102 protein-coding genes, 4 tRNA genes and 17 pseudogenes (2 of these 123 running past the window's edge) are annotated in these 114,492 nt (G+C 64.0%); 53 read left to right on the forward strand and 70 right to left on the reverse strand.

The genetic code is table 11. The features are described 5' to 3' along the window. Positions 1–707, reverse strand: partial view of a mannan chain length control protein LmeA gene (gene lmeA / locus MYXE_RS03570; RefSeq protein ID WP_415624457.1) — the 5' portion only. Its footprint begins 100 nt before the window's first position; only the first 707 of its 807 coding nucleotides appear in the window; the start codon lies at positions 705–707; its stop codon lies beyond the left edge, outside the window. A 410-nt stretch (positions 708–1,117) separates the two neighbouring features. On the opposite strand from lmeA, the gene MYXE_RS03575 reads away from it, so the two are divergent. The 6 genes from MYXE_RS03575 (at position 1,118) to pstB (ending at position 6,841) form a co-directional block, all read left to right on the forward strand. Beyond that, positions 1,118–1,885 carry a winged helix-turn-helix transcriptional regulator gene (locus MYXE_RS03575; protein ID WP_085197747.1) on the forward strand — a complete coding sequence of 256 codons (768 nt, stop codon included), beginning with the start codon at positions 1,118–1,120 and terminating at the stop codon, positions 1,883–1,885. Then, on the forward strand, positions 1,882–2,784 hold the full coding sequence (mshD, locus tag MYXE_RS03580) for a mycothiol synthase (RefSeq protein ID WP_085197745.1): 903 nt from the start codon (positions 1,882–1,884) through the stop codon (positions 2,782–2,784). Before MYXE_RS03575 ends, mshD begins: the two co-directional genes overlap by 4 nt. Positions 2,785–2,920: 136 nt before the next feature. After that, positions 2,921–4,036: a phosphate ABC transporter substrate-binding protein PstS gene (pstS, locus tag MYXE_RS03585; protein ID WP_003922998.1), complete on the forward strand. Its 1,116-nt coding sequence runs from the start codon at positions 2,921–2,923 to the stop codon at positions 4,034–4,036. 41 nt (positions 4,037–4,077) lie between these two features. Beyond that, a complete protein-coding gene (gene pstC / locus MYXE_RS03590; RefSeq protein ID WP_085197743.1) occupies positions 4,078–5,145 on the forward strand; it encodes a phosphate ABC transporter permease subunit PstC in 1,068 nt (355 codons plus the stop codon). Next, positions 5,142–6,056 carry a phosphate ABC transporter permease PstA gene (pstA, locus tag MYXE_RS03595; protein ID WP_003923000.1) on the forward strand — a complete coding sequence of 305 codons (915 nt, stop codon included), beginning with the start codon at positions 5,142–5,144 and terminating at the stop codon, positions 6,054–6,056. Before pstC ends, pstA begins: the two co-directional genes overlap by 4 nt. Before the next feature lie 8 nt (positions 6,057–6,064). Beyond that, positions 6,065–6,841, forward strand: a complete 777-nt coding sequence (gene pstB / locus MYXE_RS03600; protein ID WP_003923001.1) for a phosphate ABC transporter ATP-binding protein PstB — start codon at positions 6,065–6,067, stop codon at positions 6,839–6,841. Between the two features lie 9 nt (positions 6,842–6,850). Here pstB and phoU read toward each other — a convergent pair whose 3' ends face one another. The 5 genes from phoU to MYXE_RS03625 all read right to left on the reverse strand — a co-directional run bounded on the left by phoU (position 6,851) and on the right by MYXE_RS03625 (position 12,829). Beyond that, complete coding sequence (gene phoU / locus MYXE_RS03605; RefSeq protein ID WP_003923002.1) at positions 6,851–7,534, reverse strand: phosphate signaling complex protein PhoU; 684 nt, start codon at positions 7,532–7,534, stop codon at positions 6,851–6,853. 104 nt (positions 7,535–7,638) lie between these two features. Next, the gene (locus MYXE_RS03610) at positions 7,639–9,738 is read right to left on the reverse strand and encodes an LCP family glycopolymer transferase (protein WP_085197741.1); all 2,100 of its coding nucleotides are present in this window, start codon (positions 9,736–9,738) and stop codon (positions 7,639–7,641) included. 228 nt (positions 9,739–9,966) lie between these two features. Then, positions 9,967–11,052 carry a tRNA dihydrouridine synthase DusB gene (gene dusB / locus MYXE_RS03615; RefSeq protein WP_415624473.1) on the reverse strand — a complete coding sequence of 362 codons (1,086 nt, stop codon included), beginning with the start codon at positions 11,050–11,052 and terminating at the stop codon, positions 9,967–9,969. Positions 11,053–11,106: 54 nt separating this feature from the next. Then, on the reverse strand, positions 11,107–12,123 hold the full coding sequence (locus MYXE_RS03620) for an acyl-ACP desaturase (protein WP_003923007.1): 1,017 nt from the start codon (positions 12,121–12,123) through the stop codon (positions 11,107–11,109). A gap of 118 nt (positions 12,124–12,241) precedes the next feature. Further along, positions 12,242–12,829, reverse strand: coding sequence for a TetR/AcrR family transcriptional regulator (locus MYXE_RS03625; protein WP_003923009.1), 588 nt, complete (start codon positions 12,827–12,829; stop codon positions 12,242–12,244). Between the two features lie 68 nt (positions 12,830–12,897). Between MYXE_RS03625 and MYXE_RS03630 the strand changes: the two genes are divergently transcribed. Next, complete coding sequence (locus MYXE_RS03630) at positions 12,898–13,902, forward strand: oxygenase MpaB family protein (protein WP_003923010.1); 1,005 nt, start codon at positions 12,898–12,900, stop codon at positions 13,900–13,902. Between the two features lie 4 nt (positions 13,903–13,906). Here MYXE_RS03630 and MYXE_RS03635 read toward each other — a convergent pair whose 3' ends face one another. Together MYXE_RS03635 and MYXE_RS03640 are read right to left on the reverse strand one after the other, a co-directional pair. Further along, complete coding sequence (locus MYXE_RS03635) at positions 13,907–14,122, reverse strand: hypothetical protein (protein ID WP_003923012.1); 216 nt, start codon at positions 14,120–14,122, stop codon at positions 13,907–13,909. After that, positions 14,119–14,508, reverse strand: a complete 390-nt coding sequence (locus MYXE_RS03640) for an ArsR/SmtB family transcription factor (protein ID WP_003923014.1) — start codon at positions 14,506–14,508, stop codon at positions 14,119–14,121. The genes MYXE_RS03635 and MYXE_RS03640 overlap by 4 nt, the downstream gene beginning before the upstream one ends. Positions 14,509–14,624: 116 nt before the next feature. Here MYXE_RS03640 and MYXE_RS03645 point away from each other — a divergent pair, with 116 nt between their 5' ends. After that, positions 14,625–15,524, forward strand: a complete 900-nt coding sequence (locus MYXE_RS03645; RefSeq protein WP_003923016.1) for a class I SAM-dependent methyltransferase — start codon at positions 14,625–14,627, stop codon at positions 15,522–15,524. A gap of 4 nt (positions 15,525–15,528) precedes the next feature. Here the strand turns inward: MYXE_RS03645 and MYXE_RS03650 are convergent, their stop codons facing one another. Together MYXE_RS03650 and MYXE_RS03655 are read right to left on the reverse strand one after the other, a co-directional pair. Beyond that, positions 15,529–16,638, reverse strand: a complete 1,110-nt coding sequence (locus MYXE_RS03650; protein WP_085197736.1) for a F420-dependent hydroxymycolic acid dehydrogenase — start codon at positions 16,636–16,638, stop codon at positions 15,529–15,531. A gap of 82 nt (positions 16,639–16,720) precedes the next feature. Next, positions 16,721–16,793, reverse strand: a tRNA-Lys gene (locus tag MYXE_RS03655). A 123-nt stretch (positions 16,794–16,916) separates the two neighbouring features. Here MYXE_RS03655 and MYXE_RS03660 point away from each other — a divergent pair. The 5 genes and pseudogenes from MYXE_RS03660 to ltrA all read left to right on the forward strand — a co-directional run bounded on the left by MYXE_RS03660 (position 16,917) and on the right by ltrA (position 19,710). Further along, positions 16,917–16,990, forward strand: a tRNA-Glu gene (locus tag MYXE_RS03660). Positions 16,991–17,031: 41 nt separating this feature from the next. Further along, positions 17,032–17,108: transfer RNA gene (locus tag MYXE_RS03665), tRNA-Asp, on the forward strand. Between the two features lie 28 nt (positions 17,109–17,136). Further along, a tRNA-Phe gene (locus tag MYXE_RS03670) sits at positions 17,137–17,213 on the forward strand. Positions 17,214–17,327: 114 nt separating this feature from the next. Next, positions 17,328–17,597 (forward strand): annotated as a pseudogene (locus MYXE_RS24190) (NUDIX hydrolase); the annotation flags it as partial. Positions 17,598–18,336: 739 nt separating this feature from the next. Continuing rightward, a complete protein-coding gene (gene ltrA / locus MYXE_RS03680; RefSeq protein WP_085196455.1) occupies positions 18,337–19,710 on the forward strand; it encodes a group II intron reverse transcriptase/maturase in 1,374 nt (457 codons plus the stop codon). 201 nt (positions 19,711–19,911) lie between these two features. On the opposite strand, the gene MYXE_RS03685 is transcribed toward ltrA, so the two are convergent. Continuing rightward, the gene (locus MYXE_RS03685; protein ID WP_161552040.1) at positions 19,912–20,070 is read right to left on the reverse strand and encodes a hypothetical protein; all 159 of its coding nucleotides are present in this window, start codon (positions 20,068–20,070) and stop codon (positions 19,912–19,914) included. Between the two features lie 54 nt (positions 20,071–20,124). On the opposite strand from MYXE_RS03685, the gene MYXE_RS03690 reads away from it, so the two are divergent. After that, positions 20,125–20,694 carry a hypothetical protein gene (locus MYXE_RS03690; protein WP_139821107.1) on the forward strand — a complete coding sequence of 190 codons (570 nt, stop codon included), beginning with the start codon at positions 20,125–20,127 and terminating at the stop codon, positions 20,692–20,694. 310 nt (positions 20,695–21,004) lie between these two features. Here MYXE_RS03690 and MYXE_RS03695 read toward each other — a convergent pair whose 3' ends face one another. From MYXE_RS03695 to MYXE_RS03725, 7 genes and pseudogenes are all read right to left on the reverse strand, one after another. Next, positions 21,005–22,252, reverse strand: coding sequence for an IS256 family transposase (locus MYXE_RS03695; protein WP_112649957.1), 1,248 nt, complete (start codon positions 22,250–22,252; stop codon positions 21,005–21,007). 134 nt (positions 22,253–22,386) lie between these two features. Next, a pseudogene (locus MYXE_RS03700) lies at positions 22,387–23,706 on the reverse strand (IS110 family RNA-guided transposase); the annotation flags it as partial. A gap of 327 nt (positions 23,707–24,033) precedes the next feature. After that, positions 24,034–24,672, reverse strand: a pseudogene (locus tag MYXE_RS03705) (IS256 family transposase); the annotation flags it as partial. 9 nt (positions 24,673–24,681) lie between these two features. Further along, entirely contained in the window at positions 24,682–25,839 is a 1,158-nt protein-coding gene (locus MYXE_RS03710) for a site-specific integrase (RefSeq protein ID WP_232061718.1), read from the reverse strand. A 459-nt stretch (positions 25,840–26,298) separates the two neighbouring features. Then, a complete protein-coding gene (locus tag MYXE_RS03715) occupies positions 26,299–26,622 on the reverse strand; it encodes a helix-turn-helix domain-containing protein (protein ID WP_085193376.1) in 324 nt (107 codons plus the stop codon). Between the two features lie 25 nt (positions 26,623–26,647). Next, on the reverse strand, positions 26,648–27,676 hold the full coding sequence (locus MYXE_RS03720; RefSeq protein ID WP_085193374.1) for a tyrosine-type recombinase/integrase: 1,029 nt from the start codon (positions 27,674–27,676) through the stop codon (positions 26,648–26,650). Between the two features lie 133 nt (positions 27,677–27,809). Continuing rightward, positions 27,810–28,490 (reverse strand): annotated as a pseudogene (locus MYXE_RS03725) (IS256 family transposase); the annotation flags it as partial. 254 nt (positions 28,491–28,744) lie between these two features. On the opposite strand from MYXE_RS03725, the gene MYXE_RS03730 reads away from it, so the two are divergent. Beyond that, positions 28,745–29,188: a hypothetical protein gene (locus MYXE_RS03730; RefSeq protein ID WP_085193372.1), complete on the forward strand. Its 444-nt coding sequence runs from the start codon at positions 28,745–28,747 to the stop codon at positions 29,186–29,188. 298 nt (positions 29,189–29,486) lie between these two features. Here the strand turns inward: MYXE_RS03730 and MYXE_RS03735 are convergent, their stop codons facing one another. The 3 genes from MYXE_RS03735 to MYXE_RS03745 are packed head-to-tail and all read right to left on the reverse strand — an operon-like array spanning position 29,487 to position 31,331. After that, the gene (locus MYXE_RS03735) at positions 29,487–29,684 is read right to left on the reverse strand and encodes a ferredoxin (protein ID WP_085193369.1); all 198 of its coding nucleotides are present in this window, start codon (positions 29,682–29,684) and stop codon (positions 29,487–29,489) included. 41 nt (positions 29,685–29,725) lie between these two features. Next, the gene (locus MYXE_RS03740) at positions 29,726–30,139 is read right to left on the reverse strand and encodes a Zn-ribbon domain-containing OB-fold protein (protein ID WP_085193367.1); all 414 of its coding nucleotides are present in this window, start codon (positions 30,137–30,139) and stop codon (positions 29,726–29,728) included. A gap of 1 nt (position 30,140) precedes the next feature. Continuing rightward, the gene (locus MYXE_RS03745) at positions 30,141–31,331 is read right to left on the reverse strand and encodes a thiolase family protein (protein WP_085193364.1); all 1,191 of its coding nucleotides are present in this window, start codon (positions 31,329–31,331) and stop codon (positions 30,141–30,143) included. 230 nt (positions 31,332–31,561) lie between these two features. Here MYXE_RS03745 and MYXE_RS03750 point away from each other — a divergent pair, with 230 nt between their 5' ends. The 3 genes from MYXE_RS03750 (at position 31,562) to MYXE_RS03760 (ending at position 34,415) form a co-directional block, all read left to right on the forward strand. Then, positions 31,562–31,972, forward strand: a complete 411-nt coding sequence (locus tag MYXE_RS03750) for an amidohydrolase family protein (RefSeq protein ID WP_332102219.1) — start codon at positions 31,562–31,564, stop codon at positions 31,970–31,972. Between the two features lie 318 nt (positions 31,973–32,290). Then, on the forward strand, positions 32,291–32,737 hold the full coding sequence (locus MYXE_RS03755) for a DUF732 domain-containing protein (RefSeq protein WP_085193362.1): 447 nt from the start codon (positions 32,291–32,293) through the stop codon (positions 32,735–32,737). Positions 32,738–33,230: 493 nt separating this feature from the next. Next, the gene (locus MYXE_RS03760; RefSeq protein ID WP_085193360.1) at positions 33,231–34,415 is read left to right on the forward strand and encodes a cytochrome P450; all 1,185 of its coding nucleotides are present in this window, start codon (positions 33,231–33,233) and stop codon (positions 34,413–34,415) included. Between the two features lie 115 nt (positions 34,416–34,530). Here MYXE_RS03760 and MYXE_RS03765 read toward each other — a convergent pair whose 3' ends face one another. Further along, positions 34,531–35,214 carry a CAP domain-containing protein gene (locus MYXE_RS03765; RefSeq protein ID WP_085193381.1) on the reverse strand — a complete coding sequence of 228 codons (684 nt, stop codon included), beginning with the start codon at positions 35,212–35,214 and terminating at the stop codon, positions 34,531–34,533. Between the two features lie 764 nt (positions 35,215–35,978). Further along, positions 35,979–36,449, reverse strand: a complete 471-nt coding sequence (locus MYXE_RS03770) for a lipoprotein LpqH (RefSeq protein ID WP_112650053.1) — start codon at positions 36,447–36,449, stop codon at positions 35,979–35,981. 403 nt (positions 36,450–36,852) lie between these two features. On the opposite strand from MYXE_RS03770, the pseudogene MYXE_RS03775 reads away from it, so the two are divergent. Beyond that, positions 36,853–38,098, forward strand: a pseudogene (locus tag MYXE_RS03775) (IS256 family transposase). A gap of 74 nt (positions 38,099–38,172) precedes the next feature. Here the strand turns inward: MYXE_RS03775 and MYXE_RS03780 are convergent. Further along, a complete protein-coding gene (locus tag MYXE_RS03780) occupies positions 38,173–38,802 on the reverse strand; it encodes a TetR/AcrR family transcriptional regulator (RefSeq protein WP_232061719.1) in 630 nt (209 codons plus the stop codon). 1,515 nt (positions 38,803–40,317) lie between these two features. On the opposite strand from MYXE_RS03780, the gene MYXE_RS03785 reads away from it, so the two are divergent. The 6 genes and pseudogenes from MYXE_RS03785 to MYXE_RS24195 form a co-directional block, all read left to right on the forward strand. Beyond that, positions 40,318–41,004 (forward strand): MlaE family ABC transporter permease, encoded by a 687-nt coding sequence (locus tag MYXE_RS03785; RefSeq protein WP_232061720.1) that lies wholly within the window; start codon positions 40,318–40,320, stop codon positions 41,002–41,004. 38 nt (positions 41,005–41,042) lie between these two features. Beyond that, positions 41,043–41,915 carry an ABC transporter permease gene (locus MYXE_RS03790; protein WP_085196591.1) on the forward strand — a complete coding sequence of 291 codons (873 nt, stop codon included), beginning with the start codon at positions 41,043–41,045 and terminating at the stop codon, positions 41,913–41,915. Between the two features lie 6 nt (positions 41,916–41,921). Continuing rightward, positions 41,922–43,403: an MCE family protein gene (locus MYXE_RS03795; protein WP_085196589.1), complete on the forward strand. Its 1,482-nt coding sequence runs from the start codon at positions 41,922–41,924 to the stop codon at positions 43,401–43,403. Between the two features lie 51 nt (positions 43,404–43,454). Continuing rightward, positions 43,455–44,484, forward strand: a pseudogene (locus MYXE_RS03800) (MCE family protein). After that, positions 44,481–45,892, forward strand: a pseudogene (locus MYXE_RS03805) (MCE family protein). The pseudogenes MYXE_RS03800 and MYXE_RS03805 overlap by 4 nt, the downstream one beginning before the upstream one ends. Positions 45,893–46,047: 155 nt before the next feature. Next, a pseudogene (locus MYXE_RS24195) lies at positions 46,048–46,155 on the forward strand (MlaD family protein); the annotation flags it as partial. 90 nt (positions 46,156–46,245) lie between these two features. Here the strand turns inward: MYXE_RS24195 and MYXE_RS03815 are convergent. After that, a pseudogene (locus MYXE_RS03815) lies at positions 46,246–47,554 on the reverse strand (IS256 family transposase). Between the two features lie 135 nt (positions 47,555–47,689). Here MYXE_RS03815 and MYXE_RS03820 point away from each other — a divergent pair. The 5 genes and pseudogenes from MYXE_RS03820 to MYXE_RS03840 form a co-directional block, all read left to right on the forward strand. Beyond that, positions 47,690–48,727: pseudogene (locus MYXE_RS03820) on the forward strand (MCE family protein); the annotation flags it as partial. After that, a complete protein-coding gene (locus MYXE_RS03825) occupies positions 48,724–49,884 on the forward strand; it encodes an MCE family protein (protein WP_085195082.1) in 1,161 nt (386 codons plus the stop codon). The pseudogene MYXE_RS03820 and the gene MYXE_RS03825, both read left to right, overlap by 4 nt. A gap of 1 nt (position 49,885) precedes the next feature. Next, positions 49,886–51,364 carry an MCE family protein gene (locus tag MYXE_RS03830; protein ID WP_169714196.1) on the forward strand — a complete coding sequence of 493 codons (1,479 nt, stop codon included), beginning with the start codon at positions 49,886–49,888 and terminating at the stop codon, positions 51,362–51,364. After that, positions 51,328–52,071, forward strand: a complete 744-nt coding sequence (locus MYXE_RS03835) for a YfgM family protein (RefSeq protein WP_085195137.1) — start codon at positions 51,328–51,330, stop codon at positions 52,069–52,071. The genes MYXE_RS03830 and MYXE_RS03835 overlap by 37 nt, the downstream gene beginning before the upstream one ends. 61 nt (positions 52,072–52,132) lie before the next feature. Then, positions 52,133–52,834 carry a hypothetical protein gene (locus tag MYXE_RS03840; RefSeq protein WP_085195084.1) on the forward strand — a complete coding sequence of 234 codons (702 nt, stop codon included), beginning with the start codon at positions 52,133–52,135 and terminating at the stop codon, positions 52,832–52,834. A gap of 40 nt (positions 52,835–52,874) precedes the next feature. Here the strand turns inward: MYXE_RS03840 and MYXE_RS03845 are convergent, their stop codons facing one another. Next, positions 52,875–53,135: a hypothetical protein gene (locus tag MYXE_RS03845; protein ID WP_085195086.1), complete on the reverse strand. Its 261-nt coding sequence runs from the start codon at positions 53,133–53,135 to the stop codon at positions 52,875–52,877. A gap of 556 nt (positions 53,136–53,691) precedes the next feature. Between MYXE_RS03845 and MYXE_RS03850 the strand changes: the two genes are divergently transcribed. Further along, positions 53,692–53,880 (forward strand): hypothetical protein, encoded by a 189-nt coding sequence (locus tag MYXE_RS03850; RefSeq protein WP_085195088.1) that lies wholly within the window; start codon positions 53,692–53,694, stop codon positions 53,878–53,880. A gap of 207 nt (positions 53,881–54,087) precedes the next feature. Here MYXE_RS03850 and MYXE_RS03855 read toward each other — a convergent pair whose 3' ends face one another. Beyond that, a complete protein-coding gene (locus MYXE_RS03855; protein WP_085195090.1) occupies positions 54,088–54,873 on the reverse strand; it encodes a FadR/GntR family transcriptional regulator in 786 nt (261 codons plus the stop codon). A gap of 85 nt (positions 54,874–54,958) precedes the next feature. Continuing rightward, positions 54,959–55,954, reverse strand: a complete 996-nt coding sequence (locus MYXE_RS03860) for an LLM class flavin-dependent oxidoreductase (protein WP_085195092.1) — start codon at positions 55,952–55,954, stop codon at positions 54,959–54,961. Positions 55,955–56,248: 294 nt separating this feature from the next. Between MYXE_RS03860 and MYXE_RS03865 the strand changes: the two are divergent. From MYXE_RS03865 to MYXE_RS03875, 3 genes and pseudogenes are all read left to right on the forward strand, one after another. After that, positions 56,249–57,254, forward strand: a pseudogene (locus MYXE_RS03865) (Rieske 2Fe-2S domain-containing protein). Further along, positions 57,217–57,882, forward strand: a complete 666-nt coding sequence (locus MYXE_RS03870) for a TetR/AcrR family transcriptional regulator (RefSeq protein WP_415624458.1) — start codon at positions 57,217–57,219, stop codon at positions 57,880–57,882. Before MYXE_RS03865 ends, MYXE_RS03870 begins: the two are co-directional and overlap by 38 nt. Next, complete coding sequence (locus tag MYXE_RS03875) at positions 57,879–58,496, forward strand: isochorismatase family protein (protein ID WP_085195096.1); 618 nt, start codon at positions 57,879–57,881, stop codon at positions 58,494–58,496. The genes MYXE_RS03870 and MYXE_RS03875 overlap by 4 nt, the downstream gene beginning before the upstream one ends. 132 nt (positions 58,497–58,628) lie before the next feature. Here the strand turns inward: MYXE_RS03875 and MYXE_RS24925 are convergent, their stop codons facing one another. The 7 genes from MYXE_RS24925 to MYXE_RS03905 form a co-directional block, all read right to left on the reverse strand. Beyond that, on the reverse strand, positions 58,629–58,874 hold the full coding sequence (locus MYXE_RS24925; protein ID WP_269474420.1) for a DUF2889 domain-containing protein: 246 nt from the start codon (positions 58,872–58,874) through the stop codon (positions 58,629–58,631). A gap of 324 nt (positions 58,875–59,198) precedes the next feature. Then, positions 59,199–59,426 carry a hypothetical protein gene (locus MYXE_RS24205; protein ID WP_232061721.1) on the reverse strand — a complete coding sequence of 76 codons (228 nt, stop codon included), beginning with the start codon at positions 59,424–59,426 and terminating at the stop codon, positions 59,199–59,201. A gap of 202 nt (positions 59,427–59,628) precedes the next feature. Then, positions 59,629–60,444 carry a mycofactocin-coupled SDR family oxidoreductase gene (locus MYXE_RS03885; protein ID WP_085195098.1) on the reverse strand — a complete coding sequence of 272 codons (816 nt, stop codon included), beginning with the start codon at positions 60,442–60,444 and terminating at the stop codon, positions 59,629–59,631. Between the two features lie 24 nt (positions 60,445–60,468). Continuing rightward, complete coding sequence (locus tag MYXE_RS03890; RefSeq protein ID WP_085195100.1) at positions 60,469–60,681, reverse strand: hypothetical protein; 213 nt, start codon at positions 60,679–60,681, stop codon at positions 60,469–60,471. Between the two features lie 5 nt (positions 60,682–60,686). After that, the gene (locus MYXE_RS03895) at positions 60,687–61,145 is read right to left on the reverse strand and encodes a Zn-ribbon domain-containing OB-fold protein (RefSeq protein WP_085195102.1); all 459 of its coding nucleotides are present in this window, start codon (positions 61,143–61,145) and stop codon (positions 60,687–60,689) included. Further along, positions 61,142–62,341 carry a thiolase C-terminal domain-containing protein gene (locus MYXE_RS03900; RefSeq protein WP_085195104.1) on the reverse strand — a complete coding sequence of 400 codons (1,200 nt, stop codon included), beginning with the start codon at positions 62,339–62,341 and terminating at the stop codon, positions 61,142–61,144. Before MYXE_RS03900 ends, MYXE_RS03895 begins: the two co-directional genes overlap by 4 nt. 3 nt (positions 62,342–62,344) lie before the next feature. Then, the gene (locus tag MYXE_RS03905; RefSeq protein ID WP_085195106.1) at positions 62,345–63,481 is read right to left on the reverse strand and encodes an amidohydrolase family protein; all 1,137 of its coding nucleotides are present in this window, start codon (positions 63,479–63,481) and stop codon (positions 62,345–62,347) included. A gap of 145 nt (positions 63,482–63,626) precedes the next feature. Here MYXE_RS03905 and MYXE_RS03910 point away from each other — a divergent pair, with 145 nt between their 5' ends. Beyond that, the gene (locus MYXE_RS03910) at positions 63,627–64,307 is read left to right on the forward strand and encodes a TetR/AcrR family transcriptional regulator (protein ID WP_085195108.1); all 681 of its coding nucleotides are present in this window, start codon (positions 63,627–63,629) and stop codon (positions 64,305–64,307) included. Positions 64,308–64,310: 3 nt separating this feature from the next. On the opposite strand, the gene MYXE_RS03915 is transcribed toward MYXE_RS03910, so the two are convergent. Then, positions 64,311–66,770 (reverse strand): CaiB/BaiF CoA transferase family protein, encoded by a 2,460-nt coding sequence (locus tag MYXE_RS03915; protein ID WP_085195110.1) that lies wholly within the window; start codon positions 66,768–66,770, stop codon positions 64,311–64,313. A 247-nt stretch (positions 66,771–67,017) separates the two neighbouring features. Between MYXE_RS03915 and MYXE_RS03920 the strand changes: the two genes are divergently transcribed. From MYXE_RS03920 to MYXE_RS03930, 3 genes are all read left to right on the forward strand, one after another. Beyond that, the gene (locus tag MYXE_RS03920) at positions 67,018–67,779 is read left to right on the forward strand and encodes an SDR family NAD(P)-dependent oxidoreductase (RefSeq protein ID WP_172468550.1); all 762 of its coding nucleotides are present in this window, start codon (positions 67,018–67,020) and stop codon (positions 67,777–67,779) included. Between the two features lie 16 nt (positions 67,780–67,795). Next, entirely contained in the window at positions 67,796–68,677 is an 882-nt protein-coding gene (locus tag MYXE_RS03925) for an LLM class F420-dependent oxidoreductase (RefSeq protein WP_085195112.1), read from the forward strand. Between the two features lie 143 nt (positions 68,678–68,820). Further along, complete coding sequence (locus tag MYXE_RS03930; protein ID WP_085195114.1) at positions 68,821–69,174, forward strand: hypothetical protein; 354 nt, start codon at positions 68,821–68,823, stop codon at positions 69,172–69,174. A gap of 18 nt (positions 69,175–69,192) precedes the next feature. On the opposite strand, the gene MYXE_RS03935 is transcribed toward MYXE_RS03930, so the two are convergent. Both MYXE_RS03935 and MYXE_RS03940 read right to left on the reverse strand, forming a co-directional pair. Beyond that, a complete protein-coding gene (locus MYXE_RS03935; protein ID WP_085195116.1) occupies positions 69,193–70,134 on the reverse strand; it encodes a TIGR03619 family F420-dependent LLM class oxidoreductase in 942 nt (313 codons plus the stop codon). Continuing rightward, the gene (locus tag MYXE_RS03940; RefSeq protein ID WP_085195118.1) at positions 70,131–70,958 is read right to left on the reverse strand and encodes a mycofactocin-coupled SDR family oxidoreductase; all 828 of its coding nucleotides are present in this window, start codon (positions 70,956–70,958) and stop codon (positions 70,131–70,133) included. Before MYXE_RS03940 ends, MYXE_RS03935 begins: the two co-directional genes overlap by 4 nt. A gap of 133 nt (positions 70,959–71,091) precedes the next feature. Between MYXE_RS03940 and MYXE_RS03945 the strand changes: the two genes are divergently transcribed. Then, positions 71,092–71,922 carry an enoyl-CoA hydratase/isomerase family protein gene (locus MYXE_RS03945; RefSeq protein ID WP_085195120.1) on the forward strand — a complete coding sequence of 277 codons (831 nt, stop codon included), beginning with the start codon at positions 71,092–71,094 and terminating at the stop codon, positions 71,920–71,922. 38 nt (positions 71,923–71,960) lie between these two features. Here MYXE_RS03945 and MYXE_RS03950 read toward each other — a convergent pair whose 3' ends face one another. The 4 genes from MYXE_RS03950 to MYXE_RS03965 are packed head-to-tail and all read right to left on the reverse strand — an operon-like array spanning position 71,961 to position 75,856. Further along, the gene (locus MYXE_RS03950) at positions 71,961–72,740 is read right to left on the reverse strand and encodes an SDR family oxidoreductase (RefSeq protein ID WP_085195122.1); all 780 of its coding nucleotides are present in this window, start codon (positions 72,738–72,740) and stop codon (positions 71,961–71,963) included. A gap of 15 nt (positions 72,741–72,755) precedes the next feature. Then, positions 72,756–73,847 (reverse strand): acyl-CoA dehydrogenase family protein, encoded by a 1,092-nt coding sequence (locus MYXE_RS03955; RefSeq protein WP_161552041.1) that lies wholly within the window; start codon positions 73,845–73,847, stop codon positions 72,756–72,758. Beyond that, positions 73,844–74,992 carry an acyl-CoA dehydrogenase family protein gene (locus tag MYXE_RS03960; RefSeq protein WP_161552042.1) on the reverse strand — a complete coding sequence of 383 codons (1,149 nt, stop codon included), beginning with the start codon at positions 74,990–74,992 and terminating at the stop codon, positions 73,844–73,846. The genes MYXE_RS03955 and MYXE_RS03960 overlap by 4 nt, the downstream gene beginning before the upstream one ends. Before the next feature lie 9 nt (positions 74,993–75,001). After that, positions 75,002–75,856, reverse strand: a complete 855-nt coding sequence (locus MYXE_RS03965; RefSeq protein WP_085195130.1) for an SDR family oxidoreductase — start codon at positions 75,854–75,856, stop codon at positions 75,002–75,004. 97 nt (positions 75,857–75,953) lie between these two features. Between MYXE_RS03965 and MYXE_RS03970 the strand changes: the two genes are divergently transcribed. Next, entirely contained in the window at positions 75,954–77,177 is a 1,224-nt protein-coding gene (locus MYXE_RS03970) for an OB-fold domain-containing protein (protein WP_085195133.1), read from the forward strand. Then, positions 77,174–77,494, forward strand: a pseudogene (locus tag MYXE_RS03975) (thiolase family protein); the annotation flags it as partial. The gene MYXE_RS03970 and the pseudogene MYXE_RS03975, both read left to right, overlap by 4 nt. On the opposite strand, the gene MYXE_RS03980 reads toward MYXE_RS03975, so the two are convergent. After that, the gene (locus MYXE_RS03980; RefSeq protein ID WP_161552043.1) at positions 77,489–78,580 is read right to left on the reverse strand and encodes an IS630 family transposase; all 1,092 of its coding nucleotides are present in this window, start codon (positions 78,578–78,580) and stop codon (positions 77,489–77,491) included. The pseudogene MYXE_RS03975 and the gene MYXE_RS03980 sit on opposite strands and share 6 nt — an antisense overlap. Here MYXE_RS03980 and MYXE_RS03985 point away from each other — a divergent pair, their 5' ends adjacent. Next, positions 78,581–79,519, forward strand: coding sequence for a thiolase C-terminal domain-containing protein (locus MYXE_RS03985; protein ID WP_232061722.1), 939 nt, complete (start codon positions 78,581–78,583; stop codon positions 79,517–79,519). A gap of 10 nt (positions 79,520–79,529) precedes the next feature. Beyond that, on the forward strand, positions 79,530–80,339 hold the full coding sequence (locus MYXE_RS03990) for an enoyl-CoA hydratase/isomerase family protein (protein ID WP_085194083.1): 810 nt from the start codon (positions 79,530–79,532) through the stop codon (positions 80,337–80,339). A 3-nt stretch (positions 80,340–80,342) separates the two neighbouring features. Here MYXE_RS03990 and MYXE_RS03995 read toward each other — a convergent pair whose 3' ends face one another. The 5 genes and pseudogenes from MYXE_RS03995 to MYXE_RS04015 form a co-directional block, all read right to left on the reverse strand. After that, positions 80,343–81,188 carry a PaaI family thioesterase gene (locus MYXE_RS03995; protein WP_085194081.1) on the reverse strand — a complete coding sequence of 282 codons (846 nt, stop codon included), beginning with the start codon at positions 81,186–81,188 and terminating at the stop codon, positions 80,343–80,345. 17 nt (positions 81,189–81,205) lie between these two features. After that, entirely contained in the window at positions 81,206–81,946 is a 741-nt protein-coding gene (locus MYXE_RS04000) for a FadR/GntR family transcriptional regulator (protein ID WP_085194089.1), read from the reverse strand. Positions 81,947–82,055: 109 nt separating this feature from the next. Continuing rightward, a pseudogene (locus tag MYXE_RS04005) lies at positions 82,056–83,197 on the reverse strand (acyl-CoA dehydrogenase family protein). 24 nt (positions 83,198–83,221) lie between these two features. Continuing rightward, positions 83,222–84,172, reverse strand: coding sequence for an acyl-CoA dehydrogenase family protein (locus tag MYXE_RS04010; protein ID WP_085194087.1), 951 nt, complete (start codon positions 84,170–84,172; stop codon positions 83,222–83,224). Positions 84,173–84,192: 20 nt separating this feature from the next. Beyond that, a complete protein-coding gene (locus tag MYXE_RS04015) occupies positions 84,193–85,398 on the reverse strand; it encodes an acyl-CoA dehydrogenase family protein (RefSeq protein WP_415624459.1) in 1,206 nt (401 codons plus the stop codon). Positions 85,399–85,484: 86 nt separating this feature from the next. Here MYXE_RS04015 and MYXE_RS04020 point away from each other — a divergent pair, with 86 nt between their 5' ends. The 6 genes from MYXE_RS04020 (at position 85,485) to MYXE_RS04045 (ending at position 91,791) form a co-directional block, all read left to right on the forward strand. Further along, positions 85,485–86,981 (forward strand): aldehyde dehydrogenase family protein, encoded by a 1,497-nt coding sequence (locus tag MYXE_RS04020; protein ID WP_085194074.1) that lies wholly within the window; start codon positions 85,485–85,487, stop codon positions 86,979–86,981. Positions 86,982–86,995: 14 nt separating this feature from the next. Continuing rightward, positions 86,996–88,207, forward strand: a complete 1,212-nt coding sequence (locus tag MYXE_RS04025) for a CaiB/BaiF CoA transferase family protein (RefSeq protein ID WP_085194072.1) — start codon at positions 86,996–86,998, stop codon at positions 88,205–88,207. A 2-nt stretch (positions 88,208–88,209) separates the two neighbouring features. Next, positions 88,210–89,160 (forward strand): VOC family protein, encoded by a 951-nt coding sequence (locus tag MYXE_RS04030; protein WP_085194070.1) that lies wholly within the window; start codon positions 88,210–88,212, stop codon positions 89,158–89,160. Between the two features lie 22 nt (positions 89,161–89,182). After that, positions 89,183–89,980: an SDR family oxidoreductase gene (locus MYXE_RS04035; RefSeq protein WP_085194068.1), complete on the forward strand. Its 798-nt coding sequence runs from the start codon at positions 89,183–89,185 to the stop codon at positions 89,978–89,980. Between the two features lie 85 nt (positions 89,981–90,065). Next, positions 90,066–90,878, forward strand: coding sequence for an SDR family NAD(P)-dependent oxidoreductase (locus MYXE_RS04040; protein WP_085194066.1), 813 nt, complete (start codon positions 90,066–90,068; stop codon positions 90,876–90,878). Between the two features lie 55 nt (positions 90,879–90,933). After that, positions 90,934–91,791: a hotdog family protein gene (locus tag MYXE_RS04045; RefSeq protein WP_085194064.1), complete on the forward strand. Its 858-nt coding sequence runs from the start codon at positions 90,934–90,936 to the stop codon at positions 91,789–91,791. A gap of 58 nt (positions 91,792–91,849) precedes the next feature. Here MYXE_RS04045 and MYXE_RS04050 read toward each other — a convergent pair whose 3' ends face one another. The 12 genes and pseudogenes from MYXE_RS04050 to MYXE_RS04105 all read right to left on the reverse strand — a co-directional run bounded on the left by MYXE_RS04050 (position 91,850) and on the right by MYXE_RS04105 (position 103,894). Continuing rightward, positions 91,850–92,770 carry an SDR family NAD(P)-dependent oxidoreductase gene (locus MYXE_RS04050; RefSeq protein ID WP_172468549.1) on the reverse strand — a complete coding sequence of 307 codons (921 nt, stop codon included), beginning with the start codon at positions 92,768–92,770 and terminating at the stop codon, positions 91,850–91,852. Next, positions 92,763–93,968 (reverse strand): acetyl-CoA hydrolase/transferase C-terminal domain-containing protein, encoded by a 1,206-nt coding sequence (locus MYXE_RS04055; protein ID WP_085194062.1) that lies wholly within the window; start codon positions 93,966–93,968, stop codon positions 92,763–92,765. The genes MYXE_RS04050 and MYXE_RS04055 overlap by 8 nt, the downstream gene beginning before the upstream one ends. After that, complete coding sequence (locus MYXE_RS04060) at positions 93,965–95,119, reverse strand: acyl-CoA dehydrogenase family protein (RefSeq protein WP_085194060.1); 1,155 nt, start codon at positions 95,117–95,119, stop codon at positions 93,965–93,967. Before MYXE_RS04060 ends, MYXE_RS04055 begins: the two co-directional genes overlap by 4 nt. Next, positions 95,103–95,360, reverse strand: a complete 258-nt coding sequence (locus MYXE_RS04065; protein ID WP_232061723.1) for a hypothetical protein — start codon at positions 95,358–95,360, stop codon at positions 95,103–95,105. Before MYXE_RS04065 ends, MYXE_RS04060 begins: the two co-directional genes overlap by 17 nt. A 1-nt stretch (position 95,361) precedes the next feature. Beyond that, positions 95,362–96,513 (reverse strand): amidohydrolase family protein, encoded by a 1,152-nt coding sequence (locus tag MYXE_RS04070; RefSeq protein ID WP_112649985.1) that lies wholly within the window; start codon positions 96,511–96,513, stop codon positions 95,362–95,364. A 94-nt stretch (positions 96,514–96,607) separates the two neighbouring features. Further along, positions 96,608–97,726, reverse strand: a complete 1,119-nt coding sequence (locus MYXE_RS04075; protein ID WP_085194053.1) for an acyl-CoA dehydrogenase family protein — start codon at positions 97,724–97,726, stop codon at positions 96,608–96,610. Next, a complete protein-coding gene (locus tag MYXE_RS04080; RefSeq protein ID WP_085194051.1) occupies positions 97,723–99,213 on the reverse strand; it encodes a class I adenylate-forming enzyme family protein in 1,491 nt (496 codons plus the stop codon). The genes MYXE_RS04075 and MYXE_RS04080 overlap by 4 nt, the downstream gene beginning before the upstream one ends. Next, on the reverse strand, positions 99,210–100,052 hold the full coding sequence (locus tag MYXE_RS04085; protein ID WP_085194049.1) for an alpha/beta fold hydrolase: 843 nt from the start codon (positions 100,050–100,052) through the stop codon (positions 99,210–99,212). The genes MYXE_RS04080 and MYXE_RS04085 overlap by 4 nt, the downstream gene beginning before the upstream one ends. Before the next feature lie 8 nt (positions 100,053–100,060). Continuing rightward, positions 100,061–100,945, reverse strand: a pseudogene (locus tag MYXE_RS04090) (cytochrome P450); the annotation flags it as partial. A gap of 63 nt (positions 100,946–101,008) precedes the next feature. Then, positions 101,009–102,255, reverse strand: a pseudogene (locus tag MYXE_RS04095) (IS256 family transposase). A gap of 124 nt (positions 102,256–102,379) precedes the next feature. After that, a pseudogene (locus MYXE_RS04100) lies at positions 102,380–102,715 on the reverse strand (cytochrome P450); the annotation flags it as partial. A gap of 24 nt (positions 102,716–102,739) precedes the next feature. Next, positions 102,740–103,894, reverse strand: a complete 1,155-nt coding sequence (locus MYXE_RS04105; RefSeq protein WP_085194130.1) for a thiolase family protein — start codon at positions 103,892–103,894, stop codon at positions 102,740–102,742. Positions 103,895–104,090: 196 nt separating this feature from the next. Between MYXE_RS04105 and MYXE_RS04110 the strand changes: the two are divergent. Next, positions 104,091–104,372, forward strand: a pseudogene (locus MYXE_RS04110) (AMP-binding enzyme); the annotation flags it as partial. A gap of 10 nt (positions 104,373–104,382) precedes the next feature. Then, positions 104,383–104,685: a hypothetical protein gene (locus tag MYXE_RS04115; RefSeq protein WP_085194132.1), complete on the forward strand. Its 303-nt coding sequence runs from the start codon at positions 104,383–104,385 to the stop codon at positions 104,683–104,685. An 87-nt stretch (positions 104,686–104,772) separates the two neighbouring features. On the opposite strand, the gene MYXE_RS04120 is transcribed toward MYXE_RS04115, so the two are convergent. The 3 genes from MYXE_RS04120 to MYXE_RS04130 form a co-directional block, all read right to left on the reverse strand. After that, positions 104,773–105,039: a cytochrome C oxidase subunit IV family protein gene (locus MYXE_RS04120; protein ID WP_085194134.1), complete on the reverse strand. Its 267-nt coding sequence runs from the start codon at positions 105,037–105,039 to the stop codon at positions 104,773–104,775. Positions 105,040–105,041: 2 nt separating this feature from the next. Continuing rightward, entirely contained in the window at positions 105,042–105,188 is a 147-nt protein-coding gene (locus tag MYXE_RS25215; RefSeq protein WP_415624460.1) for a cytochrome c oxidase subunit 3 family protein, read from the reverse strand. A gap of 471 nt (positions 105,189–105,659) precedes the next feature. After that, complete coding sequence (locus MYXE_RS04130) at positions 105,660–106,391, reverse strand: hypothetical protein (protein WP_085194136.1); 732 nt, start codon at positions 106,389–106,391, stop codon at positions 105,660–105,662. Positions 106,392–106,506: 115 nt separating this feature from the next. On the opposite strand from MYXE_RS04130, the gene MYXE_RS04135 reads away from it, so the two are divergent. Then, positions 106,507–107,136 (forward strand): TetR/AcrR family transcriptional regulator, encoded by a 630-nt coding sequence (locus MYXE_RS04135; RefSeq protein ID WP_085194138.1) that lies wholly within the window; start codon positions 106,507–106,509, stop codon positions 107,134–107,136. On the opposite strand, the gene fadD4 is transcribed toward MYXE_RS04135, so the two are convergent. Then, the gene (gene fadD4 / locus MYXE_RS04140; RefSeq protein ID WP_085194140.1) at positions 107,133–108,668 is read right to left on the reverse strand and encodes a fatty-acid--CoA ligase FadD4; all 1,536 of its coding nucleotides are present in this window, start codon (positions 108,666–108,668) and stop codon (positions 107,133–107,135) included. The two genes, MYXE_RS04135 and fadD4, sit on opposite strands and share 4 nt — an antisense overlap. Before the next feature lie 30 nt (positions 108,669–108,698). Then, a complete protein-coding gene (locus MYXE_RS04145) occupies positions 108,699–109,934 on the reverse strand; it encodes an amidohydrolase family protein (protein ID WP_085194142.1) in 1,236 nt (411 codons plus the stop codon). A 117-nt stretch (positions 109,935–110,051) separates the two neighbouring features. Here MYXE_RS04145 and MYXE_RS04150 point away from each other — a divergent pair, with 117 nt between their 5' ends. Further along, entirely contained in the window at positions 110,052–110,654 is a 603-nt protein-coding gene (locus tag MYXE_RS04150; protein ID WP_085194144.1) for a TetR/AcrR family transcriptional regulator, read from the forward strand. 20 nt (positions 110,655–110,674) lie between these two features. Here MYXE_RS04150 and MYXE_RS04155 read toward each other — a convergent pair whose 3' ends face one another. The 5 genes from MYXE_RS04155 to MYXE_RS04175 form a co-directional block, all read right to left on the reverse strand. Next, positions 110,675–111,514 carry an enoyl-CoA hydratase/isomerase family protein gene (locus MYXE_RS04155; RefSeq protein ID WP_085194146.1) on the reverse strand — a complete coding sequence of 280 codons (840 nt, stop codon included), beginning with the start codon at positions 111,512–111,514 and terminating at the stop codon, positions 110,675–110,677. Next, positions 111,501–112,589 carry a Gfo/Idh/MocA family protein gene (locus MYXE_RS04160; RefSeq protein ID WP_085194148.1) on the reverse strand — a complete coding sequence of 363 codons (1,089 nt, stop codon included), beginning with the start codon at positions 112,587–112,589 and terminating at the stop codon, positions 111,501–111,503. The genes MYXE_RS04155 and MYXE_RS04160 overlap by 14 nt, the downstream gene beginning before the upstream one ends. A 13-nt stretch (positions 112,590–112,602) precedes the next feature. Further along, a complete protein-coding gene (locus tag MYXE_RS04165; RefSeq protein WP_085194150.1) occupies positions 112,603–113,793 on the reverse strand; it encodes a thiolase family protein in 1,191 nt (396 codons plus the stop codon). After that, positions 113,790–114,245, reverse strand: coding sequence for a Zn-ribbon domain-containing OB-fold protein (locus MYXE_RS04170; protein WP_085194152.1), 456 nt, complete (start codon positions 114,243–114,245; stop codon positions 113,790–113,792). Before MYXE_RS04170 ends, MYXE_RS04165 begins: the two co-directional genes overlap by 4 nt. Before the next feature lie 178 nt (positions 114,246–114,423). After that, positions 114,424–114,492, reverse strand: partial view of an acyl-CoA dehydrogenase family protein gene (locus tag MYXE_RS04175; protein ID WP_085194154.1) — the final stretch only. It continues 1,086 nt past the right edge of the window; the window shows 69 of its 1,155 coding nt (coding positions 1,087–1,155); its start codon lies off the right edge, out of view; the stop codon is at positions 114,424–114,426.

Here is a 114,492-nt window from a genome sequence, read left to right on the forward strand (position 1 = left end):
CCGAACGGAAGCTTCTGGTCGGGCAGCCGCTTGCTGAAGGCGCTGAGCACAGCGGCCCGTTTGTCCTCGGGAACGTTCTGGTTGGCGGTGTCCGGGCCGGTCAAGATCCCGGTGGGAGTGAACACCAGCGTGGCGTGGTCAGCGCCGGCGATCGACAGGTCCACCGAAACACTGACCCGCTTGTCGAAGTTGGCGGATTTCGGGGTGCCGGTGAACACCAGTCCGCGGCTGCCCGAGATACCCGATTCGGTGGTGCCGCCGGTGGCGTCGTTGGTCTCTTCCGGTGGTGCCTCGACCATCAGGTCGGTGATGCCCATGTAGCGGCCGAGGTGCACGGAATCGATGATGATGCGGCTTTCCAGCTTGCCCACCGGCAGCTTGGCGTTCGGCCCGATCAGCCACGACGAGTCGGCCAGTCCAATGGAATGCATCGTGGCCTCCAGCGTGGCCTTGCCGACCATTGCGTGGTCGACCGCGTTGGCCTTGATCTCCAGCTCGTCGTAGTGGTCGCGCATCGCCTGCGGGATGAACGGGAATCCCAGAATGGCCACGAACGGATCCGACCCCAGGTCCGCGGCGGCGCGCACGGCGCGAGACAACCGGTACTCGGCGTAGATGCTCGTTGCGAAGTCGACGGCGACGGCACCTGCGCCCGCGACAAGCAGCACGACCGCCGCTATCGCCACACCGGTGAGCATCCTGCGCATCTGCACATTCTGGCGTACTGGCGCGACTGCGCGGCTCCTTCTCATCGCGCTGCGCGCTCTGCATCGTCGCCGCTGGCGCGACTGCGCGGCTCCTTCTCATCGCGCTGCGCGCTCTGCATCGTCGCCGCTGGCGCGACTGCGCGGCTCCTTCTCATCGCGCTGCGCGCTCTGCATCGTCGCCGCTGGCGCGACTGCGCGGCTCCTTCTCATCGCGCTGCGCGCTCTGCATCGTCGCCGCTGGCGCGACTGCGCGGCTCCTTCTCATCGCGCTGCGCGCTCTGCATCGTCGCCGCGCTAACTACCAGGTAGCACGTTATCGTTAGATGACCTGGCCGCAAATTACACATGTCGCCATCAGTCTTGGGCGAGGCCTTTCCCGCAGAAGGCCTTCCCACGACGCTGGAGGGGTTTTGGACCTGCTGCTTCTGACCGCAGACCCGCACGCCGACGGGGTCCTGCCATCGTTGTCGCTGCTCGCCCACACCGTGCGGACAGCGCCGGCAGACGTGTCGTCGCTGCTCGAGGCGGGAACCGCCGACGTTGTGATCGTCGACGCGCGCAACGACCTGCCGGCCGCCCGCAGCTTGTGCCGCCTGCTTGCCTCGACCGGCAGATCGATGCCGCTGGTGGCGGTGGTGAGCGAAGGCGGCCTGGTGGCGGTCAGCCCCGAATGGGGCCTCGACGAGATCTTGCTGCCCAGCACCGGACCGGCCGAGATCGATGCGCGGCTGCGGCTGGTGGTCGGCCGCCGCGGCGGCTTGGCGGACCAGGAGACCGCCGGCAAAATAACGCTCGGCGAACTGGTGATCGATGAGGGCACGTACACTGCGCGGCTGCGCGGCCGCCCGCTCGACCTCACCTACAAGGAATTCGAGCTGCTGAAGTACCTGGCGCAGCACGCCGGCCGGGTTTTTACCAGGGCCCAGCTGCTGCACGAGGTGTGGGGATATGACTTCTTCGGTGGCACCCGCACCGTCGATGTGCACGTGCGGCGACTGCGCGCCAAACTCGGCCCTGAGCATGAGGCGCTGATCGGCACCGTCCGCAACGTGGGATATAAGGCTGTGCGACCGGCGCGAGGCCGCGCGTCAAACCCCGAACCGCAGAATACCGACGACATCGAGCCAGACCAGGGCGGTGTGCAAGGTCCACTGGTCGACCCGCTGCGCAGTCAGTGACACCGGGCGACTGGCGCTGGGCGCTGTCCGACGACGAACAGCGTCAGGTGCGGGAAATCATCTCTGCTGCAACAGATTTCGATGGAATAGCACCGGTCGGCGAGCAGGTGCTGCGAGAGCTGGCGCACCAGCGCACCGAGCATCTACTGGCTGCCGGCGGTGGATCGATCGTGGGCTATCTCAACCTCGCACCGGCTCACGACCGGGGAGCCCCGATGGCGGAGTTAGTGGTCCACCCACGAGCCCGCCGCCGCGGTATCGGCACTGCGATGGCACGCGCTGCGCTGGCCAAAACCGGTGGGCGAACCCGCTTTTGGGCTCACGGCACACTGCAGCCTGCGCGCGCGACAGCCTCGGCGTTGGGGCTGGTGGCGGTGCGTGAACTGTGGCAGATGCGCCGCCCGCTGCGCGACGTGCCGGAGCCAGCGATTCCCGAGGGGGTACAAATCCGCACCTACGCCGGCCCATCCGACGACGCCGAGCTGCTGCGGGTCAACAACGCCGCATTCGCCGACCACCCCGAACAAGGCGGCTGGACCGCAGCCCACCTCGCTGAACGCCGCGCCGAACCGTGGTTCGACCCGCACGGTCTGTTCTTGGCGTTCGACACCGCGACCGGCAGGCTGCTCGGCTTCCACTGGACCAAGGTGCACCCCGCACATCCCGGCCTGGGCGAGGTTTACGTCGTCGGTGTCGACCCCGCCGTGCACCGCCGTGGACTCGGGCGCCTGCTGACCGCGATCGGCGTCGCGTCCCTGGCCCGCCGGCTGAAAGATGCCGCGGAACCCACGGTGATGCTCTACGTCGAGTCGGACAACGTCGCCGCCGTGCGCACCTATCAGGGTCTGGGTTTCACGCTGCACAGCGTCGACACCGCCTACGCAGCCGCTCCGGGGTGATCGCGAAACGATCCCCACGTTCGTTCACCCGCTGTTTACCTCTCCTGTGGATCGTGGCCATCGCCGGCGCATACCTTCCGGGTGGCTGGCGAGCTGATACCGGGATTACTAAGCGAAGCCAGGAGAGCAAGGCCAGGTGAAGCTCGACATGGTCCGCAGGGCACGGGACGTCGTGGTGTCCGCGACGGCGATCGCGGCCCTGACGCTGACCGGCTGCGGCAGCGACAACAACGCGCCCTCGGGCAAAGGCGCGTCCGGGAAGCCAGCTGTCGATTGCGGCGGCAAGAACGAACTGACCGCCGAGGGCTCGACCGCCCAGCAGAACGCGATCGCGTTGTTCAACCGAGCCTGGGGTCAGACATGCCCAGGCAAAAGTCTGGCCTACAACCCGACCGGCTCCGGTGCCGGCCGCGAGCAGTTCATTGCCGGCCACGTCGACTTCGCCGGGTCGGACTCGCCGCTGGTCGCCAACCAAATCGCGCCAGCGGCCAAGCGCTGCAACGGAAATCCGGCGTGGGACTTGCCGTTGGTATTCGGGCCGATCGCGTTGATCTACAACTTGCCCGGCGTCGACTCCCTGGTGGTCAACGCCGACGTGCTGGGCAAGATTTTCAGCGGGTTGATCACCAGCTGGAACGATCCGGCGATGGTGGCGCTCAATCACGATGCGGCGCTGCCGGAAACCAAGATCACGCCCGTCTACCGCTCGGACTCCTCGGGTACCACCGACAATTTCCAGAAGTATTTGACCGCGGCCGCACCCGAGAGCTGGACCAAAGGAGTCGGCACCGAGTTTCAGGGCGGAGTGGGCGAGGGCGCGCAAAAGTCGGCGGGCGTGGTCCAGGCCGTGCAGACCACGCCCGGTGCAATCGGCTATGTCGAGAAGGGCTTCGCCGACCAGGCCGGTGTGCGGGTCGCGCAAATCGACACCGGCAGCGGAGCTGTCAAGCTCACCGACGAGGCGGCCCGCAACGCGATCGACCACGCGAGGTTCGAGGGCCACGGCAACGACCTGATGCTGAACCTGACCGCGCTGTACGCCACCAAGGAGCCCGGTGCCTACCCGTTAGTGCTGGCCACCTATGAGATTGTGTGCTCCAAGGGCTATGACCGGGCCACCTCGGTCGCGGTCAAGTCGTTTCTGACAGTGGCCGCCAACGGCGGCCAGGATGGACTGTCGGCCGCCGGATACGTGCCGCTGCCCGATAAGTTCAAGCAGCGCCTCGTCGCCGCGGTCAACGCGATCCAGTAATCGTCGTGATTGCCCGATCAGTCGCAGTGTCTGCGGTGAAGATGGATGCCAGAGCCGAAAGTGACGGGATCGATGGGACCACGGTGACCACACCCAATCCAGCCGGTGCGGGTTCGGGCGAGGTCGTCGCTGCGGCTATCCCGGAACCGCCGCCCGCCCCCACCAGCCCGTGGGCCAGCGGCAAGCCGCGCCTGGGCGATCGGTTATTTCGCGGCGTCTCCGAGGGCTCCGGCGTCCTGATCGTCATCGTTGTCGGCGCCATCGGGGTGTTCCTGTTGTGGCGCGCCATACCGGCGCTGGCGCGCGACAAGGAAAACTTCTTCACCTACGGCGGCAACTGGATTACCACCGACACCTCCGCGATGCACTTCGGCATTCGCGATCTGCTGCAGGTGACGGTGTTCGTGTCACTGTTCGCCCTGATCTTGGCGATGCCCGTCGCTTTGGGCATCGCAATCTTTCTCAGCCATTACGCGCCGCGGCGCGCTGCAGGGCCGCTGGCCTACACGGTCGACCTGCTGGCCGCGGTGCCGTCGATCATCTACGGCATCTGGGGCCTGTATGTGCTGGCACCGCAACTGCGGCCGATCGCCACCTGGCTTAACGAGCACTTGGGCCGGTGCTTCCTGTTCGCCACGGGCAACGCGTCGGTGGCTGGCGGGGGCACGATCTTCACCGGTGGGATCGTGCTCGCGGTGATGATCCTGCCGATCATCACCGCCGTCACCCGAGAGGTCTTCGTGCAAACCCCGCAAGGGCAGATCGAAGCCGCGCTGGCGTTGGGCGCCACCCGATGGGAGGTCGTCAAAACCACCGTGCTGCCGTTCGGCCGCTCCGGCTACATCAGCGGCGCGATGCTGGGGCTGGGCCGTGCGCTGGGTGAGACCGTGGCGTTGCTGATTATCTTGCGCGGCACTCAATCGGCGTTTGGCTGGTCGCTGTTCGACGGGGGATACACGTTCGCCACCAAAATCGCGGCCGCCGCATCGGAATTCAACGACCAGTTCAAGGCCGGCGCCTACGTCGCGGCGGGGCTGGTGCTGTTCCTGGTCACGTTCGTGGTCAACGCCCTGGCGCGGGCCGCGGTTGCCGGAAGAAGGCGCCGATGACGTCGATGCTGGACCGCCCGGTCAAGGCGCGGACATTCGCCGCGGTCAGTTTGCGTCGACGCGCCGCCGACAACATTGCGACCGTGTTGGTGACGCTGTCGGTGACGATCGCCCTCGTACCATTGCTGTGGGTGTTGTGTTCGGTGGCGGTCAAGGGCTTCCACGCCGTCACGTCCAGCGTGTGGTGGACGCATTCGCAAGCCGGTCTGACCGCGTTCGTCACCGGCGGCGGCGCCTATCACGCGATCGTAGGCACCGTCCTGCAGGCACTGGCCTGCGCGGTCATCTCCATCCCAATCGGCGTTTTCGTTGCCGTCTACCTGGTCGAATACGGTGGCGGCAGTCGATTGGGCAAGCTGACCACGTTTACGGTGGACATCCTGACCGGAGTCCCTTCGATCGTGGCGGCGCTGTTCATCTACGCGCTCTTCGTGGCCACCCTTGGTTTTCCCCGCTCCGGGTTTGCAGTGTCGTTGGCGTTGGTGCTGTTGATGATTCCGGTGATCGTGCGGGCCACCGAGGAGATGTTGCGAATCGTCCCGGTGGATTTGCGTGAGGCCAGCTACGCGTTGGGTGTGCCGAAGTGGAAAACCGTTGCCAGGATTGTGATTCCGACGGGACTGTCGGGCATCGTCACCGGGATTATGCTGGCGTTGGCTAGGGTGATGGGTGAGACGGCTCCGTTGCTGATCCTGGTCGGCTATTCGCAGACCATGAACTTCAACTTGTTCGGCGGGTTCATGGGATCGCTGCCCGGCATGATGTATGACCAGACATCAGCAGGCGCGGGCGCCAACCCGGTCCCCACCGATCGGCTTTGGGGCGCCGCGTTGACGCTGATCCTGCTGATCGCCGTGATTAACGTGGGGGCGAGGCTGGTCGCGAAAATGTTTGCGCCTGGGAAGTTGTAGGAGTTTCGGTGGCCAAGAGGTTGGATCTCAAAGAGGTCAATATCTACTACGGGTCGTTCCAAGCGGTCGCCGACGTGTCGCTGTCGATTCTGCCGCGCAGCGTCACGGCGTTCATCGGCCCATCAGGCTGCGGCAAGACGACCGTATTGCGCACATTGAATCGGATGCACGAGGTCATTCCCGGCGCGCGGGTTGAGGGTACGGTGTTGCTCGACGACGACGACATCTATGCCCCCGGTGTCGATCCCGTGGGTGTGCGCCGCGCTATCGGCATGGTGTTCCAGCGCCCGAATCCCTTCCCTACCATGTCGATTCGCGACAACGTAGTCGCCGGGCTAAAGCTGCAGGGCGTGCGCAACCGCAAGGTGCTCGACGAGACCGCCGAATATTCGCTACGGGGCGCCAACCTCTGGGACGAGGTCAAGGACCGCCTGGACAAGCCCGGCGGAGGATTGTCCGGTGGTCAGCAGCAACGGTTGTGCATCGCGCGGGCCATCGCAGTGCAACCCGATGTGCTGCTCATGGACGAGCCGTGCTCGTCGCTGGACCCGATCTCGACGATGGCGATCGAAGACCTGATCGCCGAGTTGAAGCAGGACTACACCATCGTGATCGTCACCCACAACATGCAACAGGCTGCCCGGGTCAGCGATCAAACCGCGTTCTTCAACCTCGAGTCCGTCGGAAAGCCGGGCCGGTTGGTGGAGATCGACGACACCGAGAAGATCTTCTCCAACCCCACCCAAAAGGCGACCGAGGACTACATCTCCGGCCGCTTCGGCTAGCCGAAGCGGTTAACCCGAAGCCGACAGCGTGTCGTTGTCGGAGAACTTGCCTTCGGGAAACTTTCCGGTCGCCTGGAAGATGACCCGCCGCGCGACCTCCACGGCATGGTCGGCGAAACGCTCGTAGAACCGGCCCAGCAGCGTCACGTCCACGGCCGCGGCCACCCCGTGCTTCCATTCGCGGTCCATCAGCACCGTGAACAGGTGTCGGTGCAGATCGTCCATCGCATCGTCTTCTTCGCGGATGCGGGCGGCCTTCTCCGGGTCGCGGGACAGCAGTACCTCCTGGGCACTGTTACCCAATTCGACTGCGACCCTTCCCATTTCGGCGAAGTAGCCGTTGACTTCCTCCGGAAGCACGTGTTGGGGATGACGCCGCCGCGCGATCTTGGCGACGTGCAGCGCCAGCGCACCCATCCGGTCGATATCGGCGACGATCTGGATAGCGCTGACGATCGCCCTCAGGTCGCCGGCGACCGGTGCTTGCAATGCCAGCAGCACAAAGGCGCTTTCCTCGGCCCGCGCGCTGAGCGCAGCGATCTTTTCGTGGTCGGAAATCACCTGCTCGGCCATTACCAGGTCGGCCTGCAGCAGCGCCTGCGTTGCGCGTTCCATGGCGACCCCGGCCAGCCCGCACATTTCGCCGAGCTGCTCGGATAATGCGGCGAGCTGTTCATGGTAAGCGGTCCGCATGTGTCAAGCGTACGTTCTTGACACCACAACCGGGGTTAAGGGCGACATGAATTGGCGATGAATGCCGACTTCCCGGGTTCGGATCACCGCGAATTTGCCTGTGGTTACTTGCAGCTGGTGTCGGCGGCGTTGGTCACCGTCAGGTCTTCCGGGAGTTTGGTCGGTGTGCTGTTGGTACCGCGATCGATTTCGACACTGACCGATGAGCCCCCGGGCGGCGGAGCCGACACGGCGCGGAAATCCGGGCCGAGCACCACCTGCACGACTTGCCCGATTCCGGTGATCCGCTCGACCTTTGAGTTGGGCAGTGTCGCTGCCACCGTCGCGGCGGCCTGCTCGTTACCCGGCGAGAAGAACACTGTGGTGCCGTTCAGCGAACTCGGGTAGTCGTCGGGCGCCATCACCTTGAAGCCGTAGTGCTGTAGCTCGTTGGTGGCGGTGGTGGCCAGCCCGGTCTTGCCGGTCGAGTTGGACACCTGCACGGTGATTTCCTGCGGGGTGGCGGTGACAGCCTGGACCCGTTCGGCCCGGACCTCGGTGGCCGGACTGGGCTGCGGCGCTTTGCTGGTCGTGGATTTGGTGGGCGGCGTCGACGTGGCGTTCTGGTCGTTTTCTTTGGGCAGCGGGTCGTCGTTGATGATCGCGTCGAAGAGTGCGCGCATGTCGGCGGTGCGCGGCGGCTCGTTGCCGTTCTCGTCGGTTTCGCCGGTCGTCGGCACGGTCACGAACGTGATGTGGCCGGCGGTGAGGCCCTGCACCGACTGGCCGAGGTCGACCAGGTCCTTGGTCTTGACGTTATCGACGTAGCTTTCGCTGATGAACAAGTTGACCACGTTGTTGAGCTTGGTCAGCGAAAAGAACGTTTCCCTCGAGATCAGCGAACGCAGCAGCGACGACAGGAACAGCTGCTGGCGCTTGATGCGCCCGTAGTCGCCGTTATCTTCGGTGGTGACCTGGCGGGCGCGCACGTAATTCAGTGCGGTTTGCCCGTCGATGATCTGCCGTCCGGCATGCGCGAGCACCGTGCCCAGTTCGTAGTCTTTCAGCGGGGTCTTGCTGCACACCTCCACGCCGCCGAGCGCGTCCACCATTTTGGCGAACCCAGCGAAGTCGATGGCGATAAAGCGGTTGATCGACAACCCGGACAGCTTCTGGATGACCTTGACCAGGCACTTCGGGCCGCCGAATGCGTACGCCGAGTTCAGCTTCGTCTCGGTGTACACGTACTTGGGACCGTATGTCCCCGTTTTCTCGTCGTAGAGCGGACCGTAAGCACCGGTATCTGGGTTCCAGGCCTCGCATTGCACGGGGGTAATCGCCAGGTCGCGTGGAAAAGACACCGCGACCACCCGTTTACGGCTCGCCGGGATGTTGACCAACATGACGGTGTCGGAGCGCGCGCCGCCGGCGTCCTCGGTGTCGCCGGCCCCCATCTGACTGTTGGCCCCGGCGCGCGAGTCGACGCCGACGATCAAGAAGTTCTCGTCACCATGCTGCGCATTGGGGTCGACGACGTCGCGCGAATGGGGGTCCAGGGCACTGATGTTGTTGAGCCGGTTGTTCTTCGAGGCGCTCCACTGCCATGCCCCGCCGGTCAGGGCCAGCGCTGACACGGCCATCAACGCTGCGATGCAGCGTGCGGCGAGCAGCATCGGGCGGCGACCGCGCTTGGGTTGAGCGTCCGCATCTTCGGCGGTCGATGGGGTGCCGATCCGCCGGGGCGGCACCCTGCTCGACGCCTTGGGCAGCACCGCGGTTTGCTCGGGTTCGGATTCCGCGGCGGGCGCGCGTGGCGCGAGACTGCGCACCGGCTCGAAGCGTTCGTCGTCTGTCTGCGCAGGCCACGCAGGGACGTCGACGGGTGGCTCGGTTTCCGGAGCCGCGTGATGATGGCGGGGCCGCTGGGCAGGCGCGCCACCGAGCTTGGCGATCAGGTCGGCGACCGTTAAGCCGCCGTCGGTGTGACAGCCCGTCGGCTCGGCGTCCTCGGCGTGGCCTGCGGTCTCGTCCACCGGCAGCGGCGCAGACCATTGCCGCGTTCCGGCGAACGGGCGCGCATCGACGGCATGGTCTGGCGACGAGAGCGGCGAGAAGCGCTCCCACGGCGGGCGTGGCGCCGGGGACCGTGTCCGGGTGAGGCTGGCGTCGTCGGCACCTGGGCTCCGCGGAGGGTCGGGAGTGGCGCCGTAGTCGCCGTCACTCATGTCCTACCGGCCTCCGAACTCTGGTGGGTACCCAGTCGAGAGCGCGTGCGTCCACGCAGCGCCGATGCTGACGGCACTGCAGAACCGCGCCGTTTTCGTAAGGTCGCGCTGTGGTTGTGGCAGCCGCGCCGCTGCTCGCCGAGCGGGTTCGCCGCCTGCGCGTACTGCAACAAGTTCCACATCGTACTGAGCCATGCGCAGAAACGCGACGTCGAGGCGGTACCCGAGTCAGCCGCCCGAGTGCATGATGTCGGCACCCGCCGGTACGGTGCAGTCGTCACGGTCGGCCAACCACCCGTCGGGCAGCGCCACCCGGGCGGGCGATCCCTGCCGGCCCCGCGGCCCGATTGCAGCGGGCGGGAACGGAACATCGGCGTCGAGTCGCGTTAGCAGGGCGTCGAGCTCATCAAGGGTTTTGACCAGCGCCAACGCCCGCCGTAACTCCGAGCCTGCTGGAAACCCGTGCAGGTACCAGGCGATGTGCTTGCGCAGATCACGCATCCCCTTGTCTTCGCCGAAATGGGCGGCTAGCAGGCTGGCATGCCGGCGGATGACGTCGGCGACCTCCCCCAGCGTGGGCGGGGTGGGCGCGGGACGGCCGGTGAAAGCGGCCGACAACTCCGCGAACAGCCATGGCCGGCCCAGGCAGCCGCGCCCGATGACCACGCCGTCGCACCCGGTGGCAGCCATCATGGTCAGCGCGTCACTGGCGTCGAAGATGTCGCCGTTGCCGAGCACCGGAATCGTGCGCACGTGGTCTTTGAGCCGGGCAATCTGCTCCCAGTCCGCGCTGCCGGAGTAGCGCTGGGCGGCGGTGCGGGCATGCAGCGCGACCGCGGCGGCGCCTTCGCTTTCGGCGATCCGCCCGGCATCCAGGTGGGTGTGATGGTCGTCGTCGATGCCGATGCGGAACTTGACCGTCACCGGTATGTCGGTGCCCTCGGTGGCGCGCACAGCCGCGGCGACGATCTGACCGAACAATCGCCGCTTGTACGGCAGCGCCGCCCCGCCGCCACGCCGGGTGACCTTGGGCACCGGGCAGCCGAAGTTCATGTCGATGTGGTCGGCCAGGTCCTCGTCGGCGACCATCTTCACGGCCGCGTAGGTGGTGGCCGGGTCGACGGTGTACAGCTGCAGCGACCGGGGTGACTCCTCGGGGGAGAACGTCGTCATGTGCATGGTGGCCGGATAGCGCTCGACCAGTGCGCGCGCGGTCACCATCTCGCAGACGTAAAGCCCGCTGACCGTGCCGACCTTGGATTGCTCCAGTTCGCGGCAGAGCGTGCGGAACGCGACATTCGTCACGCCCGCCATCGGGGCCAGCACCACCGGGCTGGCGAGCGTGATCGGACCGATCCGCAACGCGGGCTACCGCCGACTCATCCGAAGCGTTCCCGCGGTGTTGAGCACCCGCTCGGCGGTGATCTTCTCTTGCCTGCGAGCCTGGCGCTCAAGGTAACGTTGCTTGGACGCCTCGAACTTCTCGCACTCTTTTTCTAGTTCGTCCATCAGCAGCGCGAGGTCTTCCTGCATCCAGGCGGCTTCACCGGTGAAATCGTCACGTTCGAAGATGCGCCATTTCTTCAGCACCGGTTTCACCACATCTTCAAGGTGGATGCGCACGTCGTACACGCCGCCGACGGCGATGATCACGGCCTTGCGGCGGAACTCAGGCACCAGGAAGCCCGGCATCTTGAAATGACGCAGCACCCGGTGCAGCGACCACATCGCCACGTTGGGTGCGATGTCGAACGCGGCCTCGCTGACGTCGCGGTAAAAGATCATGTGCAGGTTCTCGTCGGCCGAGATTCTGGCCATCAGCTGATCGGCGATGGTCTCGTTGCACGCCTTGCCGGTGTTGCGGTGCGAAACCCGGGTGGCCAGCTCCTGGAACGTGACATAGATGATCGAGTCGGTGAGACGCTCGGCGAAATACTCGCCCTGATGGTTCTGGCCCGGGCTGAAGCCCCTGTTCACCACCTCGATGCGTAGTTTCTCCAGCTCGACGGGATCGACCGCGCGGGTCACCACAAGATAGTCACGCAGCGAGATGCCATGCCGGTTTTCCTCGGCGGTCCAGCGGTTGACCCATTGCCCCCAGGGGCCGTCCATGCCGAAGTTCATGGCGATCTCACGGTGATAGGACGGCAGGTTGTCCTCGGTGACCAGGTTTTGCACCATCGCCACCTGTGCGACGTCGGAGAGCTTCGACTGCTCGGGGGACCAATCTTGGCCGCCGAGCGCGTAGAAGTTCTTGCCGTCCGACCACGGGATGTAGTCGTGCGGGTTCCAGTCCTTGTGCATGGATAGGTGCCGGTTCAAGTTCTTCTCGACGACCGGCTCGAGTTCGTGCAACAGCTGTAGGTCGGTCAGCTCTGACGGCATGGACCCTCCAGTTATCTGTGCCTGATGGTTGCAGTCAATATATCTGTGTATGCCAGTAGCATCAAGTTTGGCCGACTCAGCCGCATGTCCAGATCGAGACCGCGCGGGTCCGCTCGCGCTACGGGGCGGCCGCGGCCCTGCTCAGCAACATCTCAACGCAGTAGTCGATGAACTGGCTGCGGGTGGCCGCCAGTCGTCCGTCCAGGTAGGCGGTAAACAGGGCGGTCAGCCCGCCGATCAGGCTGGTGGCGACCATGTTCTGCTGCACCGGATCACTGATGCGGGTGAGCTTGCGCTGAAGCAAGTCGATGAAGCTGGGCATCCATTCCGCCCCGGAGCGAGTCAGCACCGGCTCCACACCTGGCGCCAGCAACAGCACCCGGCCCCGCACCGGATCGTCGACCATCAGCGCGACGAACTGCTCCACGGCCTCCCGCGGCGTGCTCGCCGACGCCAGGGTCGACATGGCGCGCGTGCACACGTCGTCGTACACGGCTCGCACGAATTCGTCGCGGTCGGAAAAGCTTTCGTAGAAATAGCGTTCGGTCAGGCCGGCTTTACGGCACACGGCGCGGACGGTTACCGCCGGTCCTTGTTCGCCGCCGAGCAGCTGCACCCCGGCGGCGATCAGCCGGTCACGGCGCATGGCCTGGCGATCTTGCAGGGGCACGCCGGACCAGCGGCCCCGTCGTTGACCCGAAGGCACATCTCTCCTAGGCTAGAAACTGACAACGGACGTAGTCAGAATTGCCGACCGCGACAGGACATATCTCAGTGACCCAAGATACGTCTGCCCCGTTCCCGCTGACCAGCGAAAGCGGGGTGGCCACCGGCTGCCCGGTTTCGCAGCTGGGATACCAGGCGCCGCCCAAGCCGCTGGGCCCGAAGTCGCTGACCTGGCGGTACTTCGGTGACTGGCGTGGCATGCTGCAGGGCCCGTGGGCGGGATCCATGCAGAACATGCACCCTCAACTAGGGGCGGCAGTCGAAGAACACTCCACGTTCTTCCGGGAACGCTGGCCGCGGCTGCTGCGCTCGCTGTATCCCATTGGTGGCGTGGTTTTCGACGGTGACCGCGCCCCACTGACCGGCGCAGAGGTACGCGATTACCACGTCGACATCAAGGGCGTCGACAGGCAGGGTCGTCGCTATCACGCGTTGAATCCCGACGTCTTCTATTGGGCGCATGCCACGTTCTTCGTCGGCACTTTGATTGTGGCCGAACGATTTTGCGGCGGACTGACGGAGGCGGAAAAACGTCGACTGTTCGACGAGCACGTCGAGTGGTACCGAATGTATGGCATGAGCATGCGACCCGTGCCAAAGACCTGGGAGGAATTCCAGGCTTACTGGGACCACATGTGCCGCGAAGTGCTGGAGAACAACTGGGCCGCCCGCGAGGTGCTCAATCTGACGACGTTACCGAAACCGCCGTTTGCGCAATGGGTTCCGGATTGGCTGTGGGCGGTGCAGCGAAAGTTGTTGGCGCCGTTCTTTGTCTGGTTGACGGTCGGTCTCTACGATCCGCCGATTCGCGAGCTGATGGGCTATACCTGGTCGCGCCGCGATGAGTGGCTGCATCGGCGCTTCGGCGACCTGGTGCGTCTGATCTTCGCCTGCGTGCCTTGTCGTTACCGCAAGCATCCCCGGGCCCGGGCGGGATGGGACCGTGCCACGGGCCGCATCCCGGCCGATGCCCCGCTAGTACACACGCCCGCGCGCAACCTGCCGCCGCTTGATGAGCGTGGCAACCCAAAGCATTACTGCCCCAACGTCTGACCCATCAGCTGTGGGCGTGGATGTGCGCTTCCTCGAGCCCTGACTGGTGCACGTGTTGGTGGGTGTGCTCGGTTCCGTCGTCGTGGATGTGGGAGTGCTCGTGCTCGACGTGGTCGTGCTCGTGCGTGGTGTGCACATGGGTGTGAGCCACGCCGCCGTGCTGGTGCTCGTGCGAATGCGGCGCCTCGTGAGCGTGGTCGTGGTGTGGCATAGTCCTCATCTCCCTTGTTGTGCCGTTGTTTCGGAAACCACGTGCAGCCCGGCGTCGGTGCGATGATGCCGTGGCACCCCCGGGCCGGCATGCTCGGCGTTGAAGACGGCGTCGACGACCAGCTGACGCACGTGCTCGTTTTCCAAGCTGTAGAAGATCGTCGTTCCGACCCGGCGGGTACGCACCAGGCGCGCCATCCGGAGCTTTGCCAGGTGTTGTGACACCGACGGCGCGGGTTTGCCGACGTGCTCAGCGAGTTCGTTGACCGACATTTCGCGCTCCGCGAGCGACCACAGCACCTGGACCCGGGTGGCGTCGGCCAACATGCGGAACACCTCGACCACCAGACTGACCTGGTCCTCGGGTAACCGCGAGCCCTGGCTATTTGCATGCATACGCAGATAATAGTGCAAGGCGGCCCGGCCGTGTCAACCCCGCCTGCGCGATACGCAGACTCGTGTGGTAGTAAATAGCCTAACTATATTGCTGGCACGGTCGGGATGAGGGCGAGATGGTGCGCACCGAGAGCGACAGCTGGGATCTCGCGACGAGCGTGGGAGCGACGGCGACGATGGTCGCTGCGCAGCGGGCGCTGGCCTCTGAGAGGCGGTTGATCGACGACCCGTTTGCCGCTCCGCTGGTGCGTGCGGTTGGGATCGACGTCTACACCCGGCTGGTGGACGGCAAGATACCGGTCAGGGGGGGCTCCGATTTCGACCCGGACCGGATGGCCCGGGGCATGGCGGTGCGAACCCGGTTCTATGACCGGTACTTCCTCGACGCGGTGCAGTGCGGTGTTCGCCAGGCGGTCATTCTCGCCGCGGGACTGGACGCGCGGGCCTACCGGTTACCGTGGCCGGCCGGCACCGTCGTCTACGAGGTCGACATGCCCGAGGTCGTCGAGTTCAAGACCTCGATACTGCAAAAGCTGGGCGCCGAGCCGAAAGCCGAGCGGCGCACCGTGGCCGTCGACCTGCGTGACGACTGGCCCGCAGCGCTTCAAGAGGCCGGGTTCGATTCCCAAGTGCCTGCGGCGTGGAGCGCCGAGGGATTGGTGGTCTACCTGCCGTCGGAGGCCCAAGACGCGTTGTTCGATCGCATCACCGCGCTGAGCGCGGCGGGCAGCCGACTGGCATTGGAATTCGTACCCGACACTGCAATTTTCGCCGACGAGCGATGGCGCGCGCATCACGAGCGGATGGCCGAATTGGGCTTCGACGTCGTCGATTTCAACGAACTTGTCTACCACGGCGAACGCGGCCACATCATCGAGTACCTGAGCCGGCGCGGCTGGCAGGTTTCCCACCGCCCTGTCGCGCAATTGCACGCGGAAAACGGATTCGTCTATCCAGACGACGACGTGGCGGCGGCCTTTGCCGACGTGACCTACCTCAGCGCGGTGCTGCGCTAGCCGTTCAGTGCAGCTCTGGTAGCACCTTCGTGCGGTAGAACTCGATCGCCGTGGTCGGATCGCGCTGGGGGAAGTGCATAAATGGCGTCGCACCGGCGTCGAGAACGGCCTGCACCGCTTTGATATGCGTAGCCGGGTCGGTGCCGGTCGTCCAGCCCTTGATCACCTTGTCAAGCGAATTACGCTCGGCCGCATGCTGAATGTCGACGGGGTTCGGTTGGTCGACGGCACCGCCGGTGAACCGCCATAGCTCGGCGGCGTGGTTGATGTCGTTCTGGTCGCCGACCACGGCGAACATCTCGGCACGCTTGCCCAGATTGGCGGGGTCACGGCCGGAGGCCTGCGCACCCTGGTTGAACGCGGCGACGAGCTTCGGGTCTTTGACGCTGTCGGCTTGAGTGATCCATCCGTCGCCGTACTGGCCGGCCAGCTGCGCGCTCTTCGGGCCGCCCGCCGCGACAAAAATCTGTGGCGGTGACTTCGGCACGTCGTAGATCTTCAGCTGGTTCGTCTGAAAATAACGGCCCTGGAACGAAATTCGCTGTCCGCTCCAGAGTCGGCGGATAAGTTGGATAGCTTCGACCAGGCGGTCGTGGCGCTCGCGGTAGCTGCCGAATTGGGTGGTTGCGGCCTGCTCGTTGAGCCGCTCGCCGGTGCCCACGCCGAGGAAGACCCGCCCGGGATGAAGGACCGCGAGCGAGGCGAAGGCGTGCGCGACGGTCGTGGGGTGATAGCGGAAGATTGGGCAGGTGACGCCGGTGCCGAAGGGGACATGGTTGGTCCGTTGGCCCACCAGTGCCAGCGTGATCCACGGAAACATCGCGTGCCCCTCGTTGTCCTGCCATGGTTGGATGTGGTCGCTGGCCCACAAATAGCGGAACCCGCCACGCTCGGCAGCCTCCGCTTGGTCCAGCAGCTGAGCCGTCGTGAATTGCTCGTGAGACAGCACGAAGCCCACGCCTCGCCCGGATGGCGGCGGGGCCGCGGGGGTGGACGGCGATGTCGCCGGTTTCGAGGTGCAGCCCGCCGCGAGTCCGGCGACGACGCCCGTTGCGCCGAGCAGGCCCGTTCCCGCGAAGAGCTGGCCGAAAGAGCGCCGTGAGATTGCCTTCATGGGCCGGGAATACCCAAAGCGTGCGTTGGCGTCAACGCCGGCAGGCCGCCGACCGGCATTGCCGCAGGTCACAACGGCACAGTGCCCCCACCAGGACTCGAACCTGGGACCTGCGGATTAAAAGTCCGTAGCTCTACCAACTGAGCTATAGGGGCGCGAGGCACAGGATACTGCGTTTGTGGGGTGCGGCTCGTTTGAGGATTCGGTCGGCGGTAACTTAAGCTGGCGTGGCTCCCAACGACACCACGTTGCGAGTACCCCGGAGAGATTCGGTTCTGGCCCCCTTCGTCTAGACGGCCTAGGACGCCGCCCTTTCAAGGCGGTAACGCGGGTTCGAATCCCGTAGGGGGTACCGCGACGCGGCAACGCGGAGCAGACAATAAAACAAGGCAAGGCCCTGTGGCGCAGTTGGTTAGCGCGCCGCCCTGTCACGGCGGAGGTCGCGGGTTCGAGTCCCGTCAGGGTCGCCATCGCGGCGAGACACACACGCTGTCTTCCGGCCAGGTAGCTCAGTCGGCATGAGCGTCCGCCTGAAAAGCGGAAGGTCGGCGGTTCGATCCCGCCCCTGGCCACCAGGTCTGACCTGCATGGACACGGTTTCTGCACTCTATGGATGGTGGGGTTTGTCCGGTTCTTGTCCGGTCTTGTTCGTCGGGTCGCCCGCTTCGGTTCTGCGCAGTCGGTGAAGGTTGACCGTCGTTGTGGAACGCCTTACCGGTGTTTACAAGAACCTCGCCCAAGGGATTGTCGCGCTGGTCTACCGTTGCCATCCCGCCGAGGGGAACACGCACCCCACTTCTGAAGCTCGCGAAGTTCGTTGGACGACAAGGGAAGAAGTTCGGTCTGCGATGAACCCTGCATTCGCCGTACGTGCCTTGGACGCGTTCGCCGAAGATGCTCATTCGCGTGCCCACGACGGAGTCAACCTCGTACGGGCTAGTCGAGCGCCAGGCGCCTAGCAAATCGCTGACCGCACGAAAATGACCGATTTCGAGACGCGCGGACCGAGAAACGCGGCTAACAGTACGATGCCGCCCCTTTTAGTCCGTTTGCGCGATTCGCCTGCGCGCGGTGATGCTCGCAGACCGACGCTGAAACCTCGCCTGCGTGCCTGGTCCCCCCGATTTCGTCGTATTGTCGCCTGCTCGGCAACGCGTTCCCCTCCAATAATCGCGACCGTTACAATCCGGGCATGGTGCGTCCAGAAAGCTGGATCAGGCTAGCGGGTGGAAGTCCCGTCCCGGTAAGCACCGGAGCGCCGGGTAGCAGGCCCCGGTTCGTCGCTGAGAGGCGACGGGCTAAGCGGGGTGTCAAGAGCCTCTTTGGAGGGAGCAAGTGCACGGGCCGTAGCAGCATCGCGAACTCTGCAGCCTCGTCAGATTCACAACAGGAGAGCCGAGCCGCTCATGTCACGGTGAAGGCCACGTCCGGCGAGTCCCGGTCCGGGGTCAGCTCGTCGGGTCTCCTCGGGGTAGGGGAGATGGCACGTGCACACAGTCTGGTTCGGAACTGGAGAGACCCGTCTGCGCACGCCCGCGTCGGGCAAGAGACCAAGGGTATAAGCCGATGGTGAAAGTCCTTGGAGCACAGCGGGAGTCCGAGGGGGTCATAGTACCGCTGATCGGCGTGCAGCATAACGCGTCGGGAGGGAAGGGCCCCTGCTTTGATCACGTGCGCGAAGCGGGTAAGTGTGAGGGCATGACCGGATCGCTCCGGTCCAATAACCCCGGCAAGCCATTGCTTGCCGTAGCCGATGACGAGCCGTTGAGCCCGTCGGGAGTGAAAGTGCGACAACTGCAACGGGCGCTATGGGCTGCGGCCAAGCAGTCTGAGGGTCGGCGTTTCCACGCCCTGTTTGACCGTATCTACAGGGGTGACGTCCTGTGGGAGGCGTGGTTTCGCGTGTGCAAGAACAAGGGCGCGGCCGGGGTGGATCGCATCACCGTGGCCGCGGTGGAGGACTACGGCGTGGACCGCATGTTGCGTGAGTTGCGCGGTGACCTTCGCACGGGTCGTTACCGTCCGGCGCCAGCGCGCCGGGTGGAGATCCCCAAACCACAGGGCGGTAAGCGGCCGTTGGGGATACCCACGGTGCGAGACCGGGTGGCCCAGGCGGCGGCCAAGATCGTGTTGGAACCGATTTTCGAGGCGGATTTCTTGTCGTGCTCGTATGGGTTTCGGCCGAGGCGGTCGGCGACGATGGCTAAGGAACGCTTGCGGACCGGGTTCATCGAGGGCTATCAGTTTGTGGTCGAGTTCGATATCGCCAATTTCTTCGGCGAAATCGACCACGACCGGCTACTGGCTCAGGTCAGTAAACGGGTTTCGGATCGGCGGGTGCTCAAACTGCTGCGCTTGTGGCTGCAGGCAGGAGTGATGGTCGAAGGTGTGTTGGAGCGGACGGTCGCAGGCACACCGCAGGGCGGGGTGATCTCGCCGCTACTGGCCAACATCTACCTGCACGTGCTCGACACTGAGTTATCTGCCCGTGGGGTGGGTGAGTTGGTGCGCTACGCCGATGACGGTGTGGTGCTGTGTCGCAACGCGGCACAAGCCGAGCACGCCTTGGCGGCGGTGGGAGAAATCTTGGCGTCATTGGGATTGCGGCTGCATCCGGACAAAACGAAGGTAGTCGACCTACGGGAGGGTCGGGAGGGGCTGGATTTTCTGGGCTGTCACTTCCGAGCTCGCATGTCGGGGCGGCTGTGGGAACAACGGCGCATCGTGCGCTACTACCTGCACCGTTGGCCGTCACAGCGGGCGATGAAGCGGCTGCGGGAGAAGGTCCGCGACCGCACCGGCCGCAACCGCGCCGGGACAGACATCCGCGTCATCATCGCGGAGCTGACTCCGATCTTGCGCGGCTGGGGAAATTACTTTCGCACCGGCAACGCCGCCGACAAGTTCACCCAGATCGACCGGTACGTGTGGCGGCGGTTGTTCCGCTTGATGGTTAAGAAGCGGGGCCGCAACCTTCGTGCTGGGCAAGCTGATCAGTGGACTGAGCCGTGGTTCAACGGGCACGGCCTGTATCGACTTCGTGGCACCATCCGTTACCCGAAGGCTGCGTAACCATGTCTAGAAGATCATCGGTAAGCCGTGTGCGGGAAAACCGCACGCACGGATTGAAAGGGGGATGGGGAAACGGGTCTGCCTTGCAGACACCGCGCCCCTGACTACCAATGCTCAGCGTGAGCTCACTGAAGGTCGACCCGGCTGGGCTGCATGTCGAGGCCGTCCAGTCCGAGGGGAGAGCAGCCGAGCTGTCCGCAGTCACGCCCCGCTCAACCCGGCGGCGTCGCCCTGGCAGTCCGGGGCGGGCAGGTCCAACCGGTACCGCGCCGCCACCGCCAAAGCCCTAACAGTCGGGAGCACCCGCCAGCGCTCCACGGCGGACGGACTCACCAACGCGGCCGAGAGCTTCGAGAACAACGAAGCCGCCTCGGCGGCCAAGCTGCGCGCGGTCGGCGCGTCCGCGAGACTCTGATGCTCGCTGAGCCACCCGAGCTGCCGTCGCTGCCCGAGGTCGAGTCCGCCAGCTTCCAGCACTACCTGGACTCCGCAGACTATTTCCGTCGTGCCGCCGACTGGCTGGAGCACACCTTCACCGCGGCCCGCGACGCCGCACAGCACCCTGGCGGCACCGAGTGGACGGTCCAGGCGCAGCAAGCCAACTTCGAAGCCCGCCAGCGCGACCTGGACCGAGTGACCGTCGGCGCGATCGACCCCTTGCGCGCGGGCGACAAGGTGTGCGTGGCCGCCTTCGACCAGATGACCGCCAGCCGCAACACGGTGCTCGACGCGGTGCAGGAAGTGCGCGAAGCGGGGTTTTTGGTCGGGCCGGACTACACCGTACCTACACCGGCAAGCTCGCCAGCGACGCCGAGTACCAGAAACGCCAGGAGGAAGCTAGAAGGCACCGCAATTACATCCGGCATCGGGTCGCGGCAATGTTGGAGCATGACCGCGAGAACGCCCAGAAGATGGACGAGGCGCTGTCCGCGCTGGAGACCTTCACCTTCGACGAGCCGAAAGCCAGGCCGGACGACAAGATAACGGGCGACGACGATCGCAAGCAGGTGCGTCCTGTCGACAGAACCTGGAAGCGAGACCCGGCGCCCACACCTGACCCCCGTAATCCATCTACTGGTGGGGTTCCAGATCCTGTCGGCAAGCTCGGCCTGCCTAACTACAACCCGGGGTCTTTGAGTTCCTAACTGAAGTCAAGCCACTTGTGGGCTCGTCGTAGGCTTGGGTTTAGCGGGCTGGGATGTTGGAGCGCTTGGCGACTCCTGTGACGCCTGGGGCCAAGCCCAGTGACGTGGTGTAAGAGTTCGTTCGATCGCGTGACCCTTCGGGTGGCAGTCTAGGCGGTCAGGGCTGGGGTGGTGTTGGTTTGCTGTCCGGCGGGCTCGTCGGTGCTGGTCAGTGCTGTGCGGGCGCGGGTGAGCACGTCAAGGCCCAGGTAGCGTCGTCCTTCGATCCATTCGTCGTGTTGTTCGGCCAGCACGGCACCGACGAGGCGGATGATCGAGGCCCGGTCGGGGAAGATGCCCACGACGTCGGTCCTGCGCCTGATTTCTTTGTTGAGCCGTTCCTGGGGATTGTTGCTCCAGATTTGGCGCCAGATCTGTTTGGGAAAAGCGGTGAACGCCAACAGATCCGGGCGGGCTGCGTCGAGGTGTTCGGCCACTTTGGGGAGCTTGTCCGACAATGCGTCGAGGACTCGATCGTATTGGGCAACAACCGATTCGGCGTCGGGCTGGTCGAAGACCGAGTGCAGCAGAGTGCGCACCCACGGCCAGGAGGACTTCGGGGTGGCCGCCATCAGGTTGTTCGCGTAATGGGTGCGGCAGCGCTGCCAGGCCGCTCCGGGCAAGGTGGCCCCGATCGCGGCGACCAGGCCGGGGTGGGCGTCGCTGGTGACCAGCGCGACCCCGGACAGGCCGCGGGCGACCAGGTCGCGGAAGAACGCCAGCCAGCCTGCCCCGTCCTCGGCGGAGCTGACCTGCACACCCAGGATCTCGCGGTAGCCCTCGGCGTTGACGCCGGTGGCAATCAGGGTGTGCACGCCCACGACGCGGCCGTTCTCGCGGACTTTGAGCACCAGGGCATCAGCGGCGACGAACGTGTACGGGCCGGCGTCAAGCGGGCGGGTGCGAAACGCCTCAACCTGCTCATCGAGTTCTTTGGCCATGATCGACACCTGCGACTTGGAAAGCCTCGTCACACCCAGTGTTTCAACGAGGCGTTCCATCCGCCGGGTGGACACTCCCAGCAGATAGCAGGTGGCCACCACGCTGGTCAGGGCACGCTCAGCGCGTTTGCGTCGCTCCAATAGCCAGTCCGGGAAATAGCTGCCCTGACGCAGCTTGGGAATGGCCACATCGATGGTGCCGGCGCGGGTGTCGAAATCACGATGCCGGTAGCCGTTGCGGCTGTTGGACCGCTCATCGCTGCGCTGGCGGTAGCCGGCCCCGCAGATGGCGTCGGCTTCCGCGCCCATCAAGGCGTGGATGAACACCGACAGCAGCCCTCGCAGCAAGTCCGGGCTGGCCTCGGCGAGTTGGTCGGCCAACAGCTGCTCGGCGTCGATAAGGTGTGGTGAGGTCATCGCGTTGCTCTCCTTCGGTTGACTTTGCTGATCGTTCGAAGGATCACGCGATGACCGCCCTCTACCGCGCTACGACACGCCCACCGGCCCTACCGGCTCATACACCACGCCCCTGGACGCAACTACGCCTGGCCCGCCTTATTGCGGCGCTTGTGCATGAGTTTGTGGCGGGCGTGGTCGCGCTGGCGGGGGTCGAGTTGGTAACGCTGTTTGATGATGACGCGGCCTTCGGATTCTGTAATCGCGGTTCCGTCGATGTCGCGCAGTTGGTAGCGCTGTCCTGCGCGCATGCAGGTGGCGATGCGGGTGACCAGCATGGTGGCAAGGTGGCAGATCGCTGAGTCGTGGTGGCGGTCCCCGGCCATCAGACGCTGGTACTTTGCGGCAAATTGGGGGTCGACTTTGCGTGCCTGATCGGCTGCGGTGTAAAGCATTTCGCGCAGTAGTGGGTCGCCGGCCTTGGTGATCGACGATTCGGTCTTGACCACCCCTGATTGGCTGACTTTCGGGATTAGTCCGGTGTAGGCGCGGATCGCCGCAAGCGAGGTGGACCGGTGCGGGTCGCCGATCCGGCCGGCGATGACCGCGCTGATGGTGGGGCCGACGCCGGGTGCGGACGCGACGATCCCCTGCGGGTCGGCGTCTGTGTAGAGGTTGGCGATCCGCTCGTCGATCGCTTTGATCTGACGGGTCAAAAACAATGCTTGTTCGGCCTCGTGGGCGATATCGGCGGACAGTTCGGCGAAGTCCATCCCATCGGTGCCCTCGACATTCCATAGGGCGAGGGTTTCTCTGGCTGCGGCGATTAGGCCGGCGGCATGCTCGTCACGCCAATTGCCGCGGGACCGCGTGGCAAGGAACCGGGCCAGTCTGGCCTGGCCGAGCCGGATCACTGCGTGCGGATCGGCGTAACGAGCCAAAAGTTCCAGCGCGGCGTTACCGTAATTCGAGCCCAGTACCGCATACCAGGTCGGTCCCAGCAGCTCGATCAGCGCGTCGAGGCGGGCGTAGACCGCGGTGCGGCGCTTGACCATAGTGGAACGCTGCTTGACCAGCCGCCGCAACGGATTAGCCGGCCCTTGGCCGGAATACTCACGCAGCCCATCAGGATGCAGCAGCGGCAGCCGGGCCAAAAGCTCCGAGTCGATCCGGTCGTTCTTGGCGTGCTTGGAGTAGTACTTGCGCAGGTCAGCCGACTGCGTGGTCGGCACCATCACCACCTTCGCGCCGCGCCGGCGAAACCACTCGGCGATCACGATCCAGGCGTTTCTGGTGGGCTCTACAACCACCGTCAGCTCGGCCGGATCCTCGACACCCGCATCGGCCCACACCCGCTCCAGCTCCTCGGTGCGGGTCATGAACTTACGACCCCGCCACACCGTCTTGCCGTCACGGGACAGCGTCGCTTGATGCGCAGCCCGAACCGCAACGTCGATCCCCAACGTCAATGTCACTGTAAAACCCTTCAGCCACTGGCTCTTTCAGACCACCAGGTGACTGAGCGCCGCGGCCACGGCCCAGACATTCTCTAAGCAGGAGTCTACACCCACCGGCTGGCTCCAAGTTCCCGAACAAGGACACCGCACGACCAGACACCGAAGTCCACGGGAGGCCGCTCAAACTTCAGGGATCACCACGTGTCCCAGTCGGACCCTCGGACCTGCCCGTGGACTCACACAGAGGCTAAATGTCAGACCCTGATTTTTCAGCCGGCCTGTGATGATCTTGTTTTCGGTGGTCGGGAGGCTGTCAAGTTAACGGTGTAACTCCTTGTCGTGTTGTTACTTTCGGCCTGGGGTCAGTCGTCTCGGGAAAGCGATCTCGAATGCGTTGAGCGGCGCCTTCCACCGGTTCATCCAACGCTTGCGGCCCTTGCCGGTTGGATCGAGGCTCATGATCGCCAGGTAGATGCACTTGAGCGCGGCCTGCTCGGTCGGGAAGTGGCCGCGGGCGTTCACGGCCCTGCGGATGCGCGAGTTGAGGCTTTCGATGCTGTTGGTCGTGCAGATCACGCTGCGGATTTCCTTGTCGAAAGCCAGGAACGGGACGAACTCGGCCCACGCGTTCTCCCACAGCTTGATGATCGCCGGGTACCGCGGGCCCCAGGTCTGGCTGAACACGGCGAATGCTTCCAACGCTGCGGACTCGCTGGCCGCGGTGTAGACCAGTTTGAGATCTTTAGCGATCGCGGCCCAGTCACGCTTCGAGGCATAGCGAAAGCTGTTGCGCAACAGGTGAATGACGCAGGTCTGGGTGATCGCGGCCGGCCATACGGTCCCGATGGCGTCGGGCAGGCCCTTCAGGCCGTCGCACACCACGATGCACACGTCGTTGACTCCTCGGTTTTTGATTTCGGATAAGACCCGCAGCCAGTACTTGGAGAAAGCGCACGGGTTCGCGCGAACCTGTGCGAGGTGGCGCCTGAATTGTCACGGGTTGGGCAGGCGGGCGTCATCGACATGGTCGGCGAGGTAGGCGATGACGGCCTCGTTGGTCAGGCCGTAGATGTCGGCGACGAGTTTGGGGTCGACGGTGCCGACGAGGTCGACCAGGCGGGTGGAGCGCAGGATGCGGGGTTGAATGCCGACCGCGCGCAGGGTGTTCTTGAGGTAGCTGTCGGAGGCCGCTGCTCGGGTGGCTTTGGTCTGCATGGTGATCAGAACGTGGGAGTTGTTGCTGCCGAGTCTCTTACGGTGATCGAGGCAGCGTTGCAATGTGGTCCAGGTCCATGGGTCTAATGGGGTGGGCTGCGGTCGGCGACCGAACTGGACGCGACGTGACGTGTGGTCGATGTCGTCGTCGGTGAGGTGCTTCAGTTCTTGGGTGGTGGCGCCGTGTAGCAGGGCGGCCAGTCCGACGAGCGCCTCGTGCGGGTGCACGTCGGGGCGGGTGCTCCACCGCCGGAAAAGCTCGCGTTGCCGGCCGGGGGGCAGGGTCGGTCCGCGAAATGCCATCGTTTGCGGGGCGTTCAGGCCGGCGGTGGGGTCGATGAGGATAAGCCGGCGCCGCCGGGCGTAGCGGCAGAACTGGCGCAGCCCGGTCAGATAGGAGGCGCGTCGGCCGGGATGAGCATGCAGGAACGCCTCGATGTCGCCGACATCGACGGTGGCCCAGTCGGTTTTGCCGCGGCACTCGGTCAGGAACTGCGCGAAATCACGCATCGCGGTGAGCCGGGCCTCGAGTGTGGCGTGCCCGCGCGGGTGGGTGCCAGCGCGGCGGGCGCGATCGCGGCCGGCGACGAGGTGCTCGGCGAACCCGGCCACCGCCGACCGCAGCGGTTCAGGCACAGCATCGATGCGTGACTTTCGACGGGCAGCGGCGCGGCGTTCGTCGCGGTCCGGGGGTATCGCCAGCTTGTTCGCGGTGAGGAAGTCTTCCAGGGCCCGCGCCAGCGGCCCGTCCGCGGCGACGGACTCTAGCAGCGTCCGTGCATGCACGGCAGTCGTGTCGTCCGCCAACCGGTTTCCCAATCTGGTGAGCATGCCGCAGGCCCGGCTGGGATGGTGACGTCCGACCAGGTAGGCACCGAAGTCGCCTAGCCAATCAGGCGGATCATCCAGTGCAACAGCGACGTTCGTTGCGCGCACCAGGATGCGGTGGGGCGAGCTGGCCCAACAGGACCGACACCGCCCTGCCCCGGCCAGTCGGGTCACCTTGCCGCACTCGACACAGGCCGTGTCCGGGCTCGGTGGCCGACCAGGATGTGAGCATGATCCGCACCAGCCGGTGGCCGACCGTAAGACCCGGCGTTTCCCACAGCGCGGGCACTCGACACGGTTGGCATCCAAGCGTTGCCGTCGACGACACTCCTTGCAAAGGTCCCGGTCGACGAACAGCACAGGCGCGCCGCAGATCCGGCAAGCGCGTGAGCACCTTTCGCAACGGCCAGAGTCCGACCGCAGAACGCGATCGACCCCGCAATGCGGGCAACGGTGCTTGACCGGCGCGTGTGAAGCTGCCCAGTGGCAGCGAGCACACAGATCGCGGTCGGGTTTGGCGACGCCTCGACCGCACCGCCGACAGCCCCGGTTCCGCCGCGTCATTGGTCAGATCGGTGGCATCGATCGGCCCCGGCGCGATGTCGACGAATCACTGGCGGCCGCCGCCTTCCTTGTCGGTGCCGGGCGCGCCGGCCGTTCGACCGGAGTGGTGTCGACATCGAACAGATCGTTAGGCGTGCACTCCAGCGCGGTGCACAACGCGATGAGAGTGGACAGCTTGATCTGGCTGGGCTGTTTGGTGAACAACGCCGACACCGACGCCGAGGACAGCTGCAATCCGGCCTTCTCCGCGAGCAGCCGTTGCAGCTGGGCGCCGGTCCACACCTCGCGTTGGGCGGCGGCCATCCGAAGTTTCCACCTAATCTGCATGCTCACCCCTGTCCGGTCAGTTCGCTCAGTGTCGCCGAGATCGCGCGCTGTAGGCGTCTTCGATGAAGGTTTCCGACGGGCGCACGTACCGCATCGTCGATGCCACCGTCCAATGACCTAAAAGCTGTTGAATGGCAACAAGATCCACGCCACGCTCATAGTTGTGGGTCGCGCAAGCCCGGCGCATCCCGTGCGGGCTGAACCACTCAGCGTCGGGTCGTCCTTCCACGCTCATCAAATGCCGCAACCGGTTGCGGATCGTGGCCGCGGCCATCCGTCCACCGAACTCATCACACAGCAACACTGGGCTATCCACGAACCGGCCGCGCACATCGTCGAGATACCAGCGCAACACCAGATCCAGCCCGTCGAGCATCGGCACCCAGCGCGGTCGCGGCCCGGATCCCTTGGCGCCCTTGCCGAACCGCACGTGCAGCTTGCCGAACGGGCCGCGCCCGAAATGCACATCCGAGCGGTCCAGCATCACCACCTCCTCCGAACGCAGCCCAGCGTGATACAGCGTGCGGAACAGCGCATAATCCCGGGCGGCCGGCGCGTACTTGCGAGCGGTCGCGATCCGAGACTTGAGGAACTCGAAGAACCCGGCTACCCGCTCCGGCCTCGGCGGCGCCTCCGCAGCGGGCGTGTCGTCGCCAACGTGGCGGGCGGCGTTGAACTCATCGATCGGACAGTCCAGCCGCACCCCGAACGCCGCCTCGATCTCGGCCGCCTTGCGGACCTCAAGGAACCGGTGAAAGCCCTTGAACACCTGCAGATAGTTGCGCCGCGTCGACACCGCCCGACCCGAGCTGGCCAACTCACCCACCACCCGGTCCACGTCGTCGGCGGTCACCTCCCACACCGGGCGCCCCAGCGCCGCCAGCATCCGCTCCAACACCCCAACGTCGTTGGCGATCGTCGACTCGGCGAACCCTCGCGCGGTCCACGACGCGACGAAGGCCTCCACGCACTCGGCCTGAAACCGCTGCGGATCCCGCGTCTCGACGACCGGCGCGACCACGCCCGTGATCACCCGCAGCCGCCCGTCGCCCACCCCGCACACCTTCCTCACACCTGGTGTTTCGAGGCAGTACCTTAACTCACGGGCTCACACCTTGAAGATCAGCGACACGCCAATCGGCGGGAAAACCTCAGGCAGCAGCCCGAATCCGGCCAAACGAACCTGTGCTCGTTCCATATCCCTCCCCGTCGCCATGCTCGCCGGCCCACAGCCCCAGCACATCGCGGGTGCCCTCAACGGTGACACCCAGCACGATGTAGATCGGCCGGTTGGCGACGTTGCCGTCGCGGATCTTGACGTTGATCGCGTCGATGAACACCACCGGGTAAACCGGGTCCAGCGGCCGGTTGCACCACTTGCTCATGGCCTCGATCACCCGATCGGTGATCGTGGAGATCATCTGCTTGGACACCTGCGCCCCGTACACCTCGGCCAGGTGCGCGGCGATCTCGCCACGGGTCAATCCCTTGGCCGACAACGAGATCACCAGCGAATCGATCCCCGACAAGCGACGCTGGCGCTTGCGCACGATCTGCGGCTCAAACGACCCGTCCCGATCCCGCGGCATCGCCACCTCAACCGGCCCGACATCGGTCAGCACCGTCTTGGTACGGGCGCCATTGCGGGAGTTGCCGCCATCACGGCCGGCTGGATCGTGCTTGGCGTAGCCGAGATGATCATCGAGCTCGCCCTGGGCCGCGGACTCGATGATTCTCTTGGTCAGCTGGCCCAGCAGCCCGTCCTCCCCGGTCAACCGCAGCCCCTCCGAGCGGGGCCGATCCACCAGCTGCCCGACCAGCTGCTCGTCAAGGTCGTCAAGCCGCACCACGCCTTGCGCGTCGGGCATCTCGGCGGCTTTCCTGTCCGTCATCACATCAGTCACAGTGCTCTCCTTCTTTCTCAGGAGTTACACCGTTTAACTTATACAGCCGCCAACTCGGACTCAGGTTTTCCAGTATAGCCAGGCATATGCCGCGGTTGTTCGATGGCGAAGACTGGACAGCCCCTCAGGTGACGCGGCGCACCCTGCGCTCCCACCCTCAGGAAATTCTCTAGAACGGCGCCGATTTCGCGCATTTCCTCTTCGTCCACCAAACGCACATGATAAAAGCGACAGCCCAAGTGCGTGCCGAGGGAAACGTGTTCGAGTTACTGTGCGAGTCGGCACCCGAAGCGGTGGATCCCGCCCTTCGTCCCGCCGACGACGTGGCCCTCCAAGGACGAATCTTTCTTCATGGTCCGGGATTCGGGGGAAATACCATGATGCCGAAAGGCATGCCAATCCATGCCCTGCAGCGGGTGTACGTGACGCCGATCGGTCATGACGAAGTCAGTCTTATCATCACGGTCAACATTCGCATCGACGACCACTGCGACGAGTCCACCGCGGAGTCATTCATGCCTGTGCTCGCCTCGGCGGTATTCGAGCAACTCGATAGCGACATTGTGATTTGGGAACACAAGCGTCATCTGCCGCACCCGGCATTCAATAATCCGAACGAACGCGTGATCGGCAAATTCCGACGCTGGTACGCGCGTTACTAGGACGACAATGCGTCGCCGACACCGGCTAGCGAAGCTCTCGCTCAGAGCGCACGTGCCTGATCGGGCAAGCGTGCGGCTGCCTACATTGGTGAGTACAAGGACCCTTGCGACTGGGTCGCCGTGCGGGAGTTCAGCAGTCGATGCAGTTCGCGCAGCGCTTGGGAGTCCAGAGCGTTGCATTGGTGCGGACGGGTGATGGTCAGGATGACGATGGCGCCGTCGAGCCGTTCGACGGCGAGGCGTGGCGCTGTGGCGGTGCCAACGAGGGTCACAGCGCCGTCACCGGAAGGACGTTGTGTCAGCTGCCCTCTTCGAGGATCAGCGCTTGCTCGGGGCATGCCGCCACACCTTCGCGGATGACTTGCTCATCTTCGGGTTCCACCTCATGGGGCTGCAGGATCGAATAGCCGGCCTCATCGATCGGGAACAGCTTGGGATGTGCTGCATAGCACTGCGCATGTCCCATGCACTTGGTGTTGTCAACCCGAACCTTCATGCCTTACCTCCAAGCGATACTTCTGGGGTCCTCAGGCGCTCTTACGCTGGAGTGAACGCGTACGTCAGAAACGACTGTCCATCGGCTGTTTCGAAAACGGTGGTGGTAGAGACCATCGGTTGACCGATTTGCAGGTCACGCGCGTCGGCGCCGACAATGAGCGCCTCGACAAGCAAGCCTTCAGGGAGTTCGATGTAGCCGACAACGTAGGGGCGAAACTGTTCAGGTGCGCGTATTCCCTTGTACGGCAGTGGGGGAGGGAACTCCTGAGTCGTAAACGTGAATAGCGTTCCCGCCGTAGACAACTCGATCGGCTCGATGTCCTCGGTATCGTCGAACAGCTCCGCGCGCTCGGCCGGGAACTTCACGACTCCGCTGGCCCGCCGCCGCGAGCCCAGCAACACCGCGCGATCTCCCTCGACCCGAAACAGTCCCTCAGCAAGCATTTGCGTCATGTCAGTCCACCTCGATGACAAGCGCCGAACCCATGCCACCGCCGGCGCACATCGACAACACGCCCAGTCCACCACTGCGGCGGCGCAATTCGTAGATGGCGGAGGTGACCATTCGCGCGCCGGTTGCAGCGATCGGATGACCCAGGCTGATGCCCGAGCCATAGACGTTCACGATCTCCTCATCGAGGCCCAGCTCGCGGGAGCAAGCCACGGCCTGGGCGGCAAACGCCTCGTTGATCTCAAACAGGGCTACGTCCTCAATCTTGCGGCCCGCCAACTGGAGTGCCTTGGGAATCGCCTTGATCGGGCCAGTCCCCGTCTGGCTGGGTGGCACACCGACCGACGCCCACGACAGCACCTGGGCCATCGGCTCTGCATGGGTATCGGGCGCGGCGAGCGCCACCGCGGCCGCGGCGTCGTTGAGACCAGAGGAGTTTCCGGCTGTCACCGTGAACCCGTCGATCTCGGGGTGTAGCACTTTGAGCCCGGTCAGGACCTCCATCGTCGTGTCGCGGCGAGGATGCTCGTCCTCGGCGAAGGTTTTCGTTCCGCCATCGGGCTGTGGCACCGTGATCGGTACGATCTCATCGGCAAAGGACCCGGCGTCAATCGCCTTGATTGCGCGCTGGTGGCTGCGTAAAGCCCACTCGTCCTGGGCCCTACGCGAGATGCCGAACTGTACGGCGCAGTTGTGCCCGACCGTGATCGACATGTCGAGAGCCGGTGCATCCGATGTTGGCGGGTGCGAGTAGGAGAACCAGGGGTCGGCGTAGTCGCCGGGCTCCTTGCCGGTGGTGAACGGCTTGCGCTTGCGGGCGGTCGGGGCCGTCGAGAGCGATTCCGTGCCACCGGCGAGCACGGCGCGGCTCATCCCCGACGCGATCTGCCCTGCGCCGACCGCGATCGCGGTCAGACTGGACGCACATTGGCGGTTGAGCGCCACCCCGGGCAGCTGGGTGAGCCCGAGATCCACCGCGACGTAGCGAGCGATGTCCCCGCCGCCCTGCATTACTTCGGCCAGAATCAGGTCGTCGAAGTCCTCTGGGGCAAGACCCGAGCGCTCGATTGTCGCGGAGACCACGGGTTTGGCCAGCTCGGCTGCTGCCATGTTGGCCAGTGTGCCCTTGTGGGCCGTGCCGATCGCGGTCCTAGCTGCGGCCACGATCACGGCGTGTGAGGTTGCTGCGGACATGATCCTCCGATGGGTACTGGCGCCGGAAGGGAAGGCCGGGCGATCACTCGCCAGTGTATACGGTTATACAGATAACGAAATAGGCGGTCGCCGGATCCTAAACTAAGTACTACCGAGGAGAGCTCAGCTGAGCCCGGGCTTGCCTACCGCATCGGCACCGGGGATAACAACGTCGTTTACCGGGGGCCGGGCGGTGCCATCGTCAACTACATGGAGACCGCTATCCCGGCATGCGAGTGGTGTCCCATCTCGTGGTCGGCGGCGCTCTGCACCGCCATCCCAGTTTGAAGCTGCTGATCGCTGAGGGCGGCGCAGGCTGGGTGCCCGCTCTGGGTGACCGGTTGGACGAGGCCTACCGCCAGCACGATATGTTTGCGCGACAGAGGCTGAATCGGTTGCCCAGTGAGATTATGCGCCAAGAGGTTTACGCCTCCTTCCAGCACGACGTCAGTGCGGTGCAGATCAGCGAGGACACCGGATACTCCAACGTGGTGTGGGGTTACGAGTACCCCCACCTAGAAGTGGTGCGTATGGCCACACCTCGGAGACGCTGCATCCACTGTTCGACAACATGGATCCTCGCATTTGCCGAGCAGGTGCTACGGGAACCTTCGAAGAGCTGTTCAACGTCCCGCCGATGAGCGACGACAAGCGCCAAAGCCTTTCCGCCGCAGTAGGGTGATGCTGGGACGTCAGCCGCTCGATACGCCAGTTTGTCGGCTAAGCTGCGACGGGTAACCGGGTGCCCTGCGCTCTAGAGTCCAGCGATCATCGCGATGCTGTGGATTGGTGGTGGTTTGCACTGCCGGTGGCATGGATCGGCGGCCTTGTTCAAGGCCGTTGGCGTTCGCCGACGCGGAAGACGCTGAAGCCTCAAGCCAGATTTCTGGGGAAACGGCAATGGCGACATCTGGGGGAATAAACTGAGCTCATCCCGTCACTTGAGGTTAAGGACAACCATGACTCCGCGCCGGTACTGCCCTCGCACCAACTATCGCGGCGGCTCATCCGCTGCTTTGGTCCTCGTCGCCGCGGCTGCAATAAGTGCAGCCGCATTGACGATATCCGCGAAGGCGCATGCCGTTCCGTCGCCCGACGTGGATTACTTGTACAACGTGACGGTGCGCCGCCAATACAACTTTCCCAACGGTGACGCAATAGGTTACGGCCACGGGATCTGCGACAAGGTCAGCGCGGGCCAAAGCTTCGCCCAAGTGATAGGGGACGTGAAAAACGACGTGACTCCCAACGATGAGTACGCGGCGAATTATCTCGTCTCCTACGCGGTGAGCCAATACTGTCCGGAGCAAATCTGGCAGCTGCGGAACTCCGCGGCTGGCTACCGGCCACCCCCGGGAACTGAAAGTCCTACCAGCGGGCTTCAAGGCGACATAGCCGGGAAGTGATCGGCGCAAACCCACAAGACCATCGGCATCAACCGCCAGCTGTTTAACAGACGGCCCGGACATCTCGGCGGGTTTGGGCGACGAACGGCGTTGACAGTGCCCAGCACGTGTTGTGGCCCTTATTGCAGCGGGCCATCCTTCAGCATTCCAGCCGTCTGCCAGTAGCCCCAGCGGGCCGCGTTGCAGGCTATCGATCTTGCCCTCCACATCAGGCAAGCCTTCCGCGCTACGCGCTCAAAATAGCCGAGGCACCACCACCGGCCACGCGCTCAAAGTAGGTGAGGCACGTCGGATCCTTGCGGGCAGCGGCATGGGACTCCTATACGTAATAAGATAAACAAATAACGAGATCGGAAAACCGAGCTGTCGGCGTCCTTGATGGCGGCCGCGGACAGGTGCCGACCTGGAACGGCGACGCCGCAGTGGCCGCAGACGGCGATCAGCCGGCACCGGGCGTGTCCAATCGAAGCCCAGCGACCAGGAGATAACTCGCATGACAACCTTGCCCGGGACTACAACTGGCATCGACGGCGTCCCCGAAGTGGACTGGGCCTCCCTGCCGATGGCTACCGATCGCGGTGCTGGATGGGCGGCGCTGCGCGATCTGGGACCGGTGGTGCTGACGCACCACTTCTACTACCTGACCCGCCGCGAGGACGTGTTGCATGCGCTGCGCAACCCGCAGATTTTCTCCTCGCGCAAAGCGTTCGACATGCTCGGCAGCCCGATGCCGCTGGTCCCCATTTCCTACGACCCGCCGGAGCACACCCGATTTCGCAAGGTCCTGCAGCCCTTTTTCAGCCCGCACACCTTGAGCGCGATGATGTCGGATCTACAGGCTCAGGCGGCTGAGATCATCACCGATATCGCCGCCAAAGGTCAGTGCGAGGCAATCAACGACATCGCCATTCCGTACCCTTCCCGAGTGTTTTTAACGCTGTATGGCTTGCCGCTGGCCGATCGCGATCAATTGATCCGGTGGAAAGACGCCGTCATCGCACTGTCCGACTACGGCCCAAGTCTTGAAGGCGCCGATCTGACGCCTGCCGTGGAGTTGTTCACCTATTTGACTAACGCTATCAACGAGCGTCGGGCCAATCCGGGGCCCGATATTTTGTCGCAGGTTCTCACCGGCGAGGAGCCACTCACCGACGCTGAAGCCATCGGGTTGAGCTATCTATTTGTGCTGGCCGGGCTCGATACCGTCACCGCGGCCATCGGATTCTCACTGCTCGAGCTCGCCCGTAACCCTGCGCTGCGGGCAGAATTGCGCCGCGATCCCGAGCAGGTGAAGGTGTTCATTGAGGAAATCGTGCGGCTGGAGCCCCCCGCGCCGATAGTGCCTCGGGTAACCACCCAACCGGTGACCATCGGCCGCGTCACGCTCCCAGCGGACACTCCGGTGATGTTGTGCTTGGCGGCAATCAACCGTGACGACAGCGACGAGTTCTCAAACAATGAGTTGGTGATGGATGGCAAGGTCCACCGGCACTGGGGCTTCGGAGGCGGGCCGCACCGCTGCCTGGGATCACATTTAGCGCGACTGGAGCTCACCTTCGTGATTAATGAATGGTTAACCCGCATACCGGAATTCGAGGTGCAACCCGGCTACACGCCGCAGATCGCGTTTCCTGCGAATACGTTCTCGTTGACCTCCCTGCCGCTGCGCTGGAACTAGCCTCCTCGCGAGGTTATGCTGAACCGTATCAGCGCGACGGCCTCGATCACACCCCGCTCGCCGTGCGTTGCAAACAAGCCGGTTTGACCGTCAACAGCCAGGAGCAAGCTTTCGCCTACTCCGGTGGATAGCCGGGCGGCGGGTAAACGCCCCGCAGGATCCAGGGCAACCAGCTGATGCCGAACTCGAGCTCGTCGCTGGCGTCGTAGTCCGGGACGGGATCGAGCGGGATGTTGTCCGATGAGGTCACCGGCGGCGGCTCGGCTGCATTCCGGTTGCCGGGGGCCGCTCCCTGCGGCTGGCCGTATACGGCCACCACGACAGTGCGATCCGGGCTGTTTTCCGACCACACCCCGACTTGAGAGTTGGCGCAGTTGGACATGATGGCGTTATACGCGGGGTTGTAGTACCACCGGTTGATCAAGTCGTTGCCACTAATTGCTATGGACTGGTTGATCGCCACCGTTTCGGCCACTTGACCGTGGAAGCCGGCGGCGTTGGCGCGGTCTTGCGGGGTGGACCCGTCCGAGCCGATGTCACCGTCGACGTTTCGGTTGTTGAGCATATCCCTGGTGTGCCGCTGCGCGGCCTGTTGCAGCTGTGGATTGATCCTGACGTCGTTGGTGCAGCCAGCCTGGTGCTGCATGGTGTAGACGTTGGCAACGACAGCGTCGTTGAACCGTTTGTTGTTCGGTATCAGCGTGTTGATGTCGCCGTCCGCGTGGGCCGCGGGAGTGGCCAGCATGGTGCCGGCAGCGGCAACCACCAGTGCGGGAAGAGTCAGCGGCCGATACTGCATGTCATTCTCCTCGTTGTCAGCCGCCAAAGGCGGTGGGCGATAACGGGCGTCGCCCTCGCTGCCGCCAACCACCGCCTTGGTAACGGTGATCGCATGGCCAGAGTGGGGGTCTCGAAGCGCTGCGCACCTGGCGCAGGTCTGCCAACGCTGCTCGCCCAGGGCTTTGATCCCGCTGGCCTTCCTCTCCCGCGCATGCTGCGGTGATTGCTGCAGCACCGGTCGTCGGCGACACGGCGAGTCCCGCGGCGCGTCCCGGCGACATCCATTTGACTGGTTGACCGGCTTTGCCCGCCAGCGGAAGGGACACGCTGGTGGCGTCGCTGATTGTCGGCCAGTCCAGTCGTGATTGCGACCGCCCCCACACCCACAACGCACCCCGTGGCGGTGTGATCTTCGATGTCATCCGGGGTGCCTCCGGTTCAAGCGCAAGCCCGACACTGTGGGCATCGTAGATCCCAACTTTTGACGGTGCAAATGAGATAGACATATTACGCTTTCGCTGGTCAGCCGGGGGAAAGAGTCGGTATGGCACCGACAGCTTGTAGAACGTCGCAATTGGCGGGCGGTGCAACGGCGGCCGAACCTGCTGCCGACACGCATTACCGCCCAACGCTCAAAGGGCTTCGAACGATGCTCGCAGCTACCCCCGAACCGAATGTCCACGGACTGTGGCCTCGCCGTCTCTGGCGGCTGGGCACCGCGTCGCCAACTACACCAACCGCCAGACGAGCCAACCGCAGTGGGCCTCTACTCTAGGGCTGCGGCTAGCATGCGACCCGCAGGGCGAAGCTCGCGGTTGTCCTGAGGTTGGGCTTGGCGGTGTCGAACCCAGCTGCCGTACCGCGGATTACATACGTCTGATCTTTCATACTGGTATCGGCGTTGCCGCTGAGCCCTTCTGTATAGCTGCCCGTAAAGCCGCCGAGATCTGTGATGGTGACGGACTTGGCCGCCAGCCGAGTTTGGTTGGATACCAATGCCGTAATCCCGGCTGCCCGGTCGCCTGTGACGATTCTCGTCAACGGCCCGATTGCCGTGCACTTCACCGCGGTCGTTTCGGGTAGAGCTCGATCGTTGATCGTCACCTTCGCCGTTCCGGCGGGCAACGCCCCCGGTGGAAGCGAGGAGGGCGACGATGAGCAAGCGCCAACACCCGCCGCGACCAGGAAAATTATCGACGCATTGAGCACCAGCAACCGGTCCCCGACGAGCTCGCCCAAGATCTGTCTAGCCATGTCTGCCACACCTCCCGTGAGTGGAATGTAGCCGCCGCTCGGCTCAACCGGTGTGGAATGGCTCAAACCGCGAAGCGGCCAGCGCCGTCGAAGCAGTTGTTAACACGATGCTCCACCATCGAGCGCCGGATCGATTGCCCGCGAATGTGTTCGCCACTCACACGGATCCTGCAGGCCAGCGACCGGTTCGTACAACGCAGGCACCGCGTGTGCATGCGATTAGCCCGGTACGACGGCAATAGGCCGTAGGTGACATGGCCGCGCGGCCGGTTCCTACCGAGTTGCGTCCAGGGGCGTGGTGTATGAGCCGGTAGGGCCGGTGGGCGTGTCGTAGCGCGGTAGAGGGCGGTCATCGCGTGATCCTTCGAACGATCAGCAAAGTCGACCGAAGGAGAGCAACGCGATGACCTCACCACACCTTATCGACGCCGAGCAGCTGTTGGCCGACCAACTCGCCGAGGCCAGCCCGGACTTGCTGCGAGGGCTGCTGTCGGTGTTCATCCACGCCTTGATGGGCGCGGAAGCCGACGCCATCTGCGGGGCCGCTACCGCCAGCGCAGCGATGAGCGGTCCAACAGCCGCAACGGCTACCGGCATCGTGATTTCGACACCCGCGCCGGCACCATCGATGTGGCCATTCCCAAGCTGCGTCAGGGCAGCTATTTCCCGGACTGGCTATTGGAGCGACGCAAACGCGCCGAGCGTGCCCTGACCAGCGTGGTGGCCACCTGCTATCTGCTGGGAGTGTCCACCCGGCGGATGGAACGCCTCGTTGAAACACTGGGTGTGACGAGGCTTTCCAAGTCGCAGGTGTCGATCATGGCCAAAGAACTCGATGAGCAGGTTGAGGCGTTTCGCACCCGCCCGCTTGACGCCGCCCGTACACGTTCGTCGCCGCTGATGCCCTGGTGCTCAAAGTCCGCGAGAACGGCCGCGTCGTGGGCGTGCACACCCTGATTGCCACCGGCGTCAACGCCGAGGGCTACCGCGAGATCCTGGGTGTGCAGGTCAGCTCCGCCGAGGACGGGGCAGGCTGGCTGGCGTTCTTCCGCGACCTGGTCGCCCGCGGCCTGTCCGGGGTGGCGCTGGTCACCAGCGACGCCCACCCCGGGCTGGTGGCCGCGATCGGGGCCACCTTGCCCGGAGCGGCCTGGCAGCGCTGCCGCACCCATTACGCGAACAACCTGATGGCGGCCACCCCGAAGTCCTCCTGGCCGTGGGTGCGCACTCTGCTGCACTCGGTCTTCGACCAGCCCGACGCCGAATCGGTTGTTGCCCAATACGATCGAGTCCTCGACGCATTGTCGGACAAGCTCCCCAAAGTGGCCGAACACCTCGACGCAGCCCGCCCGGATCTGTTGGCGTTCACCGCTTTTCCCAAACAGATCTGGCGCCAAATCTGGAGCAACAATCCCCAGGAACGGCTCAACAAAGAAATCAGGCGCAGGACCGACGTCGTGGGCATCTTCCCCGACCGGGCCTCGATCATCCGCCTCGTCGGTGCCGTGCTGGCCGAACAACACGACGAATGGATCGAAGGACGACGCTACCTGGGCCTTGACGTGCTCACCCGCGCCCGCACAGCACTGACCAGCACCGACGAGCCCGCCGGACAGCAAACCAACACCACCCCAGCCCTGACCGCCTAGACTGCCACCCGAAGGGTCACGCGATCGAACGAACTCTTACACCACGTCACTGGGCTTGGCCTCCTACCGTAACCCTAATACCGCGGTCTCAGGGAGGCGACCAGCAGATTACGCAGTACGCCGTCTTCGCCCCCGTCCTCGGGCCTGGCCGGTTCGGCGATGAGGCTGAAATTGATCCGCACGATCCAGCGGGCCAACGTGTCAGCCGGAAGGTCTCGGCGAACCTCGTCGGCAGCGGCGGCAGCCTCAAGGCGCTGCACCAGCGCCTCGGCAAGTTTGGCCCGCCACACCTCGGAGCCCTCAGCGGCTTGGTAGGCAGCGCCGAGGGCTTGGTGGTCTTCGATCAGTGACTGCATTATCGGTGAGCGGCGGGCTATCTCGTTGCCGCGCAGGCTTGCCGCGACGAGCTGATCTAGGAATGGTTCGTCGGTCTGCCAGCACTGCTCGACGGCTTCCAGGGTGGCGGCGAGTACTCGCACAAAGGAGGCCGCGAGCAGTGCGTCCTTATTCGGGAAGTAGTAGTACACCGTCGATCGGTGCACTCCCGCACGTCGGGCGATGTCACTCATCCGGGTGCGTACGGGGCCTTTCTCGGCGTAGCACGCGTCGGCTGCAGCCAATAACCGGTCGCGCGCCTCGTCCTCATCCGAGCGCGAGGCGGCGCCGCAAGAACCCATACGGCGTTGCTCGCGCTGAGCGTTCACAAGAGCACACTAGGGCCTTCGTTGCGTAGGGGTGATACAAGCAATCCCGACACCGCGGGTAAGCCGCTGATCGGCTGGCCTGACGATCTTGCTTGCGGTAGCGAAGGGTAGAACGTGATCGCGGCGCTCGGTTTGACCCCGAGCACGCAACCGGCACGCAGCGGGACGGCGCACACACAACCGATCGCTATATCGAGCAACCGGAGCTAACGGGGCAGCAACCATCGGGCCGCAATCAGAACTGCCTACATTCGGCGCCCGGCGGCCGCCTTACGCCGGGCCTCCTGAGCTTAAACATACAAATGATTCAATCCGATATATAGATAGATGTTTTGCCTGCCGCGGCATCGAGCACGACCGATTTATGACAACTTCGGGCCTCGACCCTGTCACCCTAAGCTCACGTCGGCGCGCTGAATAGTCATCAGTGAGGATAATTGCCCGATCGAGCCGAAGAAGACGCCGGCAGCGTTCAGATGCCCTGGCTGTCGGCATTGGCGGGACCAACAGTGTCGTCGCCGCTTGCCCGACGCCAATCCCAGACGCTTGCCGTTTCGCATTATCGCTGGTCGGAGCGCCGTCACTGCCCCGACACGACCTTGAAATGGGGGCCGTTGCCGACAATGCGACCCACAGTGGTGACCCCAAGTCCACAGCGCCGTTCAAGGACCGCTGTGCCAGACGCTGTGAGCTTAGCGCCTACCAGATTCAACTGACTAGGTTTTTATCTGTAATCGGCTTTTTCTCAATTGTTTATGTGTGACCCGGACGAAGAACCCCCTAATCGGTCCCATCTTACGCACATGGCGATTTGCTTGCCTTCTCCAATGATAAATCTTGCACGGCTGTGTCCGGCACCCTTTATAGCGTCTACTGAGATGTCTAATCGCGTCGTCTGAAAAATTACTGAACCCAAAAGAGGTAATGCTGAGCAAACTCCTATACGCTGTTACCGCGGTTTACAAAGCTAGACGGCGTGTCCAATTCCGTGCAGCGTCCGGAACGGCTTGCTGTACGCTGGGCGACCACCACTGAGGGTGGCTACTGCCGAGTCAGGTGCGGTGAGCAGCTCTGATGGTCCTTTCGCGCTGTGAGTAGCGCAGTCGTGGAGATGGCGGTGATTGCGACAAAAGGATTCAATTTGTCTGATCGCTCAGCAAATCGACCTAGTTGGACAGATGTCCATTGGCCTAGCACGTTAACAATAAAAGTGGTGAAACGTTGCGTCGCATGAAACTCATGGTGTAGCGTCCGCTGTGCTGTGGGCCACACCGTGGGAACTCGGCATGTGGTCTTTACCGCTATGGGGAGGATTCGTCGGTCTATGCCGGCTGAGATTAGACGCGAGCGAGTGCACTAGTGGTTGCAACGCACACTGAGCCTGCTTTGCCCGCCGCCCCGCCGACGGTCGGGGCCCCCGTCTCGGCGGGTGGTAGTCGCAGGGCAGAGACCTTCGGCAAGCCGTTACGCGAGGTCGGCAGTTACTTCGCGTTGACGCTAGACACCGTCGTGCAGATGGCGCATCCGCCCTTCGCGTGGCGGGAGTTCATCCACCAAAGTTGGTTTGTGGCTCGGGTGTCGATCGTCCCGACGATCTTCTTATCGATTCCGTTCAACGCGCTTTCCGTATTCATCATCAACGTGCTGCTGGTCGAAATTGGTGCCGCCGACGTATCCGGCGCTGGGGCTGCACTGGCGGGCGTCGTCTACATCGGCCCCATCACCACGGTGCTGGTGGTGGCCGGAACCGGCGCCACAGCGATGTGTGCCGACCTCGGCGCTCGCACCATCCGTGAAGAACTTGACGCGATGCGGGTGATGGGAATCAGCCCGGTCCAGCGACTGCTGGTGCCCAGGGTGCTGGCGCTCGGCCTGAACGGCTTGTTGCTCAACTCGATCAACACCATCGTCGGCTTGGTTGGCAGTTTTTCTTTCTCGGTCTACTTCCAACACGTCACTCCAGGTGCCTGGGCGGCGGGCTTGACGCTCCTGGTCGGGCTGCCCGACATCGTCATCGCGTTCGCCAAGGCGGCTTTGTTCGGCCTGATCGCCGGCACCATCGCCTGCTATAAGGGCGTGACTGTTGGTGGTGGTCCACAAGGTGTCGGCAACGCGGTCAACGAAACGGTGGTGTACACATTCGTGGCCTTGTTTGTGATCAACGTCGTATTGGTCGCGGTCGGCACGAAGGTGACGATGTGAGCGGAGCGCCCGTCCGACACCGGTTTGCGCCGAGCACAATGGGCGCAGGCCCTGCCGCGAGCGCGGTTCCTGCCGGACCGCGGTTGCCCCGACTGATCATCAGAGTGCGCGGCTTGGCCAACGGGTGGAACCGACTGGGCAGCCAAACCGCGTTCTACGCCAAGGCGCTGACGTTGACGTGGGATGCTGTCGCGCGCTACAAAGCTGAGACGCTGCGTCTGATCGCCAATATGAGTCTGGGCGTTGGTGCGCTGGCCGTCATCGGCGGCACCGTGGTGGTCGTAACCACTTTGGTCATGTCGACTGGATCCTTCGTCGGCATCCAGTTATACCGATCGCTGTCGGATATCGGCGTGGAGGCGTTGAGCGGTTTCGCTTCGGCCTACATCAACACGCGTTTCGCCGCGCCGCTGACCGCCGCTATCGGACTGGCCGCCACCATCGGCGCCGGAGCCACTGCACAGCTGGGTGCCATGCGGATTAACGAGGAGATCGATGCGCTCGAGGTAATGGGCATCCGAGCAATCAGCTACCTGGTATCCACACGGATAGTGGCCGGTGTGCTGGTCACAATTCCGTTGTGGGCCATGGCTTCGCTGGCAGGGTATCTGGCGACGCGGACGCTTGTGGTCTTCATCTTCAGGCAAGCCCCCGGTGTGTACGACCACTACTTCCGTACTTATCTGCAGCCAACCGATCTAATCTGGTCGTTGCTGCAGGTCATGGCGACGGCAATGACCGTCATGCTGGTGCACACCTATTACGGTTTCAACGCCACAGGCGGACCGGCTGGCGTCGGTGAAGCGGTCGGTCGTTCGGTGCGCGCTTCGTTGGTTGTGGCCGTAGTGGCGCAGTTAGTGGTCGCGATGGCCGCCTACGGGGTGTCCGGCAACTTCAACCTGTCCGGGTAGCGGCCAATGAAAACGAAACGACGCGAGGCAGGCCTGCACCCGGCGCTGTGGACGGTCATCCTCATCGCCTCCATCACCGGGGGGATCTTGCTGACGATAGCGGCGTTCAACAGAGACCTCCAGCCCTATGCCAGGGTGACCCTGGCCTCGGACCGGGCCGGGCTGGTGATGGAGCCCGGCGCCAAGGTGAAGTTGCGCGGCGTCCAAGTCGGCCGAGTTGCGTCGATTCAGCCAGGAGACCCGGTCAAACTCCGCTTGGAGCTCTACCCCGAGCAGCTGAAATACATCCCCGCCAACGTCACCGCCCAAATCACCGCTACCACAGCATTCGGCGCCAAATATGTCGACCTGCTGATACCGGAGCACCCCAGCCCGAAGCGGCTGGCGAGTGGCGCGGTGGTGATATCACGCAACGTCAGCACTGAGGTGAACACGGTGTTCGAGAACCTCGTGGGGGTGCTGAACCAGGTCGACACCCCCAAGCTCAACGCTGTGCTCACCGCGGTGGGTGATGCTCTGCGCGGCAAGGGTGAAGCCATCGGCGAGGCCACCACCGACTTCCACCAGGTCCTGTCGGAAATCAATCCCCGCAGTGAAACCATCCGCGCCGACTGGCGGGCGTTGAAGGGATTCAGCGACACCTACAGCGCGGCCGCACGCAACATCGTGACGGTGCTCGATGCGGCCGCCACCACCAGCGCCACCATCACCCGCAACGTCCCGGCATTGGACTCGTTGCTGCTCAACGTCGCCGGGCTGTCGCGCAGCGGCACCAACCTAATCGGCCCGAATAAGGACAACCTGGTGCACGGCATCAACCTGCTGGAGTCCACCACCCGACTGTTGATGAAGTACAACCCCGAATTAACCTGCACGCTGGTCGGCGGAAAGAACGTCTTGGATTTCGGCTTCTTGGATGTTGCCGGCGGCCACAACGGCTACTCGGTGATCCTCGACGTCGCGTTGCTGCTGGGCGATGACACCTACCGCTTCCCCGATAATCTGCCGATCAACGGCGCCAAGGGCGGACCCGGCGGCCAGCCAGGCTGCGGATCGCTGCCCGACGTCGCCAAGAACTTCCCGCAGCGCTACCTGGTCACCAACACCGGGTGGGGTACCGGGATGGACGTGCGGCCCAACCCGGGCATCGGCTTCCCCGGATACGTCGACTATGCCCCGGTCACCCGCGGCGATCTCAGACCACCCAGCATTCGTCATCCGGGGCCACCAGCGCCGGGTCCAGTCCCGGGAACCGCCGGCTACAACAGCCCGGCACCCTATGGTGCGCCGCAGTACGCACCGGACGGAACGCCGCTATTTCCCGGCCTGCCGCCAGCGCCTCCGCCCGGGCGGCCACGCGAACCCGGACCGCCGCCGGCCGGATCAGAACCGTTCGTGCCGCCGGTGCCCTCCGGTGAGCAACCGACCTGCGGAATCCTCAATCAGCAGTGCGTGCAGCTGGAACCGCCGTATGCTCCAGCGCCCTGACCCGCCGTCAAGAGTCCACACGATCGAGCAGATATCTGAGGAAAGGCCGACATGCGAGAGAATTTGGTAGGCGCGCTGTGGCGCCTTGCCATCTACGCCGTCGTGTCCGCGCTTGGCATGTTCGCACTGATCGCTGTGTTCGGGCAGCTGCGCTTTCAGCCGGAGAAAACCTACAAGGCCCAGTTCGCCAACGTGTCTGGGCTGGAAGGCGGAAACTTTGTCCGGATCGCCGGCGTCGAGGTTGGCAAGGTCAAAAACATCTCCATCCAGCCCGACGCCACGGTGTTCGTCGAGTTCAGCGTGGCCAATTCAGTGGTGCTCACCGAGGGCACTAGGGCCGCCATCCGTTTCGCCGACCTCATCGGCGGCAGATATATGGCACTGGAAGAAGGAGCCGGGGGGAGTCAAGCGGCTGCGCCCGGGTGCGACAATCCCGCTGAGCCGCACCGAGCCGGCGCTGGACCTCGACGCGTTGATCGGCGGGTTTCGGCCACTGTTTCGCGCGCTGGACCCGGATCAGGTCAACAAGCTGACCGGCCAACTGATCGCGGCCTTCCAGGGGCAGGGCGGGACAATCGGTTCCTTCCTCGACCAGGCTGCGGCGCTGACCAACACCTTGGCCGACCGCGATCAACTGATCGGTCAGGTGATCACCAATTTAAACGGCGTGCTGGGGTCATTGAGCGGCCAAAGCAGCCAGTTCGCCAAGGCCATCGACTCACTTTCGGAGCTGGTAGCGGGTCTCAAAGCCCGCAAACAAGACATCACCAACGGGGTGGTGTTCGCCAACGCCGCTGCCGGCTCGGTCGCCGATCTGCTGGCGCAGGCGCGTCCACCGCTGAAAAAGGTTGTGCACGAAGCTGATCGGACCGCCGCCACGGTGTTGGCCGACCGCGATTATTTCGACAACTTCCTGCAAACCTGGCCCGATGCGACCCAAATACTCAACAGGCAAGGCATGTACGGAGACTTCTTCAGCTTCTATCTGTGCGACATCGTGCTGAAGCTCAACGGCAAAGGCGGCCAGCCGGTGTATATCAAGCTGGCCGGGCAGGCCACGGGGAGGTGTACGCCGCGGTGAAACCCTTCTCCGAGCGCGATCCGTTCGCCCTGGCGGCCATCGGCCTCGGGGTGATCCTTGCTCTGATGATGCTGTCGCTGAACTACGACAAGCTGTGGTTCGTCAACAGGGACAAGGTCTACTCGGCGTACTTCGCTGAGGCGGGTGGGCTCGCGGCCGGCAACCATGTCCTGGTGTCGGGTTACCGGGTCGGGCAGGTCGCCAGCGTCGAGCTGGACGGACCGCGGGTGCTGGTCAAGTTTACCGTGGCGCGCAACGTTCGCCTCGGTGACCGCACCGAGGCGGCCGTCAAGTTGAGAACCGTGCTTGGCAGCAAGATCCTCGAGGTCACACCGCGTGGAGACAAGCCGCTGAGCGGCACCATACCGCTGGAGCGGACCACGTCGGCCTATCAACTGCCCGACGCGCTGGGTGATCTCACCAACACCATTAGCGGACTCGACACCAACCAGCTGTCAAAATCGCTGGCCGTGCTGGCCACCACGTTCTCCGACACACCGCCTGACCTCAAGGTTGCGGTGCAGGGGGTGGCGCGATTCTCCCAGACACTCGACGAGCGCGACGCCCAGCTGCGAAACCTGTTGAGCAGCGCCAACAAGGCCACCAAGGTGCTGGCCGAACGCAGCGACGAAGTAGTCAGGCTGGTCGCCGACACCAATGAGCTTCTGGTGCAGCTCAGAAGCCAAAGCCGAGCACTGGACCAGATCGCCAACAATGTTTCCGCGCTGGCCCAGCAAATCAAGGGCTTCATCGCGGAGAACCGTGACACGTTGAAGCCGACGTTGGACAAGCTCAACGAGGTGCTCACGATCGTCGACAATCGTAAACAACGCGTGCAGAAGGCCCTGGTAGGGCTCAATAGATACGCCCTGGGGCTCGGCGAAGCGGTGTCATCGGGACCGTTCTTCAAGGCGTATGTGGCCAACTTGTTGCCCGGGCAGTTCGTGCAGCCGTTCATCGATGCGGCCTTCTCCGACCTGGGGCTCGACCCGAATGTGCTGTTGCCCACGCAGCGGGCCGATCCGCAGGTCGGCCAGCCGGGTACACCGCCGCTGCCGATTCCCTATCCGCGGACTGGCCAGGGCGGGGAACCGCGCAGAACCATTCCGGACGCGATCACCGGCAACCCGGGCCAGCAGCCGTGCGGTCCCCCGGGCGTGCCGCTGCCCGGCCCTGGCTGCTACCCGTATCGGGAGCCGCCGCCCGCGCCACCGCCCGGCGGGCCGCCGCCGGGACCCCGGCGCCGCCGGGTCCAGGAGAAGGTCAGTCCATCCCGCCGCAGTCTGTGCCGGTCGAGCAGCCCGCACCGGGTCAGATACCGCCGACCCAGCCGCCGGTGCTGGGCGGGTCGGGACCGATCGGCGCCCAGCCGGGCCCGGGCCGGCCGGCTGAAGGTGGTGCACGGTGAACTCCCGTGTCGTGAAGATCGGCGTCGCCATCGCGCTGGTGCTGGTGCTGATCGGGGGTACCTTCGTCGTGGTGCGCTCGGCGACCGGCCTGGGCCGCATCCAGGTGACCGGCTACTTCGCGAACAGCACTGGGCTCTACAACGGCGACAACGTGGTGATTCTCGGTGTGCCGGTCGGCAAGGTTGAAAAGATCGAACCGCAGCCCGACCACGTCAAGATCAGCTTCTGGTACAACGACAAATACAAGGTTCCTGCTGACGCCAAAGCTGTCATCATCTCGCCGTCATTGGTGACACCTCGGGCCATCCAGTTGACGCCGGGAGCAATTGTCAATATCTGTGGATGGAGAATTTCAGGCGGCCTCCTTCCGGGCTTCCTCGGTGGCCGGTTCGTCGGTGCGTTCGAGGAGTTTGCCGTTCTCGAACTTGGCGCCGCCCGGACGAGGGCGACCAGGTGGGGTGCGTTCACCGCGCGCCAGCGTGACTGGGCGGCCTCGATTAGCTTGTAGGCCACGGCGATTCCCGCCGCGCGTGAGCCCGGACCCTTGGTGATCTTGCTTCGATTACGCACCGTTGAGAAGGTGGATTCGATGGGATTTGTCGTTCTCAGGTGCACCCAATGCTCGGCGGGGAAGTCGTAGAAGGCCAGCAGCTGGTCGAGGTCGTCGGTGATTTTGGCGACCGCCTTGGGATACTTGGCGCCGTAGGCCGCCTCGAATGCCTTGACCGCGTTCAGCGCGTGGCGTTTGTCCTCGGCGTTCCAGATCTCTGCGAGCGCCTTCTTCGCGCCGGGGTGCGCGGATTTCGGCAGTGCGGCAAGAACATTCGCAATCTTATGAAACCAGCAGCGCTGTTCCTTGGTCTCCGGGAACACTCGCGCAGCGCGCCCCAGAACCCCAGTGCGCCATCCCCGATGGCCAGTACCGGCGCGCGCATGCCGCGCCGCTTGCAGTCACGCAACAGATCCGCCCACGACTCGGTGGCCTCGCGGTAGCCGTCATCGAGGGCGATCAGCTCTTTGCGGCCATCCGCGCGCACCCCGATCAGCACCAGCAGGCACAGCTTGGTCTCCTCCAGGCGCACGTTGACGTGGATGCCGTCGGCCCACACGTACACATAGTCCACACCCGAGAGGTCGCGGGCCGAAAACGCCTTCTGCTCGGCTTGCCAGGTCTGGGTCAGCTTGGTGATCGTGGCCGCCGACAGGCCCTTGGTCGAGCCCAGAAACTGGCCCAGCGCCGGCCCGAAGTCCTGCGACGAGAGCCCATGCAGGTACAGCAGCGGCAGCACCTGCTCCACCTGCGGGGTCTTGCGCGCCCACGGCGGCAGGATCGCCGAGGAAAACCGCACCCGCTCACCGGTTTCCGGGTCAACCCGCTTATCGTTGACCCGCGGCGCGTGCACCTCGATCGCACCCGCGGCGGTGGTCACCTCACGCGGCTCGTGATAGCCGTTGCGCACCACCAGCCGATGCCCGTTCTCGTCGCGCTCATCGGCGAACTGGGCACAATAGGCGGCCACCTCGGCCCGCAACGCCGCGGCCAGCATCTGCTGCGCACCCTCGCGCACGATCTCATCGATCACCGACGACACCGGGCCCGCCAACACGACAGGCGCAGCCGAACCATCACGATCGCCGGCCTCAGGGACTACATTGAGCATGGGTCGTACCTTCCCGAACCAGCGCGTCAACGCCGGTCCTTGATCAGACAAATGGACTTCAGATCATCCTCGGGAAGGTGCGCCCAATCACGCCGCCTCGCCGAGGCTCATCCACAGGTTCTGATCATTGCTCCGACGCCGGCCTACACCGGCGGTGCGGTAATGGGCGATGGGGCGGTGATCCCGCCGCAACGCACCGCGGTTCCGGTGGAGTACGACGACTTTCGTCAGCAGCTAGAAAAGCTGACGCAGATACTGCAGCCGACCAAACCCGGTGAAACCAGCACCTTGGGGGCGTTCGTCAACACGGCGGCCAACAACGTGCGGGGCCAGGGACCCGAGATCCGCGACACGATTATCAAGTTGTCACAGGCGATTTCGGCACTCGGCGACCACAGCGACGACCTGTTCACGACGTTTAAAAACCTGTCGGTTCTGGTCTCTGCCCTGCACGACAGCAGCGACGTGCTACGACAACTCAACCAGAACCTGGCCGCCGTAACCAATCTGCTGGCCAACGACCCCAACGAAGTCGCCAACGCTGTCCGCAACCTCAACGATGTGGTTGACGATGTGCAACGCTTTGTCGCCGACAACCGCGAGAGCCTCGGCACGACCTCTGACAAGTTGGCCTCGGTGACGCAGGCGGTAAACGAGAGCATCGGTGACGTCAAACAGCTGTTGCATGTGGCGCCCACAGGGTTTCAAAACTTTCTCAACATCTATCAACCCGCACAAGGCACGCTGACCGGCATCCTGGGGCTCAACAACTTCGCCAACGCGCTCCAGTTCATCTGCGGCGCCGTGCAAGCCGCTGCCCGGCGAGGCGCCAAAGAATCGGCGAAGCTCTGCGTGCAGTATCTGGCGCCGATCATCAAAAACCGCCAGGTCAACTACCTGCTATTGGGTCTTAATCCCTTCGTCGGCGCCACGGCGCGCCCCAATGAAATCACCTATAGCGAGGACTGGCTGCGCCCCGACTATGTTCCCCCGCAGCCGCCCGCGCCACAGGCCGCCCAGCCCGGCTCGCCGCCGGGCAATGGGCCGGCGCCGCCCGGCCCCTCGCCGCGGGCCGCAGAGGCACCGGCGCCAGGACCGGTTGCGCAGCCGGCGCCGACCAATCCGGCAGAAGGCCTGCGCGGAATGATGGTGCCCCCCGGAGGTGGACAATGAGCCGATCACGGTCCTGGCGCCGCGCCGGAGCGGGACTGCTGGCAGCGTTGGCGCTGGCGGGGTTATCCGGCTGCGGCTTTCATGGCGCGAACTCGTTTCCGTTGCCAGGCACCAAGGGCCGCGGACCGGGCTCCTACACCGTCCAAGCGCAGATGCCCGACGTGCAAAATCTGCAACAGAATTCTCGGGTCCGGGTCAACGACGTGACGGTCGGCAATGTGACCAAGATCGAGGTCCAGGGCTGGCATGCGCTGGTCACCATGAAGATCGACGGCGACATCGACTTGCCGGCCAACGCAACCGCCACGCTGGGTCAAACCAGCCTGCTCGGTTCGGTGCACGTCGAACTGGCGCCGCCGAGGGGGGTGGCGCCCGAAGGCAAACTGAAAAACGGCTCACTGATCCCCTTGTCGTCCAGCGGGGCGTATCCGTCGACCGAACGCACGCTGGCTGCTTTGTCGTTGCTGCTCAACGGCGGCGGCTTGGGCCAGGTGCAGGACATCACCAAGGCGCTCAGCACCGCTTTCACCGGACGCGAACAAGATCTGAGAAGTCTGCTGCAACAGCTCGATAAGTTCGTCGCCTACCTCAACGACCAAAAAACCGACATCATTGCCGCCACGGATAGCCTCAACAGCCTGGTCGGCCAATTCGCTGATCAGAAGCCGGTGATCGACAAGGCGCTCAGGACTATCCCGGAGGCGCTGACGGTGCTCAAAGACGAGCGCGACAACCTCGCCGACGCGCTGGCCGAGGTGGCCAAATTCGGCGCACTAGCTGCTGACTCGGTCAACAAGACCAAGCAGAACCTGGTCAAGGAGCTCAAGGATCTGGGCCCGGTGCTGCAGTCATTGGCCGACGCCGGGACGGCGCTGACACGCTCACTGGGGTTCTACGGAACGTTCCCGTTCCCGAAGGACACGCTCAGCAAATGGTTGCGCGGTGATTACGCGAACTTGACCGCGGTGATCGACTTGACGCTGAGCCGGCTTGACGCGTCGCTTTTCACCGGCACCCGCTTCGAGTGCAATCTGACCGAGCTGGAACTGCAGTGGGGCCGCACCATCGGCCAGATGCCCAGCCCGTGCATGGCCGGCAGCCAGTACAACCCCGGCAACCCGCTGGTCGTCCCCTACCGCTTCGACCAGGGGCGCTGACATGCTGCTACATCTCACTCGGGGTACGAAAATCCAGCTCGTGGTGTTCGTCGTGATCAGTCTGATCGCGGGCATGATCATGTTCTTCAACTTCATGCAAGTACCGACCGTGTTCTTCGGTGTGGACCGCTACACGGTCAAGGTGGAGTTGCCCCGGGCGGGAGGACTGTACCCGGGCGGCAACGTCACCTACCGGGGGGTCGAAGTGGGGCGGGTCAAAGACGTGCGCCTGACCCCTAACGGCGTGCAGGCCGAGCTTCAGCTCGACTCCGACATTCACATCCCGGCCAATTCGAACGCGCAGGTGCATAGCGTATCGGCGGTCGGCGAGCAATACGTGGAGCTGCTGCCACGCAGCGCGCAGGGGCCATCGCTGAAAAACGGCGACGTCATCCCGGCGAACCGCACCTATGTACCGCCGGACATCAACTCGCTGCTGGAGGCCACCAACCGGGGCTTGGCGGTGATCCCGCGCGAGAACCTCAAAACGGTGGTCGACGAGTCCTACATCGCGGTAGGCGGGCTCGGCCCGGAGCTTTCCCGGCTGGTGAACGGGACCACCAAGCTAGCGATCGATGCGCGCAAAAACCTGGACGCGCTGGTTTCCTTGATTGACGGGTCAAAACCGTTGCTGGACAGCCAAATCCAGTCATCGGATGCGATCCAGGCATGGGCGGCGCACCTGGCGAGCATTACGTCGCAGCTGCGAAACAACGACGCAGCGCTGGCGCACGTCCTGCAACAGGGCGGCCCGGCGGCCGCCGAAGGCCGGCAGTTGTTGGACCGGTTGACCCCCACATTGCCGATCGTGCTGGCCAATCTGGTCAGTGTGGGCCAGGTGGGTGTCACCTATCGGGATAACCTGGAGTCTTTGCTGGTGGAGCTGCCGCAGGGCGCGGCCGATATTCAAGCGGTCGGTGTAGCCAACCGCAACACCAAGCAGGACTACAACGGCGCTTACCTGAGCTTTAATCTCAATCTCAACTGGCCGCCGCCCTGTACCACCGGATTCCTGCCGGCCCAGCAGCAGCGGGCGGCCAGCTACGAGGACTACCCGGACGTTCCCAATGGCGACTTCTACTGCCGGGTGCCGCAGGACTCGCTGCTCAATGTGCGCGGTGCACGCAACCTCCCGTGCGAGACCCGCCCCGGCAAACGGGCCCCGACGGTCAAACTGTGCGAAAGCGACGAGGCCTACGTGCCGCTCAACGACGGCTTCAACTGGAAGGGCGATCCGAACGCGACCTATACCGGCCAGGGTGTCCCGGAGTTCAGGCCAGGCGAAGAACCGCCGGGTCAGGCGCGACCACCGGCCCCTCCCGGTCCGCCACCACCACCGATCGCAGCGGTCCAGTACGATCCCGCCACCGGTATGTACGTCGGACCCGACGGGCGGATGTACACCCAAGCCGAGCTGGGCCGCGGCGCCGCAAAGGAGCAGACATGGCAGAGCATGCTGACCCCGCCCACCAGGAAGTGAGCGAGACCGAGAAGAGCACGGCACCACCGCCGTCGCGCGGCCCCACCGATGAGGGTCGCCTACGCAACGGTGTCGGCACGCAGGAAATCGACCCCCAGGAGCCGACGGGCGCTGCGGCGGCGAGCCAGGGCGAGGAAGCCGAGGATTACGACGCGGCGGTGGACGGCAAAGCCGACGACGCATCTGACGAGGGGTCGGAAGATGCTGCACCGACCAAAACGCCGATGTCACCAGTGCGCCTGGCGACGCTGGTGGGAGTGGTGATGATGGTCGGTTTGGCGGTGCTGGCCGGATGGCTGGGTTTTCGGGGGTATCAATCGCATCAGGCCCAACAACAGCGTGCGCTGCTCGTTCAGGTCGGCAGGCAGGGCGCGCTGGATCTAACAACGATCGACTGGCAGCACGCCGACGCCGATATACAGCGTATTCTGGACTCCGCGACCGGCACGTTCTACGACGATTTCTCGAAGCGCTCCAAGCCTTTCATCGAGCTGGTCAAAAAAGTACAGTCCAAATCGGTGGGCACCATCACCGAGGCAGGTTTGGAATCCCAATCGGGTGACGAAGCCCAAGTGTTGGTGGCGGTGTCTGTCAACACCTCGACTATCGGTGCCCCCGAACAGGAACCGCGGCATTGGCGAATGCGGATCACCGTGCACAAGGACGGAGACGAGGCCAAGGTGTCCAACGTCGCGTTTGTGCCATGAGCTGGTCCGTGCCTCGGGCATTGACTGGCCGAGCCCACGAACCAGAAAAGGAACTACCGCAGTGCCCATTGAAAGCGATGCTGGCGCCGAGCAGGATGCAGCCGTGCTCGCCGAGGAGACAACCGGGCAACTCGAGCCCGAAACAGACAAGCGCGACGACGCCGCCGAGGTCGGGGACACCAACGACGCCCACGTCGATCCTGGCACGCAGGACGTTAACTCCAGCGGTGCTGAAAGCAACGACATCAAAAAAGGTGTGCTGCAGGCGTTGTGGCGTCGCACCAGCTGGCCGCGAGTGTTCGCCTTTGTGGCGCTGCCCATTCTGGCGCTCTCGATTGCGGCGGCGGCCGGTTTTTTGAAGTGGCAAGATTCGTGGAACCGCGCATCAGCGCTGGCCGCGGTCGAGTCGGTCGCGGCGGCCAAGGAGTCCACCGTGGCGCTGCTGTCTTATCAGCCCGACAGTGTCGAAAAAGACCTCGGCGCCGCGCAGGACCGGCTGACCGGCAAGTTCAAGGACTCCTACAAGCAGTTGGTGCACGATGTGGTTATCCCCGGTTCGAAGAAAGACCACATTTCGGCGATCGCCACCGTTCCCGCTGCGGCCTCTGTGTCGGCAAGTCCCGACCACACGGTGGTGCTGGTGTATGTCGACCAGACAGTGACCGTCGGCAACGGCGCACCCACCGAAACGGCCTCCACCGTGCGGGTGAGCATGGACAAGATCGGTGAGCGCTGGCTGATCTCGGGATTCGACCCGGTGTAAGGACGCCTTCACGCTGGCGGTGTCGTTGAGCGCCCGCGCCTCACACGGTTGTCTGCGACGGGCCGAAGTTCTGGCAGACGGTATACGGCGGTGCGAACGTGCTGGCGCAGCCGAGGCCTTTGACCACGTATGTGGCGCCTGGCCAGTATGTGTAGTAGACGATCGCCGGGTTGCGACCATTCTTCGATGCGCACTGTCCGGGCGTGCTGTCGCCGGCTATGGAGAGACACACCACCGAGGAATTGGGTTCAGCGTCGATGGGGCACGGCCCTGGATGCATCGCGGCCATCACGACGGTCATACCCGAAGCCTGTACGAGCTTCGGCGGGGTGAGAACGAACGAGCATTGCCCGGAGCCGTCACCACTTGCTGGCGACGCCCGCGATACCCCCGGAGGGCTAACAGCAACAAGCGCCAGTACCACCAATGCTGGCAATCCCGCCAAATAACGGACCATTTTTGAATTATACCGTTTGGCCGAGCATGTCCCGAGTCTCGTGGGAATTTGGGGAGAGATCCATGGTGAACCCTGCTAGGCGGCGGCACCGACAAATTTCGGTATCGGTGGCTTTGTGGGCGCGGCTGCGTCGATGGACGGCGTCGATTGTGCGTGGGATCAGCAGGCGGCGACTGAACCATCAGCCGGCATCGAGGCGCGCGACGTCGTCTTCATAGACACCGAGGAACTGGATGGGACGACCATGCTAGCGCCGCCGGGCCCACTCGGATTAAATGTCCACATACTAACCACTGCGCGGCGAGCTTCTACCGATCCAGCGGTTGTCATGTCGCGGGGGTGGGCATTAGCAGCCGGGGTTCGTTGAGCCGAGTCCGGGCGAGGCTCCTATCGGTGGCCCGTGAGCCACGCATATGAGATTGGGCCGGGCATGCGGTTGCGTCGCGGCACCAACGACTTGGGCTCGACGGGCCGCACCGACGATGTCGGGAGGGGTGCGAAGGAGCACGGTGCAATACTGGTGGAGCGGCTGCTGCCCAGCCGCATTCTCGCCCACCTGGACATTCCCGCCATGGCCCCAAACACATAGCACTTTCGGCGGTGTGCGTACAAAGGACCGCTGGCCGGGCTCTTCGTCGCCCAAAGGCGCGGCATGCGAGACGTCCGCAGACCCGACACCAGTGAGCGCCATTGACGCCACTGCCCAAAGCGCTACAGAAAACCCTGCGATTATGCCTGGACCGTACCGCGCAACAGTCGTTCCGGGCACGGGCCGACTTGACGGACGGCGCGTGGCTCAGTCCATGATGTCGCGTACCTTGGTTTTCTCATAGCCCCGCAGAAGCGCAGCAGCGGCGTTCTGCATGTGTCGACGCCAATGGGTTTCTGCCCGCTCACCGTCGCGTGCGGCGACCAGATCGACAAGACGTCGGTAGGATCGCAACAGTCTCGTGTACTCGGCTTTTGGAACCCCCTTGTCGACGCCGACGACCGCTGCGGCCGTATGGCGCTCAGAGATCTCGTGGAGCATGCCGGCGATGATGCCCAGGGTTGTGTTGCCGGACAACTCGACCATCCTGCGGTGCAGATTCGCCGATGCGCGCGGCAATTCGCCGCCTTCCCAAGCGGCCGGGATGTTATTGACGATGTTCCTCAGCTCGTTGTGCGCATCTTCGGTGCCGGTCTCCGCGAGAAGCTTGGCCGCGGCGGGTTCGATCGCTATGCGCGCGGTCATCACATCGGCCAGTGTGGCGCCGGACAGTTCAAGCAGCAGACCGGCGGGGCGGGCGACGATCTCCGGACCTGGGATGCGCACCCGGGCACCTGTTCGCGACCCGCGCCGAACCTCGATTAGCCGTTCGGATTCGAGAATGCGCACGGCCTCTCGCAGGGTCGGCCGACTCACCCGGAAATGCGCCATGAGCTCTGCCTCGTGTGGCAGAAAGTCACCGTCGGCCAGCTGGCCGTCAACGACCATCTTGCGTAGTCTGCGAGCAACGACCTCAGCCGTTTTCGGTGACCGCACCGCGCCGAACGCTTTCTCCGGTGACAGCGCGAGCGCAAGTACTTCCGGCCGCGCCACCTGATATCTCCCGTCCTGCTGGTAACTTATATAACTCAGTAAACCACGTTTCGGTTGTTGTTGCGCGGTCCTGCCCCCAAAACAGTCAATTCAGCTTCGCCGCGAACCGTATTGCCGCGGCATCGTATTGTGAGCGTCGCCGCCGCTCCACCAGGAAGCTCGGTGGGGACAGGAAGGCGGTGTCCGGGATCCGCGTGCGGGTGTTGAGCATTGCGCGGGCCTGTTCGGTATCGCCGCAGATCGCGATGGCCCACAGCATCTCGTCAGTGACGTGCTCGGCGATGGTGTCGGGGCGATTGCTTCGAAACGCTGCGCGAATGGCGTCGACCTGGTCCTGCCAGCCATGTAGTTCGACGAGCGTGTTGTATGTTCGCACCGTGAGGTAAAACGCAACCTGCAGGCGCGCCTCGCGGATCGCGCGTTTCGGGTCGTCGTCGTCGATTGCCGTGAGCAGCCAACCCCAGCGGCGCAGCGAGGAAGGGTCTCGGCCAGCCGATTGGGCGCCGCGCGCGAGTTGCGGATCGACCACCTCGTCCCACCAGCGATCGGTGAACAAGCCGTGGCCCAGCACGCCATCGGCGCAGCCGCCGACGGTGCGCAGCATGACCTTATTGAATGCCCCCACCAGAATCGGCACCTCGAGCCGGCCATGGACCGGGGCGCGGATGTCGGCGTCGATGGCGTAGAACTTGCCGCTGTGCCGGATGCGTTCGCCGTTTTCGGCATGTAGATATGCCCTGATCACCTTAATCAGTTCGGCCATCCGGGGGGCCGGATGCGACGCGTCGACGCCAAACCAGTCCCGGTTCATTCGTAGTGTGCCGGCACCCAGGCCGAGAAACACCCGTCCGGGAGCATGCTTGCTCAGATGGCGGGCCGATGCGGCATGGACGAACGGCGACCGCGCAAATGCGTATGCGATGCCTGGACCGACCATCGCCTTCGACGTTTCGAGCGCCATCTCGGCGCTGGTCACGTACGCATTGTGGTCGCTGAATTCGCCCGCGCAGAATGCGCTCGCGCCAGCGTCTTCAGCCTCGGCTGCTCGCTGCCTGCCCGGCCAGGGGAGACCCCATTTCATGCTCACATCCCAAAGGTCGCAGAGGTGGATAACCTAGTAAACTATGTAAAGCGTACCAAGGTCAGGTTGGTGGTCGTCGACAGTAACGAGCCGGTCGCTACGCTGCCTATCTCCTGCATCGGGCGGGATCGAAAGGTTTGGCCCTGCGCCGGATCATTCTGTAGCCATTAGCAATTCAACCACAAGCAAGTTTCGGGTCGGCCAACAGCTCAAGCTAATTTTTGACATTTCTGTCAAAACGATGCTACCCTCTGACGTCGTCTGATGAGTCGCATCGCCAGGGAGGGTGCTCGGATGAAACCACTGCCGAGCATGCAGCCGACGGGATGGTTCCAGGTTGCTTGGAGTGCTGATCTCGGGGTTGGCGAGGTAATACCGCTGCACTATTTTGGCCGCGACTTGGTCGCGTACCGGGGCCACGACGGCACGGTAAATGTCCTCGACGCTCACTGCCGGCATCTCGGCGCGAATCTCGCGTACGGGGGATGCGTCGTCGACGACGGCATTCAGTGCCCGTTCCACGGGTGGGTCTGGAATGGCGAGGGACGCAATGTCCGCATCCCGTACCAGAATCGTCCAAACAAAGGCCCGGCGGATCCGTTCCTATCCAGTCACGGAGCGCAACGAGTCCATTTACATTTGGCATGACGCTGCGGGTAGAGAGCCGTTGTGGCAGGTGCCCTATGGCTTCGAAGTGCTAGGTCCTCACATCGCGTCCCGCAGCTATTACCCGTTCGACGCTGACTGCCGTACCCGGTTCGAGCGAGTGTCCGTGCATCCTCAGACTATTGCGGAAAACGCCGTCGACCCCCATCATTTCCGGTTCGTCCACCGCACTCCGATCAGCCCCACGGTGCTGCGCGAATACACCGACGACACAACGTGGTCGGCGAAAGTCGGCTTCGGCAGGCGATGGCTCGACGGTGTCGATCGCCCCGAGGACACCTTGAACACTATCGAAATCTACTGGCGCGGTCTCGGAGTGAGCTTCAACGGCGAACATACCCGCGAGGGAGTTCGGGTGATCTCGATCTGCGCTACCCCGGTCAACGAAACCACCTCGGATATCTTCGCCGGATACTGGATCGACGACGAGTCCAGCGACTTCCCCCAGCGCCTCGCGGCAGCCAAACAGGCACTGCCACAAGATATCGAGATCTGGAATCACCAACGCTACATGGATCCGCCGGGGCTTGCGACTTCTGAGGCGGCGGGCTTCAAGCGCCTTCGCGCATGGGCCCGACGCTTCTACCCGGAGGCCGATGACCGACCCCAGCTGGCTGTCGCTCATGGCGCCTAACGCCTTCGCCCCGGCCGCCAAACTTCGCAAATCAGACCGGACCCGTCAGGCTATCCTCGAGGGGGCGCGCATCGCTTTCGCGCGCAAAGGGTTCTCCGGTGTCACCATTCAAGATATCGCAGATTTGGCGCAGGTCACCCGCGCCAACTTCTATTACTACTTCCATGACAAGAGGCAGTTGTTCATCGAACTGGGCACAGCAACGTATCGTGAAGCCCTGGGTGTGGTGGAGGCGTTCGGTGAGTTGGGCGACGCGCCCGGCAAAGACGCGATCCGTGATTGGGTTGCCCGCTATTTTGCCTATCTTGATCGCAACGGGGCCTTCGTGATTCGCTCGGCTGAGGACTCACCCGACGACCGCAATTTCCGCGCGTCGCGGGCCCGCTCGCACCGTCGGACCGCGCAAGCGTTAGGTGATCGCATTGCCAAGCTATCGACGACCCCGCCTGAGGTGGATTCACCTGCGCTGGGACTGGCAATTATGGCGATGCTTGAGCGCTCTTGGTTGATGACACAGCACAACGAGATTCCCACAATCTCGCGAGACACGGTTGTGGCGGCAGTGGCCGAATTGATTAGCAGGCTGGCGGATTCAGACAAGGAGCCACGATGTCATTATCAAACATGATTTCAGACGATCCGTCCAACGTCGCCGTGGTGTGTGTCGAATGCCAGAATGGCGTCCTCGGACCCGCGTCGGTGCTTCCTCAGCTAGCCGCAGACGCCTGTGATCTAATCATCAATCTGCGCCGCCTGCTCGATGCTGCTCGCAGTGCGGGCATTCGCGTTGTGCACGCAACCTACGAAGGGGCCCTCGGCGGCACCGAGGTCGGCACCGCCCGCCTGTGGCGCGCGCTTAGGCCGGCCACCACCGAATGGGGGCCGGGCAGCGAAGCCACGCAAGTTCTTCCTGAACTGCTGGCGCCGATCGATCTTGTGCTGCCGCGTCACCACGGGTTGTTTCCCACCGCGGGATCCGAGCTTCTGCCGGTGCTAGCGAACCTCGGTATTCGCACCGTCGTGCTGACCGGTGTGTCGCTGAACCTGGCGTTACCGCACACCGCGGGAGACACCACCCAGGCTGGCTTCAATCTGGTGGTGCCACGAGACGCTGTAGGCGGCACTCCGGCCGCATACGGCGAGCAGGTGCTTAACCACACCATCGCTCTGCTGGGCCGCATCACCACCGTCGATGAACTGATCGGCGCGTGGTCCACCCATAGCGGTGCTCAATCCGCTTAATCGCTGGCATCACCGCGGAGCTGATCCATGACACCTCTGTATCGCCGATGCTGCGCAGCAGGTCGTTGAGGTGCGTACATGTAGTGATGCAAGTCAGCTCCCTGCGTACCCGGAAATGCAAGTCAGTCAATGTCATTCCGGATTCTGCGGGCGCTGGCGACCGCAGCCGGACATTTCTTGCCACGACCGCACTCGGGGCACGGCTTCCGAACGCAGAAACATACCGTTGTCAACGTCGACCGCGGCGGTCAAAGTATATTCGTGGATGATGGTCTTCTGGCCGTCGCCGCGAACGTAGGTGTCGCGGAACATGGCATCGATGTTGGCCTTCTTGGCACTCTGATCGAAAGCGATGTCGAGCCGGCGGCGCCGTCGCATGCCATCAATCGGTAACGGCGCCATTGGATGCCACGCACCCGCATCGTCGCCGCCGTCGAGCTCGGGTGCTATCGGACCGGTAACGATGGCCGGGTCGCCAGCCTCGAATGAGCTCAGAAGCAAACCTCCGGTAACGAAGCCGGCACACTGGTTGGCGACCCGGTAGATAGCCCGACTTCGCGGTGACGCCGAGCACGCCAGAGGGCGACAACGCGTGTCCGGAAATCAATGTTGCTACCGGGACGTCGTCAAGCAACGTGTAGCGCAGTTCTTGTCGTTGCCGTAGTTGAGGTGCGGCCCGGTCAACGGCGGCCCTGAGCTCGCTCATAGCCGGCACCCCGCCAGCCGCGAGATACCGTCAACCGCCGGTATGGTCTCGATATGCCGGACCACCCGCGGAATCATGTCGATTGTCGCATTGAATCGCGCCTGGCCAAGTTCGCGAGCGGATCGGTCCCGCGCGGTCAGCAGGTCTCGGCCACGTCCGGCGAGATAAACGGGATCGACGGCACCCTCATTGCGGGTGATGTCGATTAAGGTGGTGCGCCGCACCGAACCAGGCTGGCGCGCCGGGTGCGGGTGGTGGGCTCATGAATACCGTGCAACGCATGCAGCTCGAAGGATGGCGAACCCACGTCACTAGTTGGCATACCGACGTCGGGTCAAGCGCCATTGATGCGCGAGAATTCGTCGGGATCTACAGCGAGCCGTTGAACATCGACTGCCGTACTAGGAATCTCACCCTTGCGATCTGCTAGCGAACCGAGAAGCCTGCATCGAGGGGCCACGCGACGCCGGTGATAAACTTCGCTTCGTCGGAGACAAGCCATGCGACGGCTGCAGCGATGTCCTCGGGTTGCAGGATCTGGATCGGCAGCGCGTTCTGCATCGCCGCCAGCGCGACGTCGTTAGCGGCAAGCAGTTTGGCCATTGTGTCGTTCATGACCATTCCCGTGGCTACACCGGTCGGATGGATGGTGTTGACTCGTATGGAATATTGCGCGAGATCATTTGCCCATACTTGCATGAGACCGACCAGACCGCGCTTGGAGGCGGTGTAGGCTTGCGCGCCAGCCCGGTCGGTGCCCGTTGCCTTGAGCCCGGCGGTTGAGCTGGTAAGTACGATCGATCCACCGCGTCCGCCGTCGATGAGTGCCGGGATGGCTGCCCGCACTGTGTTCCACACGCCGACCAAGTTGACGTCGACGATGTCGCGGAAGACCTGTGTCGAATCGCCCCCACCGGAAAGTCTTATGATTCCGGCGTTGGCGATCACGATGTCGAGACGGCTGAACTCCCGCAGTCCCTCGTCGACCACCTGCTGGACGGCATCGGCATCGCGAACATCGGCCTGGCGGGCGATGATTCGCCGACCCTGCTTTTCCACCAGATTGACGGTCTGGTCCAGGTCGTCCGGCCTGGCGTTGGGGTAGTCCATCGACTCAATGTTGCGGCAGATGTCGAGCGCAATGATGTCCGCGCCCTCGGCGGCCAGCCGGACAGCATGTGCGCGGCCCTGCCCGCGTGCTGCGCCGGTGATGAATGCGACCTGGCCCTCCAGATTTCCCATCGGCACTTATCCTTTCGTTTGTCGTCAGGCCGACACGCTGCCGGTGTGGATGCGGGCTTGGTGCAGACCCTCCTGAGGATCGTCGGTCTCGACTGTCCAGCTGCCGCAGGAGCAATAGCAGCGGTAGCGCCCGTTTACCGGCATGATTGCCTGACCGTCGCAGAAGCCACCCGTGTTGGCGATACCGCTGACGAACTCCAATGGCTTTTCGTGTAGCGCGCTATCGTGGTCGGACATTCCGCCTAGTCCTTGTCTGATTTGGTTGCCATGGCACGGAAGACCGGAAGCAGCCACCCGTCGGAGATCGGCGAGAAGTCCACCTGAGCCGTCATTCCGATCGTCACATCGGCCGGAACGACATCAATGATGTTGGAGACCAGTCGCGCACCTGGCGCGTCGGGCAGGTCGAGGACGGCCGGCACCAAAGTGAGCTCAGGCATTCCGGGAAAGCCGTGGACCACGGCGAAGCTGTAAACGGTTGCTTTGCCGGATAATTCAACCCAGTTCACAGCGGCTGATCGGCAGTTAGGGCAGAAAGGCGTCGGTGGCATCCGGAATTCGCCGCACTCGGCACATTGTGGTGCTGTCAAGCGGCGCCGTTGGGCGGCCTCCCAGAACGGTTCGGTGGTTTTGTTCACCGCGATGCGGACGAGATCACCGGGGATCGTGGTCGCCAGAGTCGCGGTCGTGGTTGTGTTCATGCCGCACGTCCTAAAACGAGGCCGCTGACCGGAAGGCTCGCCGGGCCACCCGTCACCAATGCCAGTTTGGCGCCGGGCACCTGGTTAATCGCGGTGCCGCGCATCTGTTCAACCCCTTCCACGATGTGGGTCATCCCGATGATGTATGCCTCCGACAGCTGGCCGCCATGGGTGTTCACCGGGATGGAACCGCCTTGGTAGCGGATCGCGCCGCTCTCCACGAACGGTCCGCCCTCGCCCTTGTCGCAAAAGCCGTAGTCCTCGAGCTGCATCACCACCATCGGAGTGAAGTGGTCGTATAGCAGCGCCACGTCGATGTCGGCGGCCGTGATACCCGCCTGACGGTAGAGACGATCGGCGATCGGCTTGTGACCCGAGGAGGCGAAGTATTCGTCGGGCATGCCCATCCATGCGAACGCTCTGCCCCATTCCCGCACCCCTCCGTGGGCGACGGCGACCACCGGCACCGGCTTTTGGCGCAAATCGTGTGCCATGTCCATGCCGGTGGTGATAACAGCGACGGCTCCGTCGGTCTCTTGGCAAAAGTCATACAGGCACAACGGTTCTGCGATCATTCGTGCGTTGAAGTAATCCTCGAGTGTCAGTGGTTCACGGTGCAACGCCTTGGGGCGGTTGGCCGCGTTGGCCCGAGTTGACATGGCGACCTCGGCGAAGGCCTCCCGGCGGGTGCCGTAGAGGTGCATGTGACGTCGGGCCAGCACCGACATCAACTGACCCGGGCCGAACAGGCCAGAGGGCTGCAGAAACGAGTTGACCGGGTCGGGCTCCATGGCCGAAAACACCGATCCCAGCCGCTGTTTGGACTGCTGTAGCGCCATCACCGTAACCACGACACGGGCATCCCCTGCGACAATCGCGGCACGGGCCAGACCGATCGCGCCTGCGGAGCCACCGCCGCCCGCCGTCAGCGCCGCGGTGAACCGGATCTCGGGAATGCCGAGCGTTTCGACAAAATCGGCGGTATCCATCTTCTCGGCGTAACCGGCGGCGGCGCCGGAATAGTAAGCAAAGCCGTCGATGTCGGTGACCGACAGCCCGGCGTCTTCACAGGCGGCCAGAATCGCTTCGCAGGCCAGCTCCAGCGTGGTTTTGGGCAGCGACTGGCCGCGCTTGTAATACGCTGTCGCACCGATGCCGACGATCGCAACGTCGCACAAACCAGTGGTGCCAGGCACGGCTTAAGCTGCTTCCGCAGGAACAGGGGGAACGTGGGGAAACAGTTCGTAGAACGTTCCCTGGGTGATCCGCAGCCGGGTTTGCTCGCTGACCCCGTCAAACAGCGTCTTCAGTGTGTCCTGGGTATGGCCGAACGTACCCTCCATGTGCGGGTAGTCACTGCCGAACATCACGTTGCGGTATCCCATGTGTTCATAGGCAGCGACCGCGGTTTCGTCGTGCTGGAACGACGCATATACCTGGTTGTAGAGGATTTCTTTGGGGTTTCGGCTTAGTTTGGGACGCACCGCCATGTGGTGTTGGCGGTAGCCCTCGACCATCCGGTCGCCAAGGAACGGAACCCACGTGGCCCCACCCTCGGAAATGAGCACTTTCAAGTTCGGGTGACGGTCCAGCGCCCCGGAGGCCACCATCTTCATCGCCGCCCGCTGACCGGAGAAGGTGGTCTCGGCGTAATTCATCACTGCGCCGCCCGGCCCCCGGTACACCAAGCCCAATCCACCGCTGGCACCACCCACCGTCATGTTCACCGGGTCGGTGCCGATATGGAAGGCCAGTACCATGCTGGCTTCTTCGGCGGCCGCCCAGAACGGTTCCCAGCTCTCGCGGTGCCAGTCGTCGGCGCTCGGGTGCGGCGTGGTCGGCAAGAAGACCGCCTTGAATCCGTGTTCGGCCGCCCAATGCAACTCCTCGACCGCGTCGTCGACATTCAACGTCGAGACCTGCGCGGTCACGACGTAGCGATCCGACACAGACGCGATCTCGTCGAGCGCCCATTCGTTGCTGGCCCGAATGCACGCCTTGAGCAATTCGGGCGTGCGGAAACTTGAGGCCCACATGCCGAGTGACGGGAAGATCACCTCACCCCATACACCTTCCTTGTCCAGGTCGGCAAGCCGGGCCCGCGCGTCGCGGCTGCCTTGTGGCTTCATGCTTTCTTCGGCGAACTTCACCATCGCCGAGGAGGGCAGCTTGCGCCTGAAGATCTGGCCGTCGACGTAAACGGTTTCCCATTCCCCGTCGGGATCCTTTTCGGCGCGTGGGGTCAGTTCGGCGAGACGCTTGGGCAACCGCGACTGCCACAGGTCGTCAGGTTCCAGAAAGTGGGAATCACCCGAGTTCGTCCAGATCTTGGTCATCGCTCCTCCAACGGGCCGCTGCTCGGCTTACATCGAGGATGGCAGGTCGCCGGGAGAAAGTCCAGTACTTTTAATGGATACATATTAATATTTTGGGATAGCGTTGTGCAGGTCAGACTGGTAGCGACGCCGAAGGAGGTGCCCGATGGCTGGTAGTGAGCTGCCCGCGGCTACGCGTCGTCGTAACGCGTCGGGCGAAGCGACACGGGTGATGCTCATGGAGGTGGCTGAGCGGCTATTCGCCACCCAGGGCATCCAAGCGGTGACGCTGCGCGAAATCCAGGAAGCCGCCGGCCAATCCAACACATCGGTGATTCGCTACCACTTCGGCTCACGAGACGGCTTGATCCGGGCCCTGATCGCGTTCCGCCAGCACACGCTCGGCACCGTCAGGCAGCAGATGCTTGAGCGGATGCGTGAGGAGGGCAAGGAGGCTGACCCCCGAGCAGTGGTGTGGCTGCTGGTGCGGCCGCTCGCCGACAGCATCAGGGCTGGGGAGATGTTCGTGCCGTTTTTGGCCCGGCTCGCCGAGGATCCGCGAGCCCGCAGTGACTACTGGCCGGATCACCTCGACGATGATTGGACGCAGGAGAAACTGGAGGAGTTGGTCGAGGCTGCGCTGCAGGACTTGCCCGACCGGATCCGGCGAGGACGCACCTTCCAGCTCTACATCGGCATTGTCAACGTGTTGGGCCAATCCGCGCGGTCGGGCCAAGAAATCAGCGAAGCACAGCTGCACAACTACGTCGACGGGTGGGTAGGCATGCTCACCGCGCCGGTATCCTACGAGACCCGTGCCCTGCTCACCCAACCACGCGGCAGCTAACGGCTAACCGCCGCCGATGATGCGGCGCGACCTTAGGTCAGCGATGCGGTCGTCATCGAGACCGATCTCGCGCAGCACTGCGTCGGTGTGCTGGCCGATCATGCACCCGGCGTCAGCCTTCGTGCGCGACCGCGAGAACCGGTATAGCGGCGCCAGCCGTCGATGGCGGTCGAAAATCGGGCTGACCGCTTCCACCGAGTAGCCCGCTTCGAAGTAGAGGTCGGTCTGCAGCTCAAGCTCTGGATTGCGTTCCACCACTTCGACACAGCCGATGTCGTGCGACGTCAGCTCGTGCTCCCACTCCAGCTTGGACTTGCTGGCAAACACCGGGGTCAAGGCATCGACCAGGGCGGCGTCGTTAGCTGCCCGTGAGGCAGCCGTGGCGAATCTTTCGTCAGCGTCCAGGTCGACATACGCCGACATGGCCTTGGCGAACGCCGGCCATTCATGGGGGAGCGGAGCGGCCAGGAAGATCCAGCCGTCGGCGGCGCGGTACATCCGGTAGAGCGCATTGACGCCGTAAAACTCCTCATCGGCCATCTCGTCATTCCGACGACTGGCGTAGCTAATGTTGTACCCGATCAGTGCCTGCAGTGACGTGCCCAGCATCGTGGTGACCATATTCGAGAGTTCCAGTCCGCGTCGCTTCGCATACAGCCCGACCAGCAACGCCGAGGCGACGCCCAGCGCCGCGATCCCGTCAGCCTGTACGGCAGGGGCCGCACTTCCGGCGAATAATGCCGCTGCCTTGCGGTGCATGTCGTCGAGGTCTGTCGGCGGCTGCGCAGCGTCGCGGCTGTCCAACACCGCTAGGCCTGATGCTGCTCCGATAGAGGGCGCGTAGGCCGCTCGATGCGCGTACGGGCCATCGATGCCGTAACCCGGGGCGCTGACGAATACCAGGTCGGGGTTGACGCCCTTGAGCGTCGCCTCATCGATTTTGGCCCGCGTAGCCGCTTGGCCGCGGAAGCACTGCAAGACAGCGTCGACGTGTTTGGCCAGCTCATATACCAGCTCAAGACCCTCGGGTTTGGTGAAATCGATAGCCACGCTTTCCTTGCCCTGCAGTACTTTTGCCCCACCGGCTTCCGGGAATGCGACGAGGGCTCGGATGTTGTCGCCGTCGAGCGGCTCGACCTTGATCACTCGGGCGCCGAGATCGGTGAGCAGTGTGGCGCCGTAGGGTCCGGCGAACATGCTGCCGAATTCCAGGATGGTCACACCGTGCAGCGGTAGATCGTTCGGTCCGCCATCGGATGTGACCGTCACCGCCGGGAAGGCGACTGCGTCCGATATCAGCTCGGCGTTGTGCTCGCCGAGCCGTGGTGCCGGCCGCAACCTCGTCAGTGGTTTGCCGTCAATGTGGATCAGCGTCGACGGCTGGCGCACCGGTCCCAGGTCCGGGTCGATCACCGTCACCGCTCGGCCCTCGTGACGTACTTGCGGATGATCCAGTGACGCCTGAGGGCTGCGGAAAAGCTCACCGCTGAGGTCGTGGTTTGCGGCGAAAGCCTGCTCCCACACGGCAAGCGTGCGCGTGTGTACGCGTTGCAGCATCAGATCCCACCACTCGGTGCGCAGTTCAGCGCTGGGCAGCATCGGGAAACCCTGCCACTTCGGATCGGCCAATTCTGTCATCAAGTCCAGTTCGTTCAACCAGGCCTGCATCAATCGCGGCGAGACCTGGGCAAACTGGAGCCAGTGCCCATCCTTTGTCGGCGCAGTCAAAAGGGCGTAAATCAGAAATGCCTGGGGGCGACCTTGGTCGTCGAACGGCGTGTCCATCGGTTCGAAGGCGTTCGGGTAGCGCTGCAACACCATCTCGTAGAACCAGTTGTAGGGGTCCATCGCGCCCATTCCGGTGACCAGGTTGGACTCCACAAACTGGCCACGGCCGCTCGAGCCGCGTTCGATGAGCGCCGCGAGAATGCCCTGCACGGCAGCCTGCGCGGCGCCCCAGGACGCATAGGGCACCGAAACGTAGACGGGTCCGGGCCTGCGCGTGACTGTCCGCTTTTCGTGCATCACCCCGGTTTTGGCCATGATCAGGGCTTCCCAGCCCTTGTAGTTGCGCCACGGGCCGGTCGAGCCCCAGCCGGTGATGTTCGCGACCACTAACCGCGGGTAACGTTTGCCAAGCAGGTCCGGAGTCAGGCCGATTCGTTCAGTGGCCGCTGGGCGCAGGGTGCTGACCGCGACGTCGGCTCGGAACATCAGGTCCCGAAGTCGGTCCAGATCCGCGTGATCGTGCAGATCGAGTATGACGCTGCGTTTGCCGCGTAGCAGCGCCGGCCATCCTGCCAGTCGGCGAATCGGGCTGCCGTCGGGTGGTTCCACCATGATTACGTTGGCTCCGCAGTCGGCAAGAAACTGCGTGGCTTGCGCCCCGGGGAGGGTGGTCGACAGGTCCACCACGACAAGGTCGGCGAGTGGGCCTTCAGAAGTCGAGTTGGTCGCCGCCATGATCGCTCCTTGGAGAAACCCGCGTGATGTGGACCGGCTGGTGTGACGCCTGCTACGCCAGCTTGGCAGGGCACAAGATTAATGTCAATCCATTATTTAGTGAGCGCGACGTCGATCATCGTTGTCCCGTCCTCTGGCGCTCTCTGCCGTTACCGATGGGTGTCTAGATTGACGCTTTAGCCCAAAATCAATCATCAAAACAGTTAAATAATCTTGGGGTCTCGTAGGTGCGTGCTACCGAGGTGGCATGGACACGATGTTGGAAGGCCGCACGGCCTTGATCACAGGCGGTGGCAGCGGCATCGGCCGGGGAACCGGCCTGGCGCTGGCCGATCGCGGCGCGGCAGTTGCGGTGCTCGGGCGATCGTTGGCGCAATGCGAGCAGACCGCAGATGAAATCGAAAAGCGCAGTGGTGCAGCGATCGCCGTTCGATGCGATGTGCGTAAGCCTGAAGACATCCAGCGGGGGGTTGCCGCGGTCACCGATGCCTGGGGGCGCCTCGATATTATGGTTCACGCCGCTCAGAGTTTCAACTACGGCGCGATACGAAAGCTTTGCTCTGCAGATCTCGACGAGTCCTGGCGCACTGGCCCGATGGCTGCATTCCTGCTCATGCAAGCGGCACTACCGGCGCTGCGGTCGTCGAAGGGCCTGATCGTCAATGTGGCCTCCGGGGTGGGCATCACGGCGCCGCCGGCGATGGCCGCCTACGCGATGGCCAAAGAAGCTATGCGCGCTCTTACCCGGGTGGCCGCCGTCGATTTGGGACCATCCGGAATACGGGCGGTGGTATTGTGTCCCTTCGCTGCGACGCCGGGTCTCGACAATTTTGAGAATGAGCTCGGGCTGTCTCGTGAGAGCGATCTGATCCCGCACATACCGCTGCGTCGGCTCGGCGTTCCCGAAAAAGACGTCGGCCGCGTCGTCGCGTTCCTCGCATCCGATGACGGCAGCTACATCACCGGCACCACTTTGATGGTTGACGGCGGCTACACCTACCTGCGTTGAGAGGCGGTATCGACAAATGAAATGGGGAATCGTCTTCTCCAGTACCGGCTTTCCCAATCCTGACAGTGCAGTTGCACTGGCGCAGGCCGCCGAGCAGGCTGGCTTCGAGTCGTTGTGGGCACCTGAACACGTGATCATGTCCAAACACCCGGATGCCACGCCTTACCGAGGCTCGCCAGACGGTAGCATGGTCAGGCTGAGCCGCCGTGGTGGCATTCCCGACCCGCTCATCTGGTTCGCCTACGTGGCCGCGACCACCAGCCGGATCCGGTTAGGCACCGGGGTGCTGATTCTGCCGGAGCATCAACCAGTCGTATTGGCCAAGTCGGCCGCGACGCTAGATCACCTTTCGGGTGGGCGGGTGTTGCTCGGTGTCGGCGTCGGTGACCTGCCGGAGGAATACCAGGCGGTCGGCATGAACTTCGCCGACCGGGGACGTCGGATGGATGAGTACATCGACGCGATGCGACGGCTGTGGCGTGAGGACACCGCCTCGTTTCACGGTCGCTACGTCCACTTCGAGCAGGTCGAATGCCGACCGTGGCCAGTGCGGCGATCGATCCCACTGGTGATTGGCGGCGCATCGGATGCGGCGATCCGGCGCGCGGCCACCCGCGGTGACGGCTACTTTCCGTTCATTTTCCCGGGTCACGACCCGTTAGTCGAGCTGCCCCAGCTGCTGGATCGCGTGCGTAGCGAGACCCAGGCTGTTGGTCGCGATCCGTCCGCGATGGAATTCACCGCTGGCGGAGCGCGCACGGTCGAAGAGGCAAAGGTCTATGCGGACTTCGGCATCCACCGGCTCACCGTCGCGATTCGCTCCCACACGATCGCCGACATGCGTGACGAGGTGGCTCGGCTCGGCGACGAGTTGGTCTCCAGGACAATCGATTTGTGACCAGTGGTCGTTTGGTACACCTTGCCAGGAGGGGCAATACGATGGACTGTTCTCGGCTGCGGCTCACCGATGAGGAGCGACGGCTGCTGCTGCAGACGCAAACCGAGTGCACACTCGCCTGGCTGAATTGATACGGCTGGCCGGTGGCCGCCGTTCAGAGCTTCGTATGGCACGACGACGCGTTTTGGGTCACGTCGTTTCGTGATCGGCCCCGGGTTTCATTGCTAATGCGTGAGCCACGAAGTGCGGTCACGGTATCTAGTGCCGGCACCCCGTGGGAGCCGGAGCAGATGGTCAGTGCGCGAACACTGGCGACGGTGCACGATGACCTGCTGACCGCTGGATGGTTCTATCGGGCGTTTTGTCGGCAGGTCACCGCGGACGAGGAAACGGCACAGGCAATGGTTAGGATGTTGGCGGCACAAGACCGGGTAATCATCGAATTGCGGCCGCAGTTGTGGAACACATTCTGTGGCAGCCGAATCCGCAGTCGGTGACTACGGTACGCCGCCTCGTCAGCTGACGTTGGCGGGTTGTTGATCTCGACGCGTCCGAATGACGGTGTCGCTGAAGGCGGTGAGGTACTCGGCGGCGGCACCCACCGAGGAGGCGTCGACATGCACGATCGACCACGTCGCACCAAGGTCGGCAAATTCGTCGAGGCGCTCCAATGAGCGTGTTACCGAGTGATGCGCATCGAAGTTGATGACAGGGACATCGATCTGGACGTCGACGCTGGCCGGATCGCGGCCCGCACTGGACAGGTCGGCGTGCAGCTCCTCGACGGCGCGGCCGAACTTCGCCGGGCTGTCAATGACGGCGGTGCGAATTGAGGACGCCATCGACGGTGGCGCGATGACAGGGCACCAGCCTTGGCCGTAACGCACCACTCGCCGACGGGCCGCCTTGCCGTTACCGCCGATCCAGATAGGCGGATGCGGGTGTTGCACCGGACGGGTAAGCCACATCGGACCAGTCGCGGCGAAATCTTCTCCGATGACCGGCTGGTCAGGTTGAGTCCAGATCCGCACGAGAGCGTCCAGTCCGCTATCTAGCAAAAAGGCGCGTTGATCGAAAGCCACTCCGAGTGCCGAAAACTCCGATCGTAGGTAGCCCGCGCCAACCCCGGCGATCAGCCGACCACCGGACAGGATGTCCAGACTGGTCAAGGTCTTCGCTGCCAGATACGGGTTGCGGAACGGAAGCACGTACAGGTTCGTCATGACACGGATGCGCGTAGTGACCGCGGCGATGTAGCTCAAGGCGAGCGCCGGCTCGAAGGTGTCATGGCCGCCGGAGCATCGCCACTTCATCGAGGGAGCCGGATGATCGCTGAACGCGATGGCGTCAAAACCCGATTCCTCGGCTTGAACCGCCAGTCGCGTGATCACGTCCGGCGCCAGGAATGCCGGCGCAGCATCCGGGATCTCACTGGGGTACTCGAGCGTGAACTTCACCGGCGGATGTCCATGCCGGCGTCGACCTTGAGCACGCTTCCTGTGAAGCTGCGCCCATACTCAGAGATCAAGAACAAAATCGCGTTTGACACATCCTTGGGGTCGATCATCGGGAAATCGGGTAGCGCGGTCTGCATCGCGTTCACTAGGTGCGGGGTTTGCTCGATCACCTTGAACAGTGCCGGGTTTTCGGTTATCATCGGCGTCGCACAATTGGTCGGCGCGACCCCGTTGACCCGGATCCGTTCTGGTGCCAAGAAATTGGCATAGGACCGCACCAGCCCGGTGATCGCAAGCTTTGACATGTTGTAGGCGTCGGTGCCGCCCCGGCCGTCGGTCAGGTCAAGCAATGCCGCCATGGAGCTTGTCGCGACGAGGTTTCCGCCCTGCCCGCGTTCCCTGAGGTGCGGGATCGCGACTTGGAAGGTGTTCCATACGCCGATCAGCATGATGTCGACACCGAGCCGCAGGGCTTCGGATGCGTCACGCTCGTCGGGATTAGTCAGGATGACTCCGGCATTGGCAATTACCGTGTCGATATGGCCGAACTGGCGCACCCCCGCGTCGAACGCGGCCCGCAACGCAGGCAGATCGCGTACGTCGGCCTTGCGAATCACCATGCCCCGGCCGGTCTTCTCGACCAGACGTGCGGTCTCCTCAAGATCCTCCATCGTCCCGAGTTGGTAGGGCACCAGGTCAAGGTCTTCGCAGATGTCGACGCCGACGATGTCGGCACCTTCTTCGGCGAAGGTCACCGCATGGGATCTGCCTTGCCCGCGCGCGGCGCCGGTGATAAACACAACGCGACCATCCAACAAGCCCATGGCCAATTCCTCTCCGTTGACGGTGCAGCTGGGTTGGTCGAATCCTACAACTAGTTTAATAGTTAGCAAGGTGAACCAGACGCATAGCGGATGCGGCCGAGAGTCACGAACCAGCAACACACAGGGAGTACACATGGCGCAATCCCGCGACGGCAGCAATCCTCGACCGCCTGACGGCGACTGGTTGGGCACGCCGTTTCTGACATTCACCCGGCAAGGCCCCTTCGCGATTTGCACGATTGATCGACCGCAGGCGCGAAACGCCTTCACCCCGGCAATGTATTTCGGCATTCGCTACGCGATCAGCAGGGTCAACGCTGACGAGGAACTTGCCGGTTTGCTGATCACCGGGACTGGCGATGTGTTCGCCCCCGGCGGCGACTTGGGCCAGGGCGGTGCCGACGATTGGATGGATTTCGCATCCACCCTTTCCATGGATGTGACGCCTTTTGACACCTTGCGTACCTCGGCGAAGCCCGTGGTAGCCGCGGTTAACGGCCTATGCCAGGGTGGGGGACTGCAGGTTGCGCTGTGTAGCGACATGGCTGTCGTGAGCGAGCGCGCGACCTTCCGGGTGCCGGAACTTTTCCGCGGGATCGCCGACACGTACTACAGCCAGATGCTGGCCCGCATCATCGGCCCGGTCCGCACCCGTGACTTGATGTTCACCGGCCGGGTCCTGACCGCCCGGGAGGCACTCGACTGGGGGATGGTGGCACGCGTGGTTGCTCACCACGAGCTACTCGAAACCGCACGCGATGTTCTCGCACAATGCTGTCGGACAGCGCCGGCCGCCAGGGCTTCCATCAAGGCGAGCCTGGACCACTATTTGGGATTGTTCGACCGCATCGGAATGCACAGCAGCCTTACCGGTCCCGAGGCCCGGGAGGGCTTTCGCGCCTTCAAGGAGAAGCGTTCACCCGAATGGGTCCACCCCGACTTGAGGATCGACGGGCGGCTGTAGGCCTCGGGTGCTTCCGGCAGATTCTGGCACGGCCCAACCTATTTGGGTGCGAACCGTTGGGCGCCGTCCAATCGCAGTACTTCACCGTTGACATACCCGTTGGTGAGCAGGAACACCGCCGCATCCGCGAATTCGCTCGGTTCGCCGAGCCGACGGGGGAACGGAACATTAGCAGCGAATTGCTTGATGGCTTCGTCGCCCACCGACTCCATGATCGGCGTTTTCATGGTGCCGGGGGCGATGGTGTTGACGCGAATGCCGGCTGCGCTCAGATCGCGCGCCGCGGCAAGCGTAAGCCCGATGACGCCTGCTTTCGCCGCGGCGTAAGCGCTCTGGCCGATCTGGCCTTCGTAGCCCGCGATCGATGCGGTCAGCACGAGCGCACCGCGCTCACCACCGTCGCGCGGCTCGGCTGCCGCCACCGCGGCCGCCACCAGCCGCGCCAGGTTATAGGTGCCGTTGAGGTAGAGGTCGATCGTCTTGGTGAATCCGCCGAAATCGGCTGGGGTGCCGTCGCGCTGGACGATGCGTTGCGCCACACCGAACCCGCCATGCGCGACAACGGCATACCGCAGCGTTCCAAGATCGTCAGCCACCTCGATCGCGGCGCGGATGCTTTCCTCGTCGGTGACGTCCGTGTTGACGAACGTGGCTCGCTGGCCTAGCTCGTCGGCGAGCGCTTTGCCTTTGTCTTCCGCAACGTCGGCGATGACGACGCCGAGGCCCTCGGCGTGTAAGCGCCGTACGGTCGCCTCACCCAATCCACCCGCGCCGCCGCTGACGATTGCCGACGCGCCGTCGAATGCCGCCACTGTCACTTCTTCTCCTTACTGCTAACCGGCCAGTTTGGTGCCGATGATGATGTTCCAAGGGTCTTCGACGCGAAGCGCGATGCGGCCCAGCGTGCGGGCCTGCCGGCTGGTGCTGCCGAACTCGCCGGCCCAGCTCTGCGCCCGCATGGTAAACAGCCACAGATGGTGTTCGGCGGTCACGCCGATCGCGCCGTGCAACTGGTGAGCACTGGTAGTGACCCGGCCTACCGCGCGGCCGACTACCACCTTGGCGACGGCGACCGCGTAATCAGTCGGCGCGGCGCCGAATCCGTAGTCGGCTGCTGCCGCGACGGCGAGCGTCGCGGCAGCACGAGCCCGTTCGATCTCACCAGCCATCGCGGCCAAGGCGTGCTGGACCGACTGAAACTTGCTCAGCGGACGGCCGAACTGGACACGCTCGCGGGTGTGGAACACCGACGACTCCGCCGTCGCGTCCAGCGCACCGATGATCTGCATGCATCGCGCCCAGGCGCCCCGCTGCAGCAGCTCGGCGCCCACCGAGGCATTGAGCAGGCGGAAGCGATTCACCGGCGTGTCGAAGTCCACCCGATCGCGCGGCTCGCCCGCCAGGTTGTGACCGTCGGTGATCTTCACCTCGCCAGGATCGATCACCGCGACGTGAACGCCAGCGGCGCTGGTGGCGGCGAGCACTATCGCGGCCGATGCCCGGGTCCACGGCACATCGTTTGCGGTTCCGGCGATCCGGCTCCCGGTCGGTTGAGCGTTAGCAATTGCGACGGTCAATGGCCCGGCGGGCGGCGTGAAGCCGCCCCGCTGCGCCAGCCAAGCCGCAAGCAAATCGGTCTCGGGCAGCGGCACGGCACCGGCGCGGCAGGCTAGACCGCGCAGCACCGTCGCCAGGTCGGCCGGTCCCGCACCGAGGTCGGGCGTACTCGTCAATCGAGTCAGCCCGCTGTCCTCCAGGTTGGCCCACAGCGCATGGTCGAACTGCTCGGGTAACCCTCGGTGGCCGAGGCGGGCGTCGAATGACCGACGACTGATGTCGTCGACCAACCGACGCAGTTCAGCAACGTCGTCATCGCGGATCGATACGTCAAAAACACCGCCGGCCAGGGCGTTTTCGGCATTCACCGCAAGCCCATCCCGCGCGCCACGACGGAACGCAAAACCTCGTTGGTGCCGCCCCGCAGCGTGAACAACGGACGGTGCGACCAGCCCGCTCGAAACAGCGTCTGTAACGTCGGATCGGGTAAGGCATCGCAAAGCAGGTTGGCGACCAGGTCGACGGACTGCTGCTCGAATTGGGTGCCCAGGTCCTTGACCAGTGCCGCCTGGTTGGCGACCTGCTGGCCGCGGGCCAGTGCACGGGCCACCGACACCGATAGCTGGCGCAGCGAGATCAATTGGGCCAGCAGTTCTCCCACATCGGCGGCGATGTGGTCATCGACCTCCGGTCGATTCGCGAGCTGTCGCAACGCCGCGATGATCAGCGGAGCCGTGGAAGGGAATCGCTCGGGCCCGCTGCGCTCGAACGACAGCTCCGATGTGACCTGACGCCAGCCGTCGCCAATCTCACCAAGCACATCGGCGTCCGGCACGAACACGTCGTCGAAGAACACCTCGTTGAAATGGTGCTCACCCGACATCAGTACTACCGGGCTTATCGTCACTCCCGGTGAATCGCACGGCACGAGAAACTGGCTCAACCCCGCGTGGCGATGCGCCTGGTCGACTTCGCTGGTGCGCGCCAGCACCACGATCTGATGTGCGTGGTGTGCGCCGCTGGTCCAAACCTTGGTGCCCTTGAGCAGCCAGCCGCCGTCGGTTCGGGTGGCTTTGGTCTGCACAGCCGCCAAATCGGATCCGGCGCCGGGTTCGCTCATCCCAATCGCCGAATAGCACCGACCGGCAGCAATCTTCGGTAGTAAACGCTGCCGTTGCTCTTCATTGCCGTAGGTGAGCAAAGCGGGTGCGACCTGGCGGTCGGCGACCCAGTGGGCGGCCACAGGGGCGCCGTGGGCGAGCAGCTCTTCGGTGACGACGTAGCGGTGCAGATGCCCCAGCCCGCGGCCGCCGTAGCGCGCCGGGATGGTCAGCCCGAGGAACCCCGCATCGCCGAGCCGCGCGGAAAAGTCTTCATCCCAACAGGACAGCCAGGAATCGACGGCCGGATGCCAATCGAACTCGGCGCGGTCGGAATGCAAGAATTCACGGATCGCCATCCGCAGTTCGGCCAATTCAGTGTCATTGGCGCACAACACGTCGAAGGAGTTCATCGTCTGTGTCTACCCGGTAGGCAGCGGTGTTGTTGGGAGGTAGAAGTTCGGCGTGAGATCGTCTTCGCGGGCAGCCAGCCGATAGTGCGAGAAGTCTTCGATACCTTCGTCGTGGAGCACTTGTTCGTCGGTGAAGAAGTTGCCGGTGCAATCAGCGGCTGGCCGAGTCACCAGAGCATGCACGGCATCGGCCATGATCTGCGGACCGCGGGCCTGGGAGCGCACTTCCGCCTCTCCGAGCGCGGCCATCATCCCGGTGCTCGCCACAGTGGTCGCCGGCCACAGCGAGTTGACCGCGATCGGAACCGAAGCGAACTCTGCGGCCCATCCGAGCGTCAACAGGCTCTCGGCGTACTTGCCGACGGTGTGGCCCACATGTGCCCCGACCCAAGAAGGATGCAGGTTTACCGGTGGGGAGACATTGACGATGTGGGCATTCTGCGAACGCTGCAAATGCTCGAACGCGGCTCGGACCACCGCGAATGGTCCCTTGACATTGATCGCCAGCAGCCGCTCGAAGCCAGCCGGCGGCAGCTGCAGGGTGCCGCGCAAATCCAGGGCCCCCGCGTTGTTGACGACCACGTCGATGGCTCCGAACTTCTCGGCCACGGCACCGATGGCGGCCGCGACGGCGTCGGCATCACGCACGTCACACTTCACTGGCAGCGGCTGGCCACCGGCCGCGCGAACCGCCTCGGCGGTCTCGGGCAGGGTGCCCGCGATTTTCGGATGGGGTGCATAGGTCTTGGCAATCAACGCGACCTTGGCGCCGTCGGCCGCTACCCGGACCGCAATCTCGCGTCCTATGCCGCGGCTGGCGCCGGTGACGATGACGACGCGGTCCTTGAGGCTTCGATCCCGCACAGTGAGTCCCTCCCGGGATGTTATCCTTGGCCAAATGCTGTAACTATATAGCTTATTTGCGTGGGAATCGGACGGGCCCCGTTAAGGGAGCGACGGTATGACGGAGATCGTAGGGATTGGCACGTATCTGCCTCCCTGGAGCAAAGGCGGCCGCCGGGTCAAGGGGCCCGACGAAGACGCGGTGACGATGGCGGTGGCAGCCGGGCGGGCAGCTGATCCCACGGGATCGGCCAAGCATGTCGTTATGGTCTCGCGCGACTTCCCGCTGCTCGAAGGAGACAATGGGGCGGTGTTGCTGGCCGGTCTGTCGTTGCCGGCCGACGTGCCGGTGACCGAGGTGCTGGGCGCTGCACCGACCGTTCTCGATCAGATCATCATGGGCGTCGACGGCAAGCTGGTAGTCGCCGCCGATGACTCGGACACCGCCGTGGGCGCCGCGGCGGTGCTGATCGGCGGATCTGGCGCGAAACTTACGGCAGTCACGCGCCAAACCAGAAGTCTGCCTATGCAGGTCCGGACCTGTAACGGCTGCCGGCACACCTATACCGACCCTCGGCTGCAGCGCGAGGTCGGCGTCAAGTCCACGCTGGCGCGCCTAGGAGTGACCGGCACTCCAGCCGTTGCGGCGGTGGCCGGCGTGACGGCAGCGCAGCTCGGTCATCGGTTCGATGTTTCCGCCGCGGTCGAGGAGCCCGCGACCTCGGCAGCTGCGGTGATCCGGCTGATCGCCGAGGCCATCGACAACCACACTCCCGGCATCGTGCTGGCGGTCGAGCAGTCGAGCGTCACTGCTGCCGAGCTAAGCCTTGGCGTAAGATCGCCGCGCATCACCCGCGACGAAGCCTCCGCCCGAGAGTTGCCCGTGTTTCGGATCGCTCAAGGCACCGGGATCCCGATCTCACTGCCGGCTTACGCTCGCGCTTTCGAATCCAAACTGCGTTGGCAGGCAGCGCTTTTCGATCAACGGCCGGGCATCGACGGTTCACCGATGTTCCCGCCGCGCGCCCGCGTCGATTCTGCTGGCGGCCTGGCCACCGAGTACCGGCTGGAAGCGTTGCCGCGCACCGGCACGGTTTACACGCAGACGACGATCCAGTTCCCGGTGCCCGATCTACCCAGCCCCTACTCACTGGCGGTGGTGCAGCTCGATGACAGTCCGGTGCGCGTGCTGCTCAAAGTCACCGGTGTGCCGGCCGGCGAGGTCAGCATCGGGGAGTCGGGTTCGGTGGTGTTGCGCAGGATCGCCACCCGCGCCGGCGTCCCGGACTACGGCTACGCGTTCTGGCCGGGTAAGCAACTCCCACAAGGAGCGTCCGCGTGAGAAGAGTTGCCATCGTCGGCGCCGGGATGACGCCGTTCGCCGAGCATTTCGAACTCGGGATCAAGGATTTGGTGCCGATGGCCTACGCCGAGTGCGTGGCACACGTCGACAAGGGCATAGACAAGTCGGAGATCCAGGCCGCTTGGTTCGGGGAACTGTCCACCACCGACGGCTTCCCGTCGGGCATCCTGGCCGACACCCTCGATCTCGTCGAGATTCCCGTCACCCGCGTCGAAAATGCCTGCGCCACCGGCAATGACGCGATCCGCAACGGAACCATAGCCGTCGCGTCGGGGCTGTATGACGTGGTGCTAGTGTCCCGCGCCAGAAATTCGTTTCATTAGTCGTTGGATGGACTGGAGGATCTGTTCGGCGGTCTTGGTCCACACGAATGGTTTGGGGTTGTCGTTCCAGGCGGCGACCCAGGCACGGATGTCTTTTTCGAGTGCTTGGACGCTGCGGTGGTCGCCGCGTTCAAGGAGTTGGCGGGTCAGCTCGGCGAACCAGCGCTCAACTTGGTTGATCCAGCTGGAATAGGTTGGGGTGTAGTGCATGTGGAAGCGAGGGTGGCGCTCGAGCCAGCTTTGCACGGTGGGCGCTTTGTGAGTGCCGTAGTTGTCGCAGACCAGGTGGACGTCGAGGTGGTCGGGGACCTGGGCGTCGATCCTGGCCAGGAACTTGCGGAACTCGATGGCGCGGTGGCGCCGGTGCAGCGCGGTGATCACGGTGCCGTCGGCGATGTCGAAGGCGGCGAACAGGCTGGTGGTGCCCGAGCGCACGTAGTCGTGGGTGCGTTTCTCGGGCATGCCGGGCATCATCGGGAACGCCGGCTGGCTGCGCGCCAGCGCCTGGACCTGGCTCTTTTCGTCCACGCACAGCACCACCGCGGCCTCGGGCGGGTCAAGATAGAGCCCGACGATGTCATAGACCTTCTCCACAAACAGCGGATCATTGGACAGTTTGAAGTGCTCGGCCCGATGTGGTTGCAGCTCAAATGCTTTCCAGATCCGCCCGATCGTGGACTTCGACAGCCCGCAGCGTTGGGCCATCGAGGCCCGCGACCAGTGCGTGGCGTTGGCCGGAGTGGACTCCAAGGTGGCCACCACCACGTTCTCGACCTGCTCGGCGCTCACCGACGCCGCCCGGCCCGGCCGGGGGTCATCGACCAGCCCGTCTAGCCGTGCCTCGACGAACCGGCTCCGCCACTTGCCCACGGTCGGCTGCGATACCCGCTCGCGCGCCGCGACCTGCTTGTTGGTCAAGCCCTCGGCGCAACCGAGCACGATCCGTGACCGCAACGCCAGCGCCTGGGCGGATTTGCGCCGCCGCGCCCACCGGGTCAGCGTCTCGTGTTCTTCATCGGTCAACACCAATTCCGCTTTCGGTCGCCCCTGTGATGCCACATGCGAATCATCCCACGCACCAATGCGTTTCGCCGTGGAACACCGCCGATCCGCACCGATTACATTTATGTAACGAATTTCTGGCGCGAGACACTAGTCGTCGGCGCGGACAAGGTGCGCGAGACTGCGACGGATAGTACCTTCTGGGAATGGGCGGCGTTTACCCGCGATAACGCGTGGGATTACCCACTGGGTTTGGTGGCCCCGGCCAACTTTGCGCTGCATGTCAACCGCTACTTGCACGAATCGCCTGCCACCAAAGAGCACATGGCGATGGTGGCCGTGAAGAACCATTACCACGCGCTGAAGAACCCCAAAGCCCAACTGCGCTACGAGATCACCATCGAGCAGGCATTGGCTGCGCCGATCGTGGTGGACCCGTTCGGATTGTATGACTGCACGCCGCAAAGCGACGGTGCCGCGGCGGTAATCCTAGCCGCTGAAGACGTGGTCGATCGCTACACTGATCAGCCAGTGTGGGTGCGCGGCCTGGGAATTGGCATGGATCGAGTGATGCACCAGCACAAGGCGGACATGACCACCTTTCCGCCGACGGTACGCGCCGCCAAGGCTGCGATGACCATGGCCGGGGTGACCCCGCACGACGTCGACGTCGCCGAGGTCCACGACTGTTTCACCGGCGTCGAGCTGATCAGCTACGAAGACCTCGGCTTCGCCGGCCGGTTCGAGGCCTACAAACTGATCGAGGCCGGTGAAACCTACGTCGGCGGCTCTATCCCGGTCAACCCAAGTGGAGGGCTGAAGGCGAAGGGGCACCCGCCCGGAGCTACCGGGGTGGCGCAGTGCTATGAACTGTTCAACCAGCTGCGCGGCGAGGCCGAGAATCAGGTGGACGGCGCGCGAATAGCATTGGCGCACAATATTGGCGGTCCCACCGCGGTGTCGGCCGTGACCATTCTTTCGATTGACAAATATTGACGGGAGCCTGATGACGACGTCACAAATCGCAACGCTGCCCGGATACGAGGCGTTTGCCCCTTCGCTATTGGTCGAAAAGGTCGGCTCAGTGCACGTGGTCAGCATCAACCGGCCAGAGGCGTTCAACGCGGTCGACGAAGCGGTGCACAAGGCGATGACCGGCATTTGGCGGGTGCTGCTCGACGATGAAGAGGTCCGGGCAGTGGTCACAACTGGCGTGGGCAAGGCATTCTCGGCTGGCGGGGACATGGTGATGTTCGGCCGGTTGATTGAAAACCCGGAGGCGCGGGCCGAACAGATCGCCGATGCGCGCACGGTTTTCACCGAGTTGATCAATTTCGGCAAGCCGCTGGTGTCCGCGGTCAACGGGCCGGCGGTCGGACTGGGCTGCTCCGTAGCGCTGCTGTCGGATCTGTTGGTGATGGGGGAGAGCAGCTACCTCGCCGATCCGCACGTCGCTGTCGGGCTGACGGCGGGCGATGGCGGCGCAGCGATGCTGCCGCTGCTGGTCGGGATGATGAAGGCCAAGGAGTATGTGCTGCTAGGCGACAAGATCACCGCGCCGATCGCCAAGGAATTGAATCTCGTCACCCGAGTGGTTGCCGATGACAAGGTGCTGGAGGAGGCGCTGAGCCTGGGCGAGCGGCTCGCCGCTCTGCCCGCCCAGGCGGTGCGGTCCTCCAAGGTCGCGCTGAACATGCACCTGAGCCGAGCGGCGCTGGGAGTCCTGGAATACGCCTTGGCCGCGGAGTACACATCGTTCTCGACCAAGGAATTCAAGGATCGGGTGACCGCCTTTCGGGCACGCTCGAACAAATAGGGGTCAGCGGTAGGCGGTGACACGGGCCGCGACCGCGACCTTGCCGGCGTCTCCAAGGGCCACTGCGTCGGTGACCGCGGTGCCTCGGCCGATCCGCAGCGGAGCGGCTTCGTACCGGGAGTGCTCGCTGGCATAGAAGGGACGCAGGAAATTCACCCGTACCGAGGCGGTGCGCATCGTTGGGCCGCCGCGGCTGTTCATGGCTGCCGACGCCGCCAGCTCCAGACCCGCGGAGGCGACGCCGCCGTTGATGACCCCGATAGCGTTGTTCAGGATCGGATCGACACCTTGCGACAGCACCCGCGTACCGTCGGACGTCGGCTTGATGGTCACGGCCATCAGCTCAGCTAGCGGGGTTTGGGCGGTCCTGACCAAACCGTCGGCTGGGCCATCCAGGGTCACATCGTCCGTCGGGATGAAATACGACCGCACCGTGGCTCCGCCGATCACCACGTCGCCGCAGGTGAGCGTGCAGAACGACAATGAGCTGGAGCCTCTGGGGCCAAGTGGTCGCCCGGTTGCCGTCACCGGAACCTCCGGATCGGCCGACGCAAGGTCGCCGCCGTCGGGGCTGAGTTCCAGCGTCAACTCGCTAGACACCGTCCATTCGCCGATCTCTCGTCGGAAGTGGTTGACTAGGCCGCTGACCGCGTCGACCAAGATGGCTAGCGGTCCGATCGTCGGCAGGCCGGTGAACGGGTTGCGCATCCCGGCGATCGGCATCGACATGGCCGCGGTGGTACTGGCGACATCGGCGTCCAAAACGTCGATACCGAACCGCCGCAGCAGGGTGTCAGGTGTTTCGATATCGGGCTGGGGAGTCCCGTGGTGTTCGGGCCGAGCGCTCATCGCGCAACCGGATGCGGTCATTCCAGCAGGTCGACAACAGTCGAGAGCTCGGCACCGGTGAACAAAAACTCCTCGGCTTTTCGCAAATGGCGACTCCACAGCTCGCCGGCGCGCTCGGCCTCGCCGGCCTTGATCATGTCCACGATCATCCGGTGGGTTTTCGCTGACTTCTGCGCCGCCTGCTCGGCGCGGACGCCGGTGGTCGGCTGCAGTGACCGGTTGGCCTTCTCGATGATGTGGTGCAGCATCTCGTTGATCATCTGCAGCGTCTTGTTCTCCGAGAGCCGCGAGATAGCGGCGTGGAAGTCGGTCAGCTGGTCGACGGCTTCGGTGCCCGGCTTCAGCGCGGCTTCGGCTTCGACGATCTCCTCGAGTTTGGCGATCGCGGCGGGCTTCCGCTTGGTGGCAAGCTGCACGACCACGGGCACTTCGATGGTGACCCGAGCATCGTAGACGTCCTTTAATGTGACGCCCTCGTACTCGAGGATCAGGCCGGCGTAGCGGGCCAGCGTCTGGCGCTGTGGGCGAGTGACCCGGGCGCCGCCACGTACCCCACGCTCGACGTTGATCAGTGACTCGGACTCCAGTACCCGAAACGCTTCCCGTAGCGTGGGCCGGGACACGCCGAATCGCTCCATCAGCTCGGATTCCGGTGGCAGCATGGTGCCTTCGGCGAGTTCGCCGCGGACCATCATTCGGCGCAGCACGGTGGCCACCCGTTCGGCCATCTTTGGTTCCCGAAGGCTATTGACCTCCACGTTGCCGCTCCCTCCGCTGGCGAATACGCCCCAAATACCATTCATTTAACTGTCTTACAGATTAACTGACGCGTGGGTAGCGACCCGCCACGAGTGAGCAACATCATCGTCAGTACCCCATGGCTCGGCCCACCAGGTCCTTCATGATTTCCGTGGTGCCGGCGTACAACCGCTGCACCCGCGAGTCGCGCCACAGCCGGGCCACCTCGTACTCGTTGATATAGCCGTAACCGCCGTGCATCTGCAGGCATCGGTCGACGATCTCCCACTGGATCTCCGAGGACCACCATTTCAACCCGGCGGCATCCTCGTCGGTGAGCGTGCCGTCATTGGCCGCCAGCACGCACTGGTCCAGGTAGGTCTGGGCAACGTCGAGCTTGGTCTGCATCTCGGCGATGAAGTGCCGGTTGACCTGGAACCTGCCGATCGGCTGACCGAAGGCGGTGCGTTCATGCGCGTAGGCCTTGGTCAATTCGAGCGCCCTGCGCGCCGCCGGGACCGCGTAGCAGGCTACCCCCAACCGTTCGGTGGCCAGGTGTGAGACCAGATGGTAGAAGCCGCGATTGAGCTCGCCGACGAGGTTTTCCTTTGGTACCCGAACGTTGTCGAAGAACAATTCTGCGGTGTCGGCGGAGTGCTGACCGATCTTGTCGAGCTTGCGGCCACGGGTGAAGCCGGGCATGCCTTCTTCGATCATCAGCAGGCTGATTCCTCTGTGCCCCGCCGCGGGATCGGTCTTGACAGCGGTCAGCACCAGCGTGGACAGCAGACCGTTGCTGATGAACGTCTTCTGACCGTTGACCACCCAATGGTCTCCTTCGTCGCGGGCGGTGGTCTTGATGCCTGCCAGGTCTGAGCCGGCGGCGGCTCAGACATCGCGATCGAGCCGATGTGCTCGCCGGCAATGAATTTGGGCAGCCAACGGTGCTTCTGTTCCTCAGTGGTCAGGTCGTTGAGGTAGGGCACCAGGATGTCGTTGGCCACGCCGAAACCAAGGCCGACTGAGCCGGTGGCGAAGAACTCCTCGGCCATAATCTGGTTGAACCGGTAGTCGGTGACGCCGAGGCCGCCGTATTTCTCGGGCAGCGCCCACCCAATCAACCCGTGCTCGCCCGCGGCGCGCCAGGCTTGGCGGCTGACCTTGCCATCGCGTTCCCACTTCTCGGCATACGGCGCACATTCGCGCTCGAAGTATTCCCGCGCGGTTGCCCGAAAGTCCTCGTGGACCTGTTCAAAAATGTTGCGGCGCAACGACGATCCTCCAGTCTGGTCTGGTCAGCCCCAGTCGATGATCGCGGGTAGCCAACGACCAGGGGAGTAGGTCTCGAAAAGCCGGTCGGCTAGCAGTGCCTCAAGCTGTTGGTAGGACCCGCATAGTGCATCGATCTGAAAGCCGCGGGTCACGTACCGGTGCAGTTCATGCTCGGCGGTCAGCCCGATGGCGCCGCACACCTGAAGCGCGGCGTCGGCCACCTCTCGGTGCGCCCGTCCGGCCGCCGCCTTGGCGGTCTGTGCCGACATCCGCCCGCCATAGCGCCAGGTCTCACCCAGCAGCGCCCGGGCGCCCGCCAGGGTGGCCGCGGCATCGGCCAGCGCATGTCGGGGCGACTGGAAGGAGCCAATCGGCATTCCGAACTGGACGCGGGCGCTGATGTGGTCCACCGCGAGCCGCAACGCCCGGTCGGCCACCGCGACCAGCTCAGTGGCCAGTGCACGGTGCGCCGCCGAGATTGCCCGATTCCATTCGGTGGATGCCTCGATCAGCTCGCCGTCGAGCGCACCTGACACGTGCCACCAGCACACCGAGCCGTCGAACGTGTCCAGCCGGCTAGCGGTCAGCCGGTCGGCGTCGACGACGCCTACCGATACCGTGCCCATAGCACCTGATACCGGCACCACCATGCGGCCCCGTGGACATCCCACGACAATGCCGGCCACCTGGCCCTCGGCCGAGCTGGGAGTGCAGCTATCGGCGAGGTTGGGCAGCACGATTCCGTCGGCCGGTTCGTTAAGCAGCGCGGTCAGTTCGGCCAGCATGACTCGATCCAGACAGTCGGTGTGGGCTAGTGAGCGGCCCTGCGCACGAAACAACAGCTCACACGACTCAACAGGGTATTCGGCCTCGATGTCCGACCAGCCCAGCTCAGCCAGGCGCGGCCCGACGGCGACGTGGTCCGATTTGGTGGCCAGCTCTTCGAAGAGCCGGAACACCGCTTCCTCGATCATCGGCCAGGATTCGTCGACGCTCACCGCTTCTCCTTCGGCAGGCCCAGGATGTGGTCGGCGATGATGCCGCGCTGGATTTCCGCAGTACCGCCCATGATGGTCGCCGCGCGGGAATACCACCATTCGGCCCGCGCTGTGTCGAGTTCGTCGCGGCTCGGCGAAACTTGCCCTTCTCGCGTGCCGGCGATCAGCCATTCCCGCTGCACATCAAGGATGAGGTCGTTGACCGCCTTTTCGGCCTTGCTGAACAGCAGCTTGTCCACACTGCTGGCAGGCCCGACGGTGTCGCCGCGCGCGAGGGCGCGGACAGTGGTCGCGGTGCGCGCCTGTGCTGCCACCACGTCGATGTATACCCGAGCGAAGCGTTCGCGGGCGCTGGCCGAAGCGCCGCGGGTGGCCATGTCGGCGCGCAACCTGCCCAGCTCGGTCAGCACCTTGTTAAGCACCGCGTAGCCATACATGCCGCGTTCGAACTGCATCAGGTGCATCGTCACGGCCCAGCCGCCGTCGACGTCCCCGATTAGCCGTTCGCGGGGCACCCGCACGTCATCGAAGAAGACCTCCGCCAGCTCACGCCGCCCGCTCGCCAACGCGATGGGACGGACGGTGACCCCCGGACTGTCCGCATCGACCATGAACATTGTCAGGCCGCGGTGGCGGCTCTCCGGTGCACCGGTGCGGGCGAGCACCAGCAGCCTGGTAGCCGTCGGCCCCTGGCTGGTCCAGATCTTCTGGCCGCTGATCACATACTTTCCCGAGCCGTCGGCGACCGCGCGGGTCCGCAGCGACGCCAGGTCACTGCCCGACTCGGGTTCGGAGAACCCCTGGGCCCACCACTCCGAACCGCTCAGATACGCCGGCAGGTGCTGTTCGGCCAACTGGGGCGCAAACTTGAGCACCGCCGGGCCCAGCACCTCCAGCGACCACTGCTGTGCGGGAATGGGCAGCATCGCATTGCCCAGTTCCTCGTAGTAGACGGCCCGGTGAATCTCGTTGCCGCCCAACCCTCCGGCCTGCTCGGGCCAGCCGAACCGGTTCCAGCCGACGTCATGGAGTAGAGCCATCACCCGGGCGTCGTGGGCGAGGCCGTCTTCGGTGCTGCTGAAAAAAGCCTCTCGCCAATCATCCGCCCAATCTAGACCGGCTAGATAGCGTCGGAAGTCTTGCCGATACAGCGCGACATCCGCGACGTAGTCACGCCGGCGCTCGGCCACCGCTGTCGACAAGGTAACCTCCGCATAATCCGATAAACAATTAGCTATAAGCAGTAGACTAGACCACATCCCGTATCCGCAAGCGAGAGGTTGGGCCAATGTCGGTTTCACCGGTCGCCGCCACCACTGACCGATTCAACCCGGAAACGCGCCTCTACATCGACGGTCGACTGCGTGACTCATCGACCGGCAAGACCGCCGACAACATCAACCCGGCCACTGAAGAAGTGCTCGGTGTGTGTACCGACGCCAGCTCCGATGACATGGAGGAGGCGATCGCCGCCGCGCGCCGGGCATTCGACACGACCGACTGGTCGACCAACCGCGAGTTCCGTCAACACTGTCTTCGGCAACTGCATAACGCGCTGCAGGAGGAGAAAGAGGACATGCGCGCCGAGCTGGTCGCGGAGGCCGGCGCCCCTGTCAGCTCCACCTACATCGCGCAGTTGGACTGGCCGCTGGCCGACGCGGTGCGCTGGCCCGCGGAGTTCATCACGCAATTCCAATGGGAGCGAATGCTCGATCAGGACGCCAAGATGGGCGTGCCCTACAACCGAGTGGTCGTCAAGGAACCGATGGGGGTGGTTGGGGCCATCACCCCGTGGAATTTCCCGTTCGAAATCATCAGCAACAAGATGGGTCAGATTCTGGCGACCGGGAACACGATGGTCCTCAAGCCGGCGATCGAAACACCGTGGAGCGCGCTGCGCTGGGGACGAATCATCGCCGAGAAGACCGACATTCCCGCGGGCGTGGTGAACATCGTGCCTGCCTCCGACAACGACATCGCCCAGCGGCTCGTTACCGACCCCCGCATCGACATGATCTCCTTCACCGGATCAACGGCCGTGGGCCGGCTGATCCAGCGACTGTCGGGCGACACCATGAAGCGCACTCTGCTTGAGCTGGGCGGCAAGTCGGCCTACATCGTGCTCGACGATGCCGACATGTCGGTTGCGCTGCCCGGCTGCATGGGCGCGTTGATCCACTCTGGGCAGGGTTGTGCGCTTGCCACCCGCATGTTGGTGCCCCGCCAGCTCTACGACCAGGCCGTCGAGGTGGCGACCGCGACATTCGCCGCAGTCGGGTGCGGGGATCCGGCCGATCCGGCCAACTTCTGTGGCCCGCTGGTGTCGGCCAGGCAACGCGACCGGGTGATGGACTACATCGCGGTCGGCAAACAGCAGGGCGGGCGGGTCACGGTCGGTGGCGGCGCGCCGCAGGGCTGCGAACGCGGGTATTTCGTCGCACCAACGATTTTCGCTGATGTTACGCCGGACATGAAGATCTTCCAGGAGGAAATCTTCGGCCCGGTGCTCACCATTACTCCCTACGACGGCGGGGACGACGGCGCGGTGGCGCTAGCCAACAACTCGATGTACGGGCTGGCCGGGACAGTGATGGGCTCCAATGAGCGCGCGATGGCCGTGGCCCGCCGCATCCGAACCGGGTCGGTGAACGTCAACAGCGGCTTGTTCTACGGCGCCGACGCGCCGTTCGGTGGCTACAAGATGAGCGGTATCGGCCGGCAGAACGGCCTGGAGGGCTTTGAACAGCATCTGCAAACCAAGGTCATCGGCTATCCGCTGGCCTGACAAGTGAAGGAACCATGAACGACATCCTCAGTGGTATCCGGGTAATCGAACTCGCCTCCTGGTCTTTCGTCCCCTCGGCCGGCGCCGTACTGGCCGACTGGGGCGCGGACGTCATCAAGATCGAGCATCCGGAGACCGGTGACCCGCAGCGGGGCCTAATCAGCTCGGGCATTGTTGCAGGCGCCAGCGGCGTCAACCATTTCATCGAGCAACCCAACCGAGGCAAACGCAGCATCGGGCTCGACATTTCGAGCCCGCAGGGTCACGAGCTACTCATGAAGCTAGTCGAGACCGCCGATGTTTTCCTCACCAACCTGCTGCCGGATTCCCGGCGGCGGATGGGGGTCGACGTCGAGCAGCTGCGGGCGCGCAACCCCAAGATCATCTACGCCCGCGGCCACGGATACGGCACCAAAGGAGAATTGGCCGATCACGGCGGCTTCGACCTCGCTGCGTACTGGGCGCGCGGCGGAATCGGTCACGCGTACGCGCTCGGCGACGGGTCCTATCCACCTATCCAGCGGCCCGCATTCGGTGACGTGTACGGCGGGCTGGCGATCGCCGCGGGCATCGCGGGAGCGCTGGTCAAGCGGGAACGCAGCGGCGAACCGTCGGTCGTTGACGTATCCCTGTTGGGTGCAGCGATCTGGCAACTCGGGCCCGATATCGTCGGTGCGGGTGTCACCGGGGCGGACATCCCAAAATTCCAGCTGGAGGACATGCCCAACCCGGTAGCTAGCATCTACAAGACCCGAGACGGCCGGTTCATCGCATTCGTGCTGTTACAGGCCGACCGGTTCTGGGCGGACTTTTGCAAGCGCATCAACCGGCCGGACTTGATCGACGACGAGCGCTACGCCAACGCGGCGGTGCGCTTCGCGAATCGTGCTGACTGTATCGCCGAGCTTCGCAGGACCTTCGAGTCCGAAGATCTCGCCCACTGGGAGAAGGCGTTCGCCGGGTTCGACGGCGTCTGGGACGTGATGCGCACGGCCCACGAAGTGCACACCGACCCGCAGGCGTTGGCCAACGGTTACCTGCCGCGGACCATCGACGCGAACAACAACGAGTTCGCCTTGGCCGCAAGCCCGGTGCAGTTCGACGATACGCCGCTGGAGTTAGGTCGTGCGCCGGGGCACGGCGAGCACACCGATGCTGTGCTGGCCGAACTGGGCTACAGCGAAGACGAGATCATCGACCTCAAGGTGAAGTCGGTGGTGTTGTAACCGTGCCGGTCTCCGAGCATCTGGCGCGGCGCTTCCTGCACGTCAACCTCAACTGCGAATCGCTGAGTATTACCGAGAGGCTTTATGCGCAGCAGCTCGGGCTGTCCGCGCGGATGCGTACCGATCCCGCAGTGGCCACGGATGGCAGCATCTTGGGGCTGGATGGCGAAACATACTGTGCTACATCGTTTCTCTATGATGATAGGGGCGGGCGTGCTAGTTGCGCATTGGAGGTCATCGAGTATAGCAGTCCGCCATTGGAGCCCGATCCGAGCAGCGACCCGACGCGCCCCGGCATCCGGTCGACGTTGATGACCGTCGCCGACTTGGCGGGTACGGCAGCAATATTGCGGAACGCGGGTGGCATCGTCGGTGACCCGATTGAGGGGTTGATATCAGGCGCCAAGTCAGTGTTGGTGCTGGACCACGACGGTGCCGTGATCGAACTGGCCGACAGGTCTGCCGGTGTCGGGCCGGGGCGAGCAACGTTCGACGGGATCCGCATCGCGGCCATTGATGCATCTGCGACCGCGGGCTTTCTGACCGCCATCGGTTTCGCCGAGCTGCAGCCGCTGACTCGCACGAAGGTTTCAGCCGAGCAGCTCGCTCCCGGTGGGTCCACCGGCCTGGTTGACTGTATGGTGGCCCGCTTCGGCTTACCCGAGGATGGCGAGCAGTTTAGCCTCACCGTGGTGCAGCATCCCGACACCGCTCGCCACGATCCGGTGCCTTGGGGCGGTAACCGCCAGGGCCTCTACCGCTGTGCGCTGCGAGTCGAGAACCTTGAGAAAGCGCTATCACTGCTGCCGAATTCCGTTGAGCGACAGGGTGAGCCGGTGTGGTGCCAGTTGCCGGGCACCAAGATCGACGGGCTCTACATCGCCTTCCTGCGCTCACCCGACGGCGTGGTGTTCGAGTTCGTCGAACGGCCGATGAAGCACTTCAATCGCTAGCTGGCAAGGGAAGGGGTTCGTTGTGGATTTGGGCATTAAGGGCAGGGTGGCTCTGGTTGTCGGTGGCAGCAAGGGCATCGGATTCGAGGCCGCGAAGATGCTCGCGGACGAGGGGTGTCCGGTGGCGATTGTCGCGCGGAAGCGCGCCGATATCGATGCTGCAGTCGAGGATGTTCAGCACCGCGGAGGTGAGGCGATGGGCATCCCGGCCGATATCACCCGGCGCGCCGACGTCGATGACGCTGTCCGGCAGGTTCGCGACAACTTCGGACCTCCGCTGATTGTCATCGGGCAGACTAAGTACCTGCGGACGGGGGATTTTGCCGATATCACCGACCCTCAGCCATACCGCGAGTCTTTCGAGGCCTACACGATCAGCCAGTTCCATCTGTTGCACGCCGTGCTGCCCGGAATGGTGGATGCGGGATGGGGCCGATATGTGCATATCGGGTCGGCGACGGCCAAAGAACCCACCGGAAGCATTCATCACGTGGTCGCCAACGCCACCCGTCCGTCGACCATCGGCCTCCTCAAGACGGTCGCCGACGAGTACTCGCGCTACGGGATCAGCGTCAACACGGTAGCGCCTGGGTGGATCGAGACCGACAACGCGATCGATTACGTCAAGAACCACGTGGGACTGCATACCGACGAGCAGCGGCGCGAATTCATGCTTAACGACGCCCGAGTACCCGCTGGGCGGATGGGCAAGCCGGCGGAGATCGCATCGCTGGTCGTTTATCTGTGTTCTGAGCACGCCGGATATATGACCGGGAACTGGATCGAGGTTGACGGCGGCCTGCACCGGTCAGCCTTCTGAGGAAGTCAGTGGCCGCCCCGCACGCCAGCAGGTCGTGCACGTGCAGGAAAGAGCACTAACCACAAACAAGTTGCGAGGGGTCGGAATGGATTTGGGTCTTGCTGGTGCGACTGTCTGCGTCCAAGGCGGCACCAAGGGCATGGGCCGTGCCGCGGCCGAGTGCTTCGCGGCGGAGGGTGCTCGGGTTGTCGTGATGGCGCGTGAGCAGCGTGCCCTGGATGAGACAGTCCAACGACTCATTGAGTTGGGCAGCCCTGAATCGTTCGGCGTTTCGGTCGATGTGGCTAACGCCAGTGCTGTCGAGGCCGGTTTCGCGAAACTGGCTCAACGCTGGGGCCAACTGAACGCCCTAGTGTGCGCTGCGGGACCAGCGGTTTCGCAGCTTGGCTGGGAACACGTTTCCGATGAGCAGTTCATTGATGCCTACGTGGTCGGCGCATTAGCAGTGGTACGCTGTGCGCGTTGTGCGCTGCCGCTGCTGCGGGCAGCCGGTTGGGCGCGCATCGTTAACGTGTCGGCGATGTCGGCACGTAGCCAGGGATACGGTCTTATCGAATACACGGCCGCCAAGGCCGCATTGAACAGCATCACAAAGAATATGTCGCTTGAACTTGCGCCCGAAGGCATACTGTGTAACACGGTTTCGCCTGGCACTTTCATCACCGACCAGATGCGCCGCCATATCGCTACCCTGCCACCTGAGCAGGGCGTGCGCGCTGACGATCCCGATTCGGTGATGAGCTATATCTCTAGCTCCTTCGGTATCCGCGCCGATCTCGGCCGCGCCGGCATGCCCGACGAAATAGGTCCTGTGATCTGTTTTCTCGCGTCCCGGCGCAACACTTACACGACTGGTGCGAACATCAACGTTGACGGCGGCTCGGCCTTCTACGCGTAGCTACGTGATCGCACGACAACAACAAATCTTTACCCAAGGGAATTGGCGAGGCACCGTGACCGACGAAGCGTACCGTGACATCCGGACGGTACCGCCCGAGCAACACTGGAAACAATTCGAAAAGTCTTGGCGTGCCTTGAAAATCTACACCTACCTGGGCAAGACAACACCCTTCCTGGACGCCGGTGTCGAGAAGGAGACGATGCCACTGCGCCACGACATGCGCAACCCCAGCGGCGGCATCATGGCGGCCCCGTTGACCATTTTGTCGCCCGAGCCCTACTGGCGAGACGACGAATGCGTTCCGGCGCCGGTGACGATGACCTACGATATTCTCGACCCTGCCTACGACGTCGGACGCCTTGAGGTGCTTCGCGAGGTCATCAGCGTGGGCCGGCGCATGGGATTCAGCAGGGCCCGTGTCGTCGACGCCGCCGATCACACGCGGGTGATCGCTATCTCGACAGGCAGTGGGGTGAGCCTGGGTGACGTACCGCCCGGGTTCTGTCCGGTCGCCAACCCGGTCGCTGGCATCACGGATTCGCCGAATCTTCCTCCGCTGCGCGATGTTTTCGGGATTGCCCGGTGCGACGACGGCGCGGTCCAGATCGACAAGGTGACTCCGATGATTGCCTCGCCGCACTTGGCGCTGCATCAAGGAGCGATAAACATCGCCTTGGAGGCGGCGATGACCGATGAGTTCGAGCGGGTTTTGCAGACTGCCGATCTGCAGGTCGATCACTACACGGTGATGTTCGTACGACCCGGTTACGTAGGCCCGTTTGTGGCCACCGCCACGCTGGTCGGTGCGCAGGGGCCGAGGATCGGGGTGGAGGCAACGCTGGTCGACGAAGGCTGCGGCGGCCGCGTTGTCGCCACCGCCTCGGCAGGATTCCACAGTCTCGGGCCATAGCCACGGGTCATCGGGGGGCGGGCCCAGCGAAGCTCCACTGTAAGTTGCAGAACCTCGCTCAGGTAGCTGGTAGAGCTGGTAGTGGGCCGGCCAAACCCCTTGGCGATGTGCCGTATAGCCAGCTCACCGCCTGGCCGATCTCGTAGAACTGCAGGCTCGTACCGGCTTTGGCGTGGTACTGATGCGGGGCTTCGGTAAAGCCTTCGATCCGGATCAGCTTGTGGCCGTCGATCCTTAAGATCTGTCCGGTAAGCCACGAAGATTCCGGTGACTGCAGCCACGCGACGACGGCAGAGCTGCGGGTTGGGTCCAATGCGGGATCGTTGGATCGTTCACCGGCGAAGAAGTCTTGGCTGATCCGGGTGACTGCCAGCGGTGAAATCGCGTTGACGGCAACCCCGTAGCGGCGGGTCTCCATGGCGGTGACGATGGTGAGGTTGGCGATCGCGGCCTTCGCCGCGCCGTAGGCGCTCTGCCCGACGTTGCCCCACAGTCCCGCTCCGGAGATCGTGTTGACGATGCGTGCATCGATCTGGTTGCCTGCCTTGGATTGTGCTCGCCAGTACTCACACGCATGCTTGCTTACCGCGAAGGTGCCTTTGAGATGAACGGCGATTACAGCATCCCAGTCGGCTTCGGTGGCATTGACCACCGTGGAATCCCGCACGATGCCTGCGTTGTTGACCACGCCGGTGAGGGTGCCGAACGTGTCTACAGCCGTGCTCACCATATCGGCGGCGTCGGCCCACACCGACACCGATCCGGTGTGGGCCACCGCTTTGCCTCCGGCTGCTTCGACTTCGGCAACGACTGCGGCCGCCGCTCCGGCGTCGCCGCCGCTGCCGTCGCGACCCACACCTGGGTCGTTGACGACGACCGCGGCGCCTTGCTCGGCAAGCGCAAGGCAGTGCGCGCGGCCGATACCGCGGCCACCGCCCGTGACCAGGACGACTCGATCGCTCAGCGGACCTTCAGGCATCGGTGGCTTGCCCCCAATCGCTGAACAATTCGGTGATGAGTCTGCGACGCTGCTGCCAATCCGCACCTCGCAGATCGGCACAACCAGATTCGGTGACGATCAGGTCGACATCGTAGGCGGGTGTCGATGCGGGCCGACTCAGCGCTTGCACCAGCGGCGAACGCCCCTCGTTGCTGGAGGGAACCGCGATGATGGACAGCCCGCCGCGGCTGCGGGACGCCGCAGCGCAGTAGTCGGGGTGCCCACCTATGCCCCCGAACACGTTGTCGCCGATGCCTTCAACGTTGATCTGCCCGACGGGGTCGATCTCGATCGCGGTGTTAACTGCGACGAAAGGGTCACCGTTCGATAGCCGGGTGATGTCGTGGGTGTGTTCGATACCTCGCAGGATCGGCTTGCCGTCGGCCCAGTCGTAGAGGGTTTGGCTGCCTAGCAGATAGCTGGCCGACGGTGTCGCGGCCAGCAGACCACGTTTGTCCAGGTCGACCACGGCATCGGTGAGAAGGCCCGTGTCGATGCGCAGCGGTACCGTCGTCCGCGACAGCAGCGCGGTACCCAGTTGGCCGGGCCCGTACTGTAGCCGCGCCCCCGCGGGAACAAAGCGAAGTACCGCTTCGGCCAGCGCTTCGTAGACGGGTTCGGGTCCCTTGTACGGCATGCGGAGTGGTCCGTCGCACGTGCGGCCGGCGAGGGTGACCTGATCCGGATTGACCGGGGCTTCGGCGCTGGCGGTGGGGGCGGTGGTGTCGAGAATCGCCAGCACCGGCACACCGGATTCCACGAGGCCACGCTGCCAGGACACCTCGGTGCCGAAATGCAGCCGTCCGCCGCGCTCGACTAGACGGGTGATCAGCACGTCTGGCCGAAGGCTGCCGGCCAACAGCGCCGGAATAGCCGACAGCGGGGTCGGAACGAAACGCGCTGGAGGACAACGCAATAGATCGCGAAGGCCCCATCCGGGCATTAATGCGATCACCTCGGCGAATGCGTCGGGGTCGATGCCGTTTTGTGGGGCCGGCAGCCAGCCCAGGACCAGCCGCACCGTGCCGATCTGACGAGCCGTGTCCGACAACACCGCGCCGACGGGCTGGCCGTCCTCGAGGGTCCGTAGCGCGCCGACACCATCGCCGAGGGCAATGGTGCCTCCAGCCGGCAGCAGCGTCCGGAGCGACTCGGAAAGCTCCGAGGTGGTCGTCAATGCGGCTCCTTCGGGAGCCCCAGCACCCGCTCACCAAGGATGTTGCGCTGGATTTCGCTGGTGCCGCCGAGGATCGTTTGGGCTCGGCCGACCAGCATCGCATGCACCAGGTCGTCATCTTCGGGGTTTACACAGGCGTCGGCGCCTAGCACGTCGGTGGCCATATCGGCGAGGTCGCGGTCGGTTTCCGAACTCATCAGCTTGAGCACGGAGAAGGCCGGTGAGGTGAGGTCTCCGTCCCTGACTGCCCGCTCCCAGGTGAAGCGCAGCAGCCAGATTCGAGCCCACAGTTTGGTGAGTGACCGGGCAACCACTGGATCGAGGTTGTCGTGGTCGCGCGCCGCCTGCACCATCCGCTCGTGCAGCTTGAACATGCCCACCGCGTTGGCGCCGATGGTCAGCCGCTCGCGTCCCAGAGTTACCAGCGCGATGCCCCAACCCTGGCCGACCTCGCCGATTAGCGCGTCATCGGCAAGTTCGACTCCGTCGAGGAAGACCTCGTTGAATTTGCTTTCGCCGTCGATTTGTGTGAGCGCGCGCACGGTGATGCCGGGGGCGTGCATCGGCACGATGAACATGCTCAGGCCGCGGTGTCGATCGGGGCCGGTGCGGGCCAGCAGGAGCCCGAAGTCAGCCGAGTTCGCCGCCGAACTCCAGACCTTCTGCCCTTTGATCCGCCAACCGGTGTCGGTCTTCTCCGCACGCGTGCGCACGCCGGCGAGATCCGAGCCGGCGCCGGGTTCGGAAAACAGCTGGGTCCAAATGTGATCACCGAGTCGGATGGGTTCGAGGTATCTCGCCTTTTGCTCAGCGGTTCCGAATTTGATGAGGACTGGGCCGACGAGATCGACACCGGCGATGGCGAGCTGGCGCGGAACCCCTGCCCGTGCGCATTCCTCGGCAAAGATCGCCTGGTAGGCCACTGACGCATCGGCGCCCCCGTATTCCACTGGCCAATGCAGGCAGACGTAGCCGTGCTCGGCTAGGTATTTGTGCCAGGACCGGCCCGGTTCGACGTCGGTTTCCGCCGGAGTCGGCCCGTAGTTACGCAGCCCGGTGGGTTTGGGAGCGCTTTCCAGGAACGCGCGAATGCGGCATCGGAGGGCCGCGTGATTCTGCGCGTCTTCCGCAGCGTCAGTCGCCACCGACACCTCGATTCCCGTCGAGATAGACGTCGTACTCACCGCGAATCGACTCCATTGCGTGCACGCGTCTTGACAGCAGCGTAATTTCCGCCTCGGCGTCTGGGCTTTCGATCAGAAGCTGATCGAGTCTCGCTCTGGTGCGGCTAATCTCCTCGATCAGTCGTTTCCTTGCCTCGTGTTTGGTCAACAGGTCTTGGTCGGCCCAGTCGTCGAAGGGTAGCTGCTCGATGCTTGTCCGATCGACCAATTCAGGCCGCCCTCGGGAAGTTGTAGAACTCGCGGGCATTGAGCTCCACCATGCGGTGCACCTCGTCGTCGGGAACGTTTTTAAACGTCTCGGCCGCGCGTTCACGGCTCTGCGGCCAATACGAGTCGGAGTGCGGGTAGTCGCATTCCCAGGTGATCCGGTCGACACCGATGGTGTGGCGCACGTCGACGCCGAAGTCGTCCTCGATGAAGCAGCCGTGGATGTGCTTCTTGAACAAGTAGCTCGGTGGGTGGTCTTGGTTGATGTTGTTGTAGAAGCGGTGCTTTCTCCACACGCTGTCGGCGCGCTCCAAAATGTAGGGCAGCCAACCGATTCCGCCCTCGGACAGGCCGATTTTCAGCTTCGGATGCCGGTATAGGGTGTGACTGAACAGCCAGTCGGTCATCGCCGTCATCGACATCGTGCCCATCAGCACGATAAACACCGCAAACGGGGCGTCCGGCGCGATCGGCGGCGGGAAGCCGCCGGAGCCGAAGTGCTGGGCCAGCACCAGGCCGGTCTCCTCCATCGCCGAAAGCACCGGATCCCAGTGATCGGAGTGCACCGACGGCAGGCCAAGCTTGTCGGGAAGGTCCGGGAAAGTCACGCACTTGGCGCCCTTTTCGGCAACCCGGTAGATCTCCTTCACGCTGGCGTCGATGTCCCAGAACGGAATCATCGCAACCGGGATGAACCGGTCGGGGGCGGTGGCTGCCCATTCGTCGAGATGAAAGTCGTTCCAGGCCTGTGAGCACAGTTTGGCCAGTTCCTTGTCCTCGCCCTCGGCGAAGACCGCGCCGGCGAACCGTGGAAACGACGGAAAGCACGTCATCGCCTGCACCCCGTCGATGTCCATGTCGGCAACCCGTGCCTTGGGGTCGTAACATCCCGGGATCATGTCGTCGTAGCGCACCGGCTCGATGCCGTACTCCTCGGGCTTTTTGCCGGCCACCGCGTTCAGCCCGATGTAGGGATAGATGCGGCCCTCGTATTCCCACACTTGGCACATTTGGCCGGTGTCGGGCCGCTCCCATTCGATGATCTTCGGCCCGGCCTCCAGGTACTTCCTGGGCAGCCGGTCGCTCCACACCTTCGGGTGCTCGATCAGATGGTCATCGACAGAGATCAGCTGCATCCAAGGCTGCAACGGCATCGGTGCCTCCTCGCTCGGCCCGTCAAACAGAAAAACATTTAGTTATTTCTGCTAAGACTAGTCTTGCCCGTAGAACTCCAGCAAGCGGCTGCGCCTACAGCAGCTTGGCTTCCGCCGCTAGGCGATCCCAGTGCACGCCGGGCCCACCGAAGATGACCTCATCGGTGCGCGCCCGTTTGAGGTACAAGTGCGCCGAGTCTTCCCAGGTGAAGCCGATGCCACCATGAATTTGCAGGTTGGCATGCGATGCGGCCCGCAATGCCTCGGAGCAGACCGCCTTGGCCATGCTGACGCGCCAGCGCGAATCTCCGACCTCGCCGTCCACGGATTGCAGCGCAGCCAGCGATGCCGATCGGGCCCATTCGAGGTCGACGAGCATATCGGCGCACCGGTGCTTGATGGCCTGGAAGCTGCCGATCGGCCGGCCGAATTGTTCGCGGGTTCGGGCGTAATCGCTCGCTATCTCAAGCACCCGCTCGCACGCCCCGACCTGCTCGGCGGATAGCACCGCGATGGCCCGGTCGAAGTTGCTCTCGATCACGTCGTCGACCGGGCCGTCACCGCTGAGCCGCACGGCTGCGGCGCCGGCGAACTCGATAGTGGCCATCGGCCGGGTCCTGTCCAGGACAGGCTCGGGCTCGACGATCACACCGTGGTCGGCGGAATTGACTAGAAAGATCGCGGGTTGCGCGTCGATCGTGGCGATGACGACAAGGTCGTCGGCTGCCCCGCCGTGCAGCACGTGGTGTGCTTTGCCGCTCAGCTTCCACCCGTCACCGTCGGCGGTGGCCACGGCTGCGAGGGCACTGCGGTTCCACGAGCCCGCCCGCTCGGTGAGGATGGCTGTCGCGGTCCGTTCGCCGCTGATGAGCCCGGCCAGCACTTTCCCATCTACGCGAGTGTCCGCCAGCAGGCCGGTCGCGAGCACCGTTGACGCCAGGAACGGCACTGGGGCCAGGGCCCGGCCGAGTTCATGGGCGACGACGCCCAGGGCGCTCGCCCCGTAGCCCGCGCCACCCAGGTCTTCCGGCAATGCAATGGCGCCAACACCGACCTGCCGGCACAGCACCTGCCACAGTTCGGTGTCGTAGCCGCCGACCGCCGAATCGCCGTAGGCGATTGCACGGACCCGCTCTTCGGTGGCCAGCCGTTCGCAGGCTGCGCGGACGGTCTGTCCGAGCTCGCGTGCTTCATCAGCAGTGAGCCGTGTCATCGCGCTACTCCTATCTGCCGGGCCAGGTCGGCCTTCGCGACCTTGCCCAGACCGGTCAGCGGGTACTCGTCGACGATGACCAGCCTTTCCGGCCACTTCTGCTTCATCAGACCGCGCTCGTCGAGAAAGCTGCACAATTCATCGAGGGTCACGTCGCGGTGGTGCGGCGACCGCCGCACCACCGCGCACACCAGCTCGCCGCGCAGCTCGTCGGGCTGGCCGAGCACCACTACATCGTCCACCAGCGGGTGGGCCAGTAGCTCGTTCTCGATCTCGTCGGGTGCGATGTTTTCGCCCTTGCGGATGATTAGGTCCTTGATCCGCCCGGTTAACACGATGCGACCGTCGGGCCGCAGGTAGCCGCGGTCGCCGGTGCGGAACCAGCCGTCGGGGGTAAGCGCCCGGCTCCATTGCTCGGTATCGACGTAGCCGGGGGTAACGTTGCCGCCCCGGATCTCGATCTCGTCACGCTCACCGATCCGGACCTCGGCCGTCGGTATGGGCGAGCCGCAGGAGAAGCTCTGCTGTTCTTCGGTGTCGGTGGCCTTGCTGACGCACACCATTGGTGCCTCAGTCATCCCGTATGCGTGCACGATCGGAATGCCGAGATGTTGGCGAACCTGCTTGTGCAACTCGGCTGGGCAGGCGGCGCCACCGCCGATCAGCATCCGCAGCGAGGGCACCACAGGTTCGCTGCGTCCGCTGCCTAGCTGCGCCGACAGCATCATCTGGTAGAAGGCAGTGCTGGCACCGGTGACCGTGACCCGGTGTTCGGCGAGCAGCCCGGCCAGGTGCTCAGGCGCGAATTTGGGCATCATCAGTACGGGAAAGTCGGCGAGCAGCGCGCTGGCCAGGTAGACAATGCCGCCGATGTGCGCGATCGGAAAGGCGATCGTTCCCAGTTCGTCGCGTTTAGACCCCAGCCCGAGGTGTGCGGTATAGCCGCGGGCGGCGGTCAGCAGCGTCGCGTCTGAGTGTCGCACCGCTTTCGGGCGGCCGGTGGCCCCAGATGTGAAGTAGATCCAGCGGGTATCGGCGGGCGCGGTCTGGGCGACCAGCTCCGAAGCCGGGCGCGGACCCAACGCCTGTAATACGGCGGCGAAATCGGGCGGCAGCTCAACGACGCGGGTGCCCGCAGGGGCGTTGTCGCCGGTCGAGCCGTCGACGATCAACACGTCAGCGCCACAACCGTCGACGGCCGCTGCTACCTCACGCCGCCGGTAGATGTGGATGATCGGCGCCTGGGTGACGGGCGCGCGGGCCAGTGACAGCATCAGCAGCGCCGCGGAAACATGCGAGGGCAGCTGCCAGGCGACCGTCATACCGGGCCGCACGCCGACGTCCCACAGCCAACGGCTAGCGGCCAAGGCCAGGTCGGCGACCTCACCCACGGTCAGCGTTGCGGCGGTGATATCGCGCAGCAGCGGCCGATCCGGCCGGGTCGCCGCGGCTTCATCGAGCAGCGACGTAATGGTGCTTGTTGTCACCGGACTGCACCTGCCACGAATTCACTGATCGCGCTGGCTGTCTCGGCCGGCTGATCGAGCATCACGTAGGTCGAGCTGTCGTTGATTGTGTGCAACCTGGCATGCGGAAAGGTCTCGGCCAGTCGGCGGGCGTGGGTCATCGGGAACAGCCGGTCGGAGTCACCCCACAGGATCAGCACCGGCTTGTCCCAGGCCTTCATCGCCGCTGTCGCGGCCAACGTATAGCGCGGGTCAAGGTCGGCGGTGAGGCGCACCGCCTCCCGGCGAACCACGGCCGAGTCGGCGAAGCCGCCAAAGATTGCCGACCAGCGCGCACGGTCGATGCCGTGACGAGTGACTGCCGAGGCGAACAGGGCGAGTCCGGGACCGGTCGCCAGCAGCCGCAACACGCCCGCCCCGAGGGTTGCACTGAGCCGGCATAGCCGCACCAGCGGCGCGAAACCCGAAGGCGGGAAGTGTCCGAAGCTGTCGCAGTTCGTGAAAACTAGCCGGGCCACACGAGCGAAGTCCAGCGAGTCGTCGCCCAGCGCGGCTTGCACGATTCCGCCGCCGGTGTCGTTGGCTACCAGTGTCACGTCGGAGAGATCCAGCGCCTCAAGCAGTCCGAGAATGCGGCGGCCCGCCGCCTCTACACCCAGGTCGACGTTCGGGCCGACCGGTTTGCGTTGCGCGCCGAACGGCCATGTCGGCGCGATACAGCGGTACCTGTCGGATAGCCGGTGAGTGACGTCGTCCCACAACGTTCCGGTCACGTAAACACCATGGACGAATACCACCGGCGGTCCCAATCCCGTGTCGCAGTATTCGATCTGGGCGCCATCGATGACTGTCTTAGCCATGGCCTGTGCTAGCCCTTGCGCGGACCCGGCGTGAACCTGACCGGCAATTTGCGCACCGCGTAGACCTCGCCGGCGTCGGCGAACCGTTCGGGGTCGCCGGCGAGCTCGAAGTCGGGCAGGCGTTTCAGCACCTGACCCACCATCACCTGAAACATCATCTTGGCATAGTGCGAGCCGAGGCAGCGATGCATGCCGACACCAAATGCCATGTGCTTCTTGGCATTCGGCCGGGCCAAATCAAGCGTGTCGGGATCCTCGAACATCTCCGGGTCTCGGTTGGCCGCTCCCCACATCAGGATGGCCCGATCGCCGGCACACAGCGGCTGGCCATGGAACTCCGCGTCGCGGGACACGGTGCGGGCCAGGCCCAGCGTCGGTGAGTACAACCGCAGCAGCTCGTCGGTGCCCTTCTTGATCAGCTCAGGGTCGGCGATCAACTGCCGACGCAACAGGGGGTCTTGGCACAAGCGCAGCAGCACATTTCCGGTGAAGCCGCTGGTAGTGTCCATGCCGCCGAGCATCATCAGGAAGGCGTACATGGTGATTTGCGTGTCGTCGAGGGGCTTCCCGTTAAGCGTGCCCCGCAGGATGTCGCTGAACAGGTCGTCGCCGAGGCCTTCGGAGCGCCGCCTTTCTATGTGCTTGGCGATCTCGCCGAACATCGCCATGCCGGCTTCGCGGGCCTTCTCCGGGTCGTGGGCACGGTCGTGGACGGTCGAGTGCACCCAGTGCACCCATTCCATGGCGCGCGACTCATCGAAGTCGAGCAGCCGAAGGATCAGCCGCGCCGGCAGCGGCGTGGTCAGCTCGCCCACCAAGTCGCAGTGGCCGCGCTCGATGAACGCGTCGATCGCTTCATCGGTCATCTCACGTGCCGACTCGCGGAACCGCTCGGGGCCAAGCCCAGTGACGTGGTGTAAGAGTTCGTTCGATCGCGTGACCCTTCGGGTGGCAGTCTAGGCGGTCAGGGCTGGGGTGGTGTTGGTTTGCTGTCCGGCGGGCTCGTCGGTGCTGGTCAGTGCTGTGCGGGCGCGGGTGAGCACGTCAAGGCCCAGGTAGCGTCGTCCTTCGATCCATTCGTCGTGTTGTTCGGCCAGCACGGCACCGACGAGGCGGATGATCGAGGCCCGGTCGGGGAAGATGCCCACGACGTCGGTCCTGCGCCTGATTTCTTTGTTGAGCCGTTCCTGGGGATTGTTGCTCCAGATTTGGCGCCAGATCTGTTTGGGAAAAGCGGTGAACGCCAACAGATCCGGGCGGGCTGCGTCGAGGTGTTCGGCCACTTTGGGGAGCTTGTCCGACAATGCGTCGAGGACTCGATCGTATTGGGCAACAACCGATTCGGCGTCGGGCTGGTCGAAGACCGAGTGCAGCAGAGTGCGCACCCACGGCCAGGAGGACTTCGGGGTGGCCGCCATCAGGTTGTTCGCGTAATGGGTGCGGCAGCGCTGCCAGGCCGCTCCGGGCAAGGTGGCCCCGATCGCGGCGACCAGGCCGGGGTGGGCGTCGCTGGTGACCAGCGCGACCCCGGACAGGCCGCGGGCGACCAGGTCGCGGAAGAACGCCAGCCAGCCTGCCCCGTCCTCGGCGGAGCTGACCTGCACACCCAGGATCTCGCGGTAGCCCTCGGCGTTGACGCCGGTGGCAATCAGGGTGTGCACGCCCACGACGCGGCCGTTCTCGCGGACTTTGAGCACCAGGGCATCAGCGGCGACGAACGTGTACGGGCCGGCGTCAAGCGGGCGGGTGCGAAACGCCTCAACCTGCTCATCGAGTTCTTTGGCCATGATCGACACCTGCGACTTGGAAAGCCTCGTCACACCCAGTGTTTCAACGAGGCGTTCCATCCGCCGGGTGGACACTCCCAGCAGATAGCAGGTGGCCACCACGCTGGTCAGGGCACGCTCAGCGCGTTTGCGTCGCTCCAATAGCCAGTCCGGGAAATAGCTGCCCTGACGCAGCTTGGGAATGGCCACATCGATGGTGCCGGCGCGGGTGTCGAAATCACGATGCCGGTAGCCGTTGCGGCTGTTGGACCGCTCATCGCTGCGCTGGCGGTAGCGGCCCCGCAGATGGCGTCGGCTTCCGCGCCCATCAAGGCGTGGATGAACACCGACAGCAGCCCTCGCAGCAAGTCCGGGCTGGCCTCGGCGAGTTGGTCGGCCAACAGCTGCTCGGCGTCGATAAGGTGTGGTGAGGTCATCGCGTTGCTCTCCTTCGGTTGACTTTGCTGATCGTTCGAAGGATCACGCGATGACCGCCCTCTACCGCGCTACGACACGCCCACCGGCCCTACCGGCTCATACACCACGCCCCTGGACGCAACTCCGCTCGGCCGAGGCCGGGGAGAACCGCCTCAGCGTTGCTTCGCGCAGTTCTAATGTTTCGGGTGGGTCGGATTCGATCGGCAGGATGGGAAACGGGATCGGGCTAGGCGGTACCCCGATGGACGGCGCGGAGTTGAACAGCTCGTCGTCGCGGGAAGCCTCGAAGACCGAAGCGTAATCGACCAGGGCCCAGAATCCGCCGTAGTGCGGCGAATACGCCACCGGGCAACTTGATTCGCGCATCCGCCGGAACGTGCTGTGGGGGTCTTCTCGGAATTCCGGGGAGTGATGGTCGAGGTCGACCTCGGCGCGCTGACGTGAATCGGTCCGCGTCATCTGGGCTGTCCTTCCGTTTGGCGGTTACCGACTGAGGATTGCGACCGCGGCGGTCCCGGGCGCCCCGTAGAGCTGTGCGAGGGCCACCTTCGGGTTGTTGGGCACCTGCCGGTCCCCGGCGGTGCCGCGAAGCTGATGCACGAGTTCGAACACCTGTCGGAGCCCGGACGCGCCGACCGGTTCGCCGTTGGCCAGCAGGCCTCCGTCGGTGTTGATCGGGATGCGTCCGCCGATTTCGGTGGCTCCATCGTGCAGCAGTGCCTCTTGCTCGCCGTCCTTGCACAGCATCGTCTCGGCCATGTGTATGAGCTCTGAACCCGAGTCGGTGTCTTGCAATTGCGCGATATCGATGTCGTTGGGCCCGACGCCCGCTAGTTCGTAGGCGGCGGCCGCGGCTTCGGCCGTGGTGCCGGGAACGAGTGGCAGCTCGATCGAGGTGCGAAGCAGTTCGTAGGCGCCCTCGCGGCGGCTGCGCAGCGCCGTGGAACGAAGATAGATCGGGGCGTCCGTGTACTGCTTGGCTTTGTCGGCCCGACAGACAACCACCGCGGCCGCACCTTCGTTGGGATTGCAGTACATGTACTGCCGCAGGGGCGCATTGACGATCGGCGACGCCAGGATGGTCTCTGCGCTCATCGCCTTGCGGCGCCAGGCGTGCGGGGTGCGGGAGCCGTTGGCGAAATTCTTCTCGGCGACCTTGGCCAGCGTCTGCTCGGTAATGCCGTGGTCATGCATGTAGCGCATGATCTTGGTGCCGAAATAGTGGGTGGTCAGAAACATGCCCTGGTCGCCGTACCATTGCGGCAGACCCGACACGGCCGGGTCGGCGCCAAACGGCCCACGCGGGTGCTTGTCCAAGCCGACACCCACGGCGATGTCGGCCTCGCCGTTCTGCACGTCGCGAGCGGCCAGGGTGAGAAGCGAGTTGCCAGTCGCGCAGCCGCTCAGCACGGCGCGTGCCGGTAGCCCGGTCATGCCGACCAGGCCGGTGACTGCTTCCGGGTTGGCGACCTCGAGGCTTCCGGCGTAGAGACTCTGGGCCTGTTTCCAGTCGACGCCAGCGTCGCGCAGGGCGCGATGGATCGCCACCGCCCCCATCTCCAGCGCGGACCGGTCGTCGTACCGCCCAAACGGGTGCAGTCCCACGCCGATGATGGCTATTTCCGGCGAATTGCTCATTGCGGTCCTCCCAGCAGGCCTGCGGCGGAACTGGAGAACGGCCCGCCGCCCACGCCCGCCCTAACCAGATAACTATATAGCGGATTGATCATTTACACTAAGTTAATCCGGTATCCGCCCGTCAAGAAGGATTCGCTTTGAGCATTTCGCGGCTCAGCGCCGACGGAATCCAGTCGCTGAATTATCGCCTGCCCACCCCGAACACCCACACGTCCAACAGGTTGCGGTGGTGGGTGTCGAGGACCCGCACTGGGGCCGGGCCATCGTCGCAGTGGTGGTACCGGTCGAGGGCTGTGAGCCAGATCCCGAAGAACTGCGCGAGCATGTTCGCGCGAGCCTGCGCGGTTCTCGCACACCCGATCGGGTGGTCTTCTGGGACGCATTGCCCACCAATACAACCGGCAAGTTGCTGCGCCGCGACATCGTTGCAAGCTTGCGTACCGACGAATACCGAGAGTTCCCCGCGAGCAGCCAGTGAAGGAGCGACTGTGATCAAGAACGGCACCCGTCTGCAGAGCCAGGTATGCGATACCCAGGTCATCGTGATTAGGGCGGCGGACAGCCTGGATGACCTGCGCGCCGGTGGGGTACCGATGCTGCCGATCGGCAGCCAGCCGTCAGCGGACGCCCGCCTCGATCCCGCGTTCTCCGACGGGAATCTGATGGGTAAGCGTTACGTCGACCAAAGCGGCGCGGAGATCCTGGTGACCAAGGCGGGTGCCGGAACGCTCAGCATCGGCCAGACCCCGCTGACCATCAAGGAAGCTAAGCCGCTGCCGGCCAGCGACTAGCGTGGTGTGCGGAAGACCCATTGACCTGGCGCGGAGAGAACGTCCGCGCCACCTGCCAGCTCGGGGCTGCAGCGGAGCTCCAACGCCTCACAACCACAAGTACATGCCGGTCAAGACGGACCACAGCGCTACGCAATAGCCCTCGAAGGTGCCGCGCAGGAAGAGCGGGGCATCCCGCAATTCCATAAAGTCCAAACCGACGAAGCGAACCTTTATGGCGGCCACGGCGAGAACCACGACGGCGATAGCCGATCCGGTCCCGTGCTCGTGGCCTACCGCCCACGACACGACCGTGGCGACAACCAGGACGACCCACACGGCGGTGGAACGGGCCCGGAAAAGCGAAGGCGTCATCGTCAGCTCACCAGGTACAGGAGCGGGAACAAGACGATCCACAGCAAATCAACGAGGTGCCAAAAACACGCACCTCCTTCGACGAGCGCCATTTTCGTTGTACCAAGCTCGACGTGACCGGCCTGCGTCAACAGCAATACCAAGACCACGATGCCGATCAGTACGTGGAACAGGTGCAGGCCAGTAAGGATGAAGAAATAAAGAAAAAAATGTGTTCTGGTTCGCGGTATGTCCCTGGCTGACCTTGGCGACGTACTCGACCGCCTTGAGCCCGACAAACGCCAAGCCGCACGCTAATGCTCCAACCAACAGCCACTGGGCGGCCCGCCGCTCCGAAGAACGGATCGCGTGGATCGCGGTGATAACGAACAATGAACCGGTCAGCAGAATCAGAGTATTGGTCAACCCAATGCCGATGCTCAGCATCCTTCGCGACTGGTCGAACACTTCGGGAGCGCGGCCGCGCTCGTACATGAATGTCACGAAGAACACGCCGAACACCAGCATGTCGCCGAACAAGACGATCCAGATACCCCCCTCACCCGGGACGCGACGGCCAGGGCGGGGCACCGTTGGTGTAGACGCGGCTGTCTTGGTGGCCAGTCGCGTTGCCTGCTGGCTCACGCCGCCTGTTCCCACTTGCGCTCGGCGGCATTAGCGGCGCGTTCGGCGGCCTCGACGTCGACCGCCTTGACCAACATCACCGTAGTAACGATCATCCAGATGCAGAACACGGTGAGCGGAATCCAGAAGGCGAACAAACCGTTCCACGCCAAGGGCCCCTTGTGGAACACGTACACCGCGGCACCCGGCACCCCGAAGACCGCGTACCAGATCTGGAAGTAGCCGAACCAGCGTGGGAAGCTCGGCACCTCGCGCTTATCGATGAACACAGCGAAGGCAAGAATGAGCACTTGGGTGATGAGCGGGCCAACCAGGCCGACGAAGATCAGCCAGAACATGTCGCTAAGCGCCTGCGTGACATCGGGATTGGCGTGCGGACGGTAGGCAGCGGCAGCAGCGAAAATCGCGCACAGCGCGAACCCGAACGGGAATGTCACGCTGAGCAGGATCTGCGTAACCGACATGACACCCCAGTAGCCCTCGATCCGTCTCACCTGCCGAGACAGCAGCGCGAAAAAGGGCGCGAAGAGGAATGCAAGAAAGATCATGAACGCCATGCCAATGCGGATGCGCAGCTCGTTGTCGGCGTAACGAGCGGCGGTCTCTGTGGCGGTGGCGGATGGGTCGTAGGGTGGGATGAATCCTGCAACAAATACAAACAGGACGAGGAACACTCCAACCATGACCAGGCCCAGCCAGGCCGCAGCCTTCTCGATCTTCACGTGCATGCCATTTTCTCCCGCCCAGCGAGGGAACAACGGGATGCCGCCACGTTAATCGAGGTTCGCATCGCTAGTCAACCATTGATCCACTATCAAGCCAGCTCGCTGCTAAAGTGGGTTTGTGGCGTTGCGTCGAGCTCCCCGGGTGCGGCGTGGCAGCGCGCAGGGTTTGTTGCGCGAGGCCGCACGAGAGCTCTTCGCAGAACACGGCTATCGGGTCACCACCCGCGAAATCGCCGACCGGGCAGGGGTTTCCCACGACCTGATCTTTCGGTACTTCGACTCCAAGGAAGGCTTGTTCTTCGAATCGGTTGGCAGGCCACTGCTAGACGCTGTCGACGGTCTGCACCGCCGCTGGCTCGATGACCCCGGCCTGCAGTCACTCGATCCGAAAGAACTCGCGCACCGCTTCACCACTGACTTCTACTGCTTCCTCTCCGACAACCAAGCAATCGCTCGCGCGATGGTCCACTTGTTCACTGAGGGACCGACCGGCGCCGAGCTCGACGTCCTACGGTCCCGCATCAATGACACGCTCAGTGCGATGCTGCCGGCGGTCGACACCGTGCTGTCCATCGACGGGGTCAGGCGCTCTTCGCCGGCCTTGCAGCTCCGGATCGTGCTGCTCTTCGTGGGTGCGATCGCGACATTCTTGCCCAAGACATATCTCAGAGATGACGACACCCCGTCGCGAAAGGCGGTGATCGACGAGCTATCTCAGTTCATCTACAACGGGTTGCGCGAAAGTTAGACGGCCTTCAGCGGGGTGGAGTACTTCTTCACCAATTCCTGCTTGTAGAGCTTGCCGGTGTCGGTGCGGGGTAGTTGCCGCTCGAAAGAAATAGACCGCGGACACTTGTAGGGCGCCAAACGCTTCCGCACCCACGCCAACAGCTCCGCGGCAAACTCGTCGGTGGCGTCGGCAGGGTCGACGGTCTGCACAACACCCTTGACTGACTGGCCCATCTGCTCGTCGGGGATGCCGAACACGGCAGCGTCGAGCACCTTGGGGTGGGTGATCAACAAGTTCTCGGCTTCCTGCGGATAGATATTCACTCCACCGGAAATGATCATGTGGTGGCGGCGGTCAGTCAGGTGCAGGTAACCATTCTCGTCGAGGTAGCCGATATCACCGACGGTGGCCCAGCCGTGCGCGTCCCGCGACGCCGCTGTCTTGGCCTCGTCGTCGAGGTAGTCGAAGGCGTAGCCGCCCTCGTAATAGATTTCGCCGATCTCGCCGCGCGGCAGCTCGACGCCGTTCTCGTCGAGAACGTGCGGGATACCGACCAATGGTCTACCCACCGAACCCGGATGCGCCAGCCAGTCCTCGGCTGTGATAAATGAGGCTCCCACTGCCTCCGAGGCGGCGTAGTACTCGTCGATGATTGGGCCCCACCAGTCGATCATCTGCTTTTTGATCTCGACTGGGCAGGGCGCGGCTGCGTGCACGACACGGCGCAGGCTGGACAGGTCATACGAATTGCGCACGTTCTCGGGGAGTTTGAGCATCCGCACGAACATCGCCGGGACGAACTGCGCGTGGGATACTCGGTACCGCTGAATGCACGCCAAGGCCTGCTCGGCGTCGAATGTTTCCATTACCACGGTGGTGCCACCGAGCGACTGCACCGACATCGACCAGAACGACGGCGCGGTGTGATATAGCGGCGCAGGACTCAGATAGACGGCCTCACCGGACAACCCGACTGCTGTCAGCAACGGCTGGAGCATGTTGGGTGCTTCGGCGGGCGAGAGATGGGGCAGTTCTCGCCGGATCCCTTTAGGGCGGCCGGTGGTGCCTGATGAGTATTGGAGCAAGTCGCCCTCGAGTTCCTCGGGGATCGGTGTGCACGGTTGATCGGCCACGCAGTCGGGATAGCGTCGCCAGCCGACGAGGTCATCGTCGGCGATCAGCAGCAGCTGGGGCAGCCTGGCCGACAGGTGCTCGGCGAGCCCTTCACAGATCTTGCGCATCGCGCGAGAGCCGACAACCGCCTTGGCACCGCTGTTGTCGACGATATAGGCGGCTTCGGCTGCAGTCAGGTGAGTATTGATCAGCGCGTAGTACATGCCGCTGCGGCGCGCCGCCCACATCACCGCATGAATGTGCTCGTTGTTCTCCATGACTACCGCGACGGTGTCGCCTTCGGCCAGCCCGGCCTGCCGGAAGAAGTGTGCAAGCCTGTTGGCTCGCGCCTCCAGTTCGGCAAAGCTGATCGCCATGCCTGACGGGTGCAGGATGATGGCGGCTTTAGTGGAGTCGACATGCTCCCGGATCTGCATGCCCTGAAAACGTAGACGCCCGATATGTCGTTATGCGCCCGCGGTTTGCAGCGCTGGCGGCTTGGTAGCGTCGGGGTCGGGATTGCGGATGGGCAGGCCCATGAAGCGCCGTGCGTTGTCGCCCATGAAATCGTAGGTGCGGCGACGGTCCATGCCTTCGGCGTACTTGAAGAATCCCTTAGGGGTCGCCAGACCTTCGGGGTGTGGGTAGTCCGAGCCGAACATCACCTTGTCCCAGCCAACCGTTTCGACGACATCGGCCACCGAGCCTTCCCAGAACGGCGACACCCAGATATTGCGCCGGAACACGTCGATGGGGTGCTCCTCGAAGTTTTGCGGCATCTTCTTGTATATGTCTTGCAGGTCATGAAACAGCGGATGGATCCAGGAGCTGCCGTTCTCGACGCTGGCAATGCGCAGCTTCGGGAACCGGGTCAAGGTGCCGTGGCAGATCAGGCTGGTGAGCATGTCGGCGATCTCACGATGCCCGAGTACCACCCACTTGAACGCCGACATCTCAAAGGCGCTGTTGGTCTCAGGCGGCTCCCACTTGCTGACGTATTCCTCCAGCGGAGGCTGGCTGGCGTGGACCACGATCGGCAGGCGGGCATCCTCGACGTCGCGCCAGAACGGATCGAACTCAGGCAGCGCCGGGGAGCGCCACCCGCGATAGCCCTTGACTGGGGCTGGTTTGATCAACGCCACCTTGGCGCCGTTGTCAAGAACGTATTCCAACTCGCGGCGCGCCTCATCAACCAGGCCCAGTGTGAGCACCGGGGTCATGTACAGCCGGTCTTGGTAGGTGTAGCCCCACTGCTCGAGCATCCACTGGTTGAGGGCGTGGATCATCGCCGCGGTCAGCTCGGGGTCCTCGGCGGCGGAATGCTCGACCAAGTTGGCCAGCGTCGGATACACCAGGGTCTCATCGACGCCCTGCCGATCGAGCTCCTTGATCCGGTCCACTGGGTTGCGGGAGGCTGCCGGGGCCTCGATCGGTGTGCCCGTCATCTGACGCATCGTCAGCCCTTCAGGGTTCTGCCCGGAGTAGAACCGCTCGTGCGCACCGGGCGCGGCCACCCTTTCAAACGTCGGATTCGGGATGTACTCCGTGATCTTGTTCAGGATCGCGATCCGAGTGTGCCTGCCCACCTGGACGAACTGCACCGCCTTGCGGAATCGGTCCGGCAGGTATTTGGTCAACGCCTCCGGGGTCTCGTACATGTGCTGGTCGGCATCGAAAATCGGCGCCTCAGTGAACTGAGTCATGCGACTAGCCTGACGCGTCTTGACGAGAGTGTCAAGTCTGAGCCCAGATAAGCCCGTATACTGCTGATTTTACCTGTTTGTTGGCAGTTGACAGATCTGTCATCTAGAGTCTCTGCTATGGCCGTCATCTCTGGGGCCGGATCCGTCGATACGTTCGAGGCCGGTCGTGGCGAGCGGACCCGCTCGGCGATCCTCGAAGCAAGCCGGCGACTGTTCCTCGAGCGCGGGTATGCCGGCACGCCCATCAACGCGATCACCGAGGCCTGTGGCATTTCCCGGGCCGGGTTCTACACGTATTTCAAAGACAAGCGTGAGGTTTTCAACGTCCTCGGTGAAACCGCCTATCACGACGTGCTTGCGGTGATCGCCCAGTGGGAGCGGCTTCCGCGCTCATACCAACTGGGCAATGTGCGCAGTTGGGTCGCCGACTACTTCGGCTATCTGGACCGCCATGGCGCATTCGTGATGGCGGCCGCGCATTCGGCGCCGGATGACGAGGCCTTCAGACGCTCACGTGACCACATGTTGACCCGCGCGGCGTGGAAGCTTGGACAGGCCATCGCCAGCCATGGCCGACATTCCCCGGAAACCGTCGGTGTCGCGGTGATGGGGCTCCTGGAACGCGCCTGGTACGCAGTACAGACACAATCGGTGCGCGTCGACCAAGACGAGGTGATCGCTGTCGCGGCCGAGATGATCTTTGCAATGACGCGCCAATAAGGGTGCCTCTGCGGCGAGCCCTAGTCTCTGGCTGCCTGCTCGCGCGGTAACCGGCGGTTTTTCTGCAGGTCCGCCCTCAGAGCCTGAGCATCCGAGGTGTGCTCCATCACCGACATCAAATCGGCCGACAGCTGAAGGTGCTGGCGCATACCCATCTGTTCCCAGGCCCGCACGAGCATGGTTTTGGTGGCCATCAACGTCGACAGCGGGGCCCGCGAGATTTGTGCGGCCATGGTTTCGGTCACCGCCTCCAGGTCCTCGGGGGCGACAACGCGGTTGACCAGCCCCATGCGGAAAGCCTCGTCGGCGGACAATGTTTGCGCCGTATAGAGGTATTCGGCCGCCCGTTTGTAGTTCATGAACACCCACGGCTCGATCATTGTTTCACCGCCGGGGAAACCGAGCCCTGGCACCAGTGGCATCTGGAAGTAGGCGTCCTCGGAGGCGATCGTGATCTCCGGCAGCAGCGCCCAGTAGGTGCCGCCGCCCAGCGCGTAGCCGTGCACTTGAGCGATCATCGGTTTCGGGAATTCCCAGAACCGCAGCGTCGGCCATAAAAACAGTTCTTTGCTGCCCAGGTAGTTGCTGCTGAGATGTCGTTGAGACTCGGCGAATTCCGGGTACGCATCGGGCGCGATGATGTGACCGGCACAAAAGCCGTTGCCGCTGCCCTTAATGATGACGACCTTCACACCGTAGTCGCGGCGCGCCTCGTCGAGACAGGCGTCCACCTGAGACACCATCTCGGAGGACTGTGCGTTCGCCCGCTCGGGCCAGTTGAGCACGACACGGGCGATGGCGCCGTCGCGCTCGTAGCGGACGACACCGAGGTCTGTGGTGCCGTGCTCAGGCCGTTGCATGCACGGGTTCCCAGCCGCCACCTTCTGATGATCGGTGAGCGGCGTCGATGATCGCGAGGCTGAGCAGGCCGTCGTCAAATGTGGCGGCCTGGCAACGTTTACCGTCGAATGCAGGCAGCCAGTCTTCGAGCATCAATGCCATCGCTCGGCTGGCTTGTCCCGCAAGGCCTTTCGGGAGCTTCTCGGCGTGAGCAGGCGCGCGGTCACTGACCGGCAGTGGGCGCAGTCCGTCATCGGTGGCAGCGCCCACCGTGTAGGAGGTCGAGCGCAGGTTACCGTCGCCGATGACGGTGCCGTCGGCGCCGAACAACTCGAGGCGGTAGTGATCGGCGTGTGCACCCATTACCGAAACGCTCATGATGGCGATTACACCCGACTCCATTCGCATCAGCAGCGCGGCGGTGTCATCGGCGGTGACGTTGACTATCTCGCCGTCCGGTAGGCGACGCACCGGTTCACTGCTGCGGACCTCTGCGCATACCGCTTTCGGGCGGCCCAGGATGCTGCACAGGAAATCCAGGTCGTGTACGAGCATCCCGGCGAGGTAACCGCCGCCCTGGTTTTTGTCGTACATCCACAGGGCTTGCGGTGCATGGCTGGGATGCCAGTACGACGCACTGCGGCTAATCCGCGCGACGTACTGCTTGCCGAGGAATCCGGAGCGAACGATGTCAGCGATTGCAAGCCAGTCCGGATTCCAACGGTTTTCAAAGCAGCAGGCGGTCGGCCGGCCAGACTTTCTGGCGGCGCGGACCATGTCGCGGGCCGCGTCGAGGTCACCGGCGAGCGGCTTCTCGCACAGCACCGCCTTGCCGGCTTCGAGGGCGGCAAGCGTCATGTCGTGGTGCAGTACCGTGGGTGTGGCCACCGAGATGACGTCGAGATCGTCTCTGGCGACGAATGATTCCCAGTCGGTCGAGGTGTCGGTGATGCCGACCTTGTCGGCAACGCGTTGCAGCCGTTCGGGGGTACGCGCGCAAAGCGCCACCGGATCGAATCCCTGTGCCGCCCGAAAGCCCGGTACCTGCACGTGGGAGCCCCAGCCCACCCCGATCACGCCGACGCGAAGAGTCATAATGCACTCCTGCCTAGCGGGAACTGATCAACATGGTGCCGGCGACCGGCCCGCCACCGACACCGACAACGACCACCTCGGGCGTCTTGGGGGCCTGCCGGTCCCCGCCCTCCCCCCACAGCTGCACGCACGCTTCGTGTAGGAAACCCATGCCATGCAGGCGCCCACCGGAAAGCTGACCGCCGTTGGTGTTTAGCGGCAACGACCCGTCCAGCGCGATTCCCTCTCCATCGCCGAGGAATTCGCCGACCTTGCCGTGCTCGCAGAACCCGAGGGCCTCGAGCCACATCACCGTCAGGAAGCTGAATCCGTCATACAGCTGGGCCATGTCGACATCTTTCGCAGTCAGCGTGGTGTGTTCCCACAGCGCCGCTCCGGCGTCGTGGGCGGCCATCGTCGTAATGTCCCTGCGCTGGTCCCAGGTCGCGCGTTCGTACATGCTGGGGCCGACGGACTCGATGGTTAGGGGATGCCGCGGCAGCCCGCTGGTGGCCTCTCGTCGCGAGATGACTACCGCCGTCGCGCCGTCGCACGGAACGTCACAGTCGTAGAGGCACAACGGTTCGGAGATCATCCGCGCGTTGAGGTAGTCCTGCATCGACAGCGGATCCCGGTAGATGGCATCTGGATTCAGCGCGGCGTTACGACGTGCGTTGATTGCTATCACCCCGAGGTGTTCGCGCCGCAACCCGAAATCGTGCATATAGCGCTGGGCGGGCATCGCCAACCAGTTGGCGGCCGACAGCGCACCGAACGGTGCAACCCATTCCAAGTGGGGCGGTAACTTGCCGCCCCCGAACAAGACCGAGGCCCGCCCACCGCCGGCCTGCGCGGCGGCGGTCGACTCCCACACCGACCGGTACACGACGACGTGGTTGGCCAGCCCCAGCGTTACCGCCATACAGGCCTCGATCGCCGGACCGATCTGGCCGGCGGTCTCCATCGCGGACATGTACCACCGGCTACGCAAGCCGAGCGCGTTGCGGACCTCAGTGACTGTCGCACCGGAGAATCCGGGGTCGGGCACGCCGGGTCCAGGGTAGCTCGCCACTCCGTCAACGTCGTCGACGCTCAGCCCGGCGTCCGCGATGGCCCTGGTGACCGCTTCAATAGTCAGGTCGAGGCCGGTGCGCCCCAGCCGCCGTCCGACCTGCGACTTGCCGGCACCGGTGATGACGGCTTTGCCACCGAAGGGGCCGCTCACGTGGTCGCCCCGGTGACAGGCCGGAACAGGGGGATCCAGACGCAGGTGGCCTCGTCGCCGGATGTCGGCGCCCAATCTTCGAAAAACACCTCGACCTCCAGACCGACGCGGACGTCGTCGATCGCAATATCGACGATGTTGGTGATGAGCCGAACGTCGGGCTCATCGTTAAGCTCAACCATCGCAACGATGTATGGCGGTTCAAGACCGGGAATCCACGGTTGACGGTTGACTGTGTACGCCGCCACCCGAGCGCGTCCAGAGACTGGCTTTGGTGCGACGTCGGTGCTGCGGCACCGCCAGCAGACGGGACCGGGCGGATGGAAGAAGTGACCACACCCGCGGCAGTGCGCAATCAGCAACTCGCCGTGCGCGCCACCGCTCCAGAACGCTTCTGAGTTTGCGGTCGGTGTGGGTGCCAGCCGCAAGCCCGGACGCGTGTATGAGGGCATGTCCGCGAGTTGGTGTGCTTGCGACCCATCACACAATTTCGAATCCCTTGTCTACTTCGGTTCGCCGCCGTACGGGTAGATTTCTTAGCATCACTGCCGTTCAATCTGACATAGCTGACCATCACTGTCCAGAGCCTGTTCCGACATCCCGTGACTGAGCCAAGCGGGATACTCGGCACTACAAAGTTCCCCGTGAGACGAATTGCGCTGCGATCACATTGCGCTGAATCTCGTTGGTGCCCTCGCC

Origin of the sequence: Mycobacterium xenopi, assembly GCF_009936235.1 — a bacterium.
Lineage (GTDB): Bacteria > Actinomycetota > Actinomycetes > Mycobacteriales > Mycobacteriaceae > Mycobacterium > Mycobacterium xenopi.

Excerpts from the sequence above, each read along its gene's own strand:
- ltrA (WP_085196455.1), top strand. The coding sequence starts at position 18,337 with ATGACCGGATCGCTCCGGTCCAATAACCCCGGCAAGCCATTGCTTGCC.
- pstA (WP_003923000.1), top strand. The coding sequence starts at position 5,142 with ATGACGTCGATGCTGGACCGCCCGGTCAAGGCGCGGACATTCGCCGCG.
- MYXE_RS03915 (WP_085195110.1), bottom strand. The coding sequence starts at position 66,770 with ATGGCGGCGACCAACTCGACTTCTGAAGGCCCACTCGCCGACCTTGTC.
- MYXE_RS03895 (WP_085195102.1), bottom strand. The coding sequence starts at position 61,145 with ATGAACACAACCACGACCGCGACTCTGGCGACCACGATCCCCGGTGAT.
- MYXE_RS04070 (WP_112649985.1), bottom strand. The coding sequence starts at position 96,513 with ATGCCGTTGCAGCCTTGGATGCAGCTGATCTCTGTCGATGACCATCTG.
- MYXE_RS03860 (WP_085195092.1), bottom strand. The coding sequence starts at position 55,954 with ATGAAATGGGGTCTCCCCTGGCCGGGCAGGCAGCGAGCAGCCGAGGCT.
- MYXE_RS03825 (WP_085195082.1), top strand. The coding sequence starts at position 48,724 with ATGAGCCGATCACGGTCCTGGCGCCGCGCCGGAGCGGGACTGCTGGCA.
- MYXE_RS03940 (WP_085195118.1), bottom strand. The coding sequence starts at position 70,958 with ATGGGCTTGTTGGATGGTCGCGTTGTGTTTATCACCGGCGCCGCGCGC.
- MYXE_RS04020 (WP_085194074.1), top strand. The coding sequence starts at position 85,485 with ATGTCGGTTTCACCGGTCGCCGCCACCACTGACCGATTCAACCCGGAA.
- MYXE_RS03640 (WP_003923014.1), bottom strand. The coding sequence starts at position 14,508 with ATGCATGCAAATAGCCAGGGCTCGCGGTTACCCGAGGACCAGGTCAGT.
- MYXE_RS03635 (WP_003923012.1), bottom strand. The coding sequence starts at position 14,122 with ATGAGGACTATGCCACACCACGACCACGCTCACGAGGCGCCGCATTCG.
- MYXE_RS03890 (WP_085195100.1), bottom strand. The coding sequence starts at position 60,681 with ATGTCCGACCACGATAGCGCGCTACACGAAAAGCCATTGGAGTTCGTC.
- MYXE_RS03740 (WP_085193367.1), bottom strand. The coding sequence starts at position 30,139 with ATGACGCAAATGCTTGCTGAGGGACTGTTTCGGGTCGAGGGAGATCGC.
- MYXE_RS04105 (WP_085194130.1), bottom strand. The coding sequence starts at position 103,894 with ATGAGCAATTCGCCGGAAATAGCCATCATCGGCGTGGGACTGCACCCG.
- MYXE_RS03925 (WP_085195112.1), top strand. The coding sequence starts at position 67,796 with ATGAAATGGGGAATCGTCTTCTCCAGTACCGGCTTTCCCAATCCTGAC.
- MYXE_RS03995 (WP_085194081.1), bottom strand. The coding sequence starts at position 81,188 with ATGAGCGCTCGGCCCGAACACCACGGGACTCCCCAGCCCGATATCGAA.
- MYXE_RS03945 (WP_085195120.1), top strand. The coding sequence starts at position 71,092 with ATGGCGCAATCCCGCGACGGCAGCAATCCTCGACCGCCTGACGGCGAC.
- MYXE_RS04010 (WP_085194087.1), bottom strand. The coding sequence starts at position 84,172 with ATGATCGAGGAAGCGGTGTTCCGGCTCTTCGAAGAGCTGGCCACCAAA.
- MYXE_RS04155 (WP_085194146.1), bottom strand. The coding sequence starts at position 111,514 with ATGCAACGGCCTGAGCACGGCACCACAGACCTCGGTGTCGTCCGCTAC.
- MYXE_RS03845 (WP_085195086.1), bottom strand. The coding sequence starts at position 53,135 with ATGACCGTCGTGATGGCCGCGATGCATCCAGGGCCGTGCCCCATCGAC.
- MYXE_RS03910 (WP_085195108.1), top strand. The coding sequence starts at position 63,627 with ATGGCTGGTAGTGAGCTGCCCGCGGCTACGCGTCGTCGTAACGCGTCG.
- MYXE_RS03650 (WP_085197736.1), bottom strand. The coding sequence starts at position 16,638 with ATGAAGGCAATCTCACGGCGCTCTTTCGGCCAGCTCTTCGCGGGAACG.
- phoU (WP_003923002.1), bottom strand. The coding sequence starts at position 7,534 with ATGCGGACCGCTTACCATGAACAGCTCGCCGCATTATCCGAGCAGCTC.
- MYXE_RS03730 (WP_085193372.1), top strand. The coding sequence starts at position 28,745 with ATGATAAAAGCGACAGCCCAAGTGCGTGCCGAGGGAAACGTGTTCGAG.
- MYXE_RS03885 (WP_085195098.1), bottom strand. The coding sequence starts at position 60,444 with ATGGGAAATCTGGAGGGCCAGGTCGCATTCATCACCGGCGCAGCACGC.
- MYXE_RS03755 (WP_085193362.1), top strand. The coding sequence starts at position 32,291 with ATGACTCCGCGCCGGTACTGCCCTCGCACCAACTATCGCGGCGGCTCA.
- pstC (WP_085197743.1), top strand. The coding sequence starts at position 4,078 with ATGGATGCCAGAGCCGAAAGTGACGGGATCGATGGGACCACGGTGACC.
- MYXE_RS03830 (WP_169714196.1), top strand. The coding sequence starts at position 49,886 with ATGCTGCTACATCTCACTCGGGGTACGAAAATCCAGCTCGTGGTGTTC.
- MYXE_RS04025 (WP_085194072.1), top strand. The coding sequence starts at position 86,996 with ATGAACGACATCCTCAGTGGTATCCGGGTAATCGAACTCGCCTCCTGG.
- MYXE_RS03875 (WP_085195096.1), top strand. The coding sequence starts at position 57,879 with ATGATTTCAGACGATCCGTCCAACGTCGCCGTGGTGTGTGTCGAATGC.
- MYXE_RS04130 (WP_085194136.1), bottom strand. The coding sequence starts at position 106,391 with ATGCACGTGAAGATCGAGAAGGCTGCGGCCTGGCTGGGCCTGGTCATG.
- MYXE_RS04120 (WP_085194134.1), bottom strand. The coding sequence starts at position 105,039 with ATGACGCCTTCGCTTTTCCGGGCCCGTTCCACCGCCGTGTGGGTCGTC.
- MYXE_RS03750 (WP_332102219.1), top strand. The coding sequence starts at position 31,562 with ATGCGAGTGGTGTCCCATCTCGTGGTCGGCGGCGCTCTGCACCGCCAT.
- MYXE_RS03985 (WP_232061722.1), top strand. The coding sequence starts at position 78,581 with ATGCGAATCATCCCACGCACCAATGCGTTTCGCCGTGGAACACCGCCG.
- MYXE_RS03790 (WP_085196591.1), top strand. The coding sequence starts at position 41,043 with ATGGGCGCAGGCCCTGCCGCGAGCGCGGTTCCTGCCGGACCGCGGTTG.
- MYXE_RS03760 (WP_085193360.1), top strand. The coding sequence starts at position 33,231 with ATGACAACCTTGCCCGGGACTACAACTGGCATCGACGGCGTCCCCGAA.
- MYXE_RS04075 (WP_085194053.1), bottom strand. The coding sequence starts at position 97,726 with ATGACACGGCTCACTGCTGATGAAGCACGCGAGCTCGGACAGACCGTC.
- MYXE_RS04170 (WP_085194152.1), bottom strand. The coding sequence starts at position 114,245 with ATGCCCTCATACACGCGTCCGGGCTTGCGGCTGGCACCCACACCGACC.
- MYXE_RS03835 (WP_085195137.1), top strand. The coding sequence starts at position 51,328 with ATGGCAGAGCATGCTGACCCCGCCCACCAGGAAGTGAGCGAGACCGAG.
- MYXE_RS03610 (WP_085197741.1), bottom strand. The coding sequence starts at position 9,738 with ATGAGTGACGGCGACTACGGCGCCACTCCCGACCCTCCGCGGAGCCCA.
- MYXE_RS04145 (WP_085194142.1), bottom strand. The coding sequence starts at position 109,934 with ATGACTCAGTTCACTGAGGCGCCGATTTTCGATGCCGACCAGCACATG.
- MYXE_RS04085 (WP_085194049.1), bottom strand. The coding sequence starts at position 100,052 with ATGGCTAAGACAGTCATCGATGGCGCCCAGATCGAATACTGCGACACG.
- dusB (WP_415624473.1), bottom strand. The coding sequence starts at position 11,052 with ATGGCGGGCGTGACGAATGTCGCGTTCCGCACGCTCTGCCGCGAACTG.
- MYXE_RS04150 (WP_085194144.1), top strand. The coding sequence starts at position 110,052 with ATGGCCGTCATCTCTGGGGCCGGATCCGTCGATACGTTCGAGGCCGGT.
- MYXE_RS03770 (WP_112650053.1), bottom strand. The coding sequence starts at position 36,449 with ATGGCTAGACAGATCTTGGGCGAGCTCGTCGGGGACCGGTTGCTGGTG.
- MYXE_RS03795 (WP_085196589.1), top strand. The coding sequence starts at position 41,922 with ATGAAAACGAAACGACGCGAGGCAGGCCTGCACCCGGCGCTGTGGACG.
- MYXE_RS04160 (WP_085194148.1), bottom strand. The coding sequence starts at position 112,589 with ATGACTCTTCGCGTCGGCGTGATCGGGGTGGGCTGGGGCTCCCACGTG.
- MYXE_RS03960 (WP_161552042.1), bottom strand. The coding sequence starts at position 74,992 with ATGAACTCCTTCGACGTGTTGTGCGCCAATGACACTGAATTGGCCGAA.
- MYXE_RS03695 (WP_112649957.1), bottom strand. The coding sequence starts at position 22,252 with ATGACCTCACCACACCTTATCGACGCCGAGCAGCTGTTGGCCGACCAA.
- MYXE_RS04050 (WP_172468549.1), bottom strand. The coding sequence starts at position 92,770 with ATGCCTGAAGGTCCGCTGAGCGATCGAGTCGTCCTGGTCACGGGCGGT.
- MYXE_RS03715 (WP_085193376.1), bottom strand. The coding sequence starts at position 26,622 with ATGCAGATTAGGTGGAAACTTCGGATGGCCGCCGCCCAACGCGAGGTG.
- MYXE_RS03920 (WP_172468550.1), top strand. The coding sequence starts at position 67,018 with ATGGACACGATGTTGGAAGGCCGCACGGCCTTGATCACAGGCGGTGGC.
- MYXE_RS03905 (WP_085195106.1), bottom strand. The coding sequence starts at position 63,481 with ATGACCAAGATCTGGACGAACTCGGGTGATTCCCACTTTCTGGAACCT.
- MYXE_RS03690 (WP_139821107.1), top strand. The coding sequence starts at position 20,125 with ATGCTCGCTGAGCCACCCGAGCTGCCGTCGCTGCCCGAGGTCGAGTCC.
- MYXE_RS03990 (WP_085194083.1), top strand. The coding sequence starts at position 79,530 with ATGACGACGTCACAAATCGCAACGCTGCCCGGATACGAGGCGTTTGCC.
- MYXE_RS03785 (WP_232061720.1), top strand. The coding sequence starts at position 40,318 with ATGGCGCATCCGCCCTTCGCGTGGCGGGAGTTCATCCACCAAAGTTGG.
- MYXE_RS04040 (WP_085194066.1), top strand. The coding sequence starts at position 90,066 with ATGGATTTGGGTCTTGCTGGTGCGACTGTCTGCGTCCAAGGCGGCACC.
- MYXE_RS03745 (WP_085193364.1), bottom strand. The coding sequence starts at position 31,331 with ATGTCCGCAGCAACCTCACACGCCGTGATCGTGGCCGCAGCTAGGACC.
- MYXE_RS24925 (WP_269474420.1), bottom strand. The coding sequence starts at position 58,874 with ATGCGACGGCGCCGCCGGCTCGACATCGCTTTCGATCAGAGTGCCAAG.
- MYXE_RS03765 (WP_085193381.1), bottom strand. The coding sequence starts at position 35,214 with ATGCAGTATCGGCCGCTGACTCTTCCCGCACTGGTGGTTGCCGCTGCC.
- MYXE_RS03870 (WP_415624458.1), top strand. The coding sequence starts at position 57,217 with ATGACCGACCCCAGCTGGCTGTCGCTCATGGCGCCTAACGCCTTCGCC.
- MYXE_RS03620 (WP_003923007.1), bottom strand. The coding sequence starts at position 12,123 with ATGCCGTCAGAGCTGACCGACCTACAGCTGTTGCACGAACTCGAGCCG.
- fadD4 (WP_085194140.1), bottom strand. The coding sequence starts at position 108,668 with ATGCAGATCCGGGAGCATGTCGACTCCACTAAAGCCGCCATCATCCTG.
- MYXE_RS03970 (WP_085195133.1), top strand. The coding sequence starts at position 75,954 with ATGACGGAGATCGTAGGGATTGGCACGTATCTGCCTCCCTGGAGCAAA.
- MYXE_RS03645 (WP_003923016.1), top strand. The coding sequence starts at position 14,625 with ATGGTGCGCACCGAGAGCGACAGCTGGGATCTCGCGACGAGCGTGGGA.
- MYXE_RS03735 (WP_085193369.1), bottom strand. The coding sequence starts at position 29,684 with ATGAAGGTTCGGGTTGACAACACCAAGTGCATGGGACATGCGCAGTGC.